This window comes from Alkalilimnicola ehrlichii (genome assembly GCF_003399765.1).
Classification (GTDB): Bacteria; Pseudomonadota; Gammaproteobacteria; order Nitrococcales; family AK92; genus AK92.
Genome location: NZ_NFZV01000002.1, coordinates 115,343 through 230,685 on the forward strand (window position 1 = coordinate 115,343; position 115,343 = coordinate 230,685).

At 58.9% G+C, this 115,343-nt stretch carries 97 protein-coding genes and 5 pseudogenes (2 of these 102 running past the window's edge); 47 read left to right on the plus strand and 55 right to left on the minus strand.

What is annotated here, in order from left to right; genetic code table 11:
- Nucleotides 1–150 carry the beginning of a long-chain fatty acid--CoA ligase gene (locus CAI21_RS02915; protein WP_116300913.1) on the minus strand. The gene continues 1,515 nt to the left of window position 1, outside the view, so 150 of the gene's 1,665 nt are visible here — the first part of the coding sequence; the start codon lies at nt 148–150; the stop codon falls past the left edge of the window.
- A 392-nt stretch (nt 151–542) separates the two neighbouring features.
- On the opposite strand from CAI21_RS02915, the gene CAI21_RS02920 reads away from it, so the two are divergent.
- From CAI21_RS02920 to CAI21_RS02935, 4 genes are all read left to right on the plus strand, one after another.
- A complete protein-coding gene (locus CAI21_RS02920) occupies nt 543–1,139 on the plus strand; it encodes a GbsR/MarR family transcriptional regulator (protein ID WP_116300914.1) in 597 nt (198 codons plus the stop codon).
- 62 nt (nt 1,140–1,201) lie between these two features.
- A complete protein-coding gene (locus tag CAI21_RS02925; RefSeq protein WP_116300915.1) occupies nt 1,202–2,557 on the plus strand; it encodes a cytochrome ubiquinol oxidase subunit I in 1,356 nt (451 codons plus the stop codon).
- 18 nt (nt 2,558–2,575) lie between these two features.
- Nucleotides 2,576–3,586 carry a cytochrome d ubiquinol oxidase subunit II gene (locus CAI21_RS02930; RefSeq protein WP_116300916.1) on the plus strand — a complete coding sequence of 337 codons (1,011 nt, stop codon included), beginning with the start codon at nt 2,576–2,578 and terminating at the stop codon, nt 3,584–3,586.
- Nucleotides 3,587–3,952: 366 nt separating this feature from the next.
- A complete protein-coding gene (locus tag CAI21_RS02935) occupies nt 3,953–5,131 on the plus strand; it encodes an alginate export family protein (RefSeq protein WP_116300917.1) in 1,179 nt (392 codons plus the stop codon).
- Between the two features lie 143 nt (nt 5,132–5,274).
- On the opposite strand, the gene CAI21_RS02940 is transcribed toward CAI21_RS02935, so the two are convergent.
- The 4 genes and pseudogenes from CAI21_RS02940 to CAI21_RS02955 form a co-directional block, all read right to left on the minus strand.
- On the minus strand, nt 5,275–5,976 hold the full coding sequence (locus CAI21_RS02940) for a GntR family transcriptional regulator (RefSeq protein WP_116300918.1): 702 nt from the start codon (nt 5,974–5,976) through the stop codon (nt 5,275–5,277).
- Between the two features lie 118 nt (nt 5,977–6,094).
- Nucleotides 6,095–9,726 (minus strand): annotated as a pseudogene (uca, locus tag CAI21_RS02945) (urea carboxylase).
- Nucleotides 9,727–9,739: 13 nt separating this feature from the next.
- Nucleotides 9,740–11,581, minus strand: coding sequence for an allophanate hydrolase (gene atzF / locus CAI21_RS02950; protein WP_116300919.1), 1,842 nt, complete (start codon nt 11,579–11,581; stop codon nt 9,740–9,742).
- Nucleotides 11,582–11,910: 329 nt separating this feature from the next.
- A complete protein-coding gene (locus CAI21_RS02955) occupies nt 11,911–12,519 on the minus strand; it encodes a TetR/AcrR family transcriptional regulator (protein WP_116300920.1) in 609 nt (202 codons plus the stop codon).
- 100 nt (nt 12,520–12,619) lie between these two features.
- On the opposite strand from CAI21_RS02955, the gene CAI21_RS23605 reads away from it, so the two are divergent.
- Genes CAI21_RS23605 through CAI21_RS02965 form a run of 3 tightly spaced genes read left to right on the plus strand, consistent with a single transcriptional unit; the run spans nt 12,620 to nt 14,529 of the window.
- Nucleotides 12,620–12,790, plus strand: a complete 171-nt coding sequence (locus tag CAI21_RS23605) for an SDR family NAD(P)-dependent oxidoreductase (protein WP_220347736.1) — start codon at nt 12,620–12,622, stop codon at nt 12,788–12,790.
- A 40-nt stretch (nt 12,791–12,830) separates the two neighbouring features.
- The gene (locus CAI21_RS02960; protein WP_258867973.1) at nt 12,831–13,361 is read left to right on the plus strand and encodes an SDR family oxidoreductase; all 531 of its coding nucleotides are present in this window, start codon (nt 12,831–12,833) and stop codon (nt 13,359–13,361) included.
- 10 nt (nt 13,362–13,371) lie between these two features.
- Complete coding sequence (locus CAI21_RS02965; protein ID WP_116300921.1) at nt 13,372–14,529, plus strand: MFS transporter; 1,158 nt, start codon at nt 13,372–13,374, stop codon at nt 14,527–14,529.
- Between the two features lie 111 nt (nt 14,530–14,640).
- On the opposite strand, the gene CAI21_RS02970 is transcribed toward CAI21_RS02965, so the two are convergent.
- Both CAI21_RS02970 and CAI21_RS02975 read right to left on the minus strand, forming a co-directional pair.
- Nucleotides 14,641–14,967, minus strand: coding sequence for a hypothetical protein (locus CAI21_RS02970; protein WP_116300922.1), 327 nt, complete (start codon nt 14,965–14,967; stop codon nt 14,641–14,643).
- Between the two features lie 182 nt (nt 14,968–15,149).
- Nucleotides 15,150–15,578 (minus strand): YybH family protein, encoded by a 429-nt coding sequence (locus CAI21_RS02975; protein WP_116300923.1) that lies wholly within the window; start codon nt 15,576–15,578, stop codon nt 15,150–15,152.
- A gap of 465 nt (nt 15,579–16,043) precedes the next feature.
- Here CAI21_RS02975 and CAI21_RS02980 point away from each other — a divergent pair, with 465 nt between their 5' ends.
- Entirely contained in the window at nt 16,044–16,514 is a 471-nt protein-coding gene (locus tag CAI21_RS02980; RefSeq protein ID WP_116300924.1) for a GNAT family N-acetyltransferase, read from the plus strand.
- 216 nt (nt 16,515–16,730) lie between these two features.
- Here CAI21_RS02980 and CAI21_RS02985 read toward each other — a convergent pair whose 3' ends face one another.
- Nucleotides 16,731–18,350, minus strand: coding sequence for a methyl-accepting chemotaxis protein (locus CAI21_RS02985; protein WP_116300925.1), 1,620 nt, complete (start codon nt 18,348–18,350; stop codon nt 16,731–16,733).
- Nucleotides 18,351–18,749: 399 nt separating this feature from the next.
- Here CAI21_RS02985 and CAI21_RS02990 point away from each other — a divergent pair, with 399 nt between their 5' ends.
- On the plus strand, nt 18,750–19,154 hold the full coding sequence (locus tag CAI21_RS02990; RefSeq protein ID WP_116300926.1) for a VOC family protein: 405 nt from the start codon (nt 18,750–18,752) through the stop codon (nt 19,152–19,154).
- Here the strand turns inward: CAI21_RS02990 and CAI21_RS02995 are convergent.
- The 4 genes from CAI21_RS02995 to CAI21_RS03010 all read right to left on the minus strand — a co-directional run bounded on the left by CAI21_RS02995 (nt 19,141) and on the right by CAI21_RS03010 (nt 21,620).
- Nucleotides 19,141–19,863 (minus strand): AraC family transcriptional regulator, encoded by a 723-nt coding sequence (locus CAI21_RS02995; RefSeq protein ID WP_116300927.1) that lies wholly within the window; start codon nt 19,861–19,863, stop codon nt 19,141–19,143. The two genes, CAI21_RS02990 and CAI21_RS02995, sit on opposite strands and share 14 nt — an antisense overlap.
- 39 nt (nt 19,864–19,902) lie before the next feature.
- A complete protein-coding gene (locus tag CAI21_RS03000) occupies nt 19,903–20,535 on the minus strand; it encodes an FMN-dependent NADH-azoreductase (RefSeq protein ID WP_116300928.1) in 633 nt (210 codons plus the stop codon).
- A gap of 122 nt (nt 20,536–20,657) precedes the next feature.
- Complete coding sequence (locus CAI21_RS03005) at nt 20,658–21,044, minus strand: winged helix-turn-helix transcriptional regulator (protein ID WP_116300929.1); 387 nt, start codon at nt 21,042–21,044, stop codon at nt 20,658–20,660.
- A gap of 87 nt (nt 21,045–21,131) precedes the next feature.
- Complete coding sequence (locus tag CAI21_RS03010; RefSeq protein WP_116300930.1) at nt 21,132–21,620, minus strand: MarR family winged helix-turn-helix transcriptional regulator; 489 nt, start codon at nt 21,618–21,620, stop codon at nt 21,132–21,134.
- Between the two features lie 106 nt (nt 21,621–21,726).
- Between CAI21_RS03010 and CAI21_RS03015 the strand changes: the two genes are divergently transcribed.
- The 11 genes and pseudogenes from CAI21_RS03015 to CAI21_RS03065 all read left to right on the plus strand — a co-directional run bounded on the left by CAI21_RS03015 (nt 21,727) and on the right by CAI21_RS03065 (nt 30,017).
- Complete coding sequence (locus tag CAI21_RS03015) at nt 21,727–22,635, plus strand: DMT family transporter (RefSeq protein ID WP_220347737.1); 909 nt, start codon at nt 21,727–21,729, stop codon at nt 22,633–22,635.
- A 42-nt stretch (nt 22,636–22,677) separates the two neighbouring features.
- A complete protein-coding gene (locus CAI21_RS03020) occupies nt 22,678–23,316 on the plus strand; it encodes an NAD(P)-dependent oxidoreductase (protein ID WP_116300932.1) in 639 nt (212 codons plus the stop codon).
- 261 nt (nt 23,317–23,577) lie between these two features.
- Nucleotides 23,578–24,492: a HEPN domain-containing protein gene (locus CAI21_RS03025; RefSeq protein ID WP_181919237.1), complete on the plus strand. Its 915-nt coding sequence runs from the start codon at nt 23,578–23,580 to the stop codon at nt 24,490–24,492.
- 151 nt (nt 24,493–24,643) lie between these two features.
- Nucleotides 24,644–25,120 carry a hypothetical protein gene (locus CAI21_RS03030; protein ID WP_116300934.1) on the plus strand — a complete coding sequence of 159 codons (477 nt, stop codon included), beginning with the start codon at nt 24,644–24,646 and terminating at the stop codon, nt 25,118–25,120.
- A 123-nt stretch (nt 25,121–25,243) separates the two neighbouring features.
- On the plus strand, nt 25,244–25,870 hold the full coding sequence (locus CAI21_RS03035; protein WP_116300935.1) for an FMN-binding negative transcriptional regulator: 627 nt from the start codon (nt 25,244–25,246) through the stop codon (nt 25,868–25,870).
- Between the two features lie 301 nt (nt 25,871–26,171).
- Nucleotides 26,172–26,440, plus strand: a pseudogene (locus CAI21_RS03040) (type II toxin-antitoxin system Phd/YefM family antitoxin).
- 256 nt (nt 26,441–26,696) lie between these two features.
- A complete protein-coding gene (locus CAI21_RS24570; protein WP_258868890.1) occupies nt 26,697–26,987 on the plus strand; it encodes a hypothetical protein in 291 nt (96 codons plus the stop codon).
- 730 nt (nt 26,988–27,717) lie between these two features.
- Nucleotides 27,718–28,248 (plus strand): hypothetical protein, encoded by a 531-nt coding sequence (locus tag CAI21_RS23610; protein WP_220347738.1) that lies wholly within the window; start codon nt 27,718–27,720, stop codon nt 28,246–28,248.
- A 106-nt stretch (nt 28,249–28,354) separates the two neighbouring features.
- Nucleotides 28,355–28,561, plus strand: coding sequence for a hypothetical protein (locus CAI21_RS23615; protein WP_220347739.1), 207 nt, complete (start codon nt 28,355–28,357; stop codon nt 28,559–28,561).
- Nucleotides 28,562–28,960: 399 nt separating this feature from the next.
- Entirely contained in the window at nt 28,961–29,491 is a 531-nt protein-coding gene (locus tag CAI21_RS03060) for a CbrC family protein (RefSeq protein ID WP_116300937.1), read from the plus strand.
- Nucleotides 29,492–29,612: 121 nt separating this feature from the next.
- Nucleotides 29,613–30,017: a DUF1801 domain-containing protein gene (locus tag CAI21_RS03065; RefSeq protein WP_116300938.1), complete on the plus strand. Its 405-nt coding sequence runs from the start codon at nt 29,613–29,615 to the stop codon at nt 30,015–30,017.
- Nucleotides 30,018–30,071: 54 nt separating this feature from the next.
- Here the strand turns inward: CAI21_RS03065 and CAI21_RS23060 are convergent, their stop codons facing one another.
- Nucleotides 30,072–30,218, minus strand: coding sequence for a hypothetical protein (locus tag CAI21_RS23060; protein ID WP_181919238.1), 147 nt, complete (start codon nt 30,216–30,218; stop codon nt 30,072–30,074).
- A 155-nt stretch (nt 30,219–30,373) separates the two neighbouring features.
- Nucleotides 30,374–30,958 carry a TetR/AcrR family transcriptional regulator gene (locus CAI21_RS03070; protein ID WP_116300939.1) on the minus strand — a complete coding sequence of 195 codons (585 nt, stop codon included), beginning with the start codon at nt 30,956–30,958 and terminating at the stop codon, nt 30,374–30,376.
- A gap of 93 nt (nt 30,959–31,051) precedes the next feature.
- Here CAI21_RS03070 and CAI21_RS03075 point away from each other — a divergent pair, with 93 nt between their 5' ends.
- From CAI21_RS03075 to CAI21_RS03085, 3 genes are all read left to right on the plus strand, one after another.
- On the plus strand, nt 31,052–31,963 hold the full coding sequence (locus CAI21_RS03075; RefSeq protein ID WP_116300940.1) for an SDR family oxidoreductase: 912 nt from the start codon (nt 31,052–31,054) through the stop codon (nt 31,961–31,963).
- Nucleotides 31,964–32,130: 167 nt separating this feature from the next.
- Nucleotides 32,131–32,799, plus strand: a complete 669-nt coding sequence (locus CAI21_RS03080; protein ID WP_116300941.1) for a hypothetical protein — start codon at nt 32,131–32,133, stop codon at nt 32,797–32,799.
- A gap of 418 nt (nt 32,800–33,217) precedes the next feature.
- Nucleotides 33,218–33,547 carry a hypothetical protein gene (locus tag CAI21_RS03085; protein ID WP_116300942.1) on the plus strand — a complete coding sequence of 110 codons (330 nt, stop codon included), beginning with the start codon at nt 33,218–33,220 and terminating at the stop codon, nt 33,545–33,547.
- 151 nt (nt 33,548–33,698) lie between these two features.
- Here the strand turns inward: CAI21_RS03085 and gbpA are convergent, their stop codons facing one another.
- Together gbpA and CAI21_RS03095 are read right to left on the minus strand one after the other, a co-directional pair.
- Complete coding sequence (gene gbpA / locus CAI21_RS03090; RefSeq protein WP_116300943.1) at nt 33,699–35,132, minus strand: N-acetylglucosamine-binding protein GbpA; 1,434 nt, start codon at nt 35,130–35,132, stop codon at nt 33,699–33,701.
- Nucleotides 35,133–35,815: 683 nt separating this feature from the next.
- Nucleotides 35,816–39,055, minus strand: a complete 3,240-nt coding sequence (locus CAI21_RS03095) for an EAL domain-containing protein (protein ID WP_116300944.1) — start codon at nt 39,053–39,055, stop codon at nt 35,816–35,818.
- A gap of 214 nt (nt 39,056–39,269) precedes the next feature.
- Here CAI21_RS03095 and CAI21_RS03100 point away from each other — a divergent pair, with 214 nt between their 5' ends.
- Nucleotides 39,270–39,707, plus strand: a complete 438-nt coding sequence (locus CAI21_RS03100; RefSeq protein WP_116300945.1) for a class I SAM-dependent methyltransferase — start codon at nt 39,270–39,272, stop codon at nt 39,705–39,707.
- A gap of 8 nt (nt 39,708–39,715) precedes the next feature.
- On the plus strand, nt 39,716–40,435 hold the full coding sequence (locus CAI21_RS03105) for a L,D-transpeptidase family protein (protein ID WP_258868891.1): 720 nt from the start codon (nt 39,716–39,718) through the stop codon (nt 40,433–40,435).
- A 72-nt stretch (nt 40,436–40,507) separates the two neighbouring features.
- On the opposite strand, the gene CAI21_RS03110 is transcribed toward CAI21_RS03105, so the two are convergent.
- The 6 genes from CAI21_RS03110 to CAI21_RS03135 all read right to left on the minus strand — a co-directional run bounded on the left by CAI21_RS03110 (nt 40,508) and on the right by CAI21_RS03135 (nt 45,194).
- Nucleotides 40,508–41,401 (minus strand): bifunctional helix-turn-helix domain-containing protein/methylated-DNA--[protein]-cysteine S-methyltransferase, encoded by an 894-nt coding sequence (locus tag CAI21_RS03110; protein WP_116300946.1) that lies wholly within the window; start codon nt 41,399–41,401, stop codon nt 40,508–40,510.
- Nucleotides 41,402–41,406: 5 nt separating this feature from the next.
- On the minus strand, nt 41,407–41,895 hold the full coding sequence (locus CAI21_RS03115; RefSeq protein WP_116300947.1) for an HPP family protein: 489 nt from the start codon (nt 41,893–41,895) through the stop codon (nt 41,407–41,409).
- Nucleotides 41,896–42,202: 307 nt separating this feature from the next.
- On the minus strand, nt 42,203–43,261 hold the full coding sequence (gene recA / locus CAI21_RS03120) for a recombinase RecA (protein WP_116300948.1): 1,059 nt from the start codon (nt 43,259–43,261) through the stop codon (nt 42,203–42,205).
- 285 nt (nt 43,262–43,546) lie between these two features.
- Nucleotides 43,547–44,047, minus strand: coding sequence for a YccF domain-containing protein (locus tag CAI21_RS03125; RefSeq protein WP_116300949.1), 501 nt, complete (start codon nt 44,045–44,047; stop codon nt 43,547–43,549).
- Nucleotides 44,048–44,526: 479 nt separating this feature from the next.
- Complete coding sequence (locus tag CAI21_RS03130) at nt 44,527–44,853, minus strand: hypothetical protein (RefSeq protein ID WP_116300950.1); 327 nt, start codon at nt 44,851–44,853, stop codon at nt 44,527–44,529.
- Nucleotides 44,854–44,867: 14 nt separating this feature from the next.
- On the minus strand, nt 44,868–45,194 hold the full coding sequence (locus CAI21_RS03135) for a low molecular weight protein tyrosine phosphatase family protein (RefSeq protein ID WP_116300951.1): 327 nt from the start codon (nt 45,192–45,194) through the stop codon (nt 44,868–44,870).
- A 632-nt stretch (nt 45,195–45,826) separates the two neighbouring features.
- Between CAI21_RS03135 and CAI21_RS03145 the strand changes: the two genes are divergently transcribed.
- Complete coding sequence (locus tag CAI21_RS03145; RefSeq protein ID WP_116300953.1) at nt 45,827–46,741, plus strand: HEPN domain-containing protein; 915 nt, start codon at nt 45,827–45,829, stop codon at nt 46,739–46,741.
- Nucleotides 46,742–46,853: 112 nt separating this feature from the next.
- Here the strand turns inward: CAI21_RS03145 and CAI21_RS03150 are convergent, their stop codons facing one another.
- Nucleotides 46,854–47,774, minus strand: coding sequence for a LysR family transcriptional regulator (locus tag CAI21_RS03150; protein WP_220347740.1), 921 nt, complete (start codon nt 47,772–47,774; stop codon nt 46,854–46,856).
- A 110-nt stretch (nt 47,775–47,884) separates the two neighbouring features.
- On the opposite strand from CAI21_RS03150, the gene CAI21_RS03155 reads away from it, so the two are divergent.
- Nucleotides 47,885–48,661 (plus strand): SDR family NAD(P)-dependent oxidoreductase, encoded by a 777-nt coding sequence (locus tag CAI21_RS03155; protein WP_116300954.1) that lies wholly within the window; start codon nt 47,885–47,887, stop codon nt 48,659–48,661.
- On the opposite strand, the gene CAI21_RS03160 is transcribed toward CAI21_RS03155, so the two are convergent.
- Nucleotides 48,639–49,580, minus strand: a complete 942-nt coding sequence (locus tag CAI21_RS03160) for a LysR family transcriptional regulator (RefSeq protein WP_116300955.1) — start codon at nt 49,578–49,580, stop codon at nt 48,639–48,641. The genes CAI21_RS03155 and CAI21_RS03160 overlap by 23 nt on opposite strands.
- Before the next feature lie 99 nt (nt 49,581–49,679).
- Between CAI21_RS03160 and CAI21_RS03165 the strand changes: the two genes are divergently transcribed.
- Nucleotides 49,680–50,522 carry an SDR family oxidoreductase gene (locus CAI21_RS03165; protein ID WP_116300956.1) on the plus strand — a complete coding sequence of 281 codons (843 nt, stop codon included), beginning with the start codon at nt 49,680–49,682 and terminating at the stop codon, nt 50,520–50,522.
- A gap of 151 nt (nt 50,523–50,673) precedes the next feature.
- On the opposite strand, the gene CAI21_RS03170 is transcribed toward CAI21_RS03165, so the two are convergent.
- Nucleotides 50,674–52,686, minus strand: a complete 2,013-nt coding sequence (locus CAI21_RS03170) for a 2Fe-2S iron-sulfur cluster-binding protein (protein ID WP_181919239.1) — start codon at nt 52,684–52,686, stop codon at nt 50,674–50,676.
- Nucleotides 52,687–52,837: 151 nt separating this feature from the next.
- Nucleotides 52,838–53,476, minus strand: a complete 639-nt coding sequence (locus tag CAI21_RS03175; RefSeq protein ID WP_116300958.1) for a glutathione S-transferase family protein — start codon at nt 53,474–53,476, stop codon at nt 52,838–52,840.
- Nucleotides 53,477–53,660: 184 nt separating this feature from the next.
- Between CAI21_RS03175 and CAI21_RS03180 the strand changes: the two genes are divergently transcribed.
- A complete protein-coding gene (locus tag CAI21_RS03180) occupies nt 53,661–54,566 on the plus strand; it encodes a LysR family transcriptional regulator (protein WP_116300959.1) in 906 nt (301 codons plus the stop codon).
- A gap of 246 nt (nt 54,567–54,812) precedes the next feature.
- On the opposite strand, the gene CAI21_RS03185 is transcribed toward CAI21_RS03180, so the two are convergent.
- Genes CAI21_RS03185 through CAI21_RS03195 form a run of 3 tightly spaced genes read right to left on the minus strand, consistent with a single transcriptional unit; the run spans nt 54,813 to nt 58,840 of the window.
- On the minus strand, nt 54,813–56,804 hold the full coding sequence (locus tag CAI21_RS03185) for a carboxylesterase/lipase family protein (RefSeq protein ID WP_116300960.1): 1,992 nt from the start codon (nt 56,802–56,804) through the stop codon (nt 54,813–54,815).
- Nucleotides 56,805–56,834: 30 nt separating this feature from the next.
- A complete protein-coding gene (locus tag CAI21_RS03190; protein ID WP_181919240.1) occupies nt 56,835–57,137 on the minus strand; it encodes a carboxylesterase family protein in 303 nt (100 codons plus the stop codon).
- Nucleotides 57,044–58,840: a carboxylesterase family protein gene (locus tag CAI21_RS03195; RefSeq protein ID WP_116300962.1), complete on the minus strand. Its 1,797-nt coding sequence runs from the start codon at nt 58,838–58,840 to the stop codon at nt 57,044–57,046. The genes CAI21_RS03190 and CAI21_RS03195 overlap by 94 nt, the downstream gene beginning before the upstream one ends.
- 408 nt (nt 58,841–59,248) lie before the next feature.
- Here CAI21_RS03195 and CAI21_RS03200 point away from each other — a divergent pair, with 408 nt between their 5' ends.
- Nucleotides 59,249–60,064, plus strand: a complete 816-nt coding sequence (locus tag CAI21_RS03200) for a helix-turn-helix transcriptional regulator (RefSeq protein WP_116300963.1) — start codon at nt 59,249–59,251, stop codon at nt 60,062–60,064.
- An 85-nt stretch (nt 60,065–60,149) separates the two neighbouring features.
- On the opposite strand, the pseudogene CAI21_RS03210 reads toward CAI21_RS03200, so the two are convergent.
- The 6 genes and pseudogenes from CAI21_RS03210 to cysP form a co-directional block, all read right to left on the minus strand.
- Nucleotides 60,150–61,792 (minus strand): annotated as a pseudogene (locus CAI21_RS03210) (methyl-accepting chemotaxis protein).
- Nucleotides 61,793–61,951: 159 nt separating this feature from the next.
- Nucleotides 61,952–62,848 (minus strand): methyl-accepting chemotaxis protein, encoded by an 897-nt coding sequence (locus CAI21_RS03215; RefSeq protein WP_116300966.1) that lies wholly within the window; start codon nt 62,846–62,848, stop codon nt 61,952–61,954.
- Nucleotides 62,782–63,426: a hypothetical protein gene (locus tag CAI21_RS03220; RefSeq protein ID WP_116300967.1), complete on the minus strand. Its 645-nt coding sequence runs from the start codon at nt 63,424–63,426 to the stop codon at nt 62,782–62,784. The genes CAI21_RS03215 and CAI21_RS03220 overlap by 67 nt, the downstream gene beginning before the upstream one ends.
- Before the next feature lie 360 nt (nt 63,427–63,786).
- The gene (cysW, locus tag CAI21_RS03225) at nt 63,787–64,626 is read right to left on the minus strand and encodes a sulfate ABC transporter permease subunit CysW (RefSeq protein ID WP_116300968.1); all 840 of its coding nucleotides are present in this window, start codon (nt 64,624–64,626) and stop codon (nt 63,787–63,789) included.
- The gene (gene cysT / locus CAI21_RS03230) at nt 64,626–65,477 is read right to left on the minus strand and encodes a sulfate ABC transporter permease subunit CysT (RefSeq protein ID WP_116300969.1); all 852 of its coding nucleotides are present in this window, start codon (nt 65,475–65,477) and stop codon (nt 64,626–64,628) included. Before cysT ends, cysW begins: the two co-directional genes overlap by 1 nt.
- 107 nt (nt 65,478–65,584) lie before the next feature.
- Nucleotides 65,585–66,595: a thiosulfate ABC transporter substrate-binding protein CysP gene (gene cysP / locus CAI21_RS03235; RefSeq protein ID WP_258867961.1), complete on the minus strand. Its 1,011-nt coding sequence runs from the start codon at nt 66,593–66,595 to the stop codon at nt 65,585–65,587.
- 219 nt (nt 66,596–66,814) lie between these two features.
- Here cysP and CAI21_RS03240 point away from each other — a divergent pair, with 219 nt between their 5' ends.
- Together CAI21_RS03240 and CAI21_RS03245 are read left to right on the plus strand one after the other, a co-directional pair.
- Nucleotides 66,815–67,906 (plus strand): sulfate/molybdate ABC transporter ATP-binding protein, encoded by a 1,092-nt coding sequence (locus CAI21_RS03240; RefSeq protein ID WP_116300970.1) that lies wholly within the window; start codon nt 66,815–66,817, stop codon nt 67,904–67,906.
- 409 nt (nt 67,907–68,315) lie between these two features.
- Nucleotides 68,316–68,663: a DUF805 domain-containing protein gene (locus tag CAI21_RS03245; protein WP_116300971.1), complete on the plus strand. Its 348-nt coding sequence runs from the start codon at nt 68,316–68,318 to the stop codon at nt 68,661–68,663.
- Between the two features lie 59 nt (nt 68,664–68,722).
- On the opposite strand, the gene CAI21_RS03250 is transcribed toward CAI21_RS03245, so the two are convergent.
- On the minus strand, nt 68,723–69,388 hold the full coding sequence (locus tag CAI21_RS03250; RefSeq protein ID WP_116300972.1) for a TetR/AcrR family transcriptional regulator: 666 nt from the start codon (nt 69,386–69,388) through the stop codon (nt 68,723–68,725).
- A gap of 140 nt (nt 69,389–69,528) precedes the next feature.
- Between CAI21_RS03250 and CAI21_RS03255 the strand changes: the two genes are divergently transcribed.
- From CAI21_RS03255 to CAI21_RS03280, 7 genes and pseudogenes are all read left to right on the plus strand, one after another.
- Complete coding sequence (locus CAI21_RS03255) at nt 69,529–72,021, plus strand: acyl-CoA dehydrogenase (RefSeq protein WP_116300973.1); 2,493 nt, start codon at nt 69,529–69,531, stop codon at nt 72,019–72,021.
- A 118-nt stretch (nt 72,022–72,139) separates the two neighbouring features.
- Nucleotides 72,140–73,170 (plus strand): annotated as a pseudogene (locus tag CAI21_RS24580) (AMP-binding protein); the annotation flags it as partial.
- 231 nt (nt 73,171–73,401) lie between these two features.
- The gene (locus tag CAI21_RS24585; RefSeq protein WP_258868897.1) at nt 73,402–73,917 is read left to right on the plus strand and encodes an AMP-binding enzyme; all 516 of its coding nucleotides are present in this window, start codon (nt 73,402–73,404) and stop codon (nt 73,915–73,917) included.
- Nucleotides 73,895–75,178, plus strand: coding sequence for an acetyl-CoA C-acetyltransferase (locus CAI21_RS03265; RefSeq protein ID WP_258867962.1), 1,284 nt, complete (start codon nt 73,895–73,897; stop codon nt 75,176–75,178). Before CAI21_RS24585 ends, CAI21_RS03265 begins: the two co-directional genes overlap by 23 nt.
- A gap of 3 nt (nt 75,179–75,181) precedes the next feature.
- Nucleotides 75,182–76,531 carry a 3-oxoacyl-ACP reductase gene (locus tag CAI21_RS03270; protein ID WP_116300974.1) on the plus strand — a complete coding sequence of 450 codons (1,350 nt, stop codon included), beginning with the start codon at nt 75,182–75,184 and terminating at the stop codon, nt 76,529–76,531.
- Nucleotides 76,532–76,712: 181 nt separating this feature from the next.
- The gene (locus CAI21_RS03275) at nt 76,713–77,582 is read left to right on the plus strand and encodes a MaoC family dehydratase (protein ID WP_116300975.1); all 870 of its coding nucleotides are present in this window, start codon (nt 76,713–76,715) and stop codon (nt 77,580–77,582) included.
- A gap of 58 nt (nt 77,583–77,640) precedes the next feature.
- Complete coding sequence (locus CAI21_RS03280; protein ID WP_116300976.1) at nt 77,641–78,585, plus strand: tetratricopeptide repeat protein; 945 nt, start codon at nt 77,641–77,643, stop codon at nt 78,583–78,585.
- 6 nt (nt 78,586–78,591) lie between these two features.
- On the opposite strand, the gene CAI21_RS03285 is transcribed toward CAI21_RS03280, so the two are convergent.
- The 4 genes from CAI21_RS03285 to CAI21_RS03300 all read right to left on the minus strand — a co-directional run bounded on the left by CAI21_RS03285 (nt 78,592) and on the right by CAI21_RS03300 (nt 83,703).
- Nucleotides 78,592–79,953 carry an efflux transporter outer membrane subunit gene (locus CAI21_RS03285; RefSeq protein WP_116300977.1) on the minus strand — a complete coding sequence of 454 codons (1,362 nt, stop codon included), beginning with the start codon at nt 79,951–79,953 and terminating at the stop codon, nt 78,592–78,594.
- A 3-nt stretch (nt 79,954–79,956) separates the two neighbouring features.
- A complete protein-coding gene (locus tag CAI21_RS03290; RefSeq protein ID WP_116300978.1) occupies nt 79,957–81,897 on the minus strand; it encodes a MacB family efflux pump subunit in 1,941 nt (646 codons plus the stop codon).
- A 2-nt stretch (nt 81,898–81,899) separates the two neighbouring features.
- Complete coding sequence (locus CAI21_RS03295; RefSeq protein WP_116300979.1) at nt 81,900–83,057, minus strand: efflux RND transporter periplasmic adaptor subunit; 1,158 nt, start codon at nt 83,055–83,057, stop codon at nt 81,900–81,902.
- A 229-nt stretch (nt 83,058–83,286) separates the two neighbouring features.
- Entirely contained in the window at nt 83,287–83,703 is a 417-nt protein-coding gene (locus CAI21_RS03300) for a hypothetical protein (RefSeq protein ID WP_116300980.1), read from the minus strand.
- A gap of 177 nt (nt 83,704–83,880) precedes the next feature.
- Here CAI21_RS03300 and CAI21_RS03305 point away from each other — a divergent pair, with 177 nt between their 5' ends.
- Genes CAI21_RS03305 through CAI21_RS03315 form a run of 3 tightly spaced genes read left to right on the plus strand, consistent with a single transcriptional unit; the run spans nt 83,881 to nt 87,661 of the window.
- Nucleotides 83,881–85,008 carry a metallophosphoesterase family protein gene (locus tag CAI21_RS03305; protein WP_116300981.1) on the plus strand — a complete coding sequence of 376 codons (1,128 nt, stop codon included), beginning with the start codon at nt 83,881–83,883 and terminating at the stop codon, nt 85,006–85,008.
- Between the two features lie 2 nt (nt 85,009–85,010).
- Nucleotides 85,011–87,287, plus strand: coding sequence for an AAA family ATPase (locus tag CAI21_RS03310; RefSeq protein WP_116300982.1), 2,277 nt, complete (start codon nt 85,011–85,013; stop codon nt 87,285–87,287).
- A complete protein-coding gene (locus CAI21_RS03315) occupies nt 87,251–87,661 on the plus strand; it encodes an ATP-binding protein (RefSeq protein WP_116300983.1) in 411 nt (136 codons plus the stop codon). The genes CAI21_RS03310 and CAI21_RS03315 overlap by 37 nt, the downstream gene beginning before the upstream one ends.
- On the opposite strand, the pseudogene CAI21_RS03320 reads toward CAI21_RS03315, so the two are convergent.
- The 4 genes and pseudogenes from CAI21_RS03320 to CAI21_RS03335 form a co-directional block, all read right to left on the minus strand.
- A pseudogene (locus tag CAI21_RS03320) lies at nt 87,658–88,439 on the minus strand (phosphoadenylyl-sulfate reductase). The gene CAI21_RS03315 and the pseudogene CAI21_RS03320 sit on opposite strands and share 4 nt — an antisense overlap.
- Nucleotides 88,440–88,567: 128 nt before the next feature.
- The gene (locus CAI21_RS03325) at nt 88,568–89,050 is read right to left on the minus strand and encodes a hypothetical protein (protein WP_116300984.1); all 483 of its coding nucleotides are present in this window, start codon (nt 89,048–89,050) and stop codon (nt 88,568–88,570) included.
- Nucleotides 89,051–89,211: 161 nt separating this feature from the next.
- The gene (locus CAI21_RS03330; RefSeq protein ID WP_116301042.1) at nt 89,212–89,430 is read right to left on the minus strand and encodes an entericidin A/B family lipoprotein; all 219 of its coding nucleotides are present in this window, start codon (nt 89,428–89,430) and stop codon (nt 89,212–89,214) included.
- A 223-nt stretch (nt 89,431–89,653) separates the two neighbouring features.
- Entirely contained in the window at nt 89,654–90,868 is a 1,215-nt protein-coding gene (locus tag CAI21_RS03335; RefSeq protein WP_181919241.1) for an ABC transporter substrate-binding protein, read from the minus strand.
- A 469-nt stretch (nt 90,869–91,337) separates the two neighbouring features.
- Between CAI21_RS03335 and CAI21_RS03340 the strand changes: the two genes are divergently transcribed.
- The gene (locus CAI21_RS03340; protein WP_116300986.1) at nt 91,338–93,068 is read left to right on the plus strand and encodes an AMP-binding protein; all 1,731 of its coding nucleotides are present in this window, start codon (nt 91,338–91,340) and stop codon (nt 93,066–93,068) included.
- Nucleotides 93,069–93,147: 79 nt separating this feature from the next.
- On the opposite strand, the gene CAI21_RS03345 is transcribed toward CAI21_RS03340, so the two are convergent.
- Nucleotides 93,148–94,476 carry a DUF3422 family protein gene (locus CAI21_RS03345; protein WP_258867965.1) on the minus strand — a complete coding sequence of 443 codons (1,329 nt, stop codon included), beginning with the start codon at nt 94,474–94,476 and terminating at the stop codon, nt 93,148–93,150.
- A 133-nt stretch (nt 94,477–94,609) separates the two neighbouring features.
- On the minus strand, nt 94,610–94,900 hold the full coding sequence (locus CAI21_RS03350; protein ID WP_181919242.1) for a tellurite resistance TerB family protein: 291 nt from the start codon (nt 94,898–94,900) through the stop codon (nt 94,610–94,612).
- A gap of 419 nt (nt 94,901–95,319) precedes the next feature.
- On the opposite strand from CAI21_RS03350, the gene CAI21_RS03360 reads away from it, so the two are divergent.
- Both CAI21_RS03360 and CAI21_RS03365 read left to right on the plus strand, forming a co-directional pair.
- A complete protein-coding gene (locus CAI21_RS03360) occupies nt 95,320–96,423 on the plus strand; it encodes an efflux RND transporter periplasmic adaptor subunit (RefSeq protein WP_116300990.1) in 1,104 nt (367 codons plus the stop codon).
- 94 nt (nt 96,424–96,517) lie between these two features.
- Nucleotides 96,518–99,634 carry an efflux RND transporter permease subunit gene (locus CAI21_RS03365; RefSeq protein ID WP_116300991.1) on the plus strand — a complete coding sequence of 1,039 codons (3,117 nt, stop codon included), beginning with the start codon at nt 96,518–96,520 and terminating at the stop codon, nt 99,632–99,634.
- Between the two features lie 220 nt (nt 99,635–99,854).
- Here CAI21_RS03365 and CAI21_RS03370 read toward each other — a convergent pair whose 3' ends face one another.
- The 3 genes from CAI21_RS03370 to CAI21_RS03380 all read right to left on the minus strand — a co-directional run bounded on the left by CAI21_RS03370 (nt 99,855) and on the right by CAI21_RS03380 (nt 107,584).
- Complete coding sequence (locus tag CAI21_RS03370; RefSeq protein WP_116300992.1) at nt 99,855–100,373, minus strand: bactofilin family protein; 519 nt, start codon at nt 100,371–100,373, stop codon at nt 99,855–99,857.
- Nucleotides 100,374–100,970: 597 nt separating this feature from the next.
- Nucleotides 100,971–103,676 (minus strand): sensor domain-containing phosphodiesterase, encoded by a 2,706-nt coding sequence (locus CAI21_RS03375; RefSeq protein ID WP_116300993.1) that lies wholly within the window; start codon nt 103,674–103,676, stop codon nt 100,971–100,973.
- A gap of 152 nt (nt 103,677–103,828) precedes the next feature.
- Complete coding sequence (locus tag CAI21_RS03380) at nt 103,829–107,584, minus strand: DUF6701 domain-containing protein (protein ID WP_116300994.1); 3,756 nt, start codon at nt 107,582–107,584, stop codon at nt 103,829–103,831.
- Between the two features lie 336 nt (nt 107,585–107,920).
- Between CAI21_RS03380 and CAI21_RS03385 the strand changes: the two genes are divergently transcribed.
- The gene (locus CAI21_RS03385; RefSeq protein ID WP_116300995.1) at nt 107,921–109,144 is read left to right on the plus strand and encodes a lytic murein transglycosylase; all 1,224 of its coding nucleotides are present in this window, start codon (nt 107,921–107,923) and stop codon (nt 109,142–109,144) included.
- A gap of 20 nt (nt 109,145–109,164) precedes the next feature.
- Complete coding sequence (locus CAI21_RS03390; protein ID WP_116300996.1) at nt 109,165–109,692, plus strand: DUF488 domain-containing protein; 528 nt, start codon at nt 109,165–109,167, stop codon at nt 109,690–109,692.
- Here CAI21_RS03390 and CAI21_RS03395 read toward each other — a convergent pair.
- The 6 genes in view from CAI21_RS03395 to CAI21_RS03420 are tightly spaced (at most 2 nt apart) and all read right to left on the minus strand, a layout consistent with a single transcriptional unit that may run on beyond the window.
- Nucleotides 109,641–111,281 carry a proton-conducting transporter transmembrane domain-containing protein gene (locus tag CAI21_RS03395; protein WP_116300997.1) on the minus strand — a complete coding sequence of 547 codons (1,641 nt, stop codon included), beginning with the start codon at nt 111,279–111,281 and terminating at the stop codon, nt 109,641–109,643. The two genes, CAI21_RS03390 and CAI21_RS03395, sit on opposite strands and share 52 nt — an antisense overlap.
- Nucleotides 111,278–112,777: a proton-conducting transporter transmembrane domain-containing protein gene (locus CAI21_RS03400; RefSeq protein ID WP_116300998.1), complete on the minus strand. Its 1,500-nt coding sequence runs from the start codon at nt 112,775–112,777 to the stop codon at nt 111,278–111,280. The genes CAI21_RS03395 and CAI21_RS03400 overlap by 4 nt, the downstream gene beginning before the upstream one ends.
- Nucleotides 112,774–114,237, minus strand: a complete 1,464-nt coding sequence (locus CAI21_RS03405) for a complex I subunit 5 family protein (RefSeq protein ID WP_116300999.1) — start codon at nt 114,235–114,237, stop codon at nt 112,774–112,776. Before CAI21_RS03405 ends, CAI21_RS03400 begins: the two co-directional genes overlap by 4 nt.
- Before the next feature lie 2 nt (nt 114,238–114,239).
- Nucleotides 114,240–114,545 carry a sodium:proton antiporter gene (locus CAI21_RS03410; protein WP_116301000.1) on the minus strand — a complete coding sequence of 102 codons (306 nt, stop codon included), beginning with the start codon at nt 114,543–114,545 and terminating at the stop codon, nt 114,240–114,242.
- A complete protein-coding gene (locus tag CAI21_RS03415) occupies nt 114,542–115,207 on the minus strand; it encodes an MnhB domain-containing protein (RefSeq protein WP_116301001.1) in 666 nt (221 codons plus the stop codon). Before CAI21_RS03415 ends, CAI21_RS03410 begins: the two co-directional genes overlap by 4 nt.
- Nucleotides 115,200–115,343, minus strand: partial view of a Na(+)/H(+) antiporter subunit B gene (locus tag CAI21_RS03420; RefSeq protein WP_116301002.1) — the 3' portion only. It continues 123 nt past the right edge of the window; only the last 144 of its 267 coding nucleotides appear in the window; the start codon falls outside the window, past its right edge; the stop codon is at nt 115,200–115,202. Before CAI21_RS03420 ends, CAI21_RS03415 begins: the two co-directional genes overlap by 8 nt.

Below are 115,343 nucleotides of genomic sequence, written 5' to 3' on the forward strand. Positions count from 1 at the left end.
GTAAGTCATCGTCGAGTCGTAATAGACGATGGCATCCTTACTCGGATAGCGGAGCGCAGTAATCTGGAGGTTGGTGTAGACGCTGGTCTCCGGCACCGTCAGGCTCCGGGGAGCGTATTCCGGCCAAACCTTATAGTGACGATCGAACATGAGCCTCTTTCTTCTCCTCGGTTTTCGTTCGACTTAAAGGCCGCCTGCTAGCTCGATTGAAGGCAACTAACCGACCGGTCGTCTGAATATATTGCCAGCGCAGCAGCGCCGGCACATACCCCTTTCCAAAACTCAGCATCAGGCAACCACGGAGAGCCGATTCAGTGCATCCAGACGTGGCCAATGGACGATATCCAGCCCGTCGCCGGCGCGCATACAAGATCGCACTTGACCTGCTGCGCGTCAATATAATGAAACCTAATTTCACATAATGAAACGGTAAAACGCCCTTTTACAATAATTCATAGCATGCTAATGAACTTCAATATTGCGCACATACCAAATTTTCTGTACTTTCTGTCTTGACTGAAATCAATGACAGAGGTGGTTCGATGGAACTCCCGCCGCTAAAGCAAGCCTTCGTACTGCACTTTGGGGAAATGGGCAGCCGCTGGGGTATCAACCGCACGGTTGGTCAGATCTACGCCCTGCTCTTCCTCTCCGACCGCCCCCTCAACGCCGAAGAGATCACGGCCACCCTGGGCGTCTCTCGTTCTAACGTTAGCATGGGTTTGAAGGAGTTAGACGCTTGGCGTCTCGTCCACCGCCGCCACCTGCCGGATGACCGCCGCGAGTACTTCGAAGCCCCCGACGACATCTGGAAAATCCTGCGCACGCTGGCCGAGGAACGACGCAAACGGGAGATCGACCCCACCCTGTCTATGCTGCGCGATGTATTGATGGAGTCGCCCACCACCGCCGAAGAACGCCACGCCCAAGCAAAGATGCGCGAGATGCACGACCTCATCGAGCTCGTCACCCGCTGGTCGGACGACGTCTTCCGTCTCGACAACGACAGCTTGCAGCAGCTACTCAGTCTCGGCGCCAAAGTCTCCCGCCTGCTGGAGATGAAGAACAAAGTGACGAACATCGCCAGCGGCAAATGGCGCCGCGAAGAAAACGGCAACGATAACGCCACCGACGACTAAACACCGTCAGCGCCGCAGCCGCGGCGCTCCCCAATAGCCGATAGGATCTGCGAGGAGTCGATATGCTGGACGCCCTCTTGTTAGCGCGTATCCAATTCGCGGCTAACATCACTTTTCACATTCTGTTCCCCACCATCACCATCGCGCTGGCGTGGTTGCTGCTGTTTTTCAAGCTGCGCTTCAACGCCACCGGAGACGAGAAGTGGATGGAGAACTACCGCTTCTGGGTGAAAATTTTCGCGGTGAGCTTCGCGCTGGGCGTGGTCAGCGGAATCACCATGTCGTTCCAGTTCGGCACCAACTGGCCCGGCTTCATGGAAACCGTCGGCAACATTGCCGGCCCGCTACTGTCGTTCGAGATTCTCTCTGCCTTCTTCTTCGAAGCGACCTTCCTCGCCATTATGCTGTTCGGCTACGGCCGTGTTTCCAACCGCGTTCATACTGTCTCCACGCTGATTGTCGCCATCGGCACGACCTTATCGGCGTTCTGGATCATGGTGCTCAGCGCCTGGATGCACGTGCCGGTCGGCTTCGAGATGATCGACGGCCAAGCCCACCCCACCAGCTGGCTGGAAATCGTCTTCAACCCTTCGCTGGGTTATCGTCTCACGCACATGCTAATTGCCTCCGGACTCACCGCCGCTTTCCTCATCGCCGGCATATCGGCCTATCGTTGGCTGCGCGGCGATCGCACTCAGGGCGTTAACGCCGGCCTTAAGACCGGCGTTTTCCTCGCCGCCGCACTGATCCCCGTGCAGATCTTCGTCGGCGACCTGCACGGCTTACACACCATGGAACATCAACCGGCCAAAGTCGCCGCCATCGAGGGCGTCTGGGAAACCCAGCGCGGCGCCCCCTTGCTACTGTTCGCACTGCCTGACGAAGAAGCGCGCGAAAACCGCTTCCCCATCGGCATACCCTACGGGGCAAGCCTCATCCTCAAGCACGACCCGCACGGCGAGATCCTCGGTCTCAACGAGTTCGAAGGCGAACACCCGCCGGTCGCGCCCGTGTTCTGGAGCTTCCGCATCATGGTCGGGGTCGGCCTGCTCATGCTCATCGTCGCCTGGACGGCGGCCTGGCAGCTCTGGCGCCGCGGCGACGTTAGCCGCCGTATGGCACAAGTACTGCTCGGCATGACCTTCTCCGGCTGGGTTGCCACCGTCGCCGGTTGGTACGTCACCGAAATCGGCCGCCAGCCGTGGCTAGTACAAGGCGTGCTCACCACGGCCGACGCCGCCGGCCCCGTACCCGCGGGAATGATCGGCACCACACTTGCCATGTACCTCACGCTGTACGCGGTACTGCTAACCGTCTACATCGGCGTCATCTTCCACCTCGCCCGCAAAGGCGCTCCGGCCGCCACAACGCGCGACACCGACGCCGCCGACGGCAATGCCGTCCCCTCGCAGGCCTAAGACGTAAGGAGTTAACCCATGGATTTTCCAGCCACCAGTGAATGGCTACCGGTCGCCTTCCTCCTACTGCTTGGCGTCTCGGTCTTGATATACGTGATCTTGGACGGTTTCGACCTCGGCGTCGGCATGCTGCTCGGGCAAACGCCCGACGACCACGAGAAGGACCTGATGGTCGCATCGATCGGCCCGTTCTGGGACGCTAACGAAACCTGGCTGGTGCTTGCCGTCGGCATTGTGCTGGTCGCCTTTCCCATGGCCCAAGGCGAGATCCTCACCGCGCTCTACCTGCCCGTCGCAATCATGCTCGGCGGGTTGATCTTGCGCGGAGTCGCCTTCGACTTCCGGGTTAAAGTACCGGCTGAGCGTAAATGGCGCTGGAACCTCGCCTTCACCGTCGGCTCCTGGATCGCCGCCCTGGCGCAAGGCTACATGCTCGGCCGTTACGTCATGGGATTGGAGTCCTCGCTACGGGCGGAGCTGTTCGCTGCCGGCACCGCAGTCTGCGTGGCCGCTGCCTACCGCTTTATCGGCGCCGCCTGGTTAATCTATAAAACCCACGGGGGCTTACAACAAAAGTCCCTCACCTGGGCGCGCCAGAGCCTGTTACTCACCGGCATCGGCCTGATTGCCGTGTCGGTGGGTACGCCGCTGTTCAGCCAGCACGTCTTCGATGTCTGGTTCAGCCTGCCGAACCTATTCTTGCTCGCTCCGATTCCGATCATGACCTTCACCCTGGTCGGCGTGCTGCTGGTACTGTTACGGAAAATGCCGTTCCGCCGCGACGCCTATGCCTGGCTGCCCTTCGCCGGCGCGGTAGCGATCTTCGTGCTCGCCTTCCACGGTTTAGCGTTCAGCTTCTACCCCTACATCGTGCTGGACCAAATGACCATCTGGGAGGCCGCCGCCGCACCCGGCTCGCTGATGCTGATCTTCATCGGCGCCATGATCCAATTGCCGATTCTCGCGGCCTGCACCCTTTTCGTGCATCGCGTGTTTGGAGGCAAGGCAACCAAGCTGGAATATTACTAAGCTTAGCGGGGGTGGGGTTGTAGGCGGCGACAGGGCTTGGGGGGCATGGGTTACCGTGTGACAGGGGCGCCGCCTAGGGGAATGTTGGGTCGCCAGACCCAACACCACCCGAGCACAGTCTCCCAGGCTTGTTTGGCGCCAGCGTGATACGCCGACCTTTTCTACCAGCTATACCCCTTGCGGCCAGTTTTCACCTGTCCGCCCTTCTCTCGCTTAAACCCGTATAGCGCTTTCGGTTCGGTAGGATAAACGCAAAGAGCTTGATGATGATCAAGGCAGGCAGGAAGACCTAGGCGCGACTATTGTTCACTGATTTCAGAAACCTCTGAAATTACATTCCGGGCCAATGACACGGTGGAGACTGTAATGAAAGCAATAAAATGCTGCACAGTGAGCGTTTGCGCGCTGGCCTTGAGCGCGGGAGTCGCCCACGCGCAGGATAGCTTAACGGCGGCTATAACGGGCGGCGATGCAACCCTAGACCTACGCTACCGCTTCGAGTTCGTCGATCAGGATGGCCGCGATAACAATGCCGAGGCCTCGACCATCCGCACCCGGTTAGGCTATCGCACCGGCGCCTACCGCGGCGCGACCGGGCTGATCGAGTTCAGCGATACCCGAACACTGCTGGTCGACAATTATGGCTCCGCCGACCGGCCGCCGATTGCCGACCCGGAACTGACGGTGCTCAACCGTGCCTACTTAGAGTACGCCGACCTGCCCGAGAGCACCGCACGCCTAGGCCGACAGCGCATCGCCCTGGACAACATGCGCTGGATCGGCAACGTCGGCTGGCGCCAGCAGGAGCAGACCTTCGATGCCGTCTCCCTGACGACTCGGGCACTCGCCGACACCACCGTCACCTACGCCTACCTATGGCAGCGCAATACGATCACCGGCGCGCGCCAGGATCAGGACAGCCACTTATTGAATGTCAGCTACGGCGGACTGCCCGGCGTCGACCTTACCGGCTACGGCTATTGGCTGGATTTCTCGGACGACGCGCCGGGGCTCTCGACGCAGACGATCGGTATCCGCCTCACCGGCAGCCACGCCCTGGGGAACGGCCTCGCTCTGGGCTATGCGCTGGAGTACGCGAACCAGCAGGATGCCTTCGACAACCCCAACGATATCGACTTCAATTATCTCCTCGCCGAACTCGGCGTGACGGCTACCGGCATCACACTGAAAGGCAGCTATGAGGTGCTGGAGGGGGATGGCACTAACGCATTGCAAACCCCGCTGGCGACCCTGCACGCTCACAACGGCTGGGCCGACCTTTTCCTGACAACGCCCGCTACCGGGTTGGTGGATCGGAGCTTGAGCATCTCGGGAAGTCCGTTGCCGGGGGTGACGCTAGTCGCGGCATACCATGACTATGTTGCCGACGAAGGCAGTGCCTCCTACGGCAACGAGATTAACCTGATGGCTAACTGGCAGCTGCGGCCAGACCTGCTGGTGGGCGCCAAATACGCCAACTACAGCGCCGATGAGTTTGGCGTCGATACGACCAAGGCTTGGGCGTACGCCAACTACTCGTTCTGAACTTACCGATGGCAGGCCTCCGCCCCGGTCTACGCTTGGCCAGGGCGGGGGCATCTACTCGCTACGGATTCATCCTCGCGACCGAAACAACCGGCGCATTGCGTGCGGGGATTGGTGGCAACGCTGTTTGTTAAGGGCGCCGATCAACCGCTACGGCGCTCCCGCTGGGCCGCAGCGGCCTCGCGGATTTTCTCCAGCGTGATTTCCCTAACCGCCTTTTGGCTGGCTCGAATATGCCGAGTCAATTTATCCGCAGCGTCGCGAGCCAACCCCTGCCGTAGCGCGTCGAGTATCTCCGCGTGTTCTGCGTAAGTGGCATCTATTCGATCGCGCCGGGTGAAATCGAGCCTTCGTACGATTCGCAAGCGGTCGGTCACTTCCCGATGTATACGGGTCATCTCGCGGTTGCCGGCGGCGGCTACGAGATCGCAGTGAAAACTCTCGTCCAGCGCACGAACGGTGCTTCCTACGGCCCGCTCGGTGGGATGATCGGGGTTCCAGATGGCTATTAAGGTGCGAACGATAGGCGGCTCCTCGGCCAGGGCGCAGATTTTGTGCATAGCGGCCCGCTCCAGGGTGATCCGTAGGTCGTAGAGTTCTTCCACTTGTTGGAAATCGAACGGCTTGACCTGCCAACCGCTGCGGAAAAGCACGTCTACGTAACCTTCCCGCCGTAATCGGTGTAACGCTTCCCGCACGGGGGTCCGGCTGGCATCCAGGCGCGTACCGACATCGCTTTCGCTGAACTTGTCGCCGGGGATCAGGCGGAACTCGAAAATATCGTCTTTCAGGGCCTCGTAGACCCTGTCGGCTATAGACTCCTTTCTCTTCGTGTTGGTCGCCATCGTCTTCGTTGGCCTTTTTCGTTACGGGTAGCATCTTCCAAACGTTCGGCTGCGGGGCGAGAGAACGCACCAAGCCTCCATCCCTGGAGGCTTGGCGACCGTGCTCTTGCTGGGCCGCCTAGACCTCAATACTCAGCAAAGGCTCTCCCGGCGTTACGGATTTACCCGGCTCCACGTGCAAGGCGCTGACTTTGCCGGCCAGGGTGGCGCTGACCTCAAACTCCATTTTCATCGCCTCGATAATCAGCAACGGATCGCCCTCCGCCACCGTATCCCCCGGCTTCACCAAACATTTCCAGATACTGCCGGCAATCTCCGCGCTTAGCAGCTCCCCGAAACGCTCCAGATCCGAGACATCCGGCTTCGGCGGCTCTTTAGCCAGGCGATCAAGCTCCTCCGCTTCGCTTTCCTTCCACAAGGCCACTTCTTTGGCGTAAGCCGCTTGCTGTATTTCGCGAAACTCGGCGATGGACTCGGCATTGGCATCGAGAAAAGCCTGGTGCGATTTCAGATCGAAGGTTTCTTCCTCGATCTTGATAGCGAGTTTGCCGGCTCGGAACTGGTCGCGCAGCTCCGTCAGCTCAGCCTCGGTGACCGGGTAATAACACACTTGGTCGAAGAACCGCAGCAACCACGGCGCGCCCTCGGCAAACTGCGGATTCTTCAGGTACTTATTCCAGATCGGCAGGGTGCGACCCACCAGTTGGTAGCCGCCCGGAGAATCCATGCCATAGATGCACATGTAAATGCCACCGATGCCCACGGTGCCCTCGGCAGTGTAGGTGCGTGCCGGGTTATATTTGGACGTGAGTAGCCGGTGCCTCGGATCTAGCGGTACTGCGCAGGGGGCACCGAGGTAGACATCGCCCAGACCGAGGACCAGATAACGGGCCGAGAACAGCACCTCCCGCACGTCTTCGCGGCTGGGCAGGCCGTTGATCCGTTGCATGAAATCCACATTGTTAGGTAGCCACGGGGCCCTATCCCGCACCGACTGGCGGTACTTCTCCACAGCATCCAGGGTGGCGCTATCTTCAAACGCCATGGGCAAATGGATTACGCGGCTGCGCACCTTCAACTCCTCGGTGGGCGGCAACCTGGCCTCCAAGTCCAGCAGGTATGTCATTAACGCTTCTTGCGTCAGGATGCGGGGGTCGTAGCGCAGTTGCAGCGAACGCACCCCAGGCGAGAGTTCCTGCAGGCCGTTGGGTTGCACATCGGCAATGGCTTCCATCAGGGCATGGATGCGCATCCGTACGCCCAGGTCCAACACATTGGGGCCGTATTCCAACAGGATGTATTGATCGCCCGCCTGGCGGTAGGTAACTTCCGGCCGGCCGTCGGTTTCCTCAAGGTGGGCAAGAATCGTTGCGGACAAACCGTTGAGCGGCGCAAGATCGGGCGCCACGAGTTCCACTGGGGGCGTCGCCGTCAAGCGCTCGACGGCCAGCTCCTGCCGCTCGGACAGCTTCACCGCAGTGGCGTAGTCGATCGGCACGAAGCGGATGGTATCGCCGGGTTTCACTTGCCCAACTTTCCACAGTTCCGCCTTAGCGATGGTCACCGGACACACAAAGCCGCCGAGGCTAGGGCCGTCCTTGGTGAGGATCACCGGCATGTCCCCGGTGAAGTTGACGGAGCCGATGGCGTATTCGCAGTCGTGGATGTTGGAAGGATGGAGACCGGCCTCGCCACCGTCCTCCCGGGTGAATTCCGGTTTCGGACCGTTCAGGCGAATACCCAAGCGGTTGGAGTTGTAATGCACCTCCCAGTCTTGTTGAAAGAACTTCTCGATGGAGGTTTCGGTGAAGAAGTCCGGCGCACCGTGGGGCCCATAGAGCACACCGATTTCCCAATGTTCCGGGTAGGTTGGAATCAGGCTCGGGTCCGCCGGGGCGGGAGCGTGGGTTGGCGCCGGTGTGGTACAAGCCGGTAGTCCGGTTTGGCTGATGCCCAGCATATCGCCGGGCCGCAGCGGCCGCCCGCCGTGACCGCCGAACTGCCCCAAAGCAAAGGTGGAACGACTGCCGAGGTAAACCGGCACATCGAAACCGCCCCGCACCGCTAGATAGGTGCGACAACCCGCGACGGCCTTGCCCACCGCCAGGGTCTGGCCGGCCTTTACTGTAACGGGTTGCCAGAATTCCACGCGTTCGCCGTCCAGGGCGGCGTCGGTGGGCGCGCCGGTAAGCGCCACGACCGCGTCCGTATGAAACTTTAGGGTCGGGCCGATCAGGGTAATTTCCAGGCCGGCCGCGTCGTTGTGGTTGCCGACGATGCGGTTTGCAATACGAAAGGCGTAATCGTCCATCGGCCCGCTCGGAGGCACCCCGATGTTCCAGTAGCCCACACGCCCCGGGTAATCCTGCACAGTGGTATAGGTGCCGGGTTTGACCACTTCCGCCACCGAGGGCTTAAACTCGAAGGACTCCAGGGCACGAGTGGAGACGATACCCTCCTCGAAGCTCTTTTGCGCCACCACCTGACGCAGGTAATCCAGATTGGTAGCGATGCCCATCAAGCGGGTTTCCGAAAGCGCCTTGCGTAGCTTGGCCAGGGCATCGACACGGTCGGCGCCGTGAACAATCAGCTTGGCGATCATAGGATCGTAATGGCTGGAAACGTCGCTACCGCTTTCTACCCACGTATCGATGCGAACACCGTCTGCCGGCCAATACACATCGGTCAACTCGCCGGGGGAAGGCTGAAAGTCCTTAAGCGGATCTTCGGCGTAGATACGCACCTCTATGGAAGCGCCGTTCAGCTCAGGCTGGAAACCGGCAAGGTCCGGGCTTTCCCCGGCGGCAATTTGCAGCATCCATTCGATCAGGTCGAGGCCGGTGACACACTCCGTCACCGGGTGCTCCACCTGCAAGCGGGTATTCACTTCCAGAAAATAGAATTCGTCCCGGTCGGCGTCGTAGATATACTCCACCGTGCCGGCGGAGCGGTATTGCACCGACTCGCCGAGAGCGACGGCGGCAGCCAACATCCTCTGCCGGGTGGCGACCGGCAGATTAGGGGCCGGCGTCTCCTCCACGACTTTCTGGTTTCGGCGCTGTAGGGAGCAATCCCGCTCGCCCAGGGCCACCACATTGCCCGCGCCATCGCCAAAAATCTGTACTTCGACATGCCGGGCACGGGGGATAAATCGCTCCAGAAATACCCCACTGTCGTTAAAGAAACTCTGGCCTTGCCGGCGCACGGTTTCGAAGGCTTCGCGGAGTTCTTGCTCGCTGTTACAGCGGGTCAGGCCGATGCCGCCACCGCCGGCGGTGCTTTTCAGCATCACGGGGTAGCCAAGGCGCTCGGCGGTTTGTAAGGCGTCGTCCAGGCTATCCAGCAGGCCGCTACCGGGAGCCAGGGGCACGCCGGCGGCTTCTGCCAACTCCCGGGCCCGGTGCTTCAGCCCGAACTCGCGCATCTGCGTAGGGGTCGGGCCGATAAAGGCGATGCCTTGCGCCTCGCAGGTTTCCGCGAAATCGGCGTTTTCCGAGAGAAAGCCATAACCGGGGATAATGGCCTGGGCGCCGTCTGCTTGGCTGCCGCCAAAATCTGGCTCTTGTCCAAATAGGTTTCGCTGGCGCCATTGCCTGTCAGGGCTACGGCTTCGTCCGCGCGGGTAACGTGCAGGCTGTGGCGGTCTTCGAAAGAGTACACAGCCACACTGGCCACCCCCATCGCTTTTAGGGTGCGGATGGTACGAACGGCGATCTCGCCGCGGTTGGCAATAAGTACTTTGCTAAACATGATCGGGCTGTCCTTATGCTTTGGCGGATTGCAGATCGGCGATATAGGCACGCCAGCCGCCGAACTCGGTTACATCGTCGGCGCCGTTAAAGCCGTAGTCTTCGCAGACAAAACCGTTGACCCAGCGGCCGTCGACCAACTCCACGTTGCCGATGCCAAGCGGAGCGGGAATCAAATCCACAAAAGAACCGAATTCCGAGGCCGCCATCTCCCACACCTCCAGAACGATTTCCCGGCCGCCCTCCTTTACCCGCTTTAGGCCGGGTTTCGGCGGCGTGGTGTTGGGCAAGGCATAGAGTCGGTAGCGAGGCGAGGTAGTGGTCTGCTCTAGCAACCGGGCGCGGCGCTCGGTGAGCTGGATATTCAAAGGCATGCCACTTAAATGCGCACCGACAACCGCCACTTGCACCGTAGGAACCGCTTGCCGATAGGCAATCGCTTCCGCAGGGCGCGGTTTATCCGTTGCACCAAGCGTCGTGGGGTAAGCGTTCAACCATTGTCCGGCCACGGCTTGCAACTCGCGGTCTTTCCAAGCGCCGCCGATCAGCGTCACCCCAAAGGGCAAGCCGTCGTCGCGGAATCCGGCCGGTATGGCCAAAGCGCAAAAATCCGCCAGGTTCACGAAGTTGGTGTAGGTGCCCAGCCGACTGTTCAGGGTTACCGGATCTGCCTTCACGGCCGCAATGGTAGGCGCGATAGGAGCGGTGGGTACCAGCAGCGCATCCACATCGGTGAGCAATTCGTCGATCTGACGCAGCAATGCCTCTTTGCGGTACTGTGCTTTAAAGGTCGCTGTGGCGGTAAATTTGTCAGCATTGCCGATAATGCCCCGCACCACCGCATTCATTTCGTCGCCGTGGGCGGCCATGAAGTGTTCAACCGCGGCGTGGCGCTCGGCTACCCACGGACCTTCGTACAACAAAGCCGCCAATTCCAGCAGCGGCCCAAAATCAAGCGCTACCAGCTCAATACCCGCACCATTTAGCTGACGCCACTGACCGATGACGGTATTCCAGGCAGCCTCTGCCTGCCGATCGTCAAAGAAAAGGGGGGCCTCGGGAATGGCGATACGTTGCACGGGGCCGGCTCTGCGAATGGCCGGCGCATCCAGCGGCAGCGAGGCAGGAGGCTTGCGGGAGAAGGCATCGCTCGGCTCAAAACCGGCCATAATCTCCGTCGCTCGGGCTGCGTCGTTGACGGTTAGGGCGAAGACCGAGACGCAGTCTAGGGAACGGCAGGCGGGAACCACGCCATCGATGCTGAGCAAGCCTTTGGTGGGCTTGAGCCCCACCACATTATTCAGCCCCGCCGGCACCCGACCGGAGCCTGCCGTGTCGGTACCCAGCGAAAACGGCACAAGGCCGCGCGCCACCACCGACGCAGAGCCGGAACTGGAGCCGCCGCTAATCACTTCCGGTTTAAAGGTGTTGGGGACAGCACCATACGGGGACCGGGTACCTACCAAGCCGGTAGCAAACTGGTCCAGGTTGGTTTTGCCGATCGGAATGGCGCCGGCCGCCTTGAGCTTGCGGACAACCGCGGCGTCTTTATCGGGCCGATAACCGAAGGCCGGGCAAGCGGCAGTGGTGTCAAAGCCCACGACATCGATGTTGTCCTTCACCGCGAAAGGGATGCCGTACAAAGGCAGCTGCTCGACATCGCCACCCACGGCTGCCAAACGTTTAGCCAGCTCCGCCGTAGCTTTGTTCAGCATTTGCTTGTCTAGGCGGGAGATCCAGGCGCTGTCGGCATCGTCCAGGCAATCCAGCAGTTCGCCGACCAGCTCCTCGGGCTTAGCGCCGTCTCGATATGCTTGCTGCCAGTCCTTTATGGTCCAGCCGAGAGTCGTTGGCATGGGTTTTCCTCATGTGCCGCCAAACATGTATACATGCTCTTCGGCAACATCCATGCCAGACACTGGAGAAGACCACTTAACTCAATTAATACAAAATCTTACAACAAACCCGAAACACCTCCACCGGAGGAGAGAACGCACCAACACGGGGCACAACTCCCTAAATACGCACCAAAATCAGGCTAAACTCGCCATAAAAGCCGCTAACAGAATCAGACTCAAACTCTTGTATACTAGATAAGCGTTTGTTTTATTTTATTTTTGTGTAGAACGCACAGCAGAAGCCCCGGCAAATCTACCGACACAGCGAAAAACGATCGGCCACTAGGCTAACCCCGCTCGGTTAACTTATCCCAGGCGGCCATGGCGCAATCCGCCACCGCGAGTAATACCTCGCGCGTTGCGCCGTCGCGGGCTTGGATGGACATGCCGTGCTGGACGGTAACCATATAGGTCGCCACGGCGGCGCAGTCGAAGCCCTGCGGCAGTTCGCCCTCCGCGACCGCCTGCTCGAACCGCACCTTCAACGCATCGATGTTGGCCTGCCGGCGCCGTTTGAGTTCCTCGTCTATGGCCGGCGCCGCGCCGTGCGCCTGCGGCGCAGCTAAAACGACCAGACAACCGCGGGCGTCCTCCCCGCGCGTGAAGGCAATGGCCGAGCTCCGCAACACCTCCTCTACCGCCTGCCGTGCAGTGGGCGCAGCGTTAACATTGTCCCAAATCCCGCTCCCTTCGGTGGCGACGTAGAGTTCAACCGCCTCTTTAAACAGCGCCTCCTTACTGCCGAAGGCCGCGTAAAGGCTGGGAGAATTGATTCCCATGGCGGCGGTAAGGTCGGCCATTGACGCTCGTTCGTACCCCTTATCCCAAAACACCTCCATCGCCCGGCGTAAAGCCGTGAGCCGATCGAAACTACGCGGTCGTCCTCTAGAAGCCATAAGTAACCTTTATATGTTGAGCGTTACAAAAATATCTTGACTTAGCTCGCGACTGCAAGCAGTCTATTTTGTGTCGATCATTACATAATTGGAGTATCCCATGACTCAGTTGCGCAATAAGGTGGCCTTGGTCACAGGCGGTAGCCGCGGCATCGGAGCCGCCATTGCGAGGCGGCTCGCCGCCGACGGGGCGAAGGTCGCTATCACCTACGCGCAGGCGGAAGCGCAGGCAGCCGCGGTTGTAACCGCCCATCGCCGCCGCCGGCGGTGATGGCATAACGCTGAAAGCCGACAACCGCGACCTGCCAAGCATCGAAGCTGCGGTTGCCGCGGTTGTTAAAGCTTACGGCGGCATCGACATTCTGGTGAACAATGCAGGGATCATCGAGTTCGGCCAGGTTACGGAGATCACCCCTGAGGCGTTCGAGCGAACGGTAGAGGTCAACGTGCGCGGGCCGGTGCTAACCACGATGGCCGCTATCCCGCACATGCCCGACGGCGGGCGCATCGTCACCATCGGCAGCAATCTCGCGAAACGGGTTCCGTGGCCGGGGATGAGTCTCTATTCGCTGAGCAAAGCGGCTTTAATCGGCTTCACAAAGGGGGTTGCCCGAGACCTCGGGCCGCGGCAAATCAACGTCAACATCGTGCATCCGGGATCAACGGATACCGATATGAATCCCGCCGATGGAGAACTATCCGACGCCCAGCGTTCGCTCATGGCCATCCCTCGGTACAATTCGGCGGAGGATGTGGCCGGCTTGGTGGCCTGGCTTGCCGGCCCGGAGGGGCGCTCGGTAACAGGCGCCGAGTTTACCATCGACGGCGGCACGAACACTTAGCGGGTCGGCCATGCACGCCCTTGCCCACTCGCCGAGACTGGCGACCGCCGTACTCGCGGTCGCCACCGGCATTATTGTCACCATCGAGTTTATCGTTATCGGGTTAATGCCGGTACTAGCTGGCGAGCTGGGCGTTTCGTTAAGCAAAGCCGGGGGGCTTGTTTCCGCCTTCGCACTTTCCGCTGCCATAGCAGGCCCCGTCGCGACTTTGCTATTAGCCCGGTTAGAGCCTCGGCTCACGCTCGGGCTGATGCTGCTGATCATCGGTGTCGGCAACCTCGCGGCGGCGCTGTCGCCAAGCTTTCAGGCCATGATCGCCATTCGGCTCATTCAGGGGGCACTGCTAACGCCGTTCATTGCCATTGCCAGTCATACCGTCGCCACCCTGGCCGGCGCGGGCAACGTGGGGCGTACCATCGGGTGGCTCAACACCGGAACCGTCATCGGGACGGTTGTAGCCGTCCCGGTCGGCATGATTCTCGCCGAACGGATAGGCTGGATGTTGGTTTCCTCAGGGCTCGGCGTTTTAGCACTCGTGTGCGCTAGCCTTATTTTCGTGCATGTCCCCCCGCTCTTAGCGGCGAGCGCGGTATCGCTTAGGGCGCAGATGCGCCTCCTCGCCTGCCGTCGGTTTATCGCTCACTTGTGGCTCTCGACCGCATTGTTCACGGCAATGTTTGCCGGCTATAGCTATATCGTACCCCTGCTTCAGAGCGTCCTTGGACTCTCGCCCAACGATGCCGCCGTGGCGCTATTCTGTTTCGGCGTGGCCGGGCTGGCGGGCAACTGGCTCGCCTCGCGCCACGTCGAGCGCACCCCCCTTGGCACAACGGTATTGATTGCGCTCTTATTGGTCATCGTAACCACCGCCATTTCGCTAACCATCGGCTTTTTGGAGGTTTCCCTTCTTCTCTTCCTTGCCTGGGGAGCCACCCACAGTGCCGCTTTCATCGCCTGCCAGGTACGGACAATGCTCGCCGCGCCACAGGCAGCGGCGTTTGCGGCTTCTCTCAACATCTCGGTGTGCAACATCGGTATCGCTACCGGTGCCGCGATAGGAGGATGGGTGATCGCCCTATGGGACTTAGCGCTTGTCGGCTTCGCTGCCGCATTGGTCGCAACGGCAGCTTTCCTAAGCGGCCTCCTCCTGATGCACGCGAAGGCGTAGCGGGCATCCCTAACCGGCTGACAGCCGTAGAGGACCCCTTGACCAGAGCTGCAATAAACACCGCCAGAGACCGAGAGCGACACTCTCTCCCGGCGCCGAGGCAACCTGTAACTATAAAAACATCAATTTCGATGCCGTATCGCCGCCAACCAGCTCGTCGCCTACGAAAATATGACACCCCACGGCAAAGCCTGGGCATTTACTGCCAAGCTTGATTTTTATTCGATAGTCTTTTTCCTTATGACGGACTACCGCGGTATGCGTATAGGCCGTCGTTGTTTTAAACGAGTCGTGCGGCCCGGTTTCGCGGGTCGAAACGGCCTGGCCGTTAACAAGCAGCGCCTCTCTGGACCTAAGCTTCGGAAATAGCTTCCAGGCGTTAATCACTTCTATTCTTAGCCCTTCTTCATTTTGGTATAACCACCTTTTCGTTAGCATTGGAGCCCCTCCCTGCTTATCGATCCCTCTCCGCCAAGCCGCTCTGCTCAACGCTGCGGTAGAAAGTCGACTAGATTCGTATTGTTGCCGGGTGTTTGTTGCATCACCTCTTTTCAATATAGCTCGCTGCTCTTCCTACACAAGCAGACGAAGCGAACGGGACGGGGGCACCAACGTTACGGCTACGCGCTTGGCGCGCCGATCAGCGTATTCTGCGCGGTAGCAATCCGCCAATCGCCGTCATTCACCAGAACGTAAACGGCGATACTGGCAGGCTCCCCCGCCAGCACCTCACCGGTTGCCGATGTCGGCTCCTGCCGAATGTGCGCGATGGCGACTTGCGGCATTGGAAAAGCCAACGCACAGAGGTGGTAACGCGCGAACCGCTCTCTTAACGGGCCGGCTAGCAGAGTAGCCTGTACGGCACGGATCTCCTCACGGCCCACTAACAAGCGGCCATAGGGGTTTACCCAGCGTGCGTCCTCGGCCATCCACCGCACCAAGCCGTCGGCGTCGTGGCGGTTAAAGGCCGCCTCCATCTCCTGAACGACCCGACGGATCTCCGCTTCCTTCTCGCCGGGCTGCCCGGTGTCATTAGCCTCATCGTGCATAACGCCTCCTGATCGGTTGTAACGTTCTCCGCAACCAGTAGGATAGAAACTAAAGCGAAGTTGAGGTCAAGCACGACCTGCTGAGCAAACCAGCCGCCGAGAGTTTCGTTCTCTGTTGGCCGAATCAACGCTAACCAGAAAACGCTCATCCCGCCGTGGCCAAAATATTCAAGATGACCAAGTTCACCCCCTAGGCTTCCAGGCCCCGTTAATCCGCCAAGGGGAGGTGTAACGTCGCGCGTTCAAGCTTCGATTGCGGCTGGTATATTGTTCTCAGACTCGGGCGGCGGGAGCCGGCGCCAGAACTATGCCTAATGGAGCCGCAAGACGTAAGCTTACCTGCATGACGGCCCGAGTCGGCCTCGGCGTAACAGGGGGTAGGTTTGCCTATAGAATTGCGCCTAAAATCTTCTTCGCCACCCGCGATCGGCAGCCTCTTCATTATCCAAAGAGTGAGACGACAACATGGAAATCCGCAAAGCAGACACATCGGATATTGAAAGCATCGCCAGCATTTACCAAGCATGCTTTCCGAACGAGTCGAACCATAAACTATGGGTTGAGTCGTCCTTCAACTCATACCCGAGAGGCGTTTACTATGTCATCTCACTCGAAGGGCAAATTTGCGGATACATACTATGGTCGGTAAAGAATGGATTTAGAGAAAATACGATCATTGAATTAGAGCAAATAGGCATCCATCCGAATGTCGCAGGCAAGGGATTAGGTCGAAAGCTAATTGAGAAGACGTTGGATAAATTCAAAGAGCATTTAAACAACCTAGGCCATAATATCGGTGCAATTGTGGTAACCACTTCCGAAGGGAATTTTGCCGAGCGCCTCTATCAATCCACGTTGGGGGTGACTCGCGCGGCTGTCATAGCGGGTTATGGCTCTGGTAACGAAATTATATTGTATAACAATCGTATCGATTAAGATTGCTCGCGCAAGGCTGGAACGCGCGGCTGTAGGCGCCCGATCAACTGCCTACAGCGAACGGCTAAGCAGCGCTATCGGTTTCCCGCATACCGCAGCTCAACCATACCGCTCCCCATCTGGCGGGCTGCTGGCAGTGGATAGCTCACCTAAAAAAGTGGCCGCCGCGCGGGAGCGGTCGGCAGCGACCACTGCCTTGGCAGGCGAGTCTTTGATTTACGCCCTAAGCTTGTAGCGCGAGAGTTGATCGACCACCGACTGAGCCAGCTGGTTCAGTGTCTCGCTCTCCGCCACTGCCGAGTCGGCCTCACGCAACGTTTCGCCCGATGCGTCATGAATGTGGACAATATTGCCGTCCATCTCTTCGGCAACGGCGGATTGCTCCTCCGCCGAGGCGGCGATGGCGGCATTCTTATCCGAAATGCGCGAGACAGCCTCGACAATCTCACCTAGCGCGCTCGCGGTTTCGTCCGAACGTCGAACGCCTTCATCCGCCTCGTCCGCCGTCGCGGCGGCCACTTTCACCGCAGCTTCCGCCTTCGACTGTAGGCTCTCGATCACATCGACAATTTCCTGAGCTGACGTCTGGGTGCGGCTCGCCAGTGTCCGCACCTCATCCGCCACCACGGCAAAGCCGCGCCCCTGATCGCCGGCACGCGCCGCCTCGATGGCGGCATTAAGCGCCAAGAGGTTAGTTTGCTCGGCAATACCTCGGATGACTTGCAGCACGGTGCCGATCTCATCGCTGCTCTTACGCACATCGTCGATGTTTGCGCTAACTTCGAGTACACGCCGATTCAACTCGCGAATAGCGGTACTGGTAGCCTCGACGATACGGCGCCCGCGCACGGCGTGTTCGTCGGCATCCCGCGCGCTGGCGGCAGCGTCTTCGGCGCTGCGAGCGACTTCTTTGATCGTCACCGCCATTTCGTTCATCGCAGTGGCAACGGCATCCATTTCGGCCTGCTGGCTCCGCGCGCGACCCGCCGTGCCTTTGAAACTGACCTGCAGCTTGTCCGCCACACCATGCAAACGCTCCATCGAGCTACGGATATCGTTGAAGGCCTTATTCAGCCCGTCGCTAAAACCGTTGAAGTCGGACGCGAGCTCGGCGATCTCGTCCTTACCCTGGACGGACATACGCACGGTTAAGTCGCCGGTGCCGAGGCGAGAAAATGCCGCGCGCAACCCGCTAAGCCGCAAAGTGACGGACCGGTACACCAGCCAGCAGACAAAACCTGCGATGATCAGCCCAAGCACCAGCAAACCGACCGCGATCGCAATGCTACGCTTCTGACTCGCGGCCACAGTCTTCACACCCACAGCGACGGCGTTGGCGACAAAGCGGTCCGTCTCTGCAACGCTCTCGTTGGCCATATCCAGGAAGGGCAGCCCCTCTTTGCGCAACAGTTCGGCGGCGGCCTGTTGTTGACCATCGTTTACCAGGCGCTCAATCTGACGAGCGACCCCTTTGAACTCCTCCCATTTACCTTGGAAGGTTCTAGTACTCTCAACCCGCTCAGCCCTTTCCCTCGACAGCTCTATCAGCACCACAAGCCCCTCATCGAATTCCTTTCGCTGCCTCGCGGTAAGCGCCTCCAGCGCCCTTTGTTCGGAAGCGTTGGTTGTCTCCAGCATCCGATCAAGAGCTAGATGATGCTGGTACAAAAGCCGATGAAGGTCTTTGGTATAGCTGATACCCGGAATAATCCTGTCCGCGAAGTAATCGGTCTGCATCCGCATCACTTGCATAAAAAACAAGGACGAACCTGCAATCACTAGGAGCAAAATCACAAGGACAGAGAAAGAAGCCAGCAACTTGGCGCGGAGAGTCATAGTAGCCTCGCAGTACAATCGCGCTGGTATCCGAGCGTGCTGCGCCCGAACAGTCCAGCGCAAAACTCCCAAGCCGTCGTTGGTTACGATGCGCTGCCTGGGAAATACGCACCGCTTCCCCCGCTTGGCCGATTCGACCAAGCGGCCTCTGATAAGCCTTCCTAGCTGGGGGGAAGAGAGCAGCCGCGGGTACGGCAAGAAACTCGTATAGGACCTTCCTACACTTTGTTAGCGGCTGAACGGGGAAAAACTAAACTCTTGTATAAGAACCGATTAAAGCAATCGCTCCATACGGCGGCGGACAGCCCCGCCCCCACGCCGCCGTGGCCAAAATATTCAAGATAACCAAGCCCACATCTCCTAGGCTCCCAGGCACCGTTAATCCGCCAAGGAGGTGTTATGTCTATTCAAAGCAGCAGCATGACCATCGTAACGTCGCGCGTTCAGGAGGTAAGAAGATTCTATGAAGATCATCTGGATGCACTGACAAGCTTCGATTGCGGCTGGTACATCGTTCTCAGACTTGGCCGGCAAAAGCCGGCGCCAGAACTCTGTCTAATGGAGCCACAAGATGGGATGCCGGAGTTCTCCGGCGGTATTACGCTTAACCTTCAGGTTGAGGATGTCGACAAGATGCATCAACGGGCAGTAACGGAGGGACTGATTCCGACCGTACCGCTTGAGGACCATCCATGGGGCGATAGAGGCTTTGGGATTCAAGATCCTGCTGGCATTACCATCTATTGTTACCAGCCGATCGTGCCCTCCGAAACGTTCAGGCAGTATTTCCTCACGCCGGCTTGAGCGGCGAGAAGGTATCGGGCGCAGTGAGCAAGCTTCTCGCCAAGCCAGGGTTTCGGCGCAACGCACTAGGCGTTACGCCGAACCATGTTCGCATATCGCGCGTAAGGTGAGACTGATCCGAATACCCGAACCTAGCTGCTATATCCACCAAGGGCGTACTGCCGACGGCAACCTCCAACCCCGCACACCTGGCGCGTCGCAGTCGGCGCCAGAAGATTGGAGGCGCTCCCGTGGCGTTTCGTACGTGTCGGCGTAGCGTTCGGCAGCTTGTCAGAGGCTGCGCCCACTCCTCTTCAGCGCCTATCTCTAAACTCTCGAAAAACTCCCGCACGCCGGCTGGCTGAGGCGTCACCCAACGCGCCACGGCTTCGAGCAACAGACATTCCGCGCGTTCGGGATAACGGTACAAGCGTCGATACCATTCGCCGTACGGCCCGCTTAACGCCGCAAGCTCAAGGTCAACGGCGGGCATGCGCGGAGAGGTGGCATCCCAGGAGAAGCCAACGCCGGCGGCAAACCGGATTCCGAAATACTGCGTTCCCGGCGTAGCAGCAACCGTTCTGGCTGACGCTTCCAAGCCCGTGCTAAACGCTTGCGGAGGTTTGCCGGGCTCCAACCGCACCACCAGATCCCGGCAGCCGTCCGGCCACACAGGCATCGCCGGCAAGCCACTGCGCGCCCTCCAACACGTTACTAGCCCACGCTTCATAAGCTTAACTACTCCGACCTCCGGCTCCTCAACGCGCCGCTACAACGCAACGACCCGGCGAGCCACTGCCTGCTCGGCGGATTCGAGGGCGCGTTTTAATCGTCCGTCCTGAAACTCTTCATAGCCTACCCGCACGAATTCCAGACTGCGCAGCCCGATAAACCCCAGCATGGTCGTCAGGTGCGGCTCCAGAAAATTCAGCTCGGCCATAGGGCCGCCGGGCAGAAGATCGCCATCGCCCACGGAAACGATCACGGTGGTAGGCTTATCGGCCAATAGGGGTTGATAGGGTTCCGCCGCCTCGGGGTCGAAGGTAAAAGAGCGGTTCACCCGGATAATCTGATCGAAATACGCCTTCAACTGGGCCGGCAGCCCGAAGTTATACATAGGCACGCCAAACACCAGCGCATCCGCCGCTTCGATCTCCGCCAACAATGCCTCGCTTTCCGACAACGCCGCCTGCATCGCCTGCGAGCGCGCCTCCGGAGGCGCAAAGGCACTGGCAATCCAGGCCTCGTCGACCGGAGTAGGCCGCTGCAACGTCACATCCCGTTCGATCAACTCGCCCTTAGGATGCGCCGCCAACCAATGCTCGGCAAACTGCCCGGTCAAGCGACGGGTGATTGAGCGCGTGTTGCGCCCGCTGGAATTAATAACCAATAACCGCGGCATGGAATGAACCTCCGTCACGTGAACAAGGTAGAAAGAACCACTGCATTGTTCACCGCCCCAGAGTTTGCATCCACGACCAAAGTAGTGAGCTACTCACTAATCCGTGAGTAGGGAAAACACGACTATCGCAGGTGACTTTTTCGGTGCGCGAGGTAGGCTGTGCCCCAACTCTCCAGGCTATCCATCACAGCGGACAGCGTAGCGCCAAACTCCGACAGCCGATACTCCACCCGGACCGGCACTTCCGCGTACACATCGCGCTCCACCAGCCCATCGGCCTCCAGCTGTTTAAGCTGGGTGGTCAGCGCCTGGGGAGAAATTCGCGGCAGAGCACGCTGCAATTCGGAGTACCGCAGGGGGCCCTCCTTCAATTCATACAGAATGGACGGCTTCCAGCGCCCCCGCACAATATCCAGCGCCGCCCGCACCGGGCAGTCCTCATGCAAGGTACCGAATTTCTGCTGATAATCGGACAATTCGTCACGATCGCGCGATACCGGTTGGTTCATGGTAGGCCTCTTGTCGCTGCGCCAAGTTGCAGGTCAGTCTTACACTCACCCCGCGCTGGCGCAATTCCCACTCGCCTGGAGGTAACGTCAGCCCTCTTCGAATTCGCGTAAAAGCTGGCTTAAAAGCGCATCCAATTGACTGCGTTGCTCATCGTTCAGCGCTGCAACCAGTTGCGCCTGCGTCTCCACATGATCCGTAACCGCCTTGTCGATGAGGGCATGCCCTTGCGGAGAAAGAGAAATCAGAAAACTGCGCCCATCGTCGGGATTCTTGACCCGCTCGATCAGCCCCGCCTTCTCCAACTGGTCGATGCGGTGAGTCATCGTCCCCGACGTCACCATGGTTGATTCCATCAGCGCTCCCGGCGACAGCGCGTACGGAGGGCCTGCTCGCCTAAGGGTGGCCAGAACGTCGAAGCTCGCGCCATTCAGGCCGTGTGCCGCCCATGTCTTTTCCATGCCACGCACAAGGTACTGATTCAGACGCTTGATCCGGCCGATGGTACCCATCGGGGCAACGTCAAGGTCCGGGCGTTGTTGCCGCCACTGGCTCAGAATTCGGTCAACTTTATCCATTCGTCGAGTATCGCGCCCACTTATCTTGACGTCAAGATTTTAGGCGCTTATCTTGATATCAAGACAACTCACGCAGGCTAGCCTCATGAAAGCACCGAGCACAGACATGCGCCTCCGCAAAAACACCTGGTTAGTCCCACTACTGTGTCTTCTAGCCGGCGGCACGCTGCTAGGCCTGTCCACCAACCTTGCCAAATTCGCCGGCGAGGTGCAGTTGCCGGCGGCGGCGCTCCTGTTCTGGTCGATTACCGGGGCGGCGCTTGTGCTGTTGGTCGCCTCGGTATGGCGCGGGAACACACCGCCTATCAACGCCCGCACCCTTGAATACTATTCGGTATCCGCGTTCGCCGGCGTGGCGGGCGCCAACCTGATCTTCTTCTCGGCAACCCCGCATGTCGGTGCCGGCTTCGTCGCCTTAATCATCACGCTGCCACCGCTACTGACCTACGTCGGTGCGCTGGCATTCCGGGTGGAGCGGTTTCAGATCGTTCGCGCGGTGGGCGTAGCGTCGGCGCTCGCTGGAGCGGTCGTCTTGGCGGCACGCAAACTCTCCGCCCCCGATGTCGAATTATTCTGGCTACTTCTTACGCTGATCGGCCCGGTTCTTCTCGCTATCGGCAACCTGTACCGAACGATGCGCTGGCCCGAGGGCGTATCCGCCGACGCGCTGGCGCCGGGGATGCTGATGGCCGCCGCCGCCATGCTACTGGCGGTGGGATTTCTGCCCGGTTTTTCGCTCGCTGTGCCAATGGACCGCAGCCTGCCGCTCATCCTAATTGCCGTACAAACCTTCCTCTTCGCCGGGCAATTCTTGCTGCTTTTTCTACTACAGAAGACAGGGGGGCCGGTTCTGCTGAGCCTGCTGGGCTCGGTCGGCGCCCTTGTCGGGGTCCCGGTCGCGATATTCCTGCAAGGGGAAGCACCGCCCGAGAGCCTGTTGCTCGGTGCCGTATTGATCGGCGCCGGGATTGCCTTGCTTAGCTTGGGCAAAACCAGGGGCAAACAGCGCCCCTAATTCATCAACCTAAGATTTATCAACCTAGAGAGCAGGTATCGGATGAATATCGTTATATATGGAGCCGTCGGAGATGTCGGAAAGCGCCTTGTCAGCGAAGCGCTGGCACGCGGACATAATGTTACCGGCGTGGTCAGGGCGGAAGCGCAGCTTGATAAATTGCCCGCCAAAGTACGCGGCGTTGTTGCGGATGTATCCGACCCGCAGCAGGTCGCCCGCACCGCCAAAGAGCAACATGTGCTTATCAGCGCCATCCGCCCGCCGGAAGGCCAAGAAGAGCATCTGGTCGCGCTGACCCGCGCCATCCTGGACGGCGCCGAGGCGGGGCAGCGAGTTCTATTCGTCGGCGGCGCTGCCCGATTGCTGATACCGGCCCGTAGCGGCGAAACGGTGCTCACCGCGCCGGACTTCCTCCCCGCCTCCGCAGTCGCCATCGCCCACGCCTGTCAGGCGCAGTATGAACTATGTCGTACCGAATCCCGCGTTGCATGGACCTACCTTTCCCCACCGGCAATGCTGACACCGGGGCAACGCACGGGAGGCTATCGCCTCGGTACCGACACCCTGCTCGTCGACGAGAACGGCATGTCTCGCATTTCAATGGAGGATTATGCGGTAGCGATGCTGGACGAAGCGGAAAACGCAAAGCATGAGCGCCGTGCTTTCACGGTAGGATACTAAAGCGACAACAAGCCATTAGCGTATCCCGACCGGCGCTATCGAGCCAATCGCACCACTCAGCCGCGGGCGTAGCCGCCCGCCGGCGGCAAGGGTCACGTTAAAAGCTACAGCCCACTTCAACTAACGGCCATTGATACACCGAACTAGCACCAAAACCTTACAACCTGCCACGTTCCCCTGATGCTCTGTGCCTCTCCCCTCGCCTATGGCACTATTACCAGATGCTTCCCCTATATCACGAAAAACGCTGAGGGCGAGGGTATGCCGCCGCTGGAGTACGACCGCTTGGACCATAAGGACATGCGCACATCGCTAAGCCACTTACCGGCTGAGAAACAGCAGGAACTAGAGAAGATCGCTTGCCTGATCGACGAGGCGGTCAAGCCGGAACTGGTGATTCTCTACGGCAGCTATGCGCGAGGCGATTACAAAGAAGAGAAAGACCTGGCGCGGCACCGCTGGTCAGGCCATGCCTCGGATTACGATATTTTGGTCGTAATGCCGGATAGCACCACCGAATCGGATGGGGAGCTGGAACGCCAGCTCTATGAGCTGTGCAATGCGCACAACTTCTCAGCGTCCGTGCGGCCGATTGTTCATCGCCTTAGCCACGTGAACCAAAGCTTGCGGGAAGGCCGGTATTTCTTCCTCGACATCAAGCGCGAGGGGCGCGTGTTATTGGGCAGCAACATCGGCCCGCTGATCGAGCCGGAAGAGTTGCCAACGAAAGACCGACTGCGGATCGCGCAGGAGTATTACGGTCAGTGGTTTGGGCAAGCGAGAGACTTTTACGATACTTACTTGATACACCTTGAAAAGCAACGATTGCGACTCGCTGCCTTTGATTTGAACCAAGCAACGGAAGCGGCCTACAAGTGCACTCTCCTGGTCCATACCCTGTACTGTCCGCACGAGCATCTGCTGCGCTATCTCGCCCGCGACGCGGCCGAGTACGGGCCGGTGTTTAAAGACATCTTCCCGCACACGACGCAGCTAGAGCGGGATATGTTCAAGCTACTCGACAACGCGTATATCGCGGCCCGCTATCATCTCGACTTCAATGTCATTCAAGAAGACCTCGATTACTTAGCGCCCAAAGTGCAGCGTTTGCTGGAGGTAACCCAAGCGCTGTGCGAGCAGGAGCTGGAGCGCTTGCGGGAGGAAAGTCAGGAATAAGCATGGGCGGCATTGCTTGAGGCGTGATGTCGAACGCGGAAGTTCACTAAGGTACTGTGCCAATCAAAAAATCAGCAGGGCGTTGTGGCAGTCAAAGCGCGGAATCATAAAGCGCGCTGTCTAATCACTGTTGGGCGGCAATTGGCAGCACATGAATAAGATCCAGCGGCAGCAGTGCGAGCAGCTCAGGGCTTTACCGTCCACCGAAGCAGCAGCATGGCTGATGGACAAGTATGGCGTTGGGCAGACTAACTGGGGTGAGGCGTTTATCCTATTGCCACATCGCTCGTGGAGCCGTGAAGATCAAATTCGGCTGGCACGGTACTACTTCCAGAAAATGCCCTTCGCCCAGAGCCGGCCCTATGAAGTGTTCGCGTCCTTCATGTCGTTGCCATTGTTGGTTCAGGTTTTGGGAGAATGCATGCCACGGGCAAAGGCGGACATCGAGCTGGTGCGGTACTACCTTGCGCCGGTGCTTAAGAAGAAGGCGCGCTCTGCCGCTGAGGTTCAGCTTGTGGAGATTTTTCTTTCCGAGGGCGCAGCCAGCGCCCAACCAGGCGCTGAACCCGACGGCCCACCTGCGGCGGGGCCGCGGGTTAGCTTCGGCGTTAGGCAACCAAAATCATGAGCCGAATTTCACATCATATTATGGTCACATGGCGGGATCGTGAAGCCACAATACCGCGCAACACCGGGACAGCCATTCAACACTATTCAACACTGCGAGCCATCTACCAAGGAGTTCCACAGAATGTATGTGCCGAGCCACTTCAAGGAAGACGACATAGGCAAGCTTCAGCAGTATATTTGTGACTACGGATTTGGTCTGCTGGTAGTCGCGGATAATGGCGGAATTGAAGCGAATCATGTCCCCTTTCATCTGAGTTCTGAGCAAGACGGCACTCTGGGGCAGCTTCAGTGCCATCTGGCTCGAAACAATCCGGTCTGGCAGCGTTTGCATGATGGGGCTCGGGTTCTTGCGGTTTTTCAGGGGCCCGATGCCTACGTTTCGCCCTCGTGGTATGAGACCAAGGCAGAAACAGGCCGGGTTGTTCCAACATGGAATTATCTGGCTGTCCATGCAGAAGGGAGTGCTCGCGTTATCGAGGATCCGACCTGGCTGAAACATCATCTCCATCGACTTACAGACCAACATGAGTCGGGCATGGGCAATCCTTGGTCCGTTGATGACGCGCCAACAGAGTTCACCGAACGTTTGGTACAGGCTATCGTTGGTGTAGAGATCCAAATTGAGACTTTGACAGGTAAGTTGAAAGCAAGTCAGAACCAACCAGAAAAGAACCGGGCCGGTGTCAAGGCGGGGCTTGAGGCCGGAGAAGGAGCGCACAACCGTGCCATGGCTAGATTTATCAGCTAACCAAGGGCTGTTGCCGGGCGTTTTTTCCTTCGCTCCGCACCTCCAAAACCGCTATCGACGACACCAGGACACCCACTCGACAGTACCCCTAGGCAGGTAGCCGGTTTGCCGTGGTAAACAACGGACGCTTAGCACCCTACCCTTCGCTAACGCGACGGGCGTCCTCCGAAACCGCTCCTGAGTGGGGAAGTTCGCTAAGGCATTGTTAATCAGCAAGGTAAACAGAGCTTTGCAGCAGCGAAAACGCGGAATCTAATCACTGCCATGTCTCTTGACGATACCTGTTAACTAGGTGACCGCCATGCAAATGAAATTCTCCGAGGATGTCATTCCTCTATCAGACCTAAAGATCAATCCAGGAAAGGTGGTTGGTCGAGCGCAGGATACGCATCGTCCAATCCTGCTTACCAGTCGTGGCCGCGGCGTAGCTGTTGTTCAGGGGCTTGAAGATTACGAAAAACCCTAGAGGAATTGCAGTTTGTGAAGGCGGTGGCGCAGGGGCTTATAGATGTTCGTGAGGGCAACACCGTATCGCTGGAGGACGCCAAGAAAACGCTGGGCATCAAATAAATGGATTACGCATCGCACAGTCAGCCCTTAAGGACTTGCAGGCGATTCAGGAGCACCACAAAGAACATAGGCACCCACGAACTTTTAGGCGGCAGCACAATGGCTTGCACGTACGGCGCCGGTAGGGCGAGATGGTACTCGCATCCAGCAGGTGCAGATGACGCTAGGGTGCTCGGTGTCCTCATGCCGGCAGCCTCTTTGTCAGAGGACCAGTCGCAACAGATCGAGTCGACCAAGATTTCCTTGGTGGTAAGATATGGCAATTGATACTCGCGGGCTGCACAGCCTAATTCTGGCGTTGGGTGGCGTGAGTTTGAAGGGTGCACGATGGACCATAGCTCGCAGCGACGAGGAGGTGAACATGGCTACCACGAAGGAACAAATGGCGCGCATCATCGAGGCGCAGCCTGAGGACAGCTCCTACGAGGAAATTCTGAGAGAGCTTGCGTTCGCCCGGATGGTGGAACGTGGCATCGATGACTCCGATGCCGGACGCACCATCAGCAATCGGGAGATGCAGGAGCGCATTCGCTCGTGGCGGAGCTAAACCACCGCAACAGCCATTCAACACTTCGCAACGCCCTCCCCTGGAATCAAAACCTTACAACTTGCCACGTTCGCCTCAGGCTCTGTGCCTCTCCCCTCGCCTATGGCACTATTACCAGATGCTTCCCCTATACCACGAAAAACGCTGAGGGCGAGGGTATGCCGCCGCGGGAATATAACCGCTTGGACCATAAGGACACTTTGCGGCTACAACCCCGCCCAAATGCCGGGCCTTAGAAAGGAAATAATGCGTGCGACTTCCGCAGGATATGGAAGGAAAAGTGATATCAGCGGTGAGAGAGTTCGCGGCTTCGACTAGCTCTGGGCGCAGAGTTATCGCTGATATGTCTGCGTTGGTTGATGTTACCTCACAGATACCTCTGTCGAACTTGGATTATTGGGAAAGGCTTATTCGTTCAGAGTTCTCTTCCGCTCTGGAGTCAACGCCTCAGCCAAAGTGGAAGCTTTGGTCGAATCGGCCCACGCTTCTTACTTGGATAGATATAATCAGCTGGGATGGGTATAGGCGGGAGAAAACACTGCGCACGTTGACTGGCGCAGCACCTAATAGTTTCTTCTTCGCTCTTGCTGTGAGGCGGCTGAATGATTGGGTTCCACAGGTGCGAGAGGCAGCCAGAGAGAAACTTCCCGAATTGGTCGATGTATCTGATCCCAGCCATATCGTAGATGCACTATGTATAACTCTATCGCACTGGAACTCGTGGGGACGAATGGAAGAGTCGGACAAAAGGTTGCTTTTACAAATAGTCTCTAAAGGGTTCGTGGCGAAAGCGCTTAAAGAAAAAATTGTGTCGGCAACATCTGGTCCGATGACTTCTATACTGGCTCAGGTAGGCCGAACAGCGGTGCTCGATACTCATCTTGATGAGATCGCAAAAGATGCTATTCAACCTGCTGTGCGTGCCAAAGCATATCGAAGCAAATTTGAAGGAAAACTCACCTGGTTTGAAGGAAGGAAATGGGAGTGGACTGATATATGTTATTGTGAAGGTCGCTTGAGACCGATAATTTCGGAGCGAAATTTAACGGTTACCAGCCCATTCCTGGAGACATTGAGATCAGCATCTATTGATCCATCACCTATGGTAAGAAGGGTTGCTGCTGAAATGCTCATCCGGGAGCTCGACACCATTGGCAAGGAATCGTCAGCGTTAGCCAACCAATTTGCTTGCGATGCATCTCCATCGGTAGCAGAGCGAGGACAATTTGCTCTGAAGCGGATGAAGGAGCGGCGGACTTGATCACTTCTAACCAATCGCTGTTGCCGGATAATTCCCCCCGCTGTCTTTTGCCATCATAAAGCGCGCTGTCTAATCATTGTTAGGAAAGACTGAAAGAACATCAACGATGCTGGAAAATAAAGTAGTTTTCGTAAAAGCACAATTTAAGCCTGTTGGAGAAGAAGTCGCTGTCAAGGTGCCAACAGGCGAGAAGAAGAAGGGTTTTTTGGGGGCGAAAAAGACGTTACAAAGACAGAAACCCGATGGAAGCAAACTGGTTGGTCAGACTGCGAGATTGATGGTGAGCGTCTTTCAAGCGACATGGCTAATGTGATTACCCAACTGAATCAAGATGGCTATGAGGTTGTTTCTGTGCTTCCGATTCTTTCCGGAAGTTATTCCTACGAATATCAGGCGCAGGGAGTTACAAGCCAAAAGAGAGTACTGAGTGAAACGGAAGCAGTGTCTGGAGGCGCTAGCTACGGATTTGGGTACGGGTATAGTTACACTGAAGGTGTTTCCATAATTGCCCGAAAACTTTCCTAACAAGGCGCTGCTACGGAAATTTACTCGCTGACGCGCCTAAATTTCCGCTGAGCGCGGAAGTTCGCTAAGGTGTTGGTAATCATCAATATAAGCAGGGCGTTGTGGCAACCAAAGCGCGGAATCATGCAGCGCGCGTTTTTTGCCAGCATAGAGCGCGCTGTCTAATCACTGTTAGCTGTGGGGAATCATGGAGCTGCCACATTTCAAATATCACCCAAACCCTGTAGCGACGGGTAGCGTTAAGGCAAGTGCGGATGAGTGCGCTTGCTGTGGTCAGTCGCGAGGCTACATTTACACGGCTTCGTTCTATACCAGTCGAGACACCCGTGGCCCTTTTTGCCCCTGGTGCATCGCTGACGGGACGGCGGCTGCCAAGTTTGAAGGCTCCTTCAACGATACGTATCCATTGGAGTCTGCATCGGTCCCGGCAGGTGTGCTTGAAGAAGTCGAGTGTCGCACGCCGGGCTACGCCTCTTGGCAGCAAGAGGTGTGGCTCGCTCACTGCCGAGATGCGTGCGAGTTCCACGGTGATGCTCCAGCCAGCGAGTTGCATGCCCTCCAAGGGGAGGAGCTAACCGAAGTGCTCCAAGACAACATGATCGAGCTTGAGTATTGGCAGCACATACTTGAAGGCTATGTCCCCGGTGGCAACCCATGTGTGTTCAAGTTCGTGTGCCGTCATTGTGACTCTAAGCGCTACAGCGTTGATATGACGTAGGAAACAGCTAACAAGCCCATCGAGCGGCGGGCAAAAAGCTGGCGCTTTTCGCCCGCCGCTCATGTCCAGCGTTATGCCGATATCGACTCCCTCGATAAACACGCCTAAAGAAGGATATGACATGGCGAAAGCACGCAAGCCGAACACGACTAGGAAGCCGCCAGCGCCGTCCGATAGCCACGCGGATATCGACGACTGGATCCGGCGACGTGTGATGCCAGACCTAAATCCCATGGTCAGGCAACTGGACGAAATGATCAGAGAGACGCTTCCCGGGCTTCAGTACGCCATCAAGTGGGGAAAGGTCTACTATGGCCTGCCAGACCTAGGATGGATCATCGAAATAGCCGCCTATGATATTTCCGTCAATGTCGTTTTCCTGGGTGGTGCCGATTTCGATAATCCTCCACCGCTTGGAGAGAGCGATCGGTCCCGGTACATCAAATTGAAGTCGCTGGAGGAGAGTGCGAAGCCCGAAATTCGTCAATGGATCGAACAAGCAACGCACGTGCCTGGCTGGAAATAAGCGATCCCCGGATTCAATCTTGAAGTGCAACGCCCTTTCTTTTGGCCGCCTTACTCATGACAAGGTGATGGTGTGAACCAACGGACTCAGCGGCCCTAACTGGTTGACGACCGCTTCGGTCACCGCGTCAGCCTGACGGCGCTCGACGGACTGAATGACCACGTATTGGCTGCGACGCTCAATCACGGTATCGGCAGTCATACTTCCCGCCTTTTTCCGGCTGCCGTTTTCCGTTAGGTGGGCATCCTGGCGATTTGAGTGGGCCCGCCACAAGAGCCGGCGGGCAGGCCGAAGCTGTGAATGGGCACCACTAACATAAGCTCCCCCCTGGGAGATAAGACACTGGCCGCAAACCACTACCCAGGGTCGCTTACGTCCGGCTCGCCGAGTACCGCGTCGAGACACTCCCGTAGTTGATGGCGTACGGCCTCCTTCAGTCGACCCTGCGGCGAAAACCCCCACCAGATCAGCACGCCTTGCCACTGGGCCATCAATAACTGACCGATACCCTCTGGCGCCGCCGCTACCCGCTCGAAACAGGAGTCGAGTATACGCGCCAGCTCCTCGCCCCAGTGCTTGCCACGCTCCCTCAACACCGGGTCGCGGAAATCCTCCCGCAGCAGCCGCAGGCTGTCGGCGTAGCTGTCGACGTCATCGACTTCGCCGGACAAACCGACCAGGAACTCAACGGCTCCCGCGGGCGTCCTGGCAGTGCTGGCGGCCAAGCTGGCCGTCAGCGCCTCGATTTGGTCCCATGCGCGCAGCAGCGCGGCCTGCAGCAGCCCGGACTTGCTGGTGAAGCGCTGCACCAAGGTCGAGGGGGAGAGTCCGCAGGCGTCGGCCACCGCGGCGAAAGTTATCCTTTCCGGCCCCTCTCGCTGCACGATTTCCAGTGCGGCATCCAGGATGGTTTCGTCGCTCAGCGTGCGTGGGCGGGGCATGGTTCACCTTGCTTTCTGAAAGAAAACGAATGATCATTTATAAATCATTCTCGCCTCGCAGGCAAACCTAAAGGCCGTATCGGAGAACGTAGGATGTCATCACTCATCGGAAAAGTAGCGCTCGTTGCAGGCGGCACTCGCGGTGCCGGTCGCGGCATCGCCGTGGAACTCGGCGCAGCCGGAGCCACCGTCTATGTCACCGGCCGCTCGACACGTCGCCAGCGCTCGGAGTACGATCGCCCGGAAACCATCGAGGAGACCGCCGAGCAGGTCACGGCGGCCGGCGGCCAAGGTATCGCCGTACGCGTCGACCACCTGGTCGCCGACGATGTGGCGGCGCTGATTGCACGCATCCGAGCCGAGCAGGGCCGACTGGACGTGCTGGTCAACGACATTTGGGGCGGCGAGCTGCTGACGGAATGGAACAAACCGGTGTGGGAGCATGACCTTGACAAAGGCCTGCGCATGCTACGGCTGGCAATCGACACTCACCTGATCACCGCCCATCATGCGCTCCCCCTGCTGATCGAGCGCCCCGGCGGCCTGCTGGTGGAAGTCACCGATGGTACGACGGCGTACAACGCCGATCACTATCGGCTCTCGCCTTTCTATGACCTGGCCAAGGTCGCCGTCAACCGCATGGGCTGGGCCCATGCCCAGGATTTGGTACCCCACGGCGCCACCGCGGTGGCGATCACTCCGGGCTGGATGCGCTCGGAGATGATGCTGGAGCATTTTGGCGTCACGGAGAAGGACTGGCGGAAAGCTACCGCGCAGGAACCGCACTTCGCCATTTCGGAAACGCCCCGCTTCGTCGGCCGTGCCGTTGCCGCCCTGGCCGCCGACCCTGAGCGCGCCCGCTGGAACGGTCAGTCTCTCTCCAGCGGTAGCCTGGCAGGGCATTACGGATTCACCGACCTGGACGGCTCGCAGCCCGACTGCTGGCGCTATCTGGTCGAGATACAGGAGGCCGGAAAGCCTCCCGACGTTAGCGGCTATCGTTGAGTGCCGCCAGGCCAGACTGATCGGGCACGGCATTCGCCCCCCGTTAGGCGACTATAGCATCTATGAAAAGCCATTTAGACGAAATGCGCGCCAGCATTGAGGTGTAGCCCGCGCTGCTCGGGTTCGCGTCGGCTGAACATTGTCGTTAGCTCCAAGGAAAGCCTTCTATGTCTGAAAGTCTGTTCGATACTACATGCAATGCGCGTGACACACTTTACGCCTCTATCGGAGAAGTGGAGCCTGATGTCATTGCGCATATTATCAATCCAGCTTTCATGGGCGGCCCCGCTTGGCCTACTTTGAGGCAAGCATTTAGCATCATTCATCGAGGCGAAAGCACTATCGTCATTTCGAATGGGTTAGCTGATCCGTTCGATGATGTAGAAGAGCAAAACTCTGGCTTTGGGATCGAAGTTTACGCTGAAACAAAAGAGCCAATTGAAGGCAACATTTCGGATAGCTCTTTATTCAAACTTGTCTATGCTACAGCACAGCAGGCCGCGCATTCCGGACAGATGGCGGAGTTCGTAAGGCAGTATGGTGTCATTACCATGGAGCTGTATGCGGATGATTGCGGCCTGCATGAATTTCAAAATGAAAATGGAATGGTTGGGGTAATGATCGGGATAGATCACCCAGATTTGCCTAAGCGGGTCGACTTTCCCGGTGGGGAGGTGATCCTGGCATCTGTGCAAGTTCTGACTCCAGGCGAATTGGAATACGTGGTTGAAGCTAGAGCTGAGGGGCGAAACGCGCTTCATAGAAAGTTTAAAGATTCTGAGCTATATCATTTCTTGACTAAAAACAGAGCCTCGTTAGTCGCGGCGGAGCCTTAATCCAGAGCGTCCCCCGAAACCCTGTTAGATTCCGACAAGCAACTACGGCAGGCGGTCATAGAGCTAAACAAGTAGGTCGTGCCGGTCTCCAAGTCAGGCTACGACATAAAGCATGAGCCCCCATGCCGAATCAGCTCATCGACTCTGGTATCGAGCTATTTGCGCGGTCGGCAAAGATGCCGAGGCCGGGGAAGGCACCGTGGATTGGTTGTGCGTAGGCCCGAATAGCATAGGCGAGCGGTTTGTAAACACCGCAAGTAGTGAGAATGGGACGCTTCAGGATGCGCTAGATCTATCTGGCGCCGCAGTAGCGCGACGAGAACGGAAGCAACGAAGTCAAGGTGATCGAACTCCAACCCACCGCTGGAGCCGACGGCGCTAAAACGCCGCTGCTTCGCAGCACGTTAGAAGGCAGGATATGAGAAGGCAGATCGCGGCTAACATTATAGTGTCATTGCTGCTTCTCGCGGTTCCGCTTGTAGCTCTGTACGCTACAGCGGGGCCAGAGCACGTCGACGGAATCGGGTTCGGCATTCTTCTGTATGAGCCCTTCGACTTCGCGTATGTGCTGCTGGCTTGGGTGCTGTTCTTTGGAGTGAATTTCTGGAGCTTCGTTGCACGCGGCAGATCCAGTAAGCAGGCTGGGGTCGCGGCGGTGGTAACCTCAGGCCTAATCGTTTTAGTCTGGTTTATCGTCGCCTTTCTCGCCGTGGCGCAGCTACACATTAGCTTGGGCGGGCAGCTTTGACGCAGGCCAGGAAACACCCGCTCCGTGAGCGAGACACGACACCGCGACACCCACTCGACAGTACCGTGCCCTAGGCGGGTAACCGGTTTGCCGGTATAGGGCCGCGAAGAAAGGCGGCCCAGGGCGGGCCGCCCGTTAATGACAAAAGAGCCTAGTCGCCTACCCGCTCCCAGGCATCTTCCCAAGCCCAGCCCGTTCCAGGGGCGTACGCTTGCCCCTGGACGGCGCACCAGCCACTGTTCGGCCAAGGCTTGCATTGGTAAACGTTGCCATCGTCGGCGAGAACCCGGGTGCCGGCTTGATAGGCGCCGATGTTATCCGGATAGACGTAGTCATACTCACCGCCCGGGGAGTCATAGCCGCGCAGCCTGAAGTTGAAGGTCTGCTGGCTGATGCGGCCATTTCCGTCCTCAGCCTTGGTCACCAGCGTGTACTCGCCCGTCTGCGCCGGCTCAATATCCACGCTGATCTGCTGTGAGCCTTGGTCGACGCTGCGACGGTCCATCCCGACCCGACGGTTATTGGCGTTATAGACTAAGGTCTCCAGCGTGAAGGAGCCCTCGCTGGTCACGCTGAATCCGACGGTCGCATGCCCATTGCTGATGGGGTAGCTGTCTTCAAGGCCGTCGATATAGAACTCGGGACCGCCTGACTCGCCATGGTCGATCGCGATTTCGACACGTTCGATACCGCTGTCGCTTGCGGCAAAGATGCTATTCCTGCCGTAGGCCGGTTCGATTCCGCCCTGGTCGTCCCGGAGGCCGGCGCGCAGGGAGCCGCCTTCCTGGTTAATAGCCCGGGCGAGCGTACGCGGCCAGACATCGCGGCGTCCGGCGTCGCTGGAATCGATGACGATGTTTGTCGCCAGGCTTGGGTTTTCGCCATTGGCATCGAATACCCGCGTACGTACCTGATCGCCCTGGCTCAGGTCCTGCGACGGGTTGATGACGCCGATCTCACTCCAGTCGGGGGTGGGCGGAGGAGTAGAGCCGGAGCCATCGATATTGACGTCGATAGCGTTATAGAACGCCATCGGCGTATCGCCGACCTCCCAAACACCCAGAATCACATGGTAGCCGCTACGATCAGAGGGCACGTCACATGTATGCGTAACCTCCATCGGTGGCTGCTGAAAGTGTCCATCCACGGTGCAGAACGGATTTAGATCGAAGGAATCGCGGGTCAATGGCGAGTTCGGATTCCAGTTCGGCTTGGTAATGTAGTAACGGTAGCCTTCGGTGACATGGTTGGCGGTAAAACGCCAGGTAAATTGATTACTACCCGATTGGATGTTCGTTTTGGCCCAGCGATCCGTGGTCTGGACGTTCAATTGCGAGAATGCACTGAGCCCCGCGCTGGCAATTTCGCCATCCGCTGGACCCGCAGCGGGAAAGCCACCTGGCCCCTCCAGGCTTTGCGGTTCCCAGATGATTGGGCCGCAGCCTGTGTTCTGGCCTTGCTGGCACAGATACCCGCGCGACTCAGGCTGGGTCATATATCCATGCGCGAAGGCGTTTTGCGCGATCAGCGGGAACGTGACGACGAGGCCGGATGCTAACCAGCGCCTAATCTCTCTCAGATCCATTGTCATTATCCTTTTTTGAAGTCGTTTTTAAGCGTTTCTCTCGCCGGATAAGCATGTCCATATTGGAGCTTAAGCTTCATGCAATATTTAAATTAAGCCATTTCGACATGTCAAGAAAATAGCGATAATTTCAGACAGGGGTATTTTTGTCGCTTTCCTGAGACAATAGATTTCATGCCTGAGAAAATATGTTCTTTATATTATTATCCTGAGCGGGCTATTTTTTATTTTATTTGAGCGTCTCTTTTCGGAGGCGCAGTTACGAATTATATGCCGATACTCTAATTTTTCCCTTGCTGGACCTCCAGCGTGCAGGTTACCGTTTTCCATTAGATGGATGTGCTGGTGATTTCTGGTGATTTAAAACACCGGGTAGAGATGAAAATTCAAGAGGCACTTTATCACTCTAAGCCATTGATCTATCAACTTGTGAGAAGGCGCTTCGGCAAGTCTTTCAACTATATGTGGCTACTATAAAAACTGGATGAATATGAGGAACCAAAGCCGTTCGCCCTAAGATCACCATACGCTAGGCAGTTAGCCCCGCTTTGCGGTGGCAAAAATGCGGAAGCTTTACACCCTGCCCTTCGCTAACGCGACGGGTGTCCTTCGAAACTCGTTCGGTTTCCTGGCAACAAGGTTGCGCGGCCCGCCGAGCGGGTAAATCTATGCGGGAGAACGTACTAGACCTGAAGAGGGAGAGGACTGCGCGCCGTATCGGGGATTAAGTCCGGCCGCAGCGCCGGGGCGAACAAGTAGCCTTGGATAAAGTCGCAGCCGTAGGCACTCAAACGCGTGAATTGCTCAGGCGTCTCAACGCCCTCGGCGATCGTGTGTAGGTTCAAGGCACGAGCGACACCGATGATTGCATGAACAATGGATACACTGACCGGATCGGTCTCCAGCTCGCGAATGAAAGCGATGTCTATCTTGAGCGTGTCCAGTGGAAAACGCTTAAGGTAGGCAAGAGAGGAATAGCCGGTACCGAAGTCGTCCATCGATAAGGCGAACCCCCGTCGCTTGAGCTGGTAGAGACGCTCGGTCGCCCATTCGGCATCCTCCATCAACTCACTCTCGGTAATTTCCATCACCAAAGCCAGATGCTCAGGGGAGGCGCCCGTGCTTTCTAAGATCGCATCGAGGCTCTCAAGGAAACGGGGGTGCCGCAGCTGCGAGACGGAAATGTTCACCGCTACCTTGAAGCCGGTCGTGCCGGAACGCTCCCACTTGACCGCTTGTCGGCAAGCCTGCTTCAAGATCCATTCGCCCATCGGCATCATTAATCCCGCTGCTTCCGCAACCGGAATAAACTGCGCCGGCGAAAGGTTCCCAAGCTTGGGATGACGCCAACGTACCAGCGCCTCGACGCTGCTCAAGCGACGCGTTTTTGCTGCGACAACCGGCTGGTAAACCAGATAAAGCTCATCCCGAACGAGCGCCGCATGCAGGTCGTGCTCTAGTTGAAGCCGCTGTTTTACGCGACGTTGTAGCTCGGGTTTATAGAAGCGGAACTGACCCACTTGGGGGCGAAGGCTGCTCAAGGCCGTCTCGGCGTGCTGTATGAGCGCGTCCGCGTCCTCGCCGTCCTCGGGGGCTAGGCTGATTCCGGCGCGAAGGCCGACGTATAAGTGGTGCCCGTTAATGGCGAAAGGCTGTTGAAAGGCTTCTAGTATATTTTGTGCATGAATGGAGGCCTGGTCGGCGCCATTGTCATGCAGAATGATACCGAACACGCTGCTACGCAGCCGCGCCAAGGTAGCTTGCTCCGGCAGTAGCGTGTTGAGGCGGGCGGCGGTTTCCCGCAGGACTTGATCTCCTATATGCAAGCCGTGAGCGCTGTTGATGTCCCTCAAGCCCTGAAGGCCGACCAGCATTACCGATAAGCTATTCCGTCGTAACTTCAAGGCCATGGAGAGGCTGTCGTGGAAACGAGCGGCGTTGGGTAGACCGGTTAATATGTCGCGGCTAGCCAGATGACTAAGCCGTTCGGCTTGGTCGATGTTCGTAAGGGCTAACGAAATATTTGCCGCTAGCTCCTCTAGTAATAGCATCTCTGCCGAGTCAAACGCCTGGGCATCGCCGGCGTATAGGCAAAAACAGCCCGCTTTGCGCTCGCTTAGTTTCAACTGGAGCACAATGCAGGCTTGATATTCTTGCCAATCGAGCTCGGGCATCTGCTCCTGCCAGCGCGGTATCTCTCCCTTGGGTGGATAGATCGGCGCGGCGGCATCATGAAACAGCGCATTCAGCTCCGGCCACTGCCTTAGGTTTGCGCCTGGACTCGGTACCAGTCTGCTGCCTGAGTCAGTCGCTTTCGCGGCCCACCGGACCGTCGATAGTCGCTCTCCCGACTCATCGAGCAAGCCGGTCCAGGCGAGGCTGAAGCCCGCCCGATCGACAGCGATTCGGCAGGCTTCTTCCAGCAAGTCCTGCCGTTGACCGGCACGAACGATAAGTCCGTTAATCCCGCTTAAAACTGCGTAGACACGGTTGAGGCGTTCAACCGATGCTTGTCGTTCGTGCCGGGCGTCCTCGGCCGCTTTGCGCTCGGTAACGTCAGAGAAGAGCAACGCAATCCGGTGGCTTTCGGGGTCGCCGATCCGAAAACCCTCTGCGTCGAACCAGCGGCCCATGGCTTCCGACTTCAGCTCGTACTTGATGTGTTCCTCGGTCGAGGCAATTCGGTGGTAGAGCTCTATCCATTGCTCTTCGATATCCGGAACCAGCTCTCGTATGGTCTTTCCTTCGGCATTCAATAAGCCTGTATGCTGTTCGAAGGCAGGGTTTGTTTCGATGAATCGATAGTCGACGGGAGTGCCGGTTGTATCATAGAGCACTTCGGCGATGCAGAAGCCTTCTTGAATGGAATTGAACAGCGTACGGTAGCGCCGTTCGCTATCGCGCAAAGCCACTTCGGCCCTGGCGCGGACGACAGCTGTCCAAATACGTTCCGCCACCTCTTCAGCGAGCATGAGCTCCTCTGCGGTCCAGGTGCGGGGTTCGGCTTGATTCAGCTCGAGATAGGCAACCAATCGCCCCTCTTTTATAAGTGGAACCGCGGCGAATGCGCGGATGCCTAGATCTTCGTAGGCCTTTAGCTCTGGCTCCTTGAGCGGCGGACCGGTCGGAGGGGCCCTTATGTCGTCGACCGCCAGCGTGCGGCCGGCCCTGAGTTCGTTCATCAGCGTTACGCCGAAGTCGTCAAGACGGTGATGACCGGCAATGCTCGCAACACCGGCGACATAGTCCTGCTCAATGAAAACGTGGATACCGTCCGGTTCGGCTTCAGAGTACATGGCGCGGTTTACTCTGAATTGCTCGCCCACTATGCGGATCGCCTTGCGTTGGACCTCGGCCGGGCCGTCTAGCGATCTGAGGGCGTCGGTGAGCTTGACCCTAAAGGCGTCGCGCTCTGCGGCCGATCGCAACGTCTCCGCCGCGAGCTTACGTCCATGCACATCGACCACGGAGCCGATATGACCTTCCCACCGCCCCTGCTCGTCAAATCGTGGCCGACCTTCGTTGAGCGCCCAACGGTACGCGCCATCGGCTCGCCGAATGCGGTGATCGATCGAGAATGGCCGCTGTTCCTCAGCTGCTTGTTCAAACTGGCGCATTGTCTGCGCACGGTCGTCCGGATGCAGTGCGTCCAACCAGCCAAAGCCAAGGGCTTGGGTTTCGGTTTGTCCGGTATAGTCGCACCACCGCTGGCTCAGGAACGTGCAAGCGTGCTCGGTATCCGTGACCCAGAGCATCGCCGGCGCGGTGTTAGCCATGACCCGAAAGCGTTCGTCGCTTTCCCCTGGTCCGGTAGGCATTGTCTTGCGTCCCTTAACGTCCGGCATAATCAGTAGGTGCTCGCCATCAAAATGGCCGTCGCCCTTGGCAAGAGGCGCAACGCCGTCAGCGGCCGAGAACGACACGCCCTCCGGTCCGCAGTATTGCCCATTCCTGAGTTAATCGGGGAGCCCGGCGTAATTATAAAGTGATCCCCATAGGTCTTATTACCCGGCGGCATAGGTAGAATGCTATGCCAACGAGGAGACAGGCATGGCACGCAAGCGGTTCGGAAGACTTAAAGACTGAGAAGACGAGGACAGCCATTCAACACTTTTCGTCGTTAAGCGGGGGCATAGGATGACCGCCGAAATCTGGGATAATGTGGCGGACGAAGTCAATTTCAATCTGAAAATTGATCGCGAACGATTTTTCGCCTTGATAGAGCGGCAGGCCGAAGTACTCGACTTTGGGTGTGGCTACGGCAGGATTTCTAACGAACTGGCTGCGTGTGGGTATACCAGCGTAACGGGCATCGATCCGTCCTCTGCCATGATTGAGCGTGGACGCAAGATGTTTCCCGGGCTTTCTCTGATGCACCATTCAACTAAAGCAGAGCTGCCCTTTGCCGATGGCTCCTTTGATGCCGTCGTAGCCTGTGCCGTCCTTACCGGCATCCCTTCATCGGGGGAGCGAACCCAAGCAGTTGCAGAGATCGCGCGCGTATTGAAACCCGGCGGTTTTTTCATATCGCCGAGTTCTGCTCGGAAGCAGGAAGGGTTTTCAAGTCGGGCCTAGGGATTCCCATGCGTTATAGTAGCGCCGACGAGTGGCGAGATTTATTCAAAACATTTCATTGCTGCCACGAAGAAGTGGTCGGTACGACCACTATGAGCGGCAAGCCCGAATCGAGCTACCGTGCCTTCTATAAAAACCAGTTAACAAGGCAACGGGCACAACAAGCGCATGATTGCAGCGTTATGCCTTCAGGGGGTAAAAATGCGACGCCTAGTTTTAGTAGCGCTGTTAATCGTTCCGGTTTTGGGGTTGGCGCCTACTTCGCTGATACTCGCTTGCCGGCGATGCTTGCCGAGGATTTGCCGCAGGCGGAAGCAGTGCTGGTTATCAAGGGGGAGCGGAAGCTTTATCTGTTAAGGGATGGAGAGCGCTACCGCGCCTATCCGATTGCGCTCGGAGGCGATCCAAGCGGGCACAAACAGCAAGAAGGCGATCAACGGACACCGGAGGGCGACTACGTGCTCGACTGGAGAAATCCAAGCAGCGCGTTTCACCTCTCTCTCCACGTCTCCTACCCGAACGAAGACGATCGGGCCCGCGCTGAAGCGCGTGGCGTTTCGCCAGGCGGCATGATTATGGTTCACGGACAGAGGAACGGGCTCGGCTGGTTGGGGAGCCTGCTCCAACGGTGGGATTGGACGGACGGTTGCATAGCCGTGACTAACGTGGCGATGGAAGAGATTTGGCGCGCGGTACCCAACGGAACGCCAATCCGCATCGAGCCGTAAATGCATAACCCATCTGCGACTGCCCGCCGTTAACGAGTAAGCCGAATTCTTAACGTCGCATAGCGACAAAGCTTAGGACAGCCATTCAACAGTCAGCCCTCGCTCCGGTCTCTCCGAAAAGGTCGAGGGCGCCTTCCCAAGCGACCATGGCCTGTTTGCGGTTACCCCCCAACGGAAGCGTCCCGGGAGGCCGTTCGCGCAGATCACACGATGGCAGGGTACAAGCCATGCGAGGGCGTTGGCCGAGACCGCGTTGCCTAGTGCTACAGAACTCCGCACCCCAAGCGCTCGCGCCAAACCGGAATAGGTCACCAACTTCCCCGGTGGAATTGCCAGAAGGGCTTCCCACACTTTTAGTTGGAATACGGTTCCGGTCACGCACACGGATAAGCAATCGGGCGCCGGCTTTGGCCTGAAGGCGTTAGCAAGCTGCTCCCTGTGCTCGCGCTTTAGGGGCTGCCAAAGCGCTTCTGGAAACGCCGCCTTCGCGTTGTTCAAGTGTCGATCGTATTCCGCCTGAGTATCGTAGAACTCCAGCCTATGCAGCCCCCGCGGCGCCCAAAGCGCGAACGCCGAACCAAAAGGCGATTCGATGCTGCCGACGTGGAGCGTGGCGCCGGCAGCGGACGCTTTAAACTCGCCCGGACTCATACCCTCGTAGCGTATGAACAGGTCATGCAGCCGCCCCGTACCCGACAAGCCGCACGCTAGCGCAGCGTCCAATAAGGAATCTGCGTCACGGAGCCGCAAAGCCGCGTACTCTTTTGTCAGGTACTGCACGAAACGCTTCGGGCTGATACCTACCCAGCGGGTAAAAAGGCGTTGGAGATGCCACTCCGACAGCCCTAGACGCGATGCGAGCCGAGCAAGATCCGGTTGCTCGGCCCAATGTTCGATCAAGAATTCCAGAGCGCGCTTGATGCGCTCGCCGTCGCGGTCCCGGATAACATCGTCTTGTAGCTGCATGTTCGTTACCAATATTGCGGGTACCGCCGACCTGCACCGATGTTATTAAAGACCAACGCAACAACGAGCAACAAAGTGGCTCCTATCGCTGTCGGGAACAAAACGAACTCCCAACCCGCGTAAGCCAGAAAGATAATGATCGGGTTCGAGCCTGCCGGCGGATGAACGCAGTTCAAAGCCATCATAACAGCGACGGCCGTAGCGGTTGCGAGTGCCATCGCAAAAGGGCCGGGGCCGAGCACGAGCAAGGTGGCTACCCCGACCACACTCGACAGCACATGCCCGATGAACACGTTTCGCGGCTGAGAAAACGGAAGATCGGGAAAACCGAATACGAGTACGCAAGACGCACCGAAGGATCCGAGAACGAGCGTAGCCGGTGCGGCGCTACCGATAGAGGCAATAACCCCTATCGCCAGGATGCTACCCAACCAGCCGCAAATGATATGCAGCAGTGAAGGACGCAGCGGCAGTTTGGAGAGATTGGCTGACATGGCGAGTTCCCGGTAATGCTTAGTACCGTTACAAGTTCGTCTATCCCGCTCGCCTATGACAACCCGATTCTTGCGATCAAACTTGCAGAGGCCTCTTGCTATCCGTGCGCTCTCTCTCAGTACACACGAAACCGTAAGCAACAGACCATTGTTCCCCACCCCGTTAAACTTATACGGCAGCCCATCAGGATAGACTGCGTCAGCGAATGACTTAGCAGCGTTATTGGTTTACCGAAATAACGAGAGCACCCCTCGCTTTCATTCCCGCGACGGATGCCCCCAATCTTCCGATTCCAAGCCCAGGGGCTTAGAGAGCTTGCTCCAGATCCAGGTCGCCCGAGTCGTCGCGCTTGGCCTCGGCCGTGCTATCGGCCTCTTCTCCGAGCAATAGGCGTCTCAGATCCGCCTCAAGCTGCTGCGCAGCGGCCGGATGTTCGCGCAGATACCGGCGGGCATTATCTTTGCCCTGACCAATCCGCTCGCCCTGATACGAGTACCAAGCGCCGGCCTTGTCGACCAGGCCCTCGCGTACGCCGAGATCGATCAGTTCGCCCTCGCGGGAGACGCCTTCGCCATAGAGGATCTCGAACTCAGCCTGCCTAAAGGGCGGCGCCATCTTGTTCTTGATCACCTTAACGCGGGTTTCGTTACCGATGATCTCGTCGGCTTTCTTGATCCCGCCTATGCGGCGAATGTCCAGCCGAACGGAGGCATAGAACTTAAGCGCATTGCCGCCCGTCGTGGTCTCCGGGCTGCCGAACATCACGCCGATCTTCATACGAATTTGGTTAATGAAGATCACCAACGTGTTCGAGCGCTTGATGTTGGCGGTGAGCTTACGCAGGGCCTGCGACATCAGCCGCGCATGGCGCCCGACCTGGCTGTCGCCCATCTCCCCCTCGATCTCGGCTTTAGGCGTAAGCGCAGCAACCGAGTCGATCACGATAACATCGACAGCCCCGGAGCGAACCAGGGCATCCACAATCTCCAGCGCCTGCTCGCCGGTATCCGGCTGCGAGAGAAGCAGCTCTTCCGTATCCACGCCGAGCTTGTCGGCATAGGACGGGTCCAGAGCGTGCTCGGCGTCGATGAAAGCCGCCGTTCCGCCCGTCGCCTGTGCCTGGGCGATGGCCTGTAGCGCGATAGTGGTCTTACCCGAGGCTTCCGGCCCGTAGATTTCTACGACACGTCCGCGCGGCAGTCCGCCGATACCAAGTGCCAAGTCCAGACTCAGCGAGCCGGTGGATACGGTGTCGGCAGCCCGGACCCTCGCCCGGTCGCCCATGCGCATGACAGCCCCTGCACCGAACTGCTTTTCGATCTGGCCTATTGCGGCGGTCAATGCTCTAGTACGGTTCTCGTCCATCGAGTACCTCGTGCAATCAGTGTGAGTTGGATCATGAAGTCGGCAGAGCCGGTGCGAGGTAGCACGGAAGATGGATGGAGTCAGCCAACGGAAGCGTCGGAACAGGCGATCAAGTCAATAGCGTGCGCTCGCAATATTAAGACCTCTTAACGCACGCTAAGTTCCTATTAAAAAAGGCAAATCAGACCAAACCGAGGAGCGAATTCGCCTGCCCTATTGGCAGGCGAATGCCCCCCTTAACGATGAGCGATCGCGATCCCGCCGCGATCGCCCATTCGTTGCGCCTTAGTTCGTTGTGGCCTCCTCCGGCTGTTCACTGCGGCTCGGTGCACCGCCTCGCAGCTGAGCTACAGCAGCTTCGGCGTTGGCTTCCCGCGCCTTCGCAGCGACTTCTTTCATTACCACCGTCTTGCCGATAGGTGCCAACGCGATGCCGGCGAGCTTCAGATGCTGGATGCCGAAGGGAATCCCGATGATCGTGATGAACATCAAGATTGCGGACAGCACGTGGCCCAGCGCGAGCCAAATACCGCCGACAATGAACCAGATGATGTTGCCGATAAGGCCAAGGGTTCCGGTACCGATATCATCTTGGCCGGTAAGCTCTTTCCGGCTGATCGCCTCCCGGCCAAACGGACGGAAGCAGAAAGCGCCGAAGACAAAACAAGCCTTAGCCCACGGAATACCGACAATGGTTATCAGCGCTATCACGCCGAACAGCCACCACGAAAGCCCCAGGAAAACCCCACCCAACAAAAACCAAAGCACGTTACCGATTGTACGCATAGTAATCCCCCCACTACATTTTCGCCTGACCACCATCCGCCGGTGGTTAGTTAGAACCGAATGGTGCTAGTAGCCCCCCAACGCTTTTTTCAGCGCAACGCTACTCAGTATCTTTAATCACCTACTTTTGGTGCCAGGCCAGAAGCTCATAAAACATAAACATAAGTAGGACACCTAGTGCCCAGTTCGATTATCGGCCGATTAGGATAATTTCTTAACGGCAGAATTCAGCGATTGTCTCGACGCGATATTTGACGCACAGGGCTAGGTAACAGAGGCCGCTTAGAAAGATGACGAAATCGCAACGATTGCGGATGTCGATGCGGGCTTTGTCGAGGGTCCCATTTGGGGTAACCCTTGCAATAGGCGCCCAATTTTTCGTAGACGTTTTTGAAACTTCGATACCTATTTTCTTAGTAGAAACATAATGCCAGCCCGCCCGGCAACCGGGTTGGGTGGCTATCCCCCAAAGCCCTCTGTTAGCGGCTCGGCGGAGGGGTTATCGCAATGCTCGGGCCGGACACGATCCAGCCAGCCTCGCCACCCTCTTCTCTGATCAGGAATGCTTGATAGTCTTTGCCGTAAACCATGCGCCGCACCTGCACTTGAGCGCCTGCTGGAAGCACGGCGACAGGAACATTCGACCTTGGGTAAGCAGCTTCGCTGTGTTCCGCATAGATCTCTGTCGGCGCAAGGATAGCGATTTCGTACTTTCGATCGTGCGAGACATCGGCCCACCAAAACCCACCCCCAATCGCGACTGGAAGCGCCACTATACTAAACACTAATAACAATCGACCAAGCATCGGCTCTCCTGGCACTAATGCCCAACATAAGCAGCCACAGATTCCTCTATCATTTCAACCAGCTCTGGATCCATGAACGTGTATTCATCAGGGATCTCCAGCACGTGAATGTGCTTGTAATCTAATAGACGAGTAAACTCTGCCACCAGCCTGTTTTTATGCTTCTGCTCCATGACGATAATAATATCAGCCCAGCGGATATCCGCTGAGCTAACCGTTCTCCGAGCCTTTGGGCTTGTACCCGCTGACCGAACGCTAAAGCCTGGACGTTTGCGCCAAACCGCTTCAGCTGTAGGGCTTCGCCATTGATTGCGACTACATATGAACAGCAACTTTTTCATGATGTTACTTATCACCCAGAGGCTGCTCGTCATCCAGAACCTGACGCACCGTTTTCGCTGGATAGTCCATTCCAAGCTGCTTTGCTCGAATCAGCTTCTCCGAGCGTATATACATGAGCTTCCAGCTCTTCTCAGGCTTCTCCTGCGATCTCTGAGATCTGCTGCCTCTTTTGATTTTCATCTTGGATTTAAAGCGTCTCCAAGCTCGGTTTCTTTGGGCGTTCATGGTTATTCCTCATTCCTTTACCGGGTTCAGCAGCCGCGATAATACGGAGAGGAATTAACTGCTGGGCATGTGCGCCCTTAAGGTCAGCTCAATGGCTTTGATACTATTTGACTTAATTGGAGCCTCCCTCCCCGACCAGCCTCAGCAGCACATCGGCTACTGCCCTAAATGTCTGCCAACACAAACGAAGAAGGAGACCTCGCAGGCAATTCTATACCCAAACGCATCACTATGATGCGGGGATCGATCTGCACGCCCGTCAGATGCACCTTGCATTGACGCTCCAAAACCTGAAGACCGCCCCGGCGCGCCTGCTCTCAGCCAATCGTGTCGGCGCTCGCGCTTTCATGGCACTATAGGCACGGCCACTTGAACAGGATTGAGCACAACGCAGTAAGGAAGCGGCATGAGCGTAGGACCTATCATGCATCGAATCGACGGCGACTCCCGAATCCGAACCGATTTAAGCCATCTACCGGCAGCGAAGCAGCGCGAGCTGGAAGAACTGGTGTATACGATTCGAGCGGTGGCCGAGGTAGAGATGATTATTCTCTTTGGCTCCTACGCACGGGGTAGCTATAAGGAAGCGCAAGATCTTAAGCCTAAGCGCTGGTCCGGCCACGCGTCGGACTACGATCTGCTGATCGTGGTCGGCAGCCCCGAGCAGGCGGCCGATGCAAATCTACGCAAGGCGTTTCGCGAGGCCTGTAAGCTCCCCGGCCTCTCGGCTCGTGCCGAGCCCATCGTTCATGACATCGCGGATGTAAATAGCAATCTGGAGGAAGGCAGGTATTTCTTTCTGGATCTCAAGCGGGAAGGTCGGCTGCTGTACAGCTCGCAGCGCTTCGAACTCGCCGAGCCACGGGAGTTGACGCCGACGGAACGGCAGCGCATCGCGCAGAGCGATTTTGATCGCTGGTTCTACGAAAGCGAAGGCTTTTACATCGATTACGAAAATGCTATTCAACGGGGCGATCTGCGCAAAGCCGTCTTTTATTTAAACCAGGCTACCGAGACTGCATACAAGTGCCTATTGCTCGTTTTTACCGGCTATGTCCCCCACGAGCACTTGCTGGAATGGCTCGGCGAGCGTGCTGAACTGTTCGGCCCGGTTTATCGCGATCTATTCCCGCAGGTTTCTCCGCAAGAACGCGATCGCTTTGAAAAACTCGATAAAGCATACATCGGCGCCCGCTATCGGCACGACTTCGTGGTGTTCTTAGGCGATCTCGACTATTTGGCGCCGCGAGTCAAACAGCTGCTTGAGACGACCGCCGAGCTGTGTCGTCGGGAGATCGAGGCCGTCGGCCAGCGGCCGTAGTCGAACCAACTTGTCTTGCACGAACAAAAAAGGCGGGCTGATGCGTTAGTCGCCCAGCCCGCCCTTTTTTGTCTACTATTCCAGCCCCGTTAATGATTGTTGTCGAATGATTTCAATGCTGCGCATTGCGGGTCTCTGCCTTGAGTGAATCAACAACTGCTCGAGCCGCCGGCGCTAGCGCAACACCGGCAGCGTAGCAAAGGTGGAAGCCTGGATAGTTTGGCGACCAATCTGCCAACACCCGGATCAACCGCCCCTCCACGATCGCTTGTCGCGCCAGCTCTTCGACGCCGTGCCACAATCCTATGCCTGCCAGGGCCGCGGACATCATCAGATCGGGATCGTCGGTCGACAGCGGCCCTGTCACATCCATCACGACGGCGGTTCCGTCCTTTTCAAATTCCCATCGATAAAGACTTCCATTCGGACCGCTATGACAGCCGATGCACCGGTGCCTTGCGAGATCGTGCGGCGTGGTGGGAGGTGGATGCTCCGCGAAATAAGCCGGCGAGCCGACGACCGCGGTCGTGAAGCGGGGCATCAGCGGTATCGACACCATGTCGCGCTCGATCGTCTCGCCCAGCTTGATCGCCAGGTCGAAACCGGATCGGACGATATCGCCAGGCTGTTCGTCCGTGATCACATCGAGGGTCACATGCGGATAGTCGCGCGCGAGGCCTTCGATGATGGGAGCGATCAGCGTTTGAATGGCAAGGCGCGGCGCGACAAGACGAACCGTGCCAGAAGGAGTGCCGCCAGGAACCAAGGCGTCTTCGAGTGCGCTTTCTAGCGACGACAGCGCGGGCGACAGCCTAGCAAGGAGACGCTCGCCGGCTTCCGTCGGGGCCACAGAGCGAGTCGTTCTATGTAGCAAGCGCGTGCCGAGGCGCTTTTCCAACGCACGGACCGCATGACTGAGCGTGGAAGGGTCAAGCCCTAACTCCAAGGCGGCCCGGCGGAAGCTTCGTGCTTCCGCTACGGCAACAAATGCCCTCAGTTCAGCAAACTCTCCGGCACGTATATTTCGCGACATTAATGAATTTCACACATCAGTCTACTGGGCTTTTCGTGGCTTGTTCTGCCTTTTACTGAGGAATAAGTTTGAGCGAGGTCGTGTCAGCAAGCAATAGATGGAGATATCCCATGAGTAACAGTGGCTATTCCCGCCTGGAGGACAAGGTTGCCATCGTCACGGGTGCTGGAAGTGGCATTGGTGAAGCAGCGGCGCGCACCTTTGCCAAGGAAGGCGCTAGCGTCGTGTTGGTGGGGCGCCGGGAAGCCCCATTGCGGTCCAACGCCGAAGCGATAGTAAAGACGGGCGGCGAGGCTATTACAGTGGCCGCCGACGTGTCCTCGTCCGGTGATGTGGATCGGGTCGTTGCCGAGACCCTGCACCGCTTCGGACGGATCGACTGCGTCTTCAACAATGCCGGGATTCAGGGTAATGGCGGCCCGATCGTCGAGATGAAAGAAGCGAGCTTCGACGAACTGATCGCCATCAACCTGAAAGGGCCGTGGCTTTTAACCCGGGCCGCGCTGCGCTCCATGCTCGATGGCGGCCAGGGTGGCGCCATCGTCAACACTTCTTCATTCCTGTCCACTGGGGCAACAGCCGGCACATCCGTGTACTCGGCCAGCAAGGCCGGTCTGGATGCCATGATCCGGGCGGTCGCGCTTGAGGTTGGAGACAAGGGAATACGCATCAATAACGTCAATCCCGGCGTCATCGACACGCCCATGCTGCGCGCCCACGGAGAAGAGGTCATTCCGCCGCTGGCGGCACGGGCTGCCCTGGGCCGGATCGGCACGCCTCAAGATGTTGCGAACGCTGCGGTATGGCTCTGTACGGACGAGGCGAGATTTATTACCGGACAATCCCTCCTGGTCGATGGCGGTTTCACGATACCCGGCCCGCGTTAACATCCGGAGGCGCAAGCAAGGCTGTCTTTGTATCTGGTTCCTTCAGCAGATTGATAAGGGCCCGCAGCGCCGCGGGCACGTGGCGATGTCCAGGGTAGTACAGCATCAAGCCGGAGAAAGGCGGACACCAATCTTCCAGCACCGCTATCAGACGGCCCGCAGCGAGAAGATTGCTCGCGGCGGTTTCTGGCACATAGGCGATGCCCAAACCATCGGCGGCCGCTTCGACCATTAGGTCGTTGTCGTCAAGCGTTAGTATTCCCGGAGGATCGACGGCAATCTCCTGCCCATGCTTTTCGAACTCCCAGCGGTAGCGCTTGCCGCTAGGCAGACGTTGGCGGATGCAGCGATGCCTAAGTAGATCGTCGGGGGTAATGGGTTTGCCGAAACGGCTTACATAGTCCGGGGCGGCGACCGCAAGGAAGCGGAGATCGTTGCTGATCCTCACCGCAATCATGTCCTGCGGCACCGCCTCGCCGAGCCGGATGCCCGCATCGAATCCTTGCTCCACGATATCGACAAGCCGCCCTTCGCTGACGAGGTCGAGTTCGACATCGGGGTATCTCGCCAGATAGGTGGGCACGACGTGACGTAACAATAACCGAGCCGCTTCCTTGCCGGCATTGATCCGCAACACGCCACTGGGAGTACCCCGATCTTCCGCAAGCGTATCAAGCGCAGCGTCCAAGTCTCTTAATGTGGGACCTATTCGGGTAAGCAATCGATCGCCCGCGTCTGTCGGGGAAACGCTGCGGGTCGTGCGGTTCAGGAGCCGCAGACCGAGCTGCTCTTCCAGCTTTCTCATACGGTGGCTGAGCGCTGAGCGGGATACGCCCAGCAGATCGGCAGCGCGCCGGAAGCTACGCTCCGCGGCCACCACCGCGAACGCTTCCAGGTCAGTTAAAGATGGTTTCGCCATTGGTGAACTCCTTTCACCAATCCATCCTAATCTGGACCTCTTATTTTTCAATCGAGAGCTCTAGAATCTGCCTCGAACGAACAGGATAGGAGCACTTCTATGAGCAAGACATGGTTCATCACCGGCGCCTCCACCGGCTTCGGCCGCTCGCTGACAGAAAAGCTTCTGGCGCGCGGCGACCGGGTGGCCGCCACCAGCCGCAACGCACGTGCACTTGATGGCCTTATCGAGCGCTATGGCGACCGCCTATGGGTGGCAGCCCTAGATGTCCGCGACCCGCAAGCTGTGCGGAAGACACTCGCCCGCGCGTTCGCCGAGCTTGGGCGAATCGATACGATCGTCAGCAATGCCGGGTACGGTGTTCTCGGCGCGGCCGAGGAAACCACCGACACGCAGCTACGCGATATCGTCGAGACCAACCTCATCGGATCGATCGTACTGATCCGCTCCGCACTCCCGTACCTGCGTGAGCAAGGGGGTGGGCGGGTCCTGCAGGTCTCGAGTGAGGGCGGTCAGATCGCCTATCCTGGCTTCAGCCTTTATCACGCGACCAAGTGGGGTATCGAGGGATTTGTCGAGACGCTGGCAAAGGAGTTGGTAACGTTCGGCATTCGGTTCACCCTGGTCGAGCCGGGGCCAGCGCGTACCGATTTCGGGCGCAGTCTCGTGTACCCGGAACCGATTGCAGCCTATGATGCCACGCCCGCCCACCAGACGCGCGACGCGCTGCTGAGCGGCGACTGGGTCATCGCCGGAGACCCCGAACGCATGACCGATGCAATGATAGCGGTTGCGGACCAACCCGATCCGCCGCTACGTCTCGTGCTCGGTGGCACGTCCTATCATGCGGTTCGCGATGCGCTTTCTGCCCGGCTCGATGAACTCGAGGCCCAGCGGGAAACCGCCTTCTCCACCGACTATCCGGAGGAGGAATTAGTCTGACCTTGAACGAGGAAATCCTTATCATGCGAGTTTTCAGGAACTAACTTGCTTGCCGCAGCTCACCGGAGAATCGGACTCAAGCGATGGATCCGGTCTCCGCTGAGCTGCCGGCTTCGGCCTACGGCATCCCGCTGACCGACGTCCGCTTACCTCAGATGTCGATCTCGACCCGCTCGTCCATTGGGACCGCGCAGCAGGTCAGTACATGGTCGTCGGCCGGGCTGACCAGCGGCTTGCGCGTATAATGAACAGCTCCGGAGAGCAACCGCACGGCGCAAGTACCGCATTTGCCCGAGCGGCAATTGTGGAAAGGTCTCAGACCGGCCGCCTCGGCGGTTTCCAACAGCGTACCGCTCTGCGCGGTCCATTCGGCCTGAATTTCCGAGCGGGCGAAGGTCACCGTTGCGCGCGTTGGCAACTCCACGACCGAACCTGTCTCTTCGGGCTCGTCGAGTTCGCCCGCACCGAAAAATTCATAGTGGATATGCGAACGGTCGATGCCCATGTCGCGCAACCCCGTATAAAGCGCTCGCATGAATCCCTCAGGGCCGCATAAGTAGAACTGGTAACCGTCAAAGGGGAGAAACTTAGCGAGAACCCCCATGCCGAGCCGCGCCTCGGTATCGTGGGTTTGGCCCAAGCGGTCTCCCGGCTCCGGAGCGGAATAAGCCGTGAATAGATGCAGCCAGTCATGCTGGCGGACGATGGCCTCGAGCTCGCTGCGGAACGCCCGGCTGGCACTGTTCTGGGTGGCATGGATGAAGTACACCTCGCGCCGAGGCGCACCGGCACGCAGCGCGGCCACGAGCCCGTCGAGCATTGCCATCATCGGGGTTATGCCGACGCCACCGGAGAGCATGACGATGGGCTGGGTGCTGTCGTCCAGCACAAAATCGCCCGCTGGCGAGGCGACCTCGATGATATCCCCGTCTTTAAATCGATCGTGCAGCAGACGGGAAGCCAAACCGTACTCTTCGCGTTTGACGGTGAGGCGATAATCGCGCCCGTTCGGCCCTTGCGAAATCGTGTAGCTGCGCAGAATCGAGCCGTCATTGCCCTGAAGCCGGATCGGCAGGAACTGCCCTGGGACATGCGGTTCAATAGGGCCGCCGTCCGCGGGTGTTAGATAAAAGGAGGTGATGGTGTCGCTTTCCCTGCGCTTCGATGCGATCTGGAAGCGGCGATAACCGTCGGTATTGAGCGCCGCCAACCGCACCTCATCCCAAGTTCCAGTGTCATCGAGTGCGGGCCACTGCTCGGCCAGCGTGGCGGTAACCGGTAAGGTAGCGGTCGCATGCCAGATCTCTTCCGGCACGACATCGACGACGCGCTCGGCGCCCGCGAAAGCCTCGACACGGCCAGGGCTCCAGTCGATGGTGGCACGACCAGTCAATATTATCGCCTCCCCGGTTTCGAAGTCCGGCACGAACAGGCCTATGCGGCCATCGCTTTCGATGTTGCCGAGCGTATTGAAAAAGCGATTGCCGGAAAAATCGGGAAAGGAGAGCGATCCATCCTCGTTGATGCCAAGAAAGCCCGGCCGCCCGCCACGGTGCGACGCGTCGACCCCGGCGCTGCCTCCCTTGAGCGAACCGGCAGCACGGGAGGCGATGAAGAAGGTATCGGCGGATTCGACAAGGCGACGAACCGCCGGCTCGTACAGGCTGCTGCGACGGCCTGCGGCTGCTGAGGGTTCGTCCCTAGCGGGGGCCAGGGAGCGGGTCTGAATGTATTGCGGGCAGTTCCCGAAGCTCTGATCGACCGCGATGGTAATAGCGTCGCCACGGGCGTATCGCACCCGGCCGTTCATCCGATTGCGGCGTCGGTTGGATAGATCGACCCCGACGACGCCAACGCTCGCGCCAGGCGTCAAATCCAGCCTGAGTTCGTCTGAGAGAGTCGGCGCCCGTTGCAGCTCTAGCGTACTCGGGGAGGGAGAGGACGCGTAGCCAGGCGGCCCAAAGACAGGAACGCACCATGGCCGACCCGCCGGGTCGAGCAGTCCGAGAAACAACATTGGCAAGTTCTCGAAGAAATCGCGGTGCTGCTGTGGCATTTCTGGACGCACGAAACTTGCTGCACGCTCAAGCCAGTCATCGGAAACCTCGGCACGCGCCTGTACGGTACGCTCGCCGGCATGAAAAACATGATCGTCCTGCGCCATGGGGTGCTCCCTCTCGGTCAGGGGTTTAGGCATCGTCCGAAAACTGTCTGCGCTCGGCCATACGGCGTTAAAAGTCAGCTCAAAGCACTCGCCGTCTTTTCGCTGATTTTTGCCTTGTCTGACCATCGCTCGCCGACTTTTCGGACAATGCCTAGGGAAGTGGCGTACGGGCCATACCGACAAAGCCGTCCTGCGCCTCGATTCTTGTCAGCCACGCCCGGATCGACGGGTAAGCATCAAGACTGACGCCGCCTTCGGGCGCATGAGCGATGTAGCTGTAGCCGGCCACATCGGCGATCGTGATCCTCGATCCGGCGAGGAAATCGCGGCACTCCAGAATCGGCTCCATTGCGGCAAATAATCGATGCGACGCGGCCTTGGCGCCTTCATGATCCAGCGGTGCGCCGAAGAGCGTCACCAGCCGTGCCGCGCAAGGGCCATGAGCAATCTCTCCGGCGGCCACCGACAGCCAGCGCTGTACTTCAGCAGCGGCCTCCGGGCTTTCAGGCAGCCAATCGTAGCCGGTGGGATAGGACTTCACCAAGTAGATCAGAATGGCGTTAGAGTCCGACAGCGTTACGCCGTTGTCGTCGATCGCAGGAACCTGGCCGAAGGGGCTGAGAGCGAGAAACTCGGGCGCCTTGTGCGCGCCGTTTTCGACATCGAGATCGACCGGCTCATAGGGAAGGTCGAGCAGCGCCATCATGAGCTCGACGCGATGGCAGTGACCGGATTTCGGGTGTCGGTACAGTTTGATCGGGGTGGCATGAATTGGGAAGTTTAGGTTCATGCTTGGGCTCCTGTGGACGAGACATGGAGGGCTGTCGCGGTCGATGTTGTGAACTGCCGTCGAGGATATGCCCTTCCAAAAATTGGCGGAAGCCGGCAAAATTGGAATATAAAGTTCCATTATTTGGAAATCACGGAGCTCAATTGATGGCGCCCGAGCAAAGCTCTCATTTCTTGGATGGCTTATGCCCGACAGACTAAAGACAATGGCCATGCTCGTCAGAGTCATCGACGAAGGCAGTATCACGGCGGGTGCCCGAGCCCTGAGAATGCCCATTGCGACCGTTAGCCGCAGGATTTCGGAGCTGGAAGCCGATTTGAACGCCGAGCTGGTTTTACGTTCTCCCCGTGGGCTGACGTTAACCGATGCGGGGACTGCCTACGTGGCGGCTTGCCGACGGATTCTGGAAGAGGTGGCCGAAGCCGAACGCAGCGCCTCGGGAGAATTTTCGGCGCCTCGGGGGACGCTGACCCTAACGGCACCTATCGTCTTCGGACGCCTGCATGTTCTACCGGTGGTCACAGCTTTCCTGCATTGCCACCCGGAAGTGAATATTCAGCTCCAACTCACCGACCGTAATGTGAGTCTCGGTGAGGAGCACATCGATATGGCCATCCGCATCGGTCCGCTGCCGGACAGCGGTCTGATCGCCCGCAAGGTCGGCGAAGTACGCCATGTCGTCTGTGCAAGCCCCTCCTATCTCGACAAGCATGGCAGACCTAACGCGCCGGACGATCTCGAAGGTGCCTCCTGCATCACGCTTGATCAGTTTCTAACTGCCCAGGTCTGGGGCTTCGAAGCAGAGGGAAAGTCGCTACAAATTCCTGTTCATGCTCGTCTCACGGTGAACACGGCCGAAGCGGCACTTGATGCTGCAGAGGCGGGGCTCGGTTTTACCCGCGTTCTCTCTTACCAGGCCGCGCCCGGGACACAGGCCGGACGCCTTGCAACGGTTTTGCAGGCGTGGGAACCGAAGCCCTTACCGATCCACCTGGTTTACGAACGCCGGGCGCTGATCCCGCAGAAGTTGCGTGCCTTCATCGATTTCGCCGCACCGCGTATCGCACATAGCACCGCATCGGTGGCATAACCCGCCGCCCTCCCCTGCTACGGGGCGACGCCTCTTAGGTATCGCGCTATTTACCGTTTTTTACCGACCGCCGAGCTGTGTCGTCGGGAAATCGAAGTCAGCGGCCATAGTCGAACAAACTTAATCTCGCTCAAACGAAAAAAGGGCGAGCCGATGCGTTAGTCGCCCAGCCCACCCTTTTTTGTCTACTATTCCAGCCCCGTTAACGAGATCGCGCTACGATCAGCGCCGGGGCTCCGCTCGGTTTCACTGCACGGCATCCTCCAAACCGGTTTCCACCGTCGGCTCGGCACCCGGGCCGATTTCAATGAAGGTGTCGTTGAATACCGTAAACGTCGGCCAGTTAAAACTCCCCGTGCTGGGATCGCCCGTCTTGGCGAAGTTCGTCCACATCGACATCGTGAGGTCGGTAATAGCGGCATCGTCGGCGCCCCACTCCATCGACGCATAAATCGCCCCTGCATCGCTGCCGAGGTCGGGACGATCGCCTTCCGGCGTCGTCACTAACCCAAGCTGGTAGTTTTGGATCATGCCGGCCGGGTGGTTGAACAAGTAGGGCAGCTCGCAGCCATGACAGCTTTTCAGCCCCAGTTCGCTCCATCCGTCTGGCACCCGGCTGAACAGGTAAACATACTGATTCGATTGATAGTTCTGCCGCTGATCGAGCCAAACGGGCAGGGAATGCCGGTGGTTCGCACCGTCACCGTCCGTAACGCCCGCCATGAGCGGAACATCGCTCGGCATACCGTCGACCGCATTCTGATAGTAGGTGTTGGGTTGATAGTAATTGTCCCAGTTCGGGCGGTAAGTTTGACGTGGAACGTTGTGCTCGCTATCGGCCCGCGTGAAGGCGGTCCAAGGCAATGCGCGCGCCTCCTCCAGAGTCGTCACGCCGACTCTGTCGAATAACGCTTCGCCGACCGCCGATGACGAGGCCAGGGAGTCTTCCGGCGCGCTCTCTTCGTCCATCGGCGCAAAAGCGCTCTGGACGATCGCTTTGTGAAATAAGCCGGTTGCCTGCGGCGAGTTCATTAGCGAGTAGACCTTCCCACCGCCGCCGGATTGCCCGAAGATGGTAACGTTGTCCGGGTCGCCGCCGAAAGCGGCGATGTTATCCCGCACCCATTCCAGAGCCATGACAAGGTCCATTTGTCCGTAATTGCCGGAACCGTCATAGCCGCTTTCAGCCGTCAGTAACGGATGGGCAATGTAGCCAAACGGGCCTAAGCGATGGTTAACGGTCACGAGGACGACGCCCTCGTTGGTGAGGCTGTCCGGGTTGTTGTATTGCTGGGAGTTAGCGGACAGAATCGCAAACGAACCGCCGTGGAACCACACCATCACTGGCAGATCGGCGGCGTCCTTCGGCGTGGTGACGTTAAGGTAGAGCGAATCCTCGCTCATTCCACCCTGATTCACGCTCTCTAGCGCTTCGTCCTGAGCGGATTGATCGGCCCAGGCTACCGCGTCGCGAATCCCCGCCCAGGGTTCGGGCGCTACCGGCGGCCGCCATCTCAGGTCACCCAACGGCGGCTGAGCATAGGGAATGCCGAGGAACTGCCAAGTTTTGTCATTGGCCTCAAAGCCGCGCAGGTCGCCCCCGGAGGTGGCGACCTGTACTCTCGGGCTGGTTGCACGCGTGAACAGCGCTACCGCTTCGGTGGCGCTGCGGATAGCCCTTGGGCGCGGATCCGGGTCGGAGAACGCGCCGGCTGTGTCCAAACTCTCCACTAATGGCGTCAGACTCGCGCGGAAATCCGGCGTCGGTTCGTCAAAGTCGATGTCGTCGGCTTTGACAGATACCGCAGCCCGAATGGCCTCGCTAATCTGGATGCCGTTGTTGAGATCGCCATCGGCATCCAACGTCTGCAATAGGATGAGTTTGTTGTTGACGCGCTGGTCGGCGGCCGATGCAGCGTCACCGACGATATGCAGTGCGGTGAGCTGCTCGGCACCTTTGGCGGACCCGAGCTCCAGGTCGCCAATAGAGAACGTGATCGTTTCGCCCTTTGAATAGGTGAAGCGCCCCCGTTCGTCGGTGACGCCGGCAGCCGTATCGGTGCCTACGTAATTCAACCCTGCAACCGGAATACCGCCGAACGTACCGGTAAGATCCCTCGAGTCGGAAGACGAGGAAGAACTACCGGAACACCCGGCCAACGGCAGCATTAGCGGCGCCAAAGAAAGCGCCAGGAGTACCGGGCGACGCCAGTGATTCATGAAGGTGCCATTCATCATGCAAACCTCCTCCCTATACGATATCGGTTGTTATTCTTCTGGAAACTCGTCGGCAAGACGGCCGTCTTTCACCTCGGCATCCGCACTCAGCTCGACATACATCTGAGGACCTGACTCGTATAGCGGATAATCAAGTTCGCCGGGAATACTTGGGTTGCCTGTTTTGGCGAAATTCGTCCAGATAGTGAGCATACGGTCGATGACGATGTTGTCGGTTTCGTCGAAACCGGCCGAGGCAATTATGTCGTCAGGGGTGACCTCGTCGCTTGGGATGACGTTACCGTCGGCATCCTTGATCTCCAGTAACTCCCCGGTGGCAGGATCGATAACCAAGCCCATTTGGTAGTGCGAAACAACGCTCTCCAACATATTGAACACATAGGCCAGCTCGGCGCCGTGATAGGCCTCCAGGCCGAGTTCTCGCCAACCCGCGGTTGGTGACTGAAAAGCGTCGCGAAGTGATCCGATACGCTGTGGTCCGCCATCCACGGGAAGACATCTCTGACGGTATCGATCGGGTCTGGCGTGTCGTTGGTGTTAATGACGAACATGAACGGCACGTCGTTCTGATTACCGGACTCGAAGCTAACCCGTTCGGTATCGGGCAAATAGTAGTTATCAACGTTGGTGTAGGGAGTTAACATCACGCCGGCCGCCACGATTTCCGTCCAGCTGCGCTGGCGCATCTCGTCCAAGGAGGCGGCACCGAGATTGTTTTGTAGCGCCTCGCCGATCTCCTCCGCAGCGGCCAAGCTGCGGGTATCGGGGAAAAGCGTGCCGCTTTGACTAATCGCCTGGTGGAAAAGGCCCGCTGCTTCCGGCGAGGCCATTAGGGACAACACCTTACGACCGCCACCGGATTCGCCAAAGATCGTCACGTTATCCGGGTTTCCACCAAAGGCGGCGATATTGTCCTGCACCCATTCCAGGGCCATGATCAGGTCCATTTGGCCGTAGTTGCCGGAGCCGCCATAGCCGCTTTCGGCACTAAGATCGGGATGCGCGATATAGCCGAACAGCCCTAGCCGATGGTTGACCGATACTTGAACAACACCCTTGCTGGCTAACGCCTTCGGGTTATTGAAGGGTTTCGTATTGCTGGTCAGCGCGGTGAAGCCGCCGCCGTGAAACCACACCATGACCGGGAGGTCGGCGGCATCCTTAGGGGCGGTTATATTAAGGTAGAGCGAATCCTCGCTCATTCCACCTTCCCCGTAGCGTTGCAGGGCGGGAATCTGAGCCGCCTGGTCGCTCCAAGCGACGGCATCGCGCACGCCGGGCCACGGCTGAGCCGCTACCGGCGGCCGCCACCTCAAGTCACCCAATGGCGGTTGGGCATAGGGAATGCCGAGGAACTGCCAAGTATTCTCGTCGGCTTCGAAACCACGCAGCTTGCCGCCGGTGGTTTCGACGACAATACGTTCGCTGGTTGATCGTGCAAAATGTTCAAGCGCATCGGCGGCCGTTCTGATAGCGCGGGGCCGCGGGTCCGGGTCGGAGAAGGCGCCGACCGCTTCCAGGCTCTCCACCAATGGCTCCAGGCTGCTCCGGAAATCGGACGTCGGTTGGTCAAAGTTAATATCGCCGGCGTTAGCCGACACTTTGGCCCGAATGGCGTCGGTGATCTGGATGCCGTTATTAAGATCGCCATCGGCATCGAGCGTCTGCAACAAGATCAGCTTATTGCTCACACGCCGGTCTTCCGCCGATTCGGCTCCGCTAGTAACGCTCAGCGGCGTAAGGACTGGCGCCCCTTGCGCAGAGCCTAATGTGAGATCGCCTATAGCAAAGGTGATCGTTTCGCCGCTGAAGTAGTTGAACTGGCCCCACTCATCGGTGACGCCGGCAGCCGTATCGGTGCCCTTGTAATTCAACCCTGAAACGGCGCTATCGATGAATGTCCCGGTAAGCGCCTCCGGATTCGACGAGGAGGACGAAGAGGAATTACACCCGCTAAGGGGCAGAGCCAATAGACTTAGAGAAACAGCTAACAGCGGCGCACGCCGCCAGCGACCATTGATGACGCGATAGGTCATGCAAGTCTCCTCCTAGATTTTTCTATTTTGTTGTATGCAACAGGTGCCACTTTCCTTGCCCCAGTGCGAAGCGCTTCGACCGGGGCGCTGCAACCGCGAGCCGCAAAGTCTCCTTAAGCGGCGACTCCCTCGTGCATCAATGTGTCTCCGTACCGCGGATAGCGTTTGGCGCTTTTTATTCGTTGCGGCTTTCAGAGTGCGGCAGGGTTTGGAAGGAAGTATTGAACGTTTTTGCGGTGTTGGCGCTCATCCGAGCCTGCGTTCACAGGCCGATGAGCTAAAATGTAAAACAGCAAAACGTACAAGCGTTTCGAACGAAGGCGTGTCTATAAGAAAGGTTGGTAAACGTAGGGGCTATGCCTGACCATGGTTAGCAAACGGGCTTGTGCCGTATGAACGTGATGGCCTATGGCTGTATGTGATCCAATACCGAACGAAGCAGGGTTCGGCGTTCTATCGCACGTCATGAAGGATAACGTGTACATGATAGGGCGGCCGGGATTCATTTACACAGCACCGTGGATCGCAACCCGCAACACACGGCCGCCTTCGGCGGCAATCATTCTTGCGGCGGGGCCGCGACCGTTCACGCTTATTATCAAGGGGCGGGAGCTGCGTACGCGCGCCGCTATCGTGCCGCCGTTCGTCGCCCGCGGCCTCTACGCCCGCAACGTTCCGCTCGTCTGCTTTCACATCATGCCGGGCTCGGCGAATTATGACGCGTTCAGCTATTTAGCGCAGGGAAGCATACCGCTGCTCGAACGTAGCCTCTTTACCCGTTTCGACCTGGAGTTGGAGCTACTCTACCGGGGACGTTTGTCGCCCGCTCAAGCACTTGACGTCTACGAAGCGATCGTACAAATCGCCATTCGCTATCTACCGGCGCAAGCCCATCCCGACGCGAGAGTCCGCCGCATCCGCGACCTGCTGGAAACGGGGCCGGAGCCTACGCTCGCCCAACTGGCAGCCGAACTAGGCGTGTCTTACTTCTGGGCCTCGCACATGATGGCCAAGGTGTTCGGCATGTCGTTGCGGGACTATAAAGCATGGCGAAAACAGCAGCGTGTTTTCGATCTCTTGCACTCTCAACGAAGCATTACCGACATTGCCCACGCGGCCGGTTTTACGGATTCCGCCCACCTCTCACGCACCTACCAACGCTGGTTCGGCCAACCGCCCTCTTACAGTCGCAACAGCAACCATGTACGCATATTTCGCTGCTAGCAGGCTGTTTCATCCCGCTGTGTGAAGAGCGCTTTCCCGGCCCCGGGGGGCGGCAGAGCGCAGCCCCCACGATTGGTTTGCTGCGTTAAAAGCGTAGCCGCGCCACACCCTTGCGTAGGCTCTCGCCGGCTTGGTTGAGGCCGTCGGCCGAGTGGCGCACGTTCTGCATCGTCTCGGTGTTGGCCGCCGCCGCATCGCGGATGCCGGTTAAGCGGCGGTTGATCTCGTCCGCCGTCGCCGCCTGCTCTTCCGCTGCGCTGGCGATTTGGCCGTTCATGTCGTTGATCGTCTGCACCGCTTCGGTAATCGCCTGGAAGGCCTGGTCCGTCCGCTCGGAACGCTCCACCGTCGTCCGCGCCTCTTCCGATCGTGCCGCCATCGATTCCGCCACCTGCTCGGTGCCCTGCTGGATGCGCTCGATGATCGCGCGGATCTCTTCCGTCGAGTCTCGCGTGCGCAGCGCCAGCGTGCGCACCTCGTCGGCCACCACCGCAAAGCCCCGGCCGTGATCGCCCGCGCGGCTGCTTCGATCGCCGCATTCAGCGCCAGCAGATTGGTCTGCTCGCTCACGCCATTGATCATCTCCAACACGCTGTCGACATTGGCCGAGTCCTGCCGCAGCCGCTCCACCACTTCCCGCGAGCGCTCCAGCTCCGCCGCCAAGCGGGCAACCGCATCGCGGCTTTCGTTCATCGTCAGCGCGCCGTGCTGGGTTTCTTCCTGCGCCCGCGCGGCGGCGGCCGCGCCGTCCTGAGCGTTGCGCGCCACCTCTTGCACGGTGGAGGTCATCTCGTTCATCGCGCTGGCTAAATCATCCACATCGGCATGCTGCGAGCGCACGTTGCCTTCGGCGTCGTTGGCCAGTTGGTTAAGCTGGGTGGCCGAAGCACTCACCGTCTGCGCGTGGTCCCCGGTATCGCGCACCACTTGCTGGAGCAAGCCGAATAAGCTGTTGAAGGACTGGGAAAGAACGGCCAGTTCGTCGCGACCGCTATCGTCCATACGATGGGTTAAGTCAACCGGCTCCTTAGCGGCCTCTTCTATCCTGCCGATCGTATAGCGCAAAGGCCTGGTGATGCTGCTGATGACCGTCCAGCCGACTACCAGCAAAAACACCAAACCGACGCCGCCGATCAGCGAGGTTCGCAATAATTGGCTGTTAACCTCGGCGTTGATGTCGGCCATATAGACGCCGCTGGCGACAATGTAACCCCACGGCTCGAATAAGAGGCCTTCGGAGACTTTCAGTATCGCCTCCTCCTCGCTCGCTCCCGGCCGCGGCCAGTAGTACTCGATACGCCCCCGACCGTTGGCCCGCACATCGTTGGTCAGCGTTCTGATGAAGGTATTGCCGGCGGTATCTTCAATCGAGTTGAGATTCTCCCCTTCCAACGCCGGCACGTAGGGATGCATGATCATAACGGGCCGTAAATCATGGACCCAGAGATACTCGTTGCCGAAATAGCGAATTTCTCTAAGAATACCCAGCGCTTGGGTCTTCGCTTCGGACTCGCTCAACGCCCCGCTCGCCGCCAACCCGTGATAGTGCTCCAGCACGTGCATACTGGTGTCTAACACCGCACCAGCTTGCTGCAAGCGTTCTTCCTGCAAGGTCGCCCGCATGGACAGTAATGTTGCCATCAGCGTGACGATCAACACGCCGATAGCAAGCCCCAAGGTCAACCAGATGCGTTGACTAATCAGTAAGCGGCGAAACAATTGCTGCATAGCGAAGCCTCCTCCTCAGCCTATCGCCGCAACCCAGGGGGCGTATTATTGTATTTTATTTGGTCCGGCATGCCGTTCGGGCGGTTGGCACCGCTTCTGCGCCAACCGCCCGAACAGGATGCCTGACTTACTGCCGCTCCTGCTGCGGTTTATTATCAACTAGTTCAATTTTAAATCTTGCACCTTCCCGGACAGCTCTGCCATCAGCCGATCTACATTCGTAATCGACTCGGCAATTTCCCGCGTCACTTGGCTTACCTCGGCCATTGCCCGACTCATTTCCTCGACATCGCCCGCTACGGCCTGATTCTCCCGCGATAGCGCTTCGCCCGTCGTCGCCACTTCGGCAATCAAACCGGACACGCGCCGAGTATGCTCGACAATTTCGCGTAGTCCTTGATCAGCACTAGCGGCATTTTCTCGGCCTTCTTGAACGCGCTCGCTACTTTCGCGCATTGCCTCCAGCGCGGCTTCGGTTTGCGTCACGACATTTAAAATACGATCGCCAATTCGGCCGGTCGCTTCGTGCGTGTTATTCGCTAAGCGTTTCACCTCCTCCGCCACCACGCCGAAACCCTTACCCATTTCGCCGGCACGAGCCGCTTCGATCTGCGCATTCAAAGCCAGCAGGTTGGTTTGCTTAGCAATGGTATGGATCTCATCCACCGTTTGCCGGATGTCCTGAGTAAAGCCGCCCAGCTCTTCCATTTGCTCCGCGGCCTTGGTGACCATGACAGCGACATGCTGCATGTCATCGACGGTTTTCTGGATCACTTCCGCCCAGCGTTGAGCGGCTTCCTCGGCCTGACTAGCTTCCTGCGCCGACGTCGTCGTTCGCTCCGTATGCTGCTCGCTAAGGTGCGCCATACGCTCTACGGCGCGCGCCGCCGAAGCCGCCATCGCCGACTGTGTTTCCACCGTCTTCGCCACCCGGTTGGTGCGACTGGAGATCTCAGCGGTTTCTTTCGCACCGACCGTAGAGGATTGGTTTACTTGGCGCAGAATATCCTGCAATCGGACACTGGTTTGTTCGGCTTCCTGGCGGGCACCCTCCATTTCGCCAAAGCCGGATTTTTGGCACGTTCGAATAACACCGATAGCCCGAATAAAAGCAGGGTCAGGCCGATCAGGGAGCTTACCCGCAACCCCCAAAGCGCCTCCTCCGGAATCAACTCCAAAGGCTGAATAGCACCGGTGCTTTCCAATAATGCGAATAGAACAATCTGCGCAACGATGACGCCAGTCCACGTCATGCCGACCCGTAAGCCACCGAGGAAGATAGCGATAATCGGAATCCCGGTCAGCCAGAACGGCGTTGAGGCCATGAAACCGGTATCGATGTAAGAGGTCCAGATAAGAACGGCGTTAATGGTAAAGATGGCTACATCCCGAAACAGCGTCGTCCGCCCGGTGACGCGATGCATAATCGGAATGAGTATGGCAACGATGGTAGCAATGGCCATGCCGATCGCTGCTAACGGCACCCCTAGCTGTATGTAGCGAAAGGTAAAAATAAGCGCGGCTACCGCCAAAATACCCGACATACCCACTAACGAACGCGCACGAGTATATGTCTCGGGCTCCCCCATCGCCGATGGCGGTACCAACTTATCCAACATGTTATTGAAAGACACCCTTGTCCCTCCATTCCCCCCAAGAAATCGTATTCGCTCAGCCTATGAAGACGAACGTTCATTCACTCTATCGACAAGGATGAAAAGAACTTGACAAAGTAGGAAAAATTAGGCGCTTCGAAACGCATCGAAATAATTTATACACACCTTCTGAAACACTTTGACTCGAAAGTGTCAAGATCTCGGCGGTGTTTTTTCTATGCGCGTAAGTTATTGTTTTTTATGATCCATAAGCGAGTGTCTAAAAACTGAACAATTTAAGACAGAGCTAACCGGTATGGGCAGTTAGTAACGTTTCCACCGTTTTGTTCACAGACTTATCCACAGAAAATGTGGAAAACTTAACACGTTCTAGATTGCTCAAATTTTGGCCAGATTCCGCCGCTGCTTCCATTCGGCGAGGCTCTTAAGGACGAGCGTCAACACCGCCAAACCCGCCAATAGGGAAGCCGCCGCAAAAGCACCGGCCATATTGTGCTCGTCGAACAGCTGCTGGACGTAGAGCGGCAACGTGTTTGTCTCGCCGCGGATATTGCCTGATACCACCGCTACCGCACCGAACTCCCCCATCGCCCGCGCATTACAGAGGATGATTCCGTAAATCAGCGCCCATTTGATATTAGGCAGAGTTACCCGCCAAAAGGTTTGCCAACCGCTTGCGCCCATAACGCGCGCGGCCTCCTCTTCTTCCGTGCCTTGAGCCTGCATGAAAGGGATCAGTTCGCGGGCAACGAAGGGGCTGGTGACGAATACGGTCACTAAAACGATACCCGTTACCGTGAACATGACCTGTAGATCATGCTGCTCTAGCCAGCCGCCGATCCAGCCGCCGGAACCGTACAGCATGAGGTACATCACGCCGGCAACGACGGGCGAGACGGAGAAAGGGATATCGATAAACGTTTGCAATATACGCCGGCCAGGAAAACGAAAACGGGTAATGGCCCAGGCAGCCGATACTCCGAAAACCGTATTAACCGGTACGGCAATAGCGGCAGCGAGCAGGGTTAATTTTATGGCGTGCAGAGCCTCGGGGTCGGTGATGTTTTGCACATACACTTCCCACCCCCGAGAAAGCGCCTGCGCGAACACAGCCAGCAACGGCAAGACAATGACCACCAGCGTCATCAACAGCGCTAGCCCGATCAGCAACCGCCGCCCCCAAGGATTAACGGACCTTACGTTATGTTGCGCGCTCATTATCCGTTTCGCTCCTGATGGCGGTAGACATACCCCTGCAAAATATTAATAACCAAGAGCATCAGTAAGGCAGCCGCCAAGACCACGGACGCAATCGCTGCGGCGGCGCCGAAGTTGTATTCTTCCAAACGCGTCATGATCAACAAGGCGGTGATTTCAGTTTCGAACGGCATGTTACCGGCGATAAAAATAATCGCCCCGAACTCGCCAAGGCTACGCGCAAAAGACAACGCAAACCCAGCCATAACGGCGGGCAATATCATCGGGAATATAACCCTGGCAAAAACCTGCAAGGCGTTTGCCCCCAGACTTGCCGCCGCTTCTTCCACCTCCGGCTCCATATCTTCCAAAACCGGCTGCACGGAGCGCACCACAAATGGCGCGCTGGTGAATGCCATGGCGGCAATAATGCCAAGCTGGGTATAGGCCACCTCGATACCGAGCGGCGTAAGGAACTGCCCCAACCAGCCATCGCGACTGAATAAAAATGTCAGCGACAAACCAGCCACGGCAGTGGGTAATGCGAACGGAATATCGACCAGAGCATCGAGGAATCCGCGCCCGAAGAACTCATACCGGGTCAGCACCCAAGCGAGCAATACGCCGAATACGCAGTTAAATAGCGATGCCGCTAACGCCGAAGTCAGGGTAACGCGGTAAGTGGCCACCGCCCGCTCGCTACTAATCACATGCCAGAACTCGGCCGGCCCCAAACTCGCCGCCTGCATCAGCAATGCCGATAACGGCAACATGATAACCAGGCTAATGAACAAAAGGGTTGTACCCATCGTTAGCCCGAATCCGGGCAGCACCCGCTTGCTGCGGGGCCTGCCCCCTACTACGCCCTGCATACCCGAATCACGCCTCTAGAAATGCCGAAATGGCGCTCGCCTAACGCGAGACAGCCGGTGCCTGTTGGCACCGGCTGTCTCGTTTTGCCGACAAGCAGGATACGGAATCAACGCCGCCGTGCGTTCCGCTGAGCCTGATCCAAGGTGCCGCCGTCGCGGAAATGCCGCTCTTGGGCTTCGCTCCAGCTGCCGAAGACCTCTTCGGCACGGAACAGCTCTACCTCCGGGAAGCGCTCGGCATGTGTCGCGGCGACGTTCTCGTCGTTCACCCGATAATAAAAGCTTGCGAGGATCTCCTGCGCCGGCTCGCTGTAGAGAAATTCGGTATAAGCTTCGGCCAGCTCGCGACTGCCGCGACGATCGACAACGCGATCGACCACGGCAACGGGGAACTCGGCCAGCAGGCTACGCGACGGCACGACGACTTCGAAGCGCTCCTCGCCGTATTCGTCGACCATATTGTTTACTTCTGACTCGAAGGTAATCAGCACATCGCCGATATTGCGCTCTACGAACGTGGTCGTCGCGCCGCGACCGCCGGTGTCGAAAACCCGCACGTTACCGACGAGCCGAGTCACGAAATCCATGATCTGTTCTTCATTGCCATCGTATAACGCGTCGGCATAGCCCCACGCGGCAAGATAAGTGTAGCGACCGTTACCGGAAGTCTTCGGATTGGGGAAAACGATCTGCACATCGTCGCGCACGAGGTCGTCCCAATCCTGGATATTCTTCGGATTTCCGGCACGAACCAGAAAAGCCGGCAAGGAATAATAAGGAGATGCCTGATTCGGCAAGCGCTCCTGCCAGTCCTCGCCGATATGACCGCTATCGACCAACGCCAAGATGTCGGTGGTTTGGTTAAAGGTCACCACATCCGCGCTCAAACCTTGCATAATCGAACGCGCCTGGCGGGAAGAGCCGCCGTGCGATTGCCGAATGGTCGGGCGCTGCCCCGTTTCGGCCTCGTATTGCTCGGCAAACAACGGATTTAGCGCCTGGAATAATTCACGGCCGATATCGTAGGAGGAGTTCAGTATCGTATCTTCGGCGGCGGCCGGAGCTACGATAAGCCCGCTCAAGGCGACGGCAGCTAACAACTTACGAAACATCAGCATAATCAACTCGGCTTTTAAGAATTTATGACGCTATAGCCTACCCAACCTTCGCATAAGCCGAAAATAATAGTTCCTCATGCTCTTATACCCATAGCGCATATAAAGAGCACCCAACCAAGCCCCTTGGCATATAAAGGCTTGTTATAAGCAGGTGCTGACTCGGTATTTTTCCTTTCCGGGCAAGTACCGTAGACTGCCCGCAGGCAATAGGGCGTCATTATGAGCATCGAAGTCAGAGACATACAAAAGCGCTTTGGTCGGTTCACCGCAGTCGACGGTGTGAACCTTCACTTTCCGGAAGGCAAACTCACGGCGCTGCTCGGCCCTTCCGGTTCGGGGAAAACCACCCTGTTACGAATGATCGCCGGCCTGGAGCAGGCTGACAGCGGCATGGTGCTGTTCAATGGAGAAGACACCACACATGTGCACGTCAGCCGCCGCGGCGTCGGTTTCGTGTTCCAGCATTACGCCCTGTTCAAGCACATGACAGTGTTCGATAACGTCGCCTTCGGACTCACCGTCAAACCGCGCCGGGAGCGTCCCGCCAAGGCCGAGATCGAAAACCGGGTTCATCGCTTACTCCAGCTCGTGCAGCTCGAGTGGACGGCGAACCGCTACCCTTCGCAGCTATCGGGCGGCCAACGGCAGCGCATTGCCCTGGCACGCGCCTTAGCGACCGAACCGCGAGTGTTACTTCTCGACGAACCCTTCGGCGCATTGGACGCCAAAGTGCGCACCGAGCTACGTCGCTGGTTACGCCGCCTGCACGATGAAATTCACGTCACCAGCATATTCGTAACGCACGATCAAGAAGAAGCCGTGGACGTCGCCGACAAAATCGTGATCATGAATCACGGCCGGATAGAGCAAGAAGGCTCGCCGGAGGAGGTTTACGATAATCCGGCGAGTCCTTTTGTGTTTGATTTTCTGGGTCAGGTCAACCGCTTCTACGGCCATATTCGCCAAGGCCAGGCCGAAATCGGCGATTGGACGCTACCAAGCCCGGAACATGCCGAAGTCGCCAACGCGCCGGCGGTGGCTTATGTCCGCCCGCACGAGCTTGAAGTGCATCCCGACAGCGATCCGGCCACCGGCGTCAGCCTCGCGGCAACGCTTGCGGACATCACGTCGTTAGGGGCCACGATTCGCCTGGAGCTTGTCGCCCCGGAAAGTCAGGAACCGATCTACAGCGAACTGAGCAAAGAAGCGTTCGTGCAGCTGAACATACAAACGGGCGACACCGTTTGGTTGCGGCCGAAAAAAGCTCGCGTCTTCCTCCAGCCCCGCCAGCGCGCCGCACAAGCGGCTTGAGCGCAGACGCCCGCTGCCACCTCGACCTCGGGCAGAGACGACGAGGCAGCGGGTAAATACGTCCTTCATTCGTGTATCCCCTACGCTATCCCACTGAAGTTAAAGACACCCCTGCGTTTACCCCCGTTAGCGGCTAAAGCCGACCGAAAATCCGTCGATAGATCTTAGTGAAACACTGGACAACTCCCTTGCCCCTCTGCGATCCGCGAAGGGTGCAGCGGCCAATGCCGCTCTCGGCGAGAGTCCATAGCTCTTTTATATTATAATTTCCGCGACTGCTTTCCGAAGCGGACCAGCGGGATAAGAGAATTGTTCAGTGTTTCCTTAACGAGTGTCGCACTCAACGGGGCCCGCCCGCCTGTGAGGCGCGCCGCTTCAACCACTGCTAGAAACCAAAAGGTAGTCAATAATGCAACACTTCCTGGACGCCATTAAGCAATATGCCGACTTCTCCGGCCGCGCCACTCGTACCCAGTATTGGATGTATATCCTGTTTTACATGATCTTCTATGTGGTGGCGGCCGTTATCGATGCCGTGATCGGCATTGGTATCTTTACGGCGGTGTATGCACTGGGCTTGCTCATCCCGAGCCTTGCCATCGCTGCACGCCGCCTGCACGATACCAACCGCAGCGGCTGGTGGCAGCTGATTGCGCTGGTTCCGCTTGTCGGCCTTGTCCTGATCTACTTCCTGGTTCTGGATAGCGACGACGACAACCGCTTCGGCCCGAACCCGAAGAAAGAAGCGGCAGCTTAACGGCCCGTTAAGCACCGGTACTCTGCCGTGGCGTAGCCTTATGGCTACCCACGGCGGGGTTAGACCTTCTCTCGCGCTATGGCTTGGCTGCCTTTGATAATTGCTTGGAAAATACCGGTAATACGGCGCTCCATTTGCTCCCGGCTCAGACCGGTGCCGCCGCTTAACCACTCCACCAGCAATTCGTTGCTGGCTCCAACCAGCGCAATGCCACTCAATTGGTAATCCGCTTCCGGCAACACGCCCTCCGCTGCCAATTTATCGGCAAACTGCGCTACCAAGCCGGCAAATTGCCGGATCGCCGCCCGCCGTTTCTCTTCCATAGCAGGGCTGACGCCGACGGTTTCGACGAGAGCGATCCGCGCCCGTTCGGGGTTGTTCATGCAAAAGCGGGCAAAGGCCGTCAGGGCCGCCAGCGTACCCGCTAACGCACCTTCCTGCCCGCTGCCCTCAAAAGCCTGCAAAACCTCGTTAAAGGCATCTCGGATGAACGCATCGAACAACGCACCGAGGAGTTCTTCGCGCGAACTGAAATGTTCGTAGAAATGTCGTGTTGATACACGGCCAGCGCTACATAGGCGATCTATCGACGTGGCGCCGTAACCGTCGCTGCCGATCAACTCCTCGCCAGCCTGCAAAAGTCGCTCGCGCCGCTCGGCTTTCAATTGTTCCGTCGTTTGGCCTCGATATTTTCTAACCGGCCGGGCCGTATTTGCGTCTGTCATATGTCCCTTCCGTCCGTTTCGTCGTCTACGGCACGTAGCTTACGCCAAAAGCCTCTGCAATAGGCATGAAGTTATTGACTTGCGGAAGCATAGCTCAGCATACTCGGGAAATAACACCTTCCGGAAAGGAGTCTTTTCTTATGGGGTATAGCTTACTTATTGCGCTGCTCGCGCTCTACGCGGTCTTGCTTTACCGAGGGATTGGCTTACTGGGTTTCACTTTGGCAACAGCCGCCGCGCTGGGCTTGGCGGCCGGCTTCGGCTGGCTTGGCACCGTTGGCATCGTCGTTGCTGCGCTGATTTTCTTCCCGCTGGCGGTCGTGCTGAATGCAACCAGGCTGCGCCAAACACTTCTTACTGCGCCGGTACTGAGAGCCTTCCGGAAAGTGCTGCCCACTATGTCCAGCACCGAGCGGGAGGCTTTGGAAGCGGGCGACACCTGGTGGGAGGCCGAACTGTTCCAAGGCAAACCTGACTGGCGCAAACTGCAACAGTTCGATTACACGCGTTTAACCGACGAAGAGAAACGCTTTCTCAACGAAGAAACCGAAACGCTGTGCGGGATGATCGACGAGTGGGAAGTACACTTCGAACAAAAGGATCTTCCCGCCGCAGTTTGGGACTATATACGCAACCGCGGTTTCTTCGGCATGCTGATCAGCAAGCAACATGGCGGCTTGGGCTTCTCTGCCCTGGCACAGTCTTACATCGTGGCGAAAATCGCTACCCGCTCGCCCACCGCGGCGGTGACGGTCATGGTTCCGAATTCGCTCGGCCCAGGCGAACTGATCGAGCACTACGGCACAAAAGAACAGCAAGCCTATTGGCTACCGCGCCTGGCGGAAGGCAAAGAAATTCCCTGTTTCGGCCTTACCGGGCCGGAAGTCGGCTCCGACGCAAGCTCCATTCCCGATACCGGAATCGTTTGCCGACGGCAAGTCGACGGTAAGGAAGTGCTCGGCATCAGCCTACGGTTTAACAAGCGCTATATCACGCTTGCCCCCGTCGCAACGGTGATCGGCCTCGCCTTCCGTTTACAAGACCCGGAAGGCCTACTCGGCGATACCGCCAAGGCCGACTACGGCATTACCTGCGCTTTAGTTCCGCGCGACACCCCCGGCCTGGAGATCGGCCGCCGCCACTACCCGGCCGGTGCTTTCATGAACGGCCCGCTACGCGGCGAGGATGTGTTTATACCCTTGGAGAACATTATCGGCGGACCGAAGATGGCCGGTAGCGGCTGGCGCATGCTGGTTGAGTGTTTATCCGCCGGCCGCGGCATCTCCCTGCCCGCTCTGGCAGCGGCGACCGGCATGGGCATGTATGCCGCCACCGGTGCCTATGCCGCCATCCGCCGCCAGTTCAACCTGCCCATCGGCAAGTTCGAGGGCGTACAGGAAGCCATGGGACGCATCGGCGGCCTCGCCTACAGCCTAGAGGCCTGTCGAGTGCTTACAGCCAGTGCGGTCGACCGCTGCGCGCCCTCCGTGGTCACCGCGATCATCAAGTATCACGCCACCGAAATGATGCGCCGTGTGTTGATCGACGCGATGGATATCCACGCCGGCCGCGGCATCATTATGGGGCCGCGTAATTACCTCGGTATCCCTTGGCAGCAGTTGCCCGTGGCCATTACCGTGGAAGGCGCCAACATCATGACACGCAGCCTGATCGTCTTCGGCCAGGGCGCGATCCGCTGCCATCCTTACGTCTATAAAGAAATGGAAGCGGCTCGCGCGAACGATCTGGCTGAGTTCGACCGCCTGCTCTGGAGCCATATCGGCTACTCGATCAACCGCGGCATTCGGGCGTTCGGGTTAGCCATCAGCGGCTCCCGGCTGGCACACACCCCCAGCAACAGCCCTCTCGCGCCCTACTATCGCCATGTCGAGCGTTTCTCGGCAGCGCTCGCCTTCTGTGCCGATGTAGCGATGGGCGTGCTCGGCGGCGAACTGAAACGACGCGAATCGACCTCGGCGCGTCTCGGCGACGTACTCTCCCAACTCTACATCGCCACCGCAGTGCTAAAGTTCTACGAAGAAAACGGCCAGGGCTCGCACGATCATCTTACCCATGCACGCTGGGCGCTGGATCACGCTTTAGCCGAAGCCGGCGAAGCATTGGCAGCTTTCTGCCGCAATTTCCCGCGCCCGGCGATCGGCAGCCTCTTGCGCTTGACGGTGCTGCCGTTGGGACAGCGTTTTAGGCGCCCACGCGACACACAGAACGCCGAAATCGCGCAACAGATGATGCAAATCAACGACTTCAGTCGCCGGGTTCGCGCAGAAGGCTTGGTTTACCTGGGTGGCAGCGAAGACGCCACCGGCCGCCTCGAACAGGCCTTCGACAGCTTGCAAGCCATCCAGGACGACTATGAACGCTTCCTCAAAGCCGTCTCCCGGGGCGAGGTCGGCGGAGCCGACATCGAGCAACAACTTGCGGATGCGCAGGCCAAATCGCTGCTGAACGCGCAGCAAGCGGCCGCCATAAAGGCCTACGACGCGCTCCGTTACGATGCCATCCTCACCGACGATTTCGACCCGGAGTATCTACGCGACCCATTAAGCTATAAGCAAAAACGACAAACCGACGGCGAAAAAACAACGCAACAAAGGGAAACCGCCATTTCGTAATCATTCAAGGAGGAGGAGAGCCATGCCAGCGAAACAACGTGTGGGCGTGGGCGAGCTGTTACGAGGGGCCTTGGACATCGTGCCAAGGCTCCCAACAGCCAACAAAGGCCTAGTAAACATGGCCCTAATCCGGCCGGAGCAGAAGAAATCGATCGGCCGCTTACTCGAACAACAAGCAGCGAAGCGGCCTGCTGCGCCGGCTCTGGTCGATCGCCGTCACCGCCTCAGCTACGGCGAGTTAAATCAACAAGCCAACCGGATTGCCCGCCTTCTGCACGACGGCGGCATTCGGCGCGGACAACGGGTCGGGCTTCTATTCGAAAACCGGATAGAACTACTCGTCGGTGTTGCCGCCGCCGTAAAGCTCGGCGCCGTGGCGGCGTTGTTCAACTACAACCAACGCGGCGACACGCTTGCCCACAGCCTTGACGTCAGTGCGCCGCGCGCGCTGATCGTGGGGAACGAATGCCGCGACGCTTTTGCCTCGATCGAACCAAAGCTCACGGCTAAGCTCCGAGAGAAGGCGTTTTGGGTCGCGGACGGCGACGACGACCGCCCCATCGAAGGCCTGCGTTCGCTAGCCGATACCAGTCGCGCTTATTCGCCGGCCAACCTTGCCGAAACCGCCGACGTAACCACCAGCGATGCGGCGTTTCACGTCTTCACCTCCGGCACCACCGGCCTGCCGAAAGCGGCGGTAATGTCGCACGGCCGCTGGTTAAAGGGTATGTACGGCGTCGGCCTAGCCTCATTGCGCATGAGCCCGAAAGATATCTTCTACTGCCCCTGCCCCTTTATCACAATAACGCTATCACCCTCTCCTGGGGCGCCGCGCTCGGCTCCGGGGCCTGTTTGGCGATCAGCCGCAAATTCTCCGCCACCCATTTCTGGGACGAAGTCGCCCGCTTCGATGCCACCGCCTTTTGCTATATCGGCGAGCTGTGTCGCTATCTACTCAATCAACCGGCCAGCGCAAAGGAACGCAGCCACCGAGTACGCGTAGCGTTAGGCAACGGTTTGCGCCCGGAACTCTGGGCGCGCTTTCGCGAACGTTTCGGCATTCGTCACATCAATGAATTCTACGGCGCCAGCGAATGCAACCTATTGTTTACCAATGCATTCAACATCGATCAGTCATGCGGCTTCACGCCCTTATCGTATCGCGTCGTAGCCTACGACCCGGACACCGAAAAACCCCTACGCGAAAATGGCCGGCTGAAGCGACTGGGCACCGGACAAATCGGCCTGTTGCTCACCAAGATCACCAAACGCGCGCCGTTCGACGGCTACACCAGCGAAGCGGCAAGCGAACGCAAACTAATCCGCGACGCCTTCAAAGCAGGCGACTGCTGGTTTAACACCGGCGATCTCGTTCGCCCTATGGGCTTTAAGCACGTCCAGTTCGTCGACCGTTTGGGCGATACGTTCCGCTGGAAAGGCGAAAACGTCGCCACCACCGAAGTCGAACAAGCCCTGGCCAGCTACCCGCCGATTGCCGCGGCCGCCGTCTATGGTGTCGAGGTGCCCGGCCACGAGGGCCGCGCCGGCATGGCCGCGATTACCCTGGCATCCGATACCGACTTCGCGCCGGCTAGATTGGCCGGCCACCTCAACGGCCGCCTGCCGAATTATGCCGTGCCGGTATTCCTGCGCGTTCGGGCAGCGCTGGAGACCACCAGCACCTTCAAGGTATCGAAAGTCACGCTGAAACGGGAAGGTTTCTCCCCTCACGCTATTCAAGATCGACTTTACGTGTTAGACAACACTAGCGGTAGCTATGTACCGCTCACGAAAGAAAAATACCAACAACTCGGCTATGGCCGGCCGCCTACCGGGGCGAGCCATACCTTATCGACATTGTCGGGGACTCCGCATGAACATGACACCACCGCGTAAAGTCGCCATCGTCGGCGCCAACCGCATCCCATTCGCGCGTTCGAACACCGCCTACATTAACGACAGCAACAAAAGCATGCTTGCCGCCGCCTTGCGCGGGTTGATCGAACGCTACAACCTGCAAGGCGAACAGCTCGGCGAGTTCGTCGCCGGCGCCGTGCTCAAGCATGCTCGCGATTGGAACCTGGCCCGCGAGGTGGTCATCGAGAGCCAGCTTGCGCCGACGACACCGGCTTACGATGTACAACAAGCTTGCGGCACCGGTTTGGAAGCGGCCATTCTGGTTGCCAACAAAATTGCACTCGGACAAATCGACGCCGGCATCGCCGGCGGTTCGGACACCACCTCCGACGCCCCCATCGCCGTTAACCCAGGCTTGCAGCAAGCGATGATGCGCTTCAACGGTGCGCGCACGACCGGCGACCGTTTTAAAGCCTTTGGCAAAATGCTACGCCCGCGACACCTGGTACCGGAGATTCCGCGTAACAGCGAGCCGCAAACCGGGCTTTCCATGGGCGAGCACTGCCAAATCACCGCCAAGCGCTGGAAGATCGATCGCGCGGAACAAGACGCACTGGCCATGCGCAGCCACCAGAACCTGGCCCGCTCGTATGAAGAAGGTTTCTTCGACGATTTGATAACGCCTTACCAAGGCCTTGCGCGCGACAACAACCTGCGCCCCAATACCTCGCTTGAGACCTTGGCCAAACTCAACCCCGTCTTCGACCGCGAGGCCGGCACGCTCACCGCCGGCAACAGCTCGGCTTTGACCGACGGCGCCTCCTGCGTGCTGCTCGCCTCGGAAGCATGGGCACAAGAGCGCGGGCTACCGATCCTGGCGTACTTCCGCAGCGCCGAAACGGCCGCCGTCGATTTCCGCGACGAACGAGAAGGCTTGTTGATGGCACCTACTTATGCGGTGCCGCGCATGCTAGAGAAAACCGGCTTGAGCTTCGCCGATATCGACTTCTTCGAGATTCACGAGGCCTTCGCCGCCCAGGTACTTTCTACACTTAGGGCGTGGGAAGACGAAACCTTCTGCCGCGAGCAGCTGGGGCTATCCGCTCCGCTGGGGCCGGTACCGGAGGAGCGGCTTAACGTTCGCGGCAGCAGTATCGCCACCGGCCATCCATTCGCCGCCACCGGCGGGCGCATCATCGGCCAACTGGCAAAGATGCTGGCCGAGAAAGGCGAAGGCCGTGGTTTGATATCCATTTGCGCCGCCGGTGGCCAAGGCGTCACCGCCATATTGGAGCGTTAAATCATGAATGATTATCTCGTCCAACTCAGCAACAACACCGTTGCCCGTCGCGGCTTAAAGATGATCGGCGCGCCGACGCCGCTCGCGCTCGCGCGTGCATCCGGCCCTTATCAAGAGAAGCCGCTACAGGGGAAGCGCCTACTGTTTGCCGGCAACGGTTTTCTCGCCGCCGCAGCGAAGACGGCGTTAACGCAAGCCGGCGCCGTTATCGGCGACCCGGCGCAGGCAGGCGAAGAAGATCGTTTCGACGGCATCGTGTTCGATGCCTCCGGCGTGCAACAACCCAGCGACTTACGCGCCTTATACGAGGCCTTTCACCCCATCATGCTACGGCTGGCGGAGAACAGCCGGGTCGTCGTACTGACGGGGCTACCGGAAGCGGCCAAAACCAGCGGCGAAGCGGCCTGCCGACGCGGCATCGAAGGCTTTACCCGTTCGGTCGCGAAGGAAATCGGCAAACGCGGCAGCACTGCGAATCTCCTCTACGTCGCACAAGACGCGGAAGATCGCCTCGTTATGCCGCTACGATTTTTCCTCTCCGAACACTCGACGTATGTGGACGGCCAAGCGGTGCGCGTGACGGCCGCCGCCAAGGCGCCCTCGCCGTTGCCGCTTAGTCATACGCTCGCCGATAAAACCGCGATTGTAACCGGCGCGGCCGGCGGCATCGGCGCGGCGACCGTTCGCCGGTTGGCTGCGGAAGGCGCTCATGTCATCTGCGTCGACATCCCGCCTACGCAGGAGACACTAGATGCCATCGCCAAAGACATCGGCGGCAGCGCTCTAGCGCTCGACGTGACCGCGGACGAAGCGCCCGCACAGCTCAGCCGCTTCGTTGCCGAACGCGGCGGCGTCGATATCGTGGTGCATAACGCGGGCGTGACTCGCGACAGAACGCTCGCCTATATGAAGGCAGACCTGTGGGAGCAAACCATCGCCATTAATCTAGAGGCGATCTTGCGCATCGACGCCCAGCTGCAACAAGACAACAACCTAAACGCGCAAGGCCGAATCGTCTGCCTCTCCTCCATAGCCGGGATTGCCGGCAACGCCGGCCAAACCAACTACGGGCTCACCAAAGCCGCCCTCATCGGCTACGTTGAGGCCGAAGCGCCACGACTGGCCGCGCGCGGTATCACGATCAATGCCGTGGCGCCCGGCTTTATCGAAACGTCGATGACGGCTCGCATGCCCTTCGTGATGCGCGAAGGCGCCCGCCGCCTGACCTCGCTCTCTCAGGGCGGGCAGCCGGAAGACGTTGCCGAATTGATCTGTTTTCTCGCCACCCCAGGCGCGAGCGGCATCAACGGCAATACCGTCCGGGTGTGCGGGCAATCGCTGGTTGGCGCCTAAACGCAAAGGCTTGTAACCGGCTACGGCGCGGATAAAAGCGGCAGTGCGATTTTGCCGGAGTACGGCAGCAGCGCATTGCCGCTAGGCTTCCGCCCTTAAGGAGGAGAGGTGCTGGAGAACGATGCTCAGCGCCCTTGTAAGAAGACCGTCAGAGCCTTCTCGCTGCAAGAGGTAACTCGGCATGAACGAACCTGTTGCCAGTCTTATTTTCAAACGGATGCCGTCGCCGACAAGCGGCTATATCAAAGCGGCGCTTGCACGCCGCCACGCCGGTTCCGAACCGATCATACCGCCCTTGGAGGCCCACTTGCCGGGCGTTCGGCCGCATAACGGTCAAGTCCGTCGCTATGCGGAGCTTTGCGGTTACCAGGACCGCAGCGTGCTCCCGCTCGCCTTTCCGCACGTGCTGGCCGCGCCCTTGCATCTGGCCATCCTCACCCATAATCGTTTTCCTTATCGCCTGCTAGGCGCGGTTCATGTGCGTAACAGCGTTCATCAACAACGGGCCATCGGTCTGGAGGAAACGCTCAGCATCTGGGTCGGCGTCAACGGCCAGCGGGAAGTCCGTAACGGCATCGAGTTCGATCTGGAAACGCGCATTAAAGACGTCTCGAACGACGTGGTTTGGCATAGCGTCAGCACCAACCTGATCCGCGGCAAATCGCGCAACAGCGACGGCCCGGGCTGGACACCGCCTGAGCTCGCCTCCTATCAAGCAGTTGACGATTGGCGCCTGCCCAGCCATTTGGGCCGTCGTTACGGCCGCCTGGCGGGGGATATCAACCCCATTCATTTATACCCGCTCACAGCCAAGCTATTCGGCTTCCAGCGCCACATCGCGCACGGCATGTGGACATTCTCGCGCTGCGTGGCCGCTCTGAGCGGCGCCACGGCACCACAGCGGGCCGAGGTTACGGTTACGTTCCGCAAACCGGTTTTCCTTCCCAGCCGAGTTTGCCTTTATGCCAACCGCTACGGGCGACACACCGACTACGCGCTCACCGACACAGCGCGGGAGGTTTTTCATCTGACAGGAACGCTCAAGGTGTAAGCGGATAGGGCTACAGCGTACATGCAGCGCCGATAACGACGACGAGGAGGCCGAACGAATGCAGCTTAAGCGCACACGCAGCCGGTATTACCATTTACTGCTAGCGGTAGGTTTACTGGTTAGTCAACCAAGCGTGGCTGGTTTTCTCACCATCGAATGGACGCCCTGGCCGGACGAGTACCCGTCATTCGACTACAGCGCGGAGGAACTATTCGAGCATTGGGAAGCACTGCATACGCGCGACCACGTGCCGCGGCCGAGCGCCGACTATGTCCTCAGCATGGCGGAATCGCCGCCGGACGAGCCGCACACTGCGGCTGCCGAACTGTTAGACGGTTGGCGGCAGTTTCACGCCGGTAATTTTCAGGAAGCTTACGAGATCGGCATCAGCCAAGGCCGCGCCGGCTATTTTCTCGCCAACCGTGCCTGGCTGACTCACGCCTTGCATCTAATCGAGGACGAAGCGCTGCGCCTTGAAAAGCTTGAGGCAGGTATTCGTCAGATCGAACAACAGATTCTGGCAAGCGAGGTACCGCCAACGTATTGGGAGCTGGCGGGCGCCGCTATGGTGTACGGCCAGTATTCAAAGCTCATCTCCAGCACTCGCGCTGCGCGCGAAGGCGTACCGGGCAGAGTTAAAGAGCTTGCCGAGGCCGCACTGGAGCAACACGCCGAGATACCCTCGGCGCTCGGCGTTATGGGCGGCTATCACACCGAGGTGATCGACCGGGTCGGGGGGATGCTTGCCCGCATGACCTACGGCGCTCGCCGCGATACGGCCCGCGAGTACTTCGAACGGACCTTGGCCATCGACCCCGAGCTGATTCAAGCACGGGTCGAATACGCCGAGGCCCTGCTCCGCCTCTACGGCGACCGCCACGCCGACGAAGCGAAGGCGCAGCTAGAGCACGCACTCAGCATCGAGCCGAAAAACGCCGAGGATTATTTGGAACAGTTACGCGCCAAACAGGTTCGCGAGGCCTGGCAGGAGCACTTGCAATAGACAAGGCTACAGGCTGCCGACGTCCCACCCGCCGCCCATGCTACGGAACAACGAAATCGCGGCGTGGTAACGGGCAAGCTCCGCTTGGATCAGACCGTCTTCGGTCTGTATAAGACTCCGTTGCGCGTCCATAACGGTCAGCAAGTCGACCGAGCCGGCTTCGTAGCGGACCGAGGCGAGGCGAAAGGCCTCGCGGGATTCGACGGCGGCGCGCTCAAGCGCCTCGACACGCTCGGCGCTCGCGGCAACCGCTGCTAACGCGTCTTCGACTTCCTGTAGGCTCGTCAGTACCGCTTGCGCGTAGCGGTAAACCAATTCCTCCTGCCGCGCCTGAGCTTGCTCGGCGCCGGCCCGTAGACTGCCACCGTGGAAAATCGGCGCCGTTAACGACGCTGCTAGGGAAGCTATCGTTTCCGAACCGCCGGTAAGCGCACCCGCCACACCGCTGGTAGCGCTCACACGTAACGACGGGAAAAAAGCTGCTCGCGCCACACCGATATCGGCGTTAGCAGCGCGCAACTCGGCTTCGACCCGCAGGATATCGGGGCGCCGCTCCAACAACTCGGCCGGTTGAGTAACGGCAACCTGCGGCAGATTCAGACTGGATAATGCACTTTCCACCACCGCAAACCCTTGCGGCGGGCGACCGAGCAAGACCGCCAAGCTGTGCCGGCTCGCTGTCAGCTGTTGGCGCAAAGCCGGTAACTGCGATTCCAGATTCGCCACTACGCCTCGTTGTTGCGATACCTCCAGCGCGCTCCCCGAGCCCGCTCGATAGCGCGCCTCGACCAACTCCAGTACGGCCTGCGTCGTCGCCAGATTGCGCTCGGCCAACGCAAGTCGCTCCTGGAGCGCTAGGGTCGTCGCGTACCCGGAGGCGACCTCGGCTTGCAGGGAAAGGGCTAAGGCACGGTGGTCGTATTGCCGCGCCGCCAACGACGCGTCGGCCGCTTCGCGGCGAGCGCGGTTGCGGCCGAACAGGTCCAACTCGTAAGCCGCTTGCAGTTGGAATTGGTCGGAGCTTCCGCTCGCACCGTCGCGGTAATTGCGCGACGCCGACCCGCTGCCGTCCAGCTGCGGCCATAAGGTGGCGCCTGCCGAGCGCACACCGGCTCGGGCCTGGTCGATACGAGCCAGCGAAGCGGCGAGATCGTTATTGTTCGCCAGCGCCGCTTCGGTAAGCTCCGTCAGCTCCTCGCTGTTAAAGCGCTGCCACCAGTCGCGCTCCTGCGCTTCCAAGCGAGGCGCCTGGCCCGCCCACTCCTCCGGTACGGACACATCCGGCCGCTGGTACTCCGGTGTCAGGGCGCAAGCGCTCAGCACCGACGCCAACAGCACAATCAGTAACGGTTTCAGGGAAAATTTCACGGCTTACTCCGAGGCCAAGGCAACAACCGGGTCCAGCTGCGCGGCTTTACGGGCCGGTAGGTAACCAAACAGTAGGCCGGTAGCGAATGCAAAGGAAAACGCGAGAATCGGCGGCCAAAAGGAAAACAGCACCGGCATACCAACCAACCCTAGCGCGGCGGCTGCCCCCAACCCCAAGCCAACGCCGATCAAGCCGCCGATACCGCACACCACCAGTGCCTCGGTATTGAACTGCAACAGAATGCTACCGGCACGAGCGCCGGTAGCCATGCGAACGCCGATTTCCCGCGTCCGCTCGGTAACGTTCACCAACATGATGTTCATCACGCCGATACCACCGACTAGCAGCGAAATCGCCGCCACCGAACCTAACAACAGGGTAAAAGTGTTGTGCGCGGCTTCCGCGGTTTCCAGAATCGAGGCGGTATTGCGAATACGAAACGCATCCTCGCTATGACGACCGGCTAGCAGCTCTTGAATGGTGGCTTCCGTATGGTGAACCGCCGCCGCATCGGCCACTTTGACCGTAATCGAATCCAGGTGTTGCTGGCCGAACAAGCGCACGAAACCGGTCGAGAGCGGTACCACGGCCACGTCGTCCTGGTCCTGACCGAAGGCGTTGGCGCCTTTTTCAGCCAACACACCCACCACCTCGAACGGCACATTGCGTACCAGCACGTAGCGGCCGACCGGGTCCTCGCCATTGGGGAAAAGATTCTCGGCGACGGTTTGGCCGAGCACGATCACCGGCGCGAAGCTGGCCAAATCGGCCTCGGTAATAAACGTACCCGACGCCAGTTGCCAATCGCGCGTTTCCATAAAGCCGGGCCAAACGCCCTGAATCATAGCGCGATGGTCGCTGTTGCCAAAACGTAAGGTACTGCTGGTGCCGCGCTCAGGGGCCACAGCCGTAACATTCGGCAGCTCGGCGATGAGCTCGGCATCCTCGGTGGTGAGGTTAACGCCGGAGTCGCCTCCGCGCATCCCTCGCCCCGGTCGGATCAACAGCAGGTTTGTTCCCATCGACTCGATGCGCTGCATAACCTCCCGCTTACTGCCGTCGCCGATGGCCAGCATGGTAACGACGGCCGCCACGCCGATAATGACGCCAAGCAAGGTCAAGGCACTGCGAAAGAGATTGGCTCGTAGGGAGCGCAGCGCCATCTTTACCGCTTCGCCTAAATCCGGCAGCAAGCCCGGATGCCGCGCCGGCCGCTCCCAAACGGCGGCCGCCCGGCGACCGTTGCCCGTTTTTGCGCCGCTATCCTCCACGATCCGCCCGTCGCTAAACCGAATCTGCCGGTCGGCATGGGCCGCGACGGTCGGGTCGTGAGTGATCAGCAAAATGGTGTGGCCTTCGGCATGGAGCTGCTTGAGCAGCGCCAACACCTCCGCGCTGCTGGCACTATCCAGGGCGCCGGTCGGCTCGTCGGCAAGAATGACCTCCGCGCCGTTCATCAACGCCCGCGCGATGGAAACACGCTGTTGCTGACCGCCGGAGAGTTGGTTCGGGCGATGCTGCGCACGCTCGCCCAGCCCTAGCCGGGTTAACAGGGAAGCCGCCCGCTCTAACCGCTCGCGCCGCGAGCGGCCGGCGTAGATCGCCGGAATCTCGACATTCTCAAGCGCCGTGGCGCTGGGCAACAGGTTATAACGCTGGAAAACGAAACCGAAGGTGTCGCGGCGCAAGGCGGCCAGCTCATCGGGCGCGAGTTCGGCAATGTCGCGCCCATCCACGCGATAGGCACCGAGGCTGGGCCGATCCAGGCACCCGAGGATGTTCATAAGCGTCGATTTACCGGAGCCGGATTGGCCGATAATCGCCACAAACTCGCCTTGCTCGACCGTTAAGGAAACCGCATCCAGAGCCCGGATTTCGCTATCGCCGTCGGCGTAAATCTTGCTGACATCGCGTAATTCGATCAGCGGAGTCGTGCCAGTCATGCTTACCAGCGCCCCCGCATCGCAGCACCGCCCGCCGCGCTGCGAGTTGCCGCCGCCGGCGCCCCCAGAACGACCTTATCGCCGACTTCCAGGCCGCTACGTACCTCGGCGCTGGTACGGCTCCGGACGCCGACCTCTATCTGCCGGGTTTCAATGCCGTTAGGCGTCATCACGCGTACTTCGTAACGTCCTCCCGGGCCGCGCGCCGGCGTCAGTGCGGCAACCGGCACCAGCGGCACATCGGTCGCTTCGTCGAGCAGGAAAAAGACCTGCACGGTCATATCCGTCATTAGCAATTGATCTTCGTTATCGACGTCGATCAACACGTTATAGAGCACGACGCCGTTCTCGACCTTCGGCGTCGGCAGCACCTGCCGAACGCTGGAACGCCAACGGCGCTCGGGCATCCCCAAAGTCGTAAAGTAGGCGGGCATATCGCGCCGCAGTCGCGTCACGTCCGCCTCGGCGACTTGCGCCCAAACCGTCATCGTGTCGAGATTGGCCAAACGAACGATCTCCGGCGCCGATTGGCTGGCGTTCACCGTCTGGCCGGCCACCGCGCTCTCGTCGACTACAGTCCCGCCGATCGGTGCGGTAATACGGGTGTAGGCAAGATTCGCCCGGTCGCCTTCCAGATTCGCTTCGGCCGCCGCGATTTCCGCCCGGATAGCGGCTATCCGGGCCTCGCCGACATGGACCGACGCCTCGTTCTCTTCCACCGTCTCGCGGCTGGTCGCGCGCTGTTCGAGCAACTGCCGGTTACGCGCCAGGCGTTGTCGCGCCAACCGCAATTCGGCTTCCTGCTGCGCCAACTGCGCCCGTAGGCGCTCCAGATTCGCCTCCCCGGCGCGCACTCGGATGGCATACACGGTGGGGTCGATCTCGGCCAGCAGTTGCCCTTGCTCAACGCGGTCGCCGACCTCGACATGCACACGCAATAACTGCCCGGAAACTTGCGTCCCCACGTCCACATAATCCTTCGGCTGTAACGCGCCGACGGCAGTCACGGTACGCTCCACGTTACCCATGACGACTTCCACGGTTCGATAATCCACCGCTGCCTCGCCGCCCGCCCAGCGCGTCCATGCCGATACGGCGAGGGCCAGAAAGATAACCAGGCCCAAAAACCAAGCCCAACGCCGCGACTTCGTTTGCTTCATATACGTGCGCTTTCCAAACAATGGGGAAAAAACCGGCGCTTAGCGCCTCTCCTGGACAGCGAAACAGCCGAGCACCCGACCAACATGACTGCTATCGTCGGCACAAGTTCAAGACTTGCGCCGAGGCATGATCATAACGCGTGCTGCTTCACGAACGCGTCAGGAGACCCTGGGAAAAGGTAAAGTTTTGTCAGGGGGGATGCAGCCCGATAGCCGTGCATCGTAAAGCTCAGGGCCCGGAGTCCTCGACGGCTCCCTCGCCCCGATAAATACCGAGCAGAATACGCCCAAGGCAAATCGCCGCGGCAACCGATACCGACGGCACCACGGTCAGCAGCACATTCGGCGTTCCCTGGAAATAGTGAATACTGCTGACGAGCATAAACAGCACACCGATCGGCAGCAGTAAAGCAAAGACGAGCTTGCGCGGAACGGTTTCGCTACGCAGGTATAACTGCTCCACCGCGGTGGCGAAAATCAACGTGACCACAACACTCAACCCGAACTGCGTACCCGCTGCCCGCAGCGCGCTTAGGTGGCCGGCGGCCATGTTAGCGATATACCCCCAGCTCCCCCAAAATATTCCGAAGAACAACGCCAATAGCAACGGGCGCAAAAAGCGCCCGGCATCCGCCTGCTCGTCCATAGTTCTCGCTCCGCACGTTATCGTTGTTATCATCGCTCTCGGCGGGCGGGATTTTGCCCGCGGTGTCGGTTCATCTACACTGCCGCCAGTACGCCTTCGGATAGCCTATACGGCGAAGGCGCCGGCCCAGCATACTGCGAATTCGCCGCCGATTGTTTTCTGAGAACTTCATATACCATGAGCGTACGCATTCTACACACGGCCGATTGGCAACTCGGTAAAGCATTCGGAGACTTCTCCGAAGAAGCCAGCGTACTCCTGCGCCGGCAACGCCTACAGACAGTCGAACGGTTGGGGCAGCTGGCGACCGAGAACCGGGTCGATGCGGTCTTAGTCGCCGGCGATGTGTTCGAGACCGACACGGTCAGCGACGACACGCTTGGCCGAGCCGTGGCAGCGATGCGTCATTTCGACGGCCCCTGGGTATTGTTGCCGGGCAATCACGATGCCGCTCGTAGCGAAGGCGTATGGCAACGCCTGCAACGGCGCAAACTCCCCGCCAACATTCACCTGGCACTCACCCCCGAGCCATTACTATTGGCGGCAGGGCGATTAGCGGTGCTGCCCGCACCGCTGACCCGGCGCCACGAGGTGCGCGATCTGACCGAAGCGTTCGATTCGCTCGCTACCCCGGAAGGCGCTATTCGGGTGGGACTTGCCCACGGCTCGGTGGAAAATCGTCTACCGGCCGCTGCCGAAGCCTACAACCCTATTTCCGACCGCCGCGCGGAACGCGCCAAGTTGGAGTATCTCGCGCTAGGCGATTGGCACGGCACGTTGGAGATCGCCGAGCGCACCTGGTATTCCGGCACGCCGGAGCCGGATCGTTTCCACGATAACGACGCCGGCAACGCCCTCCTCGTCGAGCTCGAAGCGCCTGGCCGGCCGCCGCAGGTGACGCGCTTAACGACCGGTCATTATCGCTGGCATCAAATCCGTTTCAGCTTGCAAGGCGATGCCGATCTCGACGCGCTCGAACCTCACCTGGCACGCCTCGGCGAACCCTTCGCGCAGCGGGTTGTTAGCCTACGCTTACAGGGCATGCTCAGCTTAACCGCGCGCTATCGGCTCGACAGCTTGCTGAGCGAATGGGCGCCGCGCTTTCACTACTTACGGGTAGACGACAGCGAGCTGCGCCCGGAACCGACGGCCGCCGATCTCGCCCAAATCGACACCAGCGGTTTCCTCGGCGAGGCCATCCAGCGCTTGCGGGCGATCCAGCAGGACAGCCACCACCCCGATCATCGCTACGCCGACGGGGCCCTGCAACGGCTCTACAGCGAATACCTCGACACCAGAGGCTAGCCATGTACATCAAACGTATCGGCATTCGTAATTTTCGCCGCTTACAACAACCGGTGAGCATCGACGGCCTAAGCGACGGGCTAAACGTCATCGCCGGGGATAACGAAGAAGGCAAATCGACCATTTTACGCGCGCTGCGGGCGGCGTTGTTCGACCGTCACACCCTAGGCGGCGCTGCCGCGGCCAGCTTTCAACCTTACGGCGCGCAGCTTCGCCCCGAGGTCGAGCTCACCTTCGGCCTTAACGACGGCGAGTACCGGCTGAGCAAGGCTTTCTGTCAAACCCCGGCGGCGGAACTCATCGGCCCTAAGGGGCATTTCTCCGGTCCGGCGGCTGAGGATGCGCTGAAAGACCTGCTCGACTTCGACCCGCCCGGCCGCGGTCCAAGCGACCCGCGCCATCACGGCGTACTCGGGCTGCTCTGGGTCGAGCAAGGCACCGCCTTTCGCCCAGTAAGCCACAACCCCCGCAGCCTCAGCACCCTGCAACGGACGCTGGAAGGCGAAGTGGGCAACGTACTCGGCGGGCAACAAGGGCATCAGTTACTAGAGTCCGTCCGGCAGGCCTATGCGGACTTCTTCACCGCCACCGGCAAACCCCGCGGCACCTACCGGCAAGCCCAAGAAGCGGTAGCCGAACTCGAAGCGGAACTAAGCGCGATCGAACGCCAACTCGGCGACTACGAGCAACGCATCGAGGAGCTACAACGGCTTGAGGAAAGCCGCCAGCGCGATCGCCGAGAAGGTTTGCTTGAGACGCTACAACGCCAACTTAATGCGGCGGCCGCCGAAGCGGAACACCTGCGCGGCATACAACGCCGCGTCCAACAAGCCGAGTTAGAGCACCGAGTCGCCGCCGCGCAACACGACGCGGCGCAGACGCAATGGAAACAACGGGAGACTCTCGCGCTCTCGCTGGACGACACCCAACGCCGCAGCCGCACCTTAGCGCAGGATGCAGAGGATGCCCAAACGCGGCTGGCCAAGCAGCAAGCCGCTTGCGACGAGAAGCAAACAGCGTATGTAGAAGCCTCGCAACGCCTGGAGGAGGCCCGCCAACGCCTCCGGCAAGCCGAAGACGGGCGCCGCCGCACGCAGCTGCGACAAACCGTAGCGGACCTCGCTGCCAGACAGCAAAAGGCCGCCGAGGCCGCCAAAACGGCGGCGGATGCCAAGAATGCGGCCGCCGCCCTACGGGTAAGCGACGACGACGTCAAAGCCTTGCAGCGCTTGGAACAACAGCTCTTCGAGACTGCCGCGCAACTACAAGCCGGTGCACCGGAAGTCGCCCTAGCCTTAACCTGCGCCGTCAAGCGAGACGATGAATCCGTCGCCGGCGATAGCCGGTTTATCGTGACCGAGCCCACCACGCTTGATCTGGGCGAACTCGGCAGCCTTCGGATCACGCCCGGCGGAACCGACTTGGCGCGTTCGAGCGAGCGCTATAAACAACGCCAGCGCGAGCTTGCCGACACATTGGCCGCACTGGGGGTTGCCGATCGCAGCGAAGCGGAACGCCTACTGGCACGCAAACACGAGCTGCTGCGGGAAGCGGAAAAGCAGCAGCAACTTGCGCTAGCGCATGCAGGCCAAGACATAGATCAGCTAAACGCTGCACTCGCCGAACAACGCGCCGAGCTCGACCGTCTGGATAAGCATGCGCCTACCGATTGCCCCGACTTGGCCGAGGCACAAAGCGCCGTGGAGAAAGCAAAACAGGCGGAACAGGAGGCGCGTGCCGCCCGCGAGCACGCGCAAACTGCGCTGGAGCGCGCGAAGGAGTTAGCCCACGATACCGCCGCGGCCTACCGCCATAACGAGACGACTCGGCAAAGCCTACAAACAACGCTGGACGACGCCCGTCGCGAGCACGGCGATGAGGATTTATTCCGAGCCATGAAACATGCCGAGGAAAACCGCACGACAAGCGAACAGGCCTGGGAACACGCGAAAACGGAGCTGACAGCGGCCGACCCGGAACGCATCGAACTGACGTTAGCCCAAGCGCAAGATGCGTTGACCAGACCCAACAACGACAAGAACGGCAGCAGGCGCGGATTCGGGAGCTCCAAATCGAGCTACAAAGTCTCGGCCAAACCGGCCTGGGCGAGCGCCGGGAGGAGCTACACGCGCAGCTACAACAAGCTCGTATCCACGCCGAGCACCTGCAACGCGAAGCGGAATCCTTACGGGTTCTCCGCGATGTGCTGGAAACGTGCGCTCAACAAGCCGCGGATACGTTTTTGGCGCCGGTTATCCAGCGTGTCGAACCGTATTTGAAATTCCTCATGCCGGATGTCGAACCCATTCTCGACAGCGAGCTGCAATTATGCGGGATCCGCCGCCAGGGCGTGGAGGAACCATTTGAGGAGCTGAGCATCGGCACGCGGGAACAACTGGCCATTATCACCCGCCTTGCTTTTGCCGACCTACTGCACGAACAGGGCCAGCCGGTCGTCTTGGTTCTCGACGATGCTTTGGTGTACGCCGACGACGGCCGTTTCGGCAACATGCAGCTTATTCTTCGCAAAGCCGCCCAGCGCTATCAGATTCTACTGCTGACCTGCCGCGAGCGGGATTACCTCACCCTCGGCGCGCCGATCTTCCGCCTGGCGGACTGTCGCGAAGTCCGCGCAGCGGAAGCGGTTGTCTAGCAACACACTGGGCGTCGCCCGCCGAAGGATAAACAAGGGGACGGTGTTTTCTTAGAGCTCTCGTGCAGCCCGCACTCGCGTTTGAGGCCGAAAAACGCGTATCTTCTTCTCGCATGCCGTCGGCAAATCGACTGGTCGTGTGCACGTCGCCGATGGATACGTAGCCCTCGTGCCATAAGGGGTGGTAAGGCAGGTCGTACTGCTTGAGGTAGCGATAAACGTCGCGATCCGTCCAGTCGATGATCGGGTGCAACTTGTAACGGCCGTTGCGGTACTCCAAGACATCGCGGGTAGCGCGACTCTCGGCTTGTTGACGACGCAAACCGGCAATCCAAGCATCTGCTTCCAGCGCTTTTAGAGCCCGCTGCATCGGCTCGACCTTATTAATCTGGTTGTAACGCTCGATGCCGTCCAGACCCTGCTCCCAAAGCTTGCCATAGCGCGCTTCCTGCCAAGCCGGGCTGAGTTCGGCCCGGTAGACTTGAAGGTTCAACCGCAGGCGCTCGGTCAACTCGTCGATAAAGCGATACGTTTCCGGAAACAAATACCCGGTATCCACCAACACCACCGGGATATCCGGCTGTTGGCGAGTGACCATGTGCAGGTTGACGGCGGCTTGAGCGCCGAAACTTGAGGATAAGACAATCCGGCCGGGGAACTGCGCCAAAGCCCAGGCCACCCGCGCTTCGGCCGGCATGGCGTCAAGCCGCTTGGTTTCCGCCGCAACGTCGATATCGCCTTGCCAGTGCACGCCCAATTTTGCTGTAGCCTGTGCCATGATACGCCCTCCGTTATCGGAATCGTTTTCCTTTTTAGGAGATTCGTAGACCAGCTTAAGGCGCGATATCCCAATTAAAAAGGAATAAATACCAATATATTTATCACGAAAGGCTATATAGCCAGGGTCTACCACTCAAGCTCATGCTGATGCACAGGCACAAAACGGCAGTCGCTGCACTCGGGCCGCAATACGATCACGTCGTACTTACCGTATAGCCCCGGCCCCAAGCCGTTACCTTCCTTAACCAAGGCCTGGCAAGCGGGCTCTTTCTCGGCCTGCGGCCCAAGCTGGGCACGGAAAGCGACGACATCGTCCTGGCAGGCGTAGCGCAACCAATCGACCTCCTGCTCGATGCGGTGCAGCTCGCGGGCAACATCCGGATCCTGCCCGCCGCCGGATTGCAGCCGCAAGGCCCGCAGTAAAGCCTGGCCAACGCGCTCCCGTTCGGCGTCATCGTCGACTCGCCCCGGCAGCTGTACGCCCTCGTGGGCTACGTACACCTTCGCAAAGCGCAGCGGATCGAAGTCGCCGCTCTCCCGTAACGCGGTACGTGCGGCAAGCACGGCATCCTTAATCCGGGCAATTTGCTTGGCTTTATAGCTGGCCATAATCGACTCCGAGAGCTAAAACCGGCTCATAGTATGCCTTGGCGAGCCCGGTAACAATGCTTGCCTAGAGGTGAAGGGGTACAAAAGAGGTTTATCGTTCTTTAGCGGGAGACAAACCAAAAAGCCCGCCGAAGCGGGCATCGATGCAGGGAGGAAAGCCGTTAATCGAAGATATTATCCTCTTCGCCGATGTTGTCTTGCCTTTCGACTTCGGCCCGATCTTCTTCTGCGCCATGACGCTCGGCGCTTTCTTCGATCCCCTCGCCGGCGCTTTCGATGTCGCGGCCGACGCCGGCCGTCGTCTCGCAGCCGGCCATGAGCAGAAACCCTGCCGCGAGCAAAGCAGGCACGGCGAATCCGCCGATCTTAGCAATCCTCATATCAGCCTCCAGCTTAGCGAACTTGCAGTTCCCGCTTACCTGGGGCTGAAGAAGCGATAGTTCAACAAGCTTGCAACCGCCGCGGGCGTGCCGAATGCGGCGGAGCTGTGCGGCACCCGCTCTACCGCACCAGCCTCTTTCCCGAACCGAAAAACAAAAACCACGAAGCATCGTAAAGATACTCCGTGACTCGTGACGCCGCGGCAGCGCTTGCCGATAGGCTTTAGTTAACGTGCGGGCAGCGGCTTAGCTCCAACGGCAGGAACGCCTTCTCGCCGGGTATTGTTCCTAACACGTGGTAATAATCCCAAGCTTCGCGCGACTCCGACGGTCTTTTCACCTCAAGCATGTTCATATCCAGCAATAAACGTCCGTCTTCCCGCACCCGACCGCCGCGACCGTAGAAGTCCGTTACCGGTAGTTCGCGGATCGCCTCGATGACGCGCGGTCCGTCATCCGTACCGGCCGCTTCGACCGCTTTGAGGTAATGAGCCACCGCCGAGTAAGCGGCCGCGTGTACCGCCGTGGGGCGCGTACCGTGACGACGCATGAAACGGTCCGCCCACGCTCTACTGTCGTCGTCCTGATCCCAATAGAAGGTGCTGGCCAGCATCAAGCCACGGGTGACATATAAACCTAGCGCCCGAACATCGGTAATAAACATCAGCCCCGGCAACAACACCTGCCCTTCATGCGTAATGCCAAGCTCGTAAGCTTGACGGATGCTTAAGTACATATCCTCGCCCGCATTGAGCAAAGCAATGCCATCGGCCCCCGAAGCCTGGGCTTCCAGCAGCTGACGGGAGAAGTCCGCACCTCGGAAAGGGTGGCGAACGGAACCGATCACCTCGCCGCCGAGGCGACGAGTAACGGAAGCGGTAGCCCGCTCCATCTCGACGGCCTGCGGGTAATCGACGGTGACGTAAAACACGGTTACCCCTTTGCCGAAACGCTGCACAAGCATGGTGCTGACAGCCGTCGAGAAACCGAACGAATCGCCCGCCCAATGCACGCCGGTCGGCGAGCAAAAGTCTTGCGTTATAAGGGGCGTGACGGCGCCGCTGACTAACGTGACGATACCGTGCTCGGCGGCCAATTGCTGAACCGCGGTGGCCACTTCCGACCCCATCAGATCGACAATCGCATCCACCCCTTCTTCTTTGATCAGTCGCTCAGCCTCGGTAACGGCATACTCCGGATCGTGCCGGTGGTCTACCGTAAGTAGCCGCACGGGGCGGCGCATTACCCGCCCGCCGTGGTCTTCTATAGCCATTTGCGCTGCGACAACCGAACCTTGTCCGGCCAGGTCGGAGTACACGCCGTGCATGTCCGTCATCACGGCGATACGCACTTCGTTATCGGAAAGCCCGGCTTGTACGGGCAAAGCAGCGAAGACACTACAATAGATGAACACCAGGATCGCACGCAGTTTTGTCATTATTCTCCTCCCCTTAACGCCTAACGCGCAGGAATTTTCTCTTAGCTGTTTTAGTCTCGCCCGGCGCAGCAGTATTGAAGATACACACAACATACCCAGCTCATGTATCGATAGACGCGCTCGGCAATCTCCGTAAAGCACAACAAAGGCAAGGCTAGATTCCCGCATGGATGCGGTTCAACACCTCATCCAAAGTACTGTTATACCGTTAAACCTTGCCGTCTTCATAGAGCCCGACAGCCAGTCGCCGCCTCGGTAAGGCTCGCCGCACAGCTTGAATATAAGAAAAAACCAAACAAAAGCATCCAAACACTTGAGCCTGGGGGGCGTTGCTGTGAAGATAGCGCCGGCCGGGGAGCCGCTACGGCTATCCGCACTGTCCAACAACTGTCGGTCGTTGTTAGACAGCTACTAACGCTTTCGATACTACTGAGTAGAAAAATATAAGATAAGACAAGAGGGCCAACGCATGACTGAAAGCCAGGACGCCGCAAGCGTTTACGACAGTAAACCATGGACGAAGGAATACGGGGTAGACGCCGAGTTCAAGCTGCTCCCGTACAAGAATCTGCCTGAGCTGATCCGCCAGGTCAGTCAGGAATATGCGGATAATCCCGCTTTTTCGATTTGCCTCGACAACGGTCTCCACGCCGGGTTGAGTTTCCGCGAAGTCGACGAACTTTCCGATCAGTTCATGGCGTACCTGCGCGCCGAGTTAGGCCTACAAGACGGCGAGCGGGTTGCTATCCAAATGCCGAACTGTCTCTCCTACCCCATTACGGCCTTCGGCATTCTCAAAGCGAACGGGGTGGTGGTTAACGTTAATCCGCTCTACACCGCCAGCGAGATGAACAAACAGCTCGTCGATTCCGGCGCTAAGACGCTGGTGATTATCGATATGTTTGCCGACAAGCTGAACGATGCATTGCAAGGCACCGAGGTTCGCAACATCGTGACGGTCAGCGTGGCCAACTTCTTCCCCACCGTTAAGCGCACGCTGATCAAGACGGTTCTCAAGTTGAAGAAACAGATTCCCAAGTGCGAGAAGCCGGCCACCGACCTGGCGGACGCGCTTGCCATCGGTAAGAAGCACCTGAATGCCGGCAAAGGCAAAGTGAGCGATAACGGCAACCACGATAGCCTAGCCGCTCTCCAATACACCGGCGGCACGACGGGCGTTGCCAAAGGCGCAGAACTGACACACGGCAATCTGTTGGCAAACATTGCTCAAATCGATTATATCAACGACGACCGTACACGCCCGGGTAAAGAAACGGTACTCACCGCGCTACCGCTGTACCATATCTTCGCCTTCACCTTTAACATGCTGTTCTTCTATCGCTGGGGCGCTCATAACGTGTTGTCGCCGTCGCCGCGGCCGGTAACGAACCTCAAGCCTTGCTTCGAGAAGTTCGACATCACTAAGTTCTCCGGTGTAAACATCCTGTTCAAGGGCTTGCTCGGCGAAGATTGGTTCCGCAACAATCCGCCGGCCAATCTGGACATTACCATCTCCGGCGGCACCGCTCTGCACTCGGCCGTTGCCGAGGAATGGAAGAAGGTCGTCGGCTCGGAAATTTTCGAAGGCTATGGGCTGTCGGAAACCAGCCCGGTGCTGGCCTGCAACCCGCCGAAAGGCGAAGCTCGCACCGGCACTATCGGCGTTCCGGTGCCGGGCACCGATGTGCGCATCGTCGACGAAAACGACAACCCGGTACCGCAAGGCGAATCCGGCGAGCTGATCGCGCGCGGTCCGCAAGTCATGCGCGGTTATGCCAATAAACCGGACGAAAACGCCAGCGCACTGCGCGGCGGCTGGTTCCGCACCGGCGACGTTGCGGTCATGGACGAGCGGGGTTACTTCCGTATCGTCGATCGAAAGAAAGATATGATCGACGTCAGCGGCTTCAATGTCTTCCCGAACGAGGTGGAAGACGCTCTGTCGAAGCACCAAGATGTGGTCGAGGTAGCCGTCATCGGGGTACCGAACGACAGCGGCAGCGAAACCGTGCGGGCCTATGTCACCAGTAGCAATCCTAATTTAACGGCCGAGGAGGTGATCGAGTTCGCACGGCAACACCTCACCGCCTATAAGGTGCCGAAGGAAGTCGTCTTTAAGGACGAGCTGCCGAAAACGCCGGTGGGCAAGATCTTGCGCAAAGAGCTGCGGAAGGAAGCCGAGCAGAATAAAGCCGGTTAATACGCCCACCCGTAACAATCCGAACGAAGCCCGGGAAACCGGGCTTCGTTGTTTGCATCGCTGCTCGCTCGGCAGCGCATCAGTGTCGCCCCAAGAGCCGACGCCGTAACCAGCGAACTCCCAGCCATACCGAGCCAACCACGATCGGTACCGCTAGCCCTAAGGTTAGATCGACCCGAATAGGCCAACCGGCGGAGTGCGCTGCTTTGGCTCCGTAGCTTAGTAAACCCATCGCGTAATAGCTGAGGACAACGACGGACAAGCCTTCCACCGTCTCTTGCAGACGCAGCTGCATTTGCGCCCGCCCGTTCATCGATTCCAGCAAATCCCGATTTTGCGCTTCCAGGGCCACGTCAACCCGGGTCCGTAGCAAATTGCCGGCCCGCGCGACCCGCCGCGCTAACGCATCCTGTCGGCCGCCGATTGATTCGCAGGTCGCCATCGCCGGCGCTAAGCGCCGTTCCATAAACTGCCCGATGGTTTGCAGATCTTGAATGCGCTGTTCCTTTAAACTCTCGATACGGCGCTGAACGAGCTGATAGTAAGCGCGTGCAGCGCCGAGACGATAACTGTTACGGGAATTGATCCGCTCCACTTCGGCTGCCAGGCGCGACAACTCTCGCAGCATTGCTTGCTCGTCTTCCAACTGCGCATTCGCCGTCATCCGCTCGGTAAGCGTCTGTAACGCCTTATCGAGACGGACGATTTCCGGTCCGGTTTCGCGTGCCAAGGGAAATGCCAGCAGCGCCATTAAGCGATAGGTTTCAATCTCCAACAAGCGCTGCACTAACCGGCCGGCCTGGCGCGTCCCAAGGTGGCTGTCTTGTACCAGGATTCGCCCGAAGCCGTCTTCGTGAACGCGAAAATCGGTCCACACGACGGCGGCACCGCGCCCGACCTGGCTACCGGCAATGTTATCGGTGCCGAATAAGGCAACGACATCTCTCACATCGCGCACGGGCACGTCCTTGGACTCCACCGCTAAATGAATTGCCGCCAGTACCTTGCCGGGCAACCGGGCCAGCCACTCGCAGGGCACTTGGTCTAGCGCGGGGTCGAGAAAGGGCTTGCCGGCAGCGCCGCTACGGAAGAAGGTATAGGTAGAGAATTCGCTGTGGCGCTCCCAACGCAGACGAAACGGGCCGAACTCGGCGCTAAGATAAACAGCGCCCGGCGCCGGCACAGCGACGCCGAAACGGCGACATAAGTCCGTCAAACAGGCGTGTTCTTCGGCCGCCGCTTCCGGCCCTGCCACCAGCGCTATATGACTAACGCGCGCCGGCGCGGTTAATGTTTCGAACGGCCGAGCGTGCACTTCCCGACACACAGTGTCCCGCAACGGATGATCGGTCAAACCGGTCGTCGTCCGCCCTCCTCGGTGGACAACTTCAGACACAAGATTATTCACAAGCTTAGATTTCCCTGGGTTATCTTTATTTAGAAAGTGCTGAAAAGCCCCCTCTCACGACATGCTCCGCCGCAACGTACCGAGGGCTAAGGGAATCGCATAGTGTCTTCTATAGAATCAAAAAACCTTTTTCTTAGCCGAGTTCCGCTTGCACCCGCAATTTAGTGGCAATGTAATCTTTGTGATCGACGTGCAGCAACTCCGCGATACGGCGCACGTAGTGCTCCTGGTGTTTATCTAGATTGCGGTCAGCGTACGCAACGCGCCATAGCTTTTCGATAATGCGGACCTTTTGCGCTTGTTCAAAGTGGCTATTGATGAGGCTGACGAAATCGTAATCGGAAACCGCTTGCTCGGCTTCCTGCTCCGCCAGCGCTTGCAGCTCTTGGGCCTCCTCGACGCTCAGGCCGAATTTATCGAGCAAAGCCTGCTTGATGGCTTTTTTTCGACGTCCTGTTCCTTGAGGTCAACCCGGGAAACCTCCACTAATAAGGCGGCGGTAGCCAAGCGCAGGCGCGCCTCCAAGCTCGCTTGCTGCACCATTTGCCCATCGCTGCTTATATGCTCCTGGAAAAAGCGTTTAATACTCTCTAGCATGCGCGTTGCCTCTCACGGATAGCACCATAATGGCGGCTAGGAAAACGCTGGGCAATTCTGCCTTGCCCCCATGGCGTAAGGTGGAACTCGCCAGCGTACATAATAACCTGTGACCACTGACCGGAACTTAATGTAAAGATTTGGTAATGATGCGTCTCTAGCATTTCTCTGACGAAGCGATACGCGGTATGTTATCGCTTTCGCTCACATCTTCTACTTGAGCAGGAAGCACGGGAATTCACTGATATGCGCATGCACTTGCAGCTCGCGGTTTCAGCCGCTGTGCTCATCCTGGGCCTGTTAGCTTGGCTGGCGTTGGGTAACGGCAGCTCTGCGGAAGCGGAACAACGCAGCGGCCCTTCGCAAATGCCGGGCACGCCGGTCGACGTATTCATGGCCGAAACGGCAACGGTATTGGATACTATCGAGGTCGTCGCCACCGCCCGCGCGTATGAGGCTGTCGACCTGGTACCACGTGCCAGCGGTCGGGTATCGAACATTAACTTCCGCGAAGGCCAGCGGGTCGACGCGGGCACCTTGCTGCTCGAACTCGACAACGCACAAGAATTGGCCGAGCTCCGCCAGGCCGAAGCCGAATTAGAAGATGCACAAGCGCAGCATCGTCGTGCCCAATCCTTAGGCAGCGGGCGCAATATCTCCGAAGCCGAGCTGGAAAGCCGCCGTACGGCGGTAGCCGTTGCCCAGGCTCGGGTCGATATTGCCCGCGCCCGTTTACGCGATTTACAAGTGGTCGCACCCTTCGGCGGCGTGGTCGGGATTCGGGAGATCAGCCCCGGGGCCCTGGTGGACTCGCAAACCCGGCTAACCACGCTCGACGATATTTCTACCATCCGCTTGGACTTTCAAGTCCCGGAACGCTTCCTCTCCCGTGTCGCTAGCGGCAGCAGCGTATTTGCTCACAGCAGCGCCTTCCCTGGCCGCCCCTTCGAAGGCCAAGTCAACCGAATCGACAGCCGGATCGACCCTGCGACACGAAGCATCCGTATACAGGCGGAAGTTGCCAACGAGGAAGGCTTGCTGCGGCCCGGCATGTTCTTGAATGTCGAGCTGGTATTGGAGGAGCGGAAGAATGCGGTCCTGGTACCGGAAGAGGCTTTAGTCGTAGAAGGTCGGCAGCGGTATGTCTTCGTTGTCGAAGAAGGTACCGGGCATGCTCGCCGCGTTCCCGTCACCACCGGTATCCGCCGCAACGGTATGCTTGAGCTAATCGAAGGCGTCAGCGCCGAGAGCCAGGTGGTTGTTGCCGGCATGCATCGGCTCCGCGGCGAGCGACCGCGTGTCAGCGTTCGGAACGTTACCAACGCCGATACGGAAATCGCCGCGCATTAAGGCTAGCGCATGTCGGCATTTATTATCGGCCGCGAGTACCGATGTCGACATGCCTTAAACATTCCCTTGCCCCAGTGGAAGTGAGGCGCTCGGTTTGATCCTGTCCGATATCTCCGTAAAACGTCCGGTTTTCGCTACCGTAATTTCCCTGTTGATCGTAATTCTCGGGGTGGCGTCGTTACGACAACTGCCCGTCCGCGAATATCCCAATATCGATCCGCCGATCGTATCGATCAGTACCACGTATCAGGGCGCGGCGCCCGAAGTCGTCAATAACGAAATCACCGAGATCATCGAGCGCGGCATTAGCGGGGTCGACGGTATTCGCGATATCACGTCGCAAAGCCGGGAAGGTCGTAGCCAGACGACGATCCAGTTTCACCTGAGCGCCGATGTCGATGCCGCGGCAAACGACGTCCGCGATGCGGTTAGCCGGGTACTCAATCAGCTACCGGAAGACGCCGACACGCCCATCGTTGCAAAAGCCGATGCCGACGCTCGGCCGATGATGTGGATCACGCTCACCAGCGACCGTTACAGCGCGGTAGAGGTCAGCGATTACGCTGAGCGCCATTTGATCGATCGGCTGGCGGTACTCGACGGCGTCGCGCAGGTTCGTATCGGCGGCCAACGCCGCTACGCCATGCGGGTCTGGCTTAATCGCCAATCGATGGCCGCACACGGCATCGTGGTGGCCGACGTCGAGAACGCGCTGCGACGTAATAACGTCGAATTACCCGCCGGCCGCGTTGAATCGCAGATGCGCGACCTCTCGGTCAGAACCGACAGCCGCCTGAATACGCCCGAGGAGTTCGAACGGCTGGTCATTACCTATCGCGACGGCGCTCCGATCCGGATCGGCGATATCGCCCGCGTCGAAACAGGCATTGAGGACGACACCACCTCCCTCCGCGCCAACGGCGTGACGGCTATCGGCGTCGGTATCATTCGGCAGTCGCAGGCCAATACCATTACGGTAGCCGATTTGGTACGCGCCGAAGTCGCGCTCATCGAGCCCACCTTACCCGACGGCATCCATATGCGGGTCAACTACGACGAATCGCAGTTCATTCGTGCCTCGATTCGCGAAGTCATTCAGACCCTGTTAATCGCAATCGGCTTGGTTGTCGCTGTTATTTTCCTGTTTTTACGCAATTTGCGGGCGACGTTTATTCCTGCGGTAACCATTCCGGTAGCCATTACGGGTGCCTTTATTCTTATGGCGCCGCTTGGGTTCTCCGTAAACGTACTGACCCTGCTCGCGCTCTTACTCGCCATCGGGCTGGTCGTAGACGACGCTATTGTTGTATTGGAGAACGTACAGCGACGCATCGACGAAGGCGAACCGCCGCTGCTGGCTGCCTATCGCGGGACGCGGCAGGTAGCTTTCGCGGTGATCGCGACGACGGCCACGTTGGTCGCCGTGTTCGTGCCTCTGGCTTTTATGGAAGGCAACGTCGGCCGTCTGTTTACCGAGTTCGGCCTTGCTCTGGCCGCTGCGGTCATCTTCTCAAGCATTGTCGCGCTAACCCTCACGCCTATGCTGTGCTCTAAGTGGTTACACAACTCCGGCCAGCAAAATGCCGCCCAACAATTCGGCGAACGTGCACTGGAGCTTTTGGCCAGCGGCTATCGCTGGACACTGCGCAAGGCGTTGGCAATGCCGGTGGTGGTGATCTCCGTGGCTGTACTGCTAAGCCTTAGCGCTTACCAGCTCATGCAAATACTGCCGCAAGAACTCACCCCGACCGAAGACCGCGGCGTTTTCATGATTCCGAGCTCAGCACCCAAAGGCAGCACCTTGGAAGCAACGGATGCCAGCCTCCGCGAGATTGAGGAGATCATTATGCCGTTGCTCGAAAGCGGCGAGGTTGAGCGCATGCTGACCGTGCTCGGAACCCAGGGTAATACCGATAGTGCCTTTACCATTGTCGGCCTGGCGCCCTGGTCAGAGCGGAGCCGCAGTCAGCAAGAGGTCGTCGCCGAAGTGATGCCGCAGCTGATGGCAATCCCCGGCCTGCGTGCCTTCGCAATTAACCCTCCGGGCCTGGGGCAAAGCGGTTTCAGTTCGCCGGTGCAGTTTGTCATCGGCGGCCCGGACTACGAAACGCTACGCGATTGGAGCGAGCGTATCGTCGACCGCGCCTCCGAGAATCCACGGCTACTCAACCTCAACACCGACTATGAGGAAACGCGCCCCCAACTTGGGCTTCAGATCGATCGCCAACGCGCCGCCGACCTTGGCGTACCGATCAGCGAGATTAGCCGTGTATTGCAAACCATGCTCGCCTCCCGCCCGGTCACCACGTACCTCGACCGGGGCCGCGAGTACGATGTCATGCTGCAGGCGGAACGCGCCGAGCGCGCGTCGCCGCAGGATTTGGGCAACATTTTCGTCCGTAGCGAAACCACCGGCGCCTTGGTGCCGCTCAGCGGCTTACTGACGTTAGACGAGCGCGGCGCCCCGCCAAGCCTGAACCGTATCGACCGAATGCCGGCCGTTACCATCTCGGCCTCGTTGGCTCCCGGTTACGACTTAGGTACCGCCTTGGCTTATATGAACCAGATTGCGGCCGAGGAGCTGCCGCCGGAAGCGCGCATCAGCTACTCGGGGCTCTCCGACGAGTTCCAACGGGCGGGCGGCGCCATTCTCGTCACCTTCGGTCTGGCCTTGCTGATTGTCTATCTGGTATTGGCCGCGCAGTTCGAGAGCTTTATTCACCCGTTCGTGATCATGACCTCGGTACCGCTCGCCATCACCGGCGCCCTGGCATCGTTATGGCTAACGGGTATCTCGCTGAATATTTACAGTCAGATCGGGATGATTCTATTGATCGGGCTAATGGCGAAGAACGGAATTTTGATTGTCGAATTCGCTAATCAATTGCGCGATACGGGAATGAGCGTGCGCGAGGCTATCGTCGAAGGTGCTGTGTTGCGCCTGCGCCCGGTACTGATGACGGCTATTTCTACCGTCTTCGGCGCCCTGCCCCTGATTATGGCTACCGGCGCCGGTGCCGAAAGCCGGGCCGCGATCGGTGTGGTCATCATCGGCGGCTTAAGCTTCGCCTCGGTGCTAACGCTGTATCTGACTCCGGTTCTGTACGATCTGCTGGCGCGCTTTACCCGCCCCGCCGGCGCAGTCGCCCAAGACTTGGAAAAGTTAGCACAAGAGCGGCCCGATCGCCCGGCAGCTAGCGCTAATAGCTAAACCTTCCCGTGCCGCCGGCTACAACAATACGCCGGCGGCTTGCTGCCGCTAACGATAGCGTTGCATGCGCATTCGGGAGATATTCGTCGTTATTGCCGGCCCCACGAACCGCCGGCCTCGGTCAGACCAAGACGGGCGCTTGGGCCATAGGCCGTAAAGAAGAGTAATAAAGCAAGAGCACGTTGGCGCCGAGCTTTATCGCTCAGCGCCAACCAGCGGATCAAAACGAGCTGACTTCCGCTTTTTCTTCTTCCGCACGCTCGTCTTTCTTGGCGGCTGCAGCGCGGGCACCGGCTTGGGCCTTCGCCTTATCTTCCGGCTTGTCGGCCTTCTCCGAAGCCGTGTCTTTGCCCTGCCCGGAATGGCTTAGCTGAGGCACCGGCTCGTCGCCACGAGAACGACTGCCGCCAACAAAACGGCCGCCGGATTCGATGACAAAGTCCTCGGAGACCACGTCGCCGAACACGCGTCCGGTTTCGATGATCTCTAAGCAATCGCACTCGAACTTGCCTCGGGCATAGCCGCTGACCAACATATTCTTGGCAACGATGGTGCCTTCGAAATGACCGGTCGAACCGATGGAAACATCGTTCGAAGACGTCACGTTGCCTTCGAAGTGGCCATCGATATGCAGTTTTGCGTCCAGGGTCAGTTCGCCGACGAACTTCGTGCCCTGAGATATAACGGTGGTTCCTAGATTAACGTTTTCACCGTCGTTCCTCTTACGAAGGAAACCCATTGCCTACGGTCCTCCAAATTCTGATGCGCATTGGTTGCGGGCTTACCCCGATCAACATAACCCAAGAAACTGCCGGGTTATGTGTCGGTCGTCGCAACGTGACGTAGATCACGTTGCGACACCGAGAAAACAGGCACCTGCGCCTCATAAAATCCTTATCGCCTTAAGGAATCGCGACCATACCCTGTCTCTTCGGCGGTACGCCACGGACAATTTAATCGTCCTTATCGAAAGCTGGCTGTTCGTTCAGCCTGTCGTTAACCGTATCGCCTCATCCGAGACATGAGAATTCGATTTTCCTTAACGAGCGCCTTTGACGATTAGCCCTCTCTTTATACCTGCTCCGGCCCTTAGCATAAACTCATGACTGGGGCAGATCGCGGAATACTCCTCGTCCCCCAGCCTTATCGGCCTAGCTCGGTAGGACTTAAGCCGAGACGGTAACGCACAGTATCCAATTGAGACCCGACTCGCAAAATAGGGAGGATTTAGACAATAAGGATCGACCGTAATAACAGACCCGCTAGCAGAGAAACCCTCGCACAACCAACGCCTCGCCCCCTGCCAAAGCAGGACCGAGCTGTGTACGAAACCTTTTTAGGCCCACCCCTGTTGTCGAATGACGGCAGGCACATCGCGAGCAAGCAGAGGCGGGCTAAAGTAATAGCCCTGTAGCTGGTCGCAGGCGTGTTTACGCAGGAATTCATGCTGCTCCAGCGTCTCGACGCCTTCGGCGATTACTTTCAGGTTCAAGCTATGGCCTAAGGAAATTACCGCCTGCGTGATCGCGGCATCGCCCGGATCGGTCGTAATATCGCGCACAAACGACTGGTCGATTTTCAGCAGATCCACGGGAAAACGCTTCAAATAGCTAAGGTTAGAGTAACCGGTACCGAAATCGTCCACGGCCAGCCGAGCACCGAGCTCCTTGAGCGCGTTCAAGGTGTTAATGCCCTCTTCGACATTATGCATGAATGCGCTTTCGGTCAGTTCCACCTCCAGCATCGAACCGTCTAACCCGGTTTGCGAGAGCACCCGCCTGACCCTATCGAGTAGTTCCGGGTCGCTGAATTGCCGCGCCGACAAATTTACCCCTACCGGCACCGCCGGAAAACCTGCCCGCTGCCAATGATAATTTTGCTGACAAGCATTGATGAGCACCCACTCGCCGATCGGTACGATCAGCCCGGTTTCTTCGGCGATCGGGATGAACGCATCCGGCGGCACCCACTCTCCGGTTTCTAAACGCCACCGCAACAGCGCCTCCAACCCCACGACGCTGCCGGTCAGCAAATCGATCTGCGGCTGATAAACCAGTTCGAAATCCCCCTGATCGACCGCCCGCCGTAACCGCGTTTGCAGGTTTAAACGCTCCGTCACTTGAGCGTTCATCTCAGATTTGAAAACCCGAATATTATTCCGTCCTGCTTCTTTAGCCTGGTACATCGCAGCATCGGCATTGCGCAGTAAGGTATCAGGGTCCTCACCGTCTTGCGGGTACACGCTAACGCCCAGGCTACAGGTGAGTATCAGCTCCCGATCGGCAAGCTGTATCGGTTTCGACACCTCCGTCAACATATCGCGCAATAGCGAGATATTGACCTTCTCGCTCGGCTCGTAGCGCACGAGCATGAACTCGTCGCCCCCCGGCCTCGCCAGGGTATCGCCCTCGCCGAGCAAGGCCTTGAGACGCTTTGACAAATCCAGCAGCAACTGGTCTCCGACTTGGTGCCCTAAACTTTCGTTAATGAGCTTGAAGTGGTCCAAGTCGATTAAGACGGTGGTAACGCTACCGCCATAGCGTTGCGCATAAGCAATCGCCTGCCACAACCTGTCGCGAAGCAAATTGCGGTTAGCCAAGCCGGTAAGCACATCGTGATTCGAGCGGTATTCCAACTGTTCTTGGTAATAGCGCGATGCGGTTATATCGCTAATAATCCCCACAAAATGCGTGACTGTGCCGTGGGCATCCCGCACCGGCGCGACCTTCATCGAGTTCCAGAACGGCTTACCGTCCTTGCGATAATTTCGGATAACCGCAACGCCTTCGCTCAGGTCGCGTAAAGCATGCCGGATATGCTCCAACTCAACCTGCTTATCGTTCGTTCCCTGTAAAAAGCGCGGGTCCCGACCTAATACTTCTTCTCTGGTATAGCCGGTAATACGCTCGAAGGCGGGATTAACATCGACAATAACGTTATCGCCGCCGCCGTGCTCGGTAATGACAATCGCATCGACGCTCGCCTCGATCGCCCGCTCCCAAAGACGCAACCGATCCTCTATGGCTCGGCGCGCGCTAATATCGATCCCGAGGCCGGCAATATAGTCCTTGCCATCATGCTGCACCCGTCGACTGCCAAAATAATAAGGACAGGACGAACCGTCGCGATGACGTAGCTCGGCCTCAACATACGTATACCCTTCGTCCAATCCCTCGAACAGGCTGGCTTTTATCCGCATCTGCTCTTCGGGTGCAAAGAAATCCGTCGCGGGCCGCCCGCACAGTTCATTGCCGCTCCTACCGGTTGCCAACTCCGCCGCTCGGTTCCAGCGCACCATCCGACCATGCTTGTCCAAGAGATAAAATATTCCCGGCAAGCTGTTGATTAGCTGATCGGAGAAATCCCGCTCGTTGCGTAACTTACGTTCGACTTCCAAACGAGTCGACGCCTCCCGTTCTAGCGCCTCACTCAAATGCCGGGTTGGGCTATCGGCGCGCTTTTCGTTGTTGTCCCTGGAGCCGCTGCCGTCCCCGTCGCCGGCTTCGCTCGCAGTAAGCCGACGCTCCAGCCTGCCAAGTTCATAACGGATTTCCAGCTGTGTCATTGCATACTGACCGAGACTACGTAATGCCTCTCTTTGGGTCGTAGTCAAATCACGCGACTTGTAATCGACGACGCATAACGCGCCCAAATGTACGCCATTCGAATCGATCAGCGGCATACCGGCATAGAAGACGATATGCGGCTCTCCTACAACTAACGGATTCTCGGCAAAGCGGGGATCTTGGCGGGTATCGGGCACAATGAGTAAGCGATTGCACGTTAACGTGTGCACGCAAAATGAAGCTTCCCGTGCCGTTTCCTCCATGAACGTTCCAAAAGAAGCCTTGAACCACTGCCGTTCTTCGCCGACCAGGGTAATCAGCGCCATCGGCGCATCGCAGACCTGAGCCGCCAGACCAACGAGTTCGCTAAGCCCCTGGTCCTGCTCAATGCGCAGCTTGCGATATTGCTCGACAACCTCTAGGCGAGCTGCTTCGCCATCGCTATTAAGCCGGCTGTCCGAAGATGCCCCGGTCATGCGCCTGTGTATGCCGCCAATTACTTTTTCACATAGACGCTAGGTAGGGACGGCGATAACGCTTTATAACCCTTGAGAGGCCACTATTCCACCGCCGACAGCAGCCAACTTCCGCCGCCGTCCCAGTAAGAGCGTGTTGCGCCGGCGCTTACTCAATACAACTCGCGGCGAAAAAGCAAACGGTCAGGCCCCCGGTAAATACCGAAAGTCGCTTCGGCTTGAGGGTTGTCGTCGTATGTGCCATCGCCGCTCCAATCGTAAGCTAACCATGGCAGGCCTTGCGGCTCCAGTTGAAAAACGACAGTCGCCCAACCGGACTTGCGCTCGCCGTCAGAGCTATCGGCGGTCACTTGCAGCAGCAAAGACTCCTCCGCCGGTGCCAACCCGCGCAGTACGGTACCGCCGCCGCTGGCTACGATATCGTCCTGCCGTAACGGCGGTTGTACTGCCGGCGGCGAGGCGGCAGCAATCACGGTTAGTGCGTCGGCACTAAAGGGCGTGCAGTCGTCGTCGATATTGCGCACAAAGGCGCGACCGTCGAAATATTCCAGCCGTAGCGAGAGCGGGAGTGCGTCGCGCTCCGAACCGTAGGTATTTAGCACCCGCAAACGGCCATAACGCTGCTCGCTTGCCGCCAACCGCACGCTGTCGTTACTGCTGTCGCCTGTGCTGTCGAAATCCCGCTGCGTCGACGACACGGTGACGCCGTCGGCATCGATGGGCGCCACACCCACCGTAAAGTCGCGCAACGGACCGTCCGGTGCGTCGTTTCTATCTAGGCTCAGACGGCTGAGCACATCAAGCAGCCCTTCTCGCCAGTACTCGCCGTTCGGATTGACCTCGAACACGCGCAAACGCTCGCTTAACGGCAATAACGGCTCGCCTTCCGTCACGTTCGCTGCCGCAATACTCAAATGAGCGGCGTTGCTGGGATCCAAACGGGCGAACTCGTCGCGGTAGTTACGCGTACGCTCGCCACCTCGGTTTAATGCGGTGAGGGTAAAGCCGAGCTCGAAAAGCTGCCCCATGTAGGTAAAACCGGGGCTTTCGCAACCGGGCCATTCGCTCTGATCGGTAAGGCTTGGGGCCGACACCGCGAACGCCGCCGGCCGAAAACGCCCGGCATCGCGCAAATAACCGCGCACCGGCGCGCCGCCGCCGAGATAATCCGCTATCTCGACATCGATGCCTACTCTGCCGACCTCGCTCCAGGCCAACCGAGCCTCAGCCTGCCCAGCCGAAAAGGCGCCGGGGTCGTCCACCCGCAGCTCGCCGATGGCGCCGCTGCTTGGCGCCAACAGCTCATGACTAAACTGCGGCAACGGGGCGGTACCGGCGCGACCGTAACCGGCCAACCTCGATAACGTCGATAAATCCGCCGTCGGCTGGGGATGGCCGCTGCCGTCGTCCTTGGCGGGCGACCACGCAACTGCCGTCATCGACACCGAAAACGCCTCGCCGGCCACTTGCACAGCATCGCCCGCATCAAGATAAAAGCCGAACGGGCGAACGACAAACGGCTCGCTCATACCGCCCATAAAACGCCCCGTCGGCTCCCCCTCTGCGTCGACAAGCGGATAACGGACCGCAAGCTGTAACTGACCGACGTCGTCGTATCGTACCGCTAACGGCGCCCGCGACTCGGCTTCGAAACGCAAGGGAACACTGGCGAAGTGCCCGCCATTTTCCGGGTTGGGTATTAAGTAAGCACTACCGCTGCCGCCACGCACTTCGAGCCGTTTGCCTGGCAAGCAGCCAGCGGGATTCGCACACCGCGAGGCAAGCTCCACCGCCACTTCCTCCCCGGCGGCGAAAACGCCGCGGCAGGCGCCGGTTTGTTCGTCGGTACGTAGAGCTTGTAGATAAAGGTTGGCCGCACCCGCTCCCTCATCGGAGAACTTGCCGGCAATTTGCGTCGGCCACCGTTGCCGCCCTTCTTCATCGAGGAAGCGAAACACCGCATCCTCGAACTGCAAGGCGCAAGGCGAGCCTGCGGAGCCGCCGATGCAATCGATGGCATAGCGCGCCTCCGGCTCCGAATCGCTCACGCCTAGCGTCACCGCCCCTGGCTCAGGACGGCGGAAGCGAAACGTTCCGACACCGTCAACCAACGTCACGGCAGCCCCATCTTCCCAGCCGGCAGCGGGCGCTAAGCGCACGCCGATCGGCTCTTGCACGACATCGCTGCAGTCGGGGTTGGCGCAGGCTCTGACCACAACATCCGAGGCCTCGCACGTTAACCCCGTACCGCTGTGCTCAAGTTGAAAGTGATTCACTCGCGCCCGCTCGGGCTCGGATACCCCGCATATACTGACGTTATCCAATTCGTGAATATTGGTACTATCGCCCGTAGCTCCGGTTAAGGTTAAACGTAGCGTTGCAGGCACGTCCGCTTGTCCGAAGGCGCGCACAACCTCAGTAGCGTCGATCACCGTTCGGAAACCGTTGCCCGTGTCGCGTTCGACCCGCAACCACGCCTCCCCCGGCTGCCGCATGTCGATCGTAATCCGATACCGATACCCGGGCGCCGGCGCCGAACTGCCGGCCGCCGATACCGGCGGTGCCAAACTGCCCGCACCCGCTAAGTAACGATAACCCTCTGCGCCCTCGCCGGAGCCGCGCACCGCGACAGCATGCGTTATCCGCCCCGGACCGCCTTGCCGTCCTTCCGTCGGATTAGAGAAGTTACCGTACTCGTCGATCCCGATTCCAAGCCAACCGCCGGCAAAACCAGCGATACCGGCACGCTGCGCATAACCGAGCGAGCCGCCGTAACCGCCCGGATGCGGATTGACGTCGGCATCGGAAAGCACGACGGCTATGCCGTCGCCGCCTGTCGATTCGCCGCTACCGCCATAGGCATAATGATCGAATTCGATCACCAGATAATTGCCGGCCGCCGGAAAATAACGGCGCAACATCGCTGCCGTCGCGACATCCGGACTGGCATCGGTCAGACGCAGCCGCCCGTTCACGATCCGCGGGCTGCCGAAACCACCGGTCGAATGCTGCACCATCCAATCCGGCCCCAGCTCCGCGCGCCCGAAGTTATCGACCGTACAGGCATACTCGGGCGGCAAGGCCGAGCGCAGCACCAGCAAGAGCCCCACATTAGGCCGGTAACTGTTGTATCCGACGCGCACCTGAGCGTTACGCGCTCCCGTGGCACCGGCCTGAGGCAAAGCCTCGTCGACAGCCAGCGCAGCCAACTGTTCGGCACCCGAAGGCCCTCGCTCGGCTCGCCGCGTCATGCTATTCGGCGGGCGAAACGCTTGCGCCCCTAACGACGCATACAGACCGATCAGATGGCTATTAGCCTCGCCCGCCGTTACCGAAGGGGCCGATACATTGCACCAATAAGGCGGGAAGATGCCGCAATTGGCAAAAGGCGGGTTGGCGCTTCGTGCCCGCACATCGGCAATCGGGTTCTCGGCGTCGACGCCACGATAAGCGACGACAGTCACCACCACGTTACGGGCCAACCGCTCATCGGTTGGCCCGCCAGGATAACGAAGCGTCCAGTTATCGCTACTCGGCCCGCCGGCTTGAACCACGTGATAAAAGGCCAGTTGGCCGATATCGTCGCCGAAGCGCTCATCCGCAATCGGCAGCCAATCTCTCGGCGCACGCTGAAGATGGACGCTATCGCCGCCGACAAAGGCCAGCTGCGCTACCAAGACATCGCCCGGCTCAAGATCCTGCGGGCGCGTAACGGTAAAGGTGTGGCTACCGGGCGAGGGCTCTTGATAGGGGTTCGCGGTAGTCGCACCGATGAATTCGATACCCGCATAAGCCGGAGCCATTAGTGCTAGCGCCGTTAAAACGAGAAGCACAGCAGCCGCTTGCCAGCGCTGCAGTCGCGCTCTAAACGGCGCTCGCTTCGGTTTTTCCGCCCACTCGTTCCGCACGGCCTGCTCTCCCCTTGGGCAGCATCCATGCTTTACCGGTACCGACGCCGTACAGCGACATCGCCGTCCTTGCAATCGAACATTGAAAACCCGGCTCGCCGGCTGTACAAGTTAATCATATACAGCCGGGCTACGCCGGGCATTAGGATAATCTAAATGCAACGGGATTCATCTACCGTAACTGATAAACGGTTAACCGTTTCGGCACGCATGTAGCGACACAATGTGCGCTGCACCGTTATATGGAAGTACGAGGCGATGCTACGCCGGCCCCCACCGCAACGGGTATTGCTTAACGTTTCGATCAAGGACCTCGCTTTCCCAAGGACCGTCCCAATGCAACACCGTACTACGAAAGCCCCTTTCCGTTTCTTGCTGCCCCTGGCACTCGCCCTTAGCATTCCCAGCGCCGTTTGGGCAGACAGCGATCCGGAAGCCGAATTTGCCAACTGTCTTGATCGGTTACGCGCTCAGGCCGTGAGCGCGGGGCTTCAAAACGGGACTTTGGACAAAGTCTTTCCCACCATTAATTATCGCCCGCGGATCGTCGAGCTGGACCGCCAACAGCCGGAACTCATCCAAACGTTCTGGCAGTATTTCGAGCGGCGAGCCACTCAAGAGCGCGTCGAACGCGGCCGCCGCCTTCTCGCCGAGCACCGCGAGCTGCTCGACAAGATTCACGCCGAGTACGGCGTACGGCCCGAATACATCGTCGCCTTATGGGGTATGGAAACGAACTACGGCTCCTTTTTCGGCCGCACCCCCGTATTCGATGCGCTAGCAACCCTCGCCTGCGAAGGCCGACGGGAAGCGTTTTTTAGCGAGCAGCTAATCCACGCGCTTCGCATCGTCGAGGAAGACGGCTTTAGCCCGAGCGACCTGCGCGGCTCTTGGGCCGGCGCGATGGGCCATACCCAATTCATGCCGACCACCTTCACCGCTTACGCCGTCGACTACGACGGCAGCGGCCGACGGGATTTATGGGGCAGTTTGCCCGATGCGTTCGCGTCATCGGCCAATTACCTCAGCCGCCTGGGCTGGAAAGACGGCCAACGCTGGGGCCGGGAAGTCAGCCTGCCGGACAATTTCGACTGGTCCGCAGCGGGGCTCGACGAGCGGCGTACCTTAGCCGAATGGCAGCGCCTTGGGGTCCGCCGCACTGACGGTAGCGCATTGCCGTCAGTCAATTTGGAAGCCTCCCTGCTACTGCCGGCCGGTCATCGCGGTCCGGCCTTTCTCGTCTACGACAACTTCCGCCACATCCTGCGTTGGAACGCCTCGACCCATTACGCGCTCTCTGTTGGTTATCTGGCCGATCGCATTGCCGGCATGGGCACGTTGGCAGCCCAACCGCCGAGCCAGGAACAAGCGCTCAGTCGTGACGACGTTAAGGAAATCCAGCGGCGCCTGGTCGACTTAGGCTACTTGGACGGCCCCATCGACGGCATTGCCGGGCGACTAACGCGAGCCGCTATTCGCGAGTTTCAGCGAGGCCGAAACCTACCGGCCGACGGCCACCCGGACTATCGCTTGTTGGAGCAATTGCGAGGTACATCCTAAGCCGAAGGAGGACATGCCCGTTGGCCAACAAACCCGATATCGTCCTTAAGCGCGTTTACGAACCGGCCTCAGATAAGGACGGCTACCGCGTTCTCATCGACCGTCTTTGGCCGCGCGGCGTCAGCCGGGAACGGGCCGCGATCGATGCCTGGGAAAAGCAGCTAGCCCCCTCCACCGAACTACGCCGCTGGTTCGATCATAAGCCTGAGCGGTGGGAAGAATTCCGCCGCCGCTACGGCGACGAGCTTACCGCTCATACGGCCGAGTTGGCGGCGTTACGGCAACAAGCCAGGCAACGGCGCCTCACGTTGGTTTACGCGAGCCGAGAGCGACATTACACGCATGCGGTCATCCTCAAACAATGCTTGGAAGAGGCGCCGGAGGAAACAAACCCGCCGAATTCCTCGCCCTGTATGATGGCCGAGTTTCCGGAGTACAACGGCCTCCCGCCAGCACCGCCCCGCTCCCCAAAAAAACCTGATAAAACCAAGCCCCCTTACAAGACAACGCCCGCCGCGAGCGCAAGAATCAGGATACAGAGCATATAAATCACCCCGGTCACCGGCGACCGCCGCAAATAGGCTTCCATCTGCGGCCAAGGCATAGGCGGGAACCAATAGCGGTGACGCGGTCGGTGCTCGCTCACCGGCAATACCGGCGGTTTCAGATGATGGGCCAACCACTCCAACGGCACGACGATATCGCCAGGAGGAATTCGCCACCGCACAGCCCAGCGCGCCAGTAGCAATGCCGTTGCCGCACCCACCAGCATGGGCCACAAGGTTTTCCATAGCGATGCGCCGGCAAAGGCGAGTAAAAACACCTCGGGGTTTAGCGACCACGCCAGCAACCACGGTATCAGCAACGCTAAACCGGTCAAGCCGAGAAAAGGCACAGGGCTCGCCAACCCTCGCCCGACGCCCTCCGCACTCGAACGAGGTTTGCGTAAGGCCCAAACAAAGCGAGACATCAACAAGGTACTGGTAACAGTGGTCAACGGTAACGCTACCGCCAACAGCTCCCCGGCAACCGCCGGAAGGGTCGACAAGTAGCCGTCAAACCACAACTTAACCATCGCCGCCGCCGTCATCGGGGCACCCACCAAGGCCAGCGATAGCAAACCCAGTACCGGCCAAACCCACCCCCCCGACCTGGCCGCACGGTCGGTGCCTACGCCCAAGAACAGTGCGGCTTTTACCAAAGCGTGCTGACAGGCGAACAACGCCAAGGCAGGCACTAATAAAGGCCACAAGCTCGGCGAGGCGACAGCCATCCCGAACCCAGCAGTAAAAATACCCATTTGGCTGATACTGGAATACGCCAACATCATCTTCGGGTTGGTCTGAACGGCCCCCACTAAGGCTGCCAACACGGCCGCCGCCATCCCCAAAGCAATAATCGCTACCGACCACTCCGCCAGCACCGGCGCAGTCTCCGGCAAAAAACGCAACCACCCGATCGCTCCGGCTTTCAACAAAACACCGCTCAGCAAAGCACTCGCCGGCGGCGGCGCAATGCCGTGCGCCAGAGGTAACCACATATGCAACGGCAACACCCCGTGCTTAATACCTAAGCCGAAGAACAATAGGACGGCGGGAAACGGACCGCTGCGACCGGCCGCGAGGAAAATAAAACCGGCTAAGATCATTAATTCGCTAAATAGCGCCAGAATGACATAAATCCGCCCCGCACGACGCGTTTGCGGCTCTCGATCGGTAACGATCAAGCCGTACCCGGCTAGGCTGAGCAGGGCAAAGAACAAGTAAAACCCAGGCCCGCCAAATGCCAGCATCACGCCTAAATTGCCCACCATGGCGAGCAAATAGCAGAATACGAAACGCCGCTCGACAAAGCTCGACACCGGCAATCCGGCCGAGCGCAAATGGAAGCCGGCCGCCGTCCACACCAAAGCGGTAAACCCCAGGAATATGCGACCTAGCTCATCCAAACCCAGCAGTAAGCCAAACAAGATAGGCGAATAAACCACGCTCCCCTCGGCGCCGAACACCGCCGTCAGTAATGCGGGCCAAGAGGCATAAGGCAGCAGTCGCGCGGCCCACTGACAGGTGCGGCCGCTACACACGGCGATCGCTAGCACTAAAGGCACCAGCACAACCGTCAACAGCACCACACTCATCGGCCCATCTCCAGTTGAGCGATCAGCTCCGCCCAATACAAAGGACTCAACACCCAGCCGGCGAACAGACCGAAGAACAGGGTTAGAGCAGCCGTTACCAACGGCGGGACTAAAAGGCTTGCTTTCGTTTCCAACCGCTGTTGGTATCGCTCGTGCGGCCATTCGCCTTCGCGCCGACCGAACCAACCGCGGTAGATCGCCGGCAGGAAGTACGCGGCGTTCAGCAAACCGCTTAAAAGCAGCACAAAGAGCACCCAGTCATAGCCGCCCTGCACAGCCCCCAGGCCCAAATACCACTTGCTGATAAATCCTGCGGTTGGCGGCAGCGCCATCATGCCGAAGCCGCTAATGGTGAAGGCCGTCATCGTCCACGGCATGCGGCGACCGATACCGTTCAGCTCGCTGACTTTGTGGACGCCAAGCGTCTCGGCAAAAATGCCGGCGCAAAAGAACAAGGTAATTTTCATCACGCCTTGATGCACCAAGTGCACCAAAGCGCCGACAATCGCAGCCGGCGTGAGGATGCTTGCGCCAAGCACGATGTAGGAAAGTTGGCTCACCGTGGAATACGCCAAACGGCGCTTCAGGTCGTCTTGTTGCAAAGCGCGCAAAGAGCCGTAGACAATCGTTGCCACCGTAACGAGCAGCAAGCCGCTGCCAAGATCCAGCGTCCTCGCCAGGTCTATCCCATACACGTCGTAAATGACCCTGACGATGCCGAACGCACCGGCTTTGACTACCGCGACGGCGTGCAGCAAAGCACTAACCGGCGCCGGGGCAACCATCGCCATCGGTAACCAGATATGCAGAGGCACCAACGCCGCCTTGACCGCAAAGCCGGCCACCAGCAGCACAAAAATCCACCTCAGCGCGGGATACAGCTCCTCGCTCACCCCACGTAAGGCCCCACCCTGCTCGACGAAACCGACAGGCCCAACCAGCACGTACAACCAGGCAATACCTACCAACAACACCGCCCCGCCCGCCACCGTGTAGGCTAGATAAATGCGGCCGGCCTGCAACGATGCGCGATTACCGCGGTGAACGACCAACGGATAGGTAGACAGGGTCAACAATTCGTAGAACAAAAAGAAGGTAAACAGGTTGCCGGCCAGGGCAATGCCAACGGTAGCGGCTACGCAAAGGCTGAAGAAACCGAAAAAGCGCCGTTGATTCGGCGTTCCCGCCAGATAACCGATGGCGTATACGGTCGTTAATAACCATAAAACGGCGGATAAGGTCACGAACAACATGGCCAGCGCGTCGATCCGCAAGCTAAACGCAACGTCGGGCAACAACTCGTAGGCGAACTCGAAACGCCAACCGCGGTAGACACCCCAAAGCACGCCCGCCACCAATGCCAACTTCACCACCGCGCCGGTCAAGTTAATGCAGTTGCGGGCGACGGCTTGCGGTTCGCGCAGCGCGAAGATGAGCAATGCAGGAATCAGGGAGCTGAGCAACAGCAGCAGAGGTAGCAATGCGCTTCCGTTCACCCGCCACCTCCCGCGCCCCCGGCGGCAAGCGCAAGCCACTCCAGAAAAGGAGCGGGATATAAGCCCATCAGAACCGAAATAACGGCCATCGCAAGACACACCGCTTGCGGCCAATGCGGCACCGGCGCAAACTGTGCAGCCCCCCTTGGGCCACGAAAGGCCGGTTTGAGCACCGAAAAGACATAACCCGCCGCCAGAAAGCCGCCGCCGATCAGGACCAATACCCACCACCACTGACCACTACTGATACTGGCTTCCAGCAGCAACCATTTGGCAACAAAACCGCCGCTCGGCGGCAAACCCATCAGGGTAAGCCCAGCCAAACCTAGCGCGAAGACAGCCATCGGCAGCTGGCTAGCGGCCCCGACCACATCGCTCAGGTAGTCACGCCGGCGGGCGTGAAGAATCAACCCGGCCGCCAAGAACATCGCGCTTTTCGCAAATGCATGCGAAAGCAACAGCCATAAACCGCCGCTCCAGGCAGCCGCCGCGGCCATCGACTGCGTTAGCGGCAGCAGAAGCAACACGTAGCCAAACTGAGCGATCGTGGAGTACGCCACTAACAGCTTTAAGCGACGCTGCACCAACGCCATCGCCGAGCCCCACAACACCGCCAACGCGCCTAACGCCCCCAGCAATTGAGCGAACGCCACCGGCATAATAGGTGCAAACACCTCAAGCCAGAGTCGAAGCAACCAGTACATCGAGCCCATGACGACCAGCGCCGACAATAAAGCGCTGGCCGCTGTCGGCGCGCTGGAGTGCGCCGGCGGCAACCAGACATGGAGCGGAAACAGCGCGGTTTTCGCCAACAACCCAACGGCCATCAGAACGAACGCAAAGCGAGCCGCCGCGACCGGCTCCATCCGCTCTGCAAGCAAACCCACGTCCAGCGTTCCAAAGAGCGCATAGAGCAACCCGACTCCAAGCAAATAGCTCATGGACCCGGCCAGTGCGATCAGCAAGTAGCGCATCGCGGCACGCAATGCCGCGACGGAACCGCCCAAAACCACCATCGATACGGCGGCCAGGCTCACCAACTCCAGGCTTACATAGATATTGAAAATATCGCCCGATAAAAACAGCGCGTTGAGAGAGCCTAGGAGGAATAGAAACAACGGCCAAAACACGACCGCCCGCTTCGAGCCGCCCATCGCCGCTTCTTCTTCCTGGCTAAACAACGCCACCAGGAGCGCGACTAAGGCCGTGGCTATAATCATGAGCAAGCTTGTCGCATCGACTCGCCAAAGGATGCCCAAGGGCGCATCCCAACCTGCCAACGCATACGTCCAAGCTCCTTTCTCGACGAAGCGAAACCACAGCGCCACGGCACTAACGAGCACGCTCGCGCTCACCGCCATCGGCAACAACGGCAAGCAGCGCGGACCGAGCACGTATACCGTAGGCGCCGCTAGCAGCGGCAACGCGCACACCCCGAGCAACCACACCTCGGGACTCACGCTCACCCCCTTCCGTCCTCGTCAAGATCGCTCTCGCCGGTAAGCTCTATGAACCGGCAGGCTAGAACCAGCGCAAAGGCGGCCAAGGAGATCGAAATCACAATCCCAGTCAGCACTAATGCTTGCGGCACCGGATCGGTCACGCCCTGCCCAGGCACCCGTGCTAACGCAATAATCAGCAAAAACACGGCGCTCGTGGCGATTTTCGCCGCGATAATACGGCGTATGAGGTGACGATAGGCAAACAGGCCGAACAGCCCCCACGCAAACAGCAAAGCCCCGACCAGCGCAAAAACCGCTTCACTCACGCCACGCCCTCCCGCTCGCTGTGAACAATGGCTGCGAGATCGAGAAAACAAGCGCCGATCGATACCGTGAGTACAACCTCGATCGCGATGATTAATCCCGTCGCCCAAGCGGGCGGATAAGCCAGTAGGTTAAAACCCGCCAGCGCCACCAAGGCACCGATGGCAAGAAACGTCAGGAGGCCGACACTTATCACCAATCGCCAAGCGGCACCTTGCGGTGCCTGCCGCAAACGGTGGCCCAACAGCAGCAGAATGCCTGCCGCGGCCAATACGGTCCCGCCTTGGAACGCGCCGCCGGAGCGCTCCGTACCCGCCCAGAACAGGTACGCTGCCATTAACACGGCCACTAACAACAAACGCGGCAACACCCATACGATGAGCGGGCTGAGCACCGCGGTCTGTTCGTACTCGGTCGGTTCCCCCTGAACCGCACGCGCCGCCAAGACGGCCAGCACCAAAACCCCCACTTCAAGTAAGGTATCCCAGCTACGGAAATTGAGCAGCACGGCGGTTACGGGGTGATCGACACCGCTTGCCGTCAGATACTCGGCGATCCACGGCTGTAATCCGCCATGTGGCTCTATGTCTAGCCCAACCTTCGCTAATAAGCCACCAACGGCTAGTGCCAAGATCAGAAAGACACAGGTAAACGCTCTACTCATCCGGCCTCCTTACGCGAGCGGCTAGCGAGCGCCGCACCCTAGCCAGGGCGACAATCAGCAACACACCGGTGATGCCCGCACCCACCGCGGCTTCCGCCAACGCCACATCGGGCGCTTGCAGGCGTAACCAAGCAAG

Coding starts and splice junctions, on each gene's coding strand:
- CAI21_RS03385 (WP_116300995.1), top strand. CDS start 107,921: ATGCAACACCGTACTACGAAAGCCCCTTTCCGTTTCTTGCTGCCCCTG.
- CAI21_RS03130 (WP_116300950.1), bottom strand. CDS start 44,853: ATGCTTGGTCGATTGTTATTAGTGTTTAGTATAGTGGCGCTTCCAGTC.
- CAI21_RS03245 (WP_116300971.1), top strand. CDS start 68,316: ATGCAACACTTCCTGGACGCCATTAAGCAATATGCCGACTTCTCCGGC.
- CAI21_RS02925 (WP_116300915.1), top strand. CDS start 1,202: ATGCTGGACGCCCTCTTGTTAGCGCGTATCCAATTCGCGGCTAACATC.
- CAI21_RS03265 (WP_258867962.1), top strand. CDS start 73,895: ATGAACATGACACCACCGCGTAAAGTCGCCATCGTCGGCGCCAACCGC.
- CAI21_RS03270 (WP_116300974.1), top strand. CDS start 75,182: ATGAATGATTATCTCGTCCAACTCAGCAACAACACCGTTGCCCGTCGC.
- CAI21_RS02970 (WP_116300922.1), bottom strand. CDS start 14,967: ATGCTAACGAAAAGGTGGTTATACCAAAATGAAGAAGGGCTAAGAATA.
- CAI21_RS02920 (WP_116300914.1), top strand. CDS start 543: ATGGAACTCCCGCCGCTAAAGCAAGCCTTCGTACTGCACTTTGGGGAA.
- CAI21_RS03275 (WP_116300975.1), top strand. CDS start 76,713: ATGAACGAACCTGTTGCCAGTCTTATTTTCAAACGGATGCCGTCGCCG.
- recA (WP_116300948.1), bottom strand. CDS start 43,261: ATGGACGAGAACCGTACTAGAGCATTGACCGCCGCAATAGGCCAGATC.
- CAI21_RS02955 (WP_116300920.1), bottom strand. CDS start 12,519: ATGGCTTCTAGAGGACGACCGCGTAGTTTCGATCGGCTCACGGCTTTA.
- CAI21_RS03250 (WP_116300972.1), bottom strand. CDS start 69,388: ATGACAGACGCAAATACGGCCCGGCCGGTTAGAAAATATCGAGGCCAA.
- CAI21_RS03020 (WP_116300932.1), top strand. CDS start 22,678: ATGAATATCGTTATATATGGAGCCGTCGGAGATGTCGGAAAGCGCCTT.
- CAI21_RS03395 (WP_116300997.1), bottom strand. CDS start 111,281: ATGAGTGTGGTGCTGTTGACGGTTGTGCTGGTGCCTTTAGTGCTAGCG.
- CAI21_RS03015 (WP_220347737.1), top strand. CDS start 21,727: ATGCGCCTCCGCAAAAACACCTGGTTAGTCCCACTACTGTGTCTTCTA.
- CAI21_RS03105 (WP_258868891.1), top strand. CDS start 39,716: ATGCGTTATAGTAGCGCCGACGAGTGGCGAGATTTATTCAAAACATTT.
- CAI21_RS02930 (WP_116300916.1), top strand. CDS start 2,576: ATGGATTTTCCAGCCACCAGTGAATGGCTACCGGTCGCCTTCCTCCTA.
- cysP (WP_258867961.1), bottom strand. CDS start 66,595: ATGCTGATGTTTCGTAAGTTGTTAGCTGCCGTCGCCTTGAGCGGGCTT.
- CAI21_RS23610 (WP_220347738.1), top strand. CDS start 27,718: ATGGAAGAGTCGGACAAAAGGTTGCTTTTACAAATAGTCTCTAAAGGG.
- CAI21_RS03150 (WP_220347740.1), bottom strand. CDS start 47,774: ATGTCGCGAAATATACGTGCCGGAGAGTTTGCTGAACTGAGGGCATTT.
- CAI21_RS03010 (WP_116300930.1), bottom strand. CDS start 21,620: ATGGATAAAGTTGACCGAATTCTGAGCCAGTGGCGGCAACAACGCCCG.
- CAI21_RS02985 (WP_116300925.1), bottom strand. CDS start 18,350: ATGACTCTCCGCGCCAAGTTGCTGGCTTCTTTCTCTGTCCTTGTGATT.
- CAI21_RS03175 (WP_116300958.1), bottom strand. CDS start 53,476: ATGAACCTAAACTTCCCAATTCATGCCACCCCGATCAAACTGTACCGA.
- CAI21_RS03370 (WP_116300992.1), bottom strand. CDS start 100,373: ATGGGTTTCCTTCGTAAGAGGAACGACGGTGAAAACGTTAATCTAGGA.
- CAI21_RS23615 (WP_220347739.1), top strand. CDS start 28,355: ATGCTGGAAAATAAAGTAGTTTTCGTAAAAGCACAATTTAAGCCTGTT.
- CAI21_RS03170 (WP_181919239.1), bottom strand. CDS start 52,686: ATGGCGCAGGACGATCATGTTTTTCATGCCGGCGAGCGTACCGTACAG.
- CAI21_RS03085 (WP_116300942.1), top strand. CDS start 33,218: ATGAGAAGGCAGATCGCGGCTAACATTATAGTGTCATTGCTGCTTCTC.
- CAI21_RS02940 (WP_116300918.1), bottom strand. CDS start 5,976: ATGGCGACCAACACGAAGAGAAAGGAGTCTATAGCCGACAGGGTCTAC.
- CAI21_RS03335 (WP_181919241.1), bottom strand. CDS start 90,868: ATGACAAAACTGCGTGCGATCCTGGTGTTCATCTATTGTAGTGTCTTC.
- CAI21_RS03195 (WP_116300962.1), bottom strand. CDS start 58,840: ATGACCTATCGCGTCATCAATGGTCGCTGGCGGCGTGCGCCGCTGTTA.
- CAI21_RS03340 (WP_116300986.1), top strand. CDS start 91,338: ATGACTGAAAGCCAGGACGCCGCAAGCGTTTACGACAGTAAACCATGG.
- CAI21_RS03310 (WP_116300982.1), top strand. CDS start 85,011: ATGTACATCAAACGTATCGGCATTCGTAATTTTCGCCGCTTACAACAA.
- CAI21_RS02935 (WP_116300917.1), top strand. CDS start 3,953: ATGAAAGCAATAAAATGCTGCACAGTGAGCGTTTGCGCGCTGGCCTTG.
- CAI21_RS03080 (WP_116300941.1), top strand. CDS start 32,131: ATGTCTGAAAGTCTGTTCGATACTACATGCAATGCGCGTGACACACTT.
- CAI21_RS03360 (WP_116300990.1), top strand. CDS start 95,320: ATGCGCATGCACTTGCAGCTCGCGGTTTCAGCCGCTGTGCTCATCCTG.
- CAI21_RS03075 (WP_116300940.1), top strand. CDS start 31,052: ATGTCATCACTCATCGGAAAAGTAGCGCTCGTTGCAGGCGGCACTCGC.
- CAI21_RS03240 (WP_116300970.1), top strand. CDS start 66,815: ATGAGCATCGAAGTCAGAGACATACAAAAGCGCTTTGGTCGGTTCACC.
- CAI21_RS03135 (WP_116300951.1), bottom strand. CDS start 45,194: ATGAAAAAGTTGCTGTTCATATGTAGTCGCAATCAATGGCGAAGCCCT.
- CAI21_RS03305 (WP_116300981.1), top strand. CDS start 83,881: ATGAGCGTACGCATTCTACACACGGCCGATTGGCAACTCGGTAAAGCA.
- CAI21_RS02995 (WP_116300927.1), bottom strand. CDS start 19,863: ATGAAGCGTGGGCTAGTAACGTGTTGGAGGGCGCGCAGTGGCTTGCCG.
- CAI21_RS03415 (WP_116301001.1), bottom strand. CDS start 115,207: ATGAGTAGAGCGTTTACCTGTGTCTTTCTGATCTTGGCACTAGCCGTT.
- CAI21_RS23605 (WP_220347736.1), top strand. CDS start 12,620: ATGACTCAGTTGCGCAATAAGGTGGCCTTGGTCACAGGCGGTAGCCGC.
- CAI21_RS03145 (WP_116300953.1), top strand. CDS start 45,827: ATGAGCGTAGGACCTATCATGCATCGAATCGACGGCGACTCCCGAATC.
- CAI21_RS03060 (WP_116300937.1), top strand. CDS start 28,961: ATGGAGCTGCCACATTTCAAATATCACCCAAACCCTGTAGCGACGGGT.
- CAI21_RS23060 (WP_181919238.1), bottom strand. CDS start 30,218: ATGACTGCCGATACCGTGATTGAGCGTCGCAGCCAATACGTGGTCATT.
- CAI21_RS02990 (WP_116300926.1), top strand. CDS start 18,750: ATGTCTATTCAAAGCAGCAGCATGACCATCGTAACGTCGCGCGTTCAG.
- CAI21_RS03025 (WP_181919237.1), top strand. CDS start 23,578: ATGCCGCCGCTGGAGTACGACCGCTTGGACCATAAGGACATGCGCACA.
- CAI21_RS02975 (WP_116300923.1), bottom strand. CDS start 15,578: ATGCACGATGAGGCTAATGACACCGGGCAGCCCGGCGAGAAGGAAGCG.
- CAI21_RS03290 (WP_116300978.1), bottom strand. CDS start 81,897: ATGACTGGCACGACTCCGCTGATCGAATTACGCGATGTCAGCAAGATT.
- CAI21_RS03330 (WP_116301042.1), bottom strand. CDS start 89,430: ATGAGGATTGCTAAGATCGGCGGATTCGCCGTGCCTGCTTTGCTCGCG.
- CAI21_RS03295 (WP_116300979.1), bottom strand. CDS start 83,057: ATGAAGCAAACGAAGTCGCGGCGTTGGGCTTGGTTTTTGGGCCTGGTT.
- CAI21_RS03160 (WP_116300955.1), bottom strand. CDS start 49,580: ATGGCGAAACCATCTTTAACTGACCTGGAAGCGTTCGCGGTGGTGGCC.
- CAI21_RS03280 (WP_116300976.1), top strand. CDS start 77,641: ATGCAGCTTAAGCGCACACGCAGCCGGTATTACCATTTACTGCTAGCG.
- CAI21_RS24570 (WP_258868890.1), top strand. CDS start 26,697: ATGGCAATTGATACTCGCGGGCTGCACAGCCTAATTCTGGCGTTGGGT.
- CAI21_RS03030 (WP_116300934.1), top strand. CDS start 24,644: ATGAATAAGATCCAGCGGCAGCAGTGCGAGCAGCTCAGGGCTTTACCG.
- CAI21_RS03185 (WP_116300960.1), bottom strand. CDS start 56,804: ATGATGAATGGCACCTTCATGAATCACTGGCGTCGCCCGGTACTCCTG.
- CAI21_RS03180 (WP_116300959.1), top strand. CDS start 53,661: ATGCCCGACAGACTAAAGACAATGGCCATGCTCGTCAGAGTCATCGAC.
- CAI21_RS03325 (WP_116300984.1), bottom strand. CDS start 89,050: ATGGCCAGCTATAAAGCCAAGCAAATTGCCCGGATTAAGGATGCCGTG.
- CAI21_RS03115 (WP_116300947.1), bottom strand. CDS start 41,895: ATGTCAGCCAATCTCTCCAAACTGCCGCTGCGTCCTTCACTGCTGCAT.
- CAI21_RS03035 (WP_116300935.1), top strand. CDS start 25,244: ATGTATGTGCCGAGCCACTTCAAGGAAGACGACATAGGCAAGCTTCAG.
- cysW (WP_116300968.1), bottom strand. CDS start 64,626: ATGAGCGCGCAACATAACGTAAGGTCCGTTAATCCTTGGGGGCGGCGG.
- CAI21_RS03125 (WP_116300949.1), bottom strand. CDS start 44,047: ATGCGTACAATCGGTAACGTGCTTTGGTTTTTGTTGGGTGGGGTTTTC.
- CAI21_RS02965 (WP_116300921.1), top strand. CDS start 13,372: ATGCACGCCCTTGCCCACTCGCCGAGACTGGCGACCGCCGTACTCGCG.
- CAI21_RS03110 (WP_116300946.1), bottom strand. CDS start 41,401: ATGCAGCTACAAGACGATGTTATCCGGGACCGCGACGGCGAGCGCATC.
- CAI21_RS03155 (WP_116300954.1), top strand. CDS start 47,885: ATGAGTAACAGTGGCTATTCCCGCCTGGAGGACAAGGTTGCCATCGTC.
- CAI21_RS03300 (WP_116300980.1), bottom strand. CDS start 83,703: ATGGACGAGCAGGCGGATGCCGGGCGCTTTTTGCGCCCGTTGCTATTG.
- CAI21_RS03255 (WP_116300973.1), top strand. CDS start 69,529: ATGGGGTATAGCTTACTTATTGCGCTGCTCGCGCTCTACGCGGTCTTG.
- CAI21_RS03000 (WP_116300928.1), bottom strand. CDS start 20,535: ATGCCGCGGTTATTGGTTATTAATTCCAGCGGGCGCAACACGCGCTCA.
- CAI21_RS24585 (WP_258868897.1), top strand. CDS start 73,402: ATGGGCTTTAAGCACGTCCAGTTCGTCGACCGTTTGGGCGATACGTTC.
- CAI21_RS02980 (WP_116300924.1), top strand. CDS start 16,044: ATGGAAATCCGCAAAGCAGACACATCGGATATTGAAAGCATCGCCAGC.
- CAI21_RS03100 (WP_116300945.1), top strand. CDS start 39,270: ATGACCGCCGAAATCTGGGATAATGTGGCGGACGAAGTCAATTTCAAT.
- CAI21_RS03200 (WP_116300963.1), top strand. CDS start 59,249: ATGGCTGTATGTGATCCAATACCGAACGAAGCAGGGTTCGGCGTTCTA.
- CAI21_RS03165 (WP_116300956.1), top strand. CDS start 49,680: ATGAGCAAGACATGGTTCATCACCGGCGCCTCCACCGGCTTCGGCCGC.
- atzF (WP_116300919.1), bottom strand. CDS start 11,581: ATGCCAACGACTCTCGGCTGGACCATAAAGGACTGGCAGCAAGCATAT.
- CAI21_RS03070 (WP_116300939.1), bottom strand. CDS start 30,958: ATGCCCCGCCCACGCACGCTGAGCGACGAAACCATCCTGGATGCCGCA.
- CAI21_RS03375 (WP_116300993.1), bottom strand. CDS start 103,676: ATGACCGGGGCATCTTCGGACAGCCGGCTTAATAGCGATGGCGAAGCA.
- gbpA (WP_116300943.1), bottom strand. CDS start 35,132: ATGGATCTGAGAGAGATTAGGCGCTGGTTAGCATCCGGCCTCGTCGTC.
- CAI21_RS03065 (WP_116300938.1), top strand. CDS start 29,613: ATGGCGAAAGCACGCAAGCCGAACACGACTAGGAAGCCGCCAGCGCCG.
- cysT (WP_116300969.1), bottom strand. CDS start 65,477: ATGCAGGGCGTAGTAGGGGGCAGGCCCCGCAGCAAGCGGGTGCTGCCC.
- CAI21_RS03215 (WP_116300966.1), bottom strand. CDS start 62,848: ATGGAGGGTGCCCGCCAGGAAGCCGAACAAACCAGTGTCCGATTGCAG.
- CAI21_RS03005 (WP_116300929.1), bottom strand. CDS start 21,044: ATGAACCAACCGGTATCGCGCGATCGTGACGAATTGTCCGATTATCAG.